Here is a 115,343-nt window from a genome sequence, read left to right as displayed (position 1 = left end):
GGGCGAAAGCCAACTTGCCGCTAGGGATTTAGTTATCAACCACCAAGGAAATCCTTATGCAACCAAAATAAAAAATCAATAACGCTTTATAACTCATGATCATAGCGTCGGCCATGTAAGCCTAAGACTGCATCACCTGACACAACTAGGTGAGATATCTAGCCTGATTATAACTTGTCCGGATTTTGCTCCTCTCGGCATGCGCCAATTCACGCTCGATCACGTCCGAGCGAGATTCCATCTAGTTGAGCATGGTCCAGGCGCTGGCGCGAATGTCATGGGCTGAAAAGCCGATGCGGTCCTTACCCATGCGTTCGGGTCCTCGACTCAATGTCGTTGCTGTCATGCACTCATCCGGCTTGCGATAATAAGGAAATAGCAACCGATTCGCTCCATATAGGTGAGAAGCTCACGTAGAAACTCGACCGCCGGAAGACGCAATTCGGACAGGATCCAGATCAAATCCCACCAATCCGCCCTGCAGAGTTCTACTGTGCGAACAAAGATGAAAGCATCATATGCAGCACAATCCACGTAGTCTTGTACAAGCTGTTCGGCCTGTCTGTTGTGTGCCGGGCGGACACCCCAGAAAATCCGTGACCTAGTATTTCTCGCTCATTGCGCACATCAACCAGTCCGATCTCTCGGGATGCCTCGATCAACTTGCTGCGCAGTGACGGCAAGTCGTAATCTGCTCGGCAAGCAGCGCTATTTGCTGAAAACAGCCTGACGCAGCGTGCGTCGAGGGCGTTTTCTGCCCGGTTCTCCGTATTAAGCGCGTGACTCGCCCATACTCATCAGGTGTTTTCGAGCCATCCGCAGGTTCGACAGAGCGAACAGGGTGGTCAACTGAGCCGTGTTTTTCATCAGCCCGCGAAAGCGTAGTTTCACGTATCCAAACTGGCGCTTGATCATCCGAAACGGGTGCTTGACCTTGGCGCGCGTTTGGGCTTTGAGATACTCGATTTTACGCTTGGCCTTGTAGATCAGACCGCGCTTGTTGAGCTTGGAATAGGTGCCGCGCCGGGCAGCGATCTGCCAGATCACCTTACGACTTTTGTGCTCCTCGCGCTTCTCGACACCGGTATATCCGGCGTCCGCGTACACCGCGTTTTCGTCGCATGCAGCAGCTCTGCGACCTGGGTGACGTCAGCTACATTCGCGGACGTACCCTAGGTAAGCGGTTGTGAAGGAACGATCTAGCAATAGCACACTGTCAGCCCCCCAAGGACCAAGCAAATCCTATCGGCATTCCAAATGGCATTCCAACAAAAAAATCAAACCGATATTTTGTTTTATAATCAATAAGTTATAACTTCTGTTCAGATTACCCCGGCCCACCAAAAGACGAAGCTAAGGCCCTGATTTTCTTATGAATTTCGGGGCTTTTTGCTTTCAGAGACCTCAACTGTCGACAAAGTGTCGAAACTCCCCAGCGGACCTAACCTAAGGGCATCGAGCAGATGGTCTGGGGCCAGGTGCGCATAGCGCATGGTCATCGCCAGACTTGAATGGCCCAGGATACGTTGCAAGGTCACGATGTTTCCGCCGTTCTGGATAAAGTGGCTTGCGAAGGTATGCCGCAAAGCATGAGCCGCCTGCCCTTTCGGCAGCTTGATCGTAGTCCGGGACAAGGCCCGACGAAACGCAGTGATGGCCGAATTAGGTTGGCCATGTTCTCGCCAGTGCTTGACTAGCTTGGTCTCCAGATCGGCAGAGATCGGTACCGACCGCACCTTGCCGCTTTTTGTCCCGCTAAACGTAATTACACGATTCCGCACCGATGACGGCTTGAGCTTTTCAGCTTCCGACCATCGAGCCCCAGTAGCCAAGCAGATCAGCACAACAATTTCGACATGCGGGTTATCACAGCCGGAGCGGATTGACTCCAGCAGCTCAGCAATTTGCTCATTGGTCAGCCATGACAATTCCCGCTCCTGGAGACGCAGAGGTTTAACCAACTCCAGAGGATTGGCGTAATCAATCACACCCAGCCCCCGCAGCTCGTTATAGACAGAGCGCAGGTAACCCAACTCATTGTTGAGCGTCTTGGCCGAGATACCGGCTTCCAGCCTCAGACGCCGACCTTCGGCATAGGCATGAGCATCCAACCTGATAGCAATCGGATCGCGCAGATGCTTGGCAAGATAGAGCAGTTTTCTCAGCCGCCCACCTGAATAACGCAAAGAATGACCATGCAGGTCATACCAGAGCTGGACCAGTTCGGAGAGCTTGCGCATATCCTTGGGCCGAGGGGACCAGTCACAATTGTCGATCAGCTTGGCTCGACAGGACGCCTCGAAACGCAGAGCCTCAGCCTTGGTCCTGAGCGTCTTGCGAAAACGCCGACCCTTGATCGGCTCTACATCAACCTTCCACCGACCATCCGGCAGTTGTTCAATCGCCATCAGACCGCCCGTCCCCACCTGACATGCCGCTCCTCAAGGAGCATTTCGATATGGTGGAACAGCATGGCTTCGGTCATTTCCTTGGCCGCGTAGTGGTCGCGGATGACTGGCCAGCACTCCCACTGCTTCAGGCACCTATAGGCCTTTTTTGCCGGGACACGCTCGCGAGCCAGCAGGCTGATGAAGTTTCCCAGGAACAGTTCGACATTCTTGCCACTGAAGCCTTTGCTGGTCTTGTAGTAACGCTTGTAGGCCGTGTCGTCGATCAGAGAGAACACCGGTAGATCGACCTTCACGTCTTCACGGATCAAGGTCCAGATCGGTTCGAAGTACCCAGGACGGCTCAGCAACTTGAACTGGAGCATCCCGTAGCGCCACAGGCCGTCCAGATGCCCCGAGAAGGCCGAGAAGGTGCGCGTGTCGATCACTGCGCCGGTATGGATATCCACCGAGCCACTGGCGAATTGCTGAATGATCGAGTGGTGGTAACGCAGCTCGACACGCCACACGTCCTGTTCCGGGTCATAGTTGGCCGGGTCGCTTTCGTCGAAGCTGTCGCCACGTTTCCAGACGCTTTCCCAGTAGTCGAGCTTATCGGTCGCCCTGGCCTGTGCGGTCTTGTTGTAGATGGCCAACTGGACGCCACCCGCCGAGCCGAACATGAAGGTTTCCCCGCGGCCGTAGACGCTGCTCTTTGTGTCCCAGTGCAGTTCATTGATGCCGGAGATATCCCGCACGTTGCGGGCACGGCAATGCATCCGGGCAATCAGATCGACAGGAGGCACCCAGCCTTGCAGATCAAGCGCGAGGTGGACAGCGCACTGGTTCTGCTCGATATGTGTCATCACCTCCCCGGCCAGTTCATCCAGGCGCGCCTGGAGGCTTTCCGGTGACTGGCTGTCGATGGCATGGGGCGAGACTTCGACCTTCAGGTGTGGTCCGACGTTTTCAAGCTTGGCGTTGAAGTTCTTGATCAACAGGATGATGCCAAGGTCAGCGTTTTGCAGCTTGTACTGGTAGCCCGAGTCGCGACCGACACGACCGGCATGCCACGTCTCGCCAGCGAACTGGACCAGGGTGCCGGGTTTCTCAAACAGGCACATGACCTCAGGGCGGAGCATCCCCCGGTACAGTTGGCGGACCGTATCCACTCCGCAACGGAGCAACCGGACCCGGCTCAGGTCGGTCATTTTCTGAGAACCAGGGCAAATGAACAGACGCCCCTTCGGGTCTTCCAGGGCTGTCTCAACATCCAAACGAATTTGATCTTTTGCCTTGCTCATTTTCTCATCCAATGCTGAATACTGCGGAAATGAAGATTGGTTTATAAGACGTGTTACAGGGACGTCACCGGCGCGAGCGGCGCGCCCTGGCTCGTGCCTCGCATAGGTGCGCCGCCGCATCGCGCCATGACTGGTCAAGTAACATCAGAACAACCCCAAACGAGGGTCTACGCTCGCCATAGGACGCCCCATGGCCATCCCCGGATCGATCACCCGAGGTGTGAGGAAAATCAGCAGCTCAGACTTCTCCCGGCTATCCGAGCGCCGTTTGAACAGCCGTCCAATACCCGGGATTTTCGAGAGCACTGGCACACCATCCGCCCCAGTCTGGCGGCTGTCGGTATAAACCCCGCCCAGGACAACCGTTTGCCCGTCTGCTATCCGGATTTTCGCGTCGAGCTGGTTCGTGGAGACTGGAGGCACACCGTTGATGGCCGCGCCGTAATCTGGTGTATCGCGGTTGATGGCAACGTGCATCACCACCGCGTTATCGGGGGCGATGGCTGGCGTCACAGAAAGGCTCAGCGCCGCGCGCTTGAATTGAACGCTGGTCGCACCATCCCCAGCACTTTGCTGGTACGGGATCTCAGTACCGCGCAAGATCGTTGCGGTTTCCCGGTCGAGAGTCAGCACGGTCGGCCTGGACACAACATCACCCTGGCCGCTCGATTCCATCGCACTCAGTTGCATATCGAGAGACAGGCTGTTGCTCAGGTAGCCAAAGCCACCGAGTGTCGAAGCCGATGCAGCGGCTACTGTTGTCGAAGCTGATCCACTCCAGTTGCCTACATTGGCCGAGCTGGCCCAACGCACACCGAGGTTCTTGGACCAGTCAGTATTGGCCTCAACAATGGACGCTTCGATCACCACTTGCCGAACCGGTACATCAACCGCAGCAATCACCCCGCGCAGGCTATCGATGAACGGCGCAGGCAAGGCGGCAAAGATCGCATTGGTTCGCTCATCGACGGCTATCGAGAGGCCGGGCAGATCGGCAGCGCCCAAATATGAAGCGCGGAACAGCTCAGCAACAGCGGCAGCGCGTGCATGCACAACCGGCAGCACTTCGCGCACGACCTCACCGGATAGCTCATTGTGGATGCGGTAAGACGCTTCATCCTTTCCCGTCGAAATGACATCGTTCATTGCCGTAACAACGAACACATCACCGAAATAGCGGCCAGCCAGACCATTGCTACTCAGCAACATGCGGATAGCCGTATCGCAATCCACATCCTGAAAGTTCATTGAGACCGCGCCCTGGACGGATGGCCCGAGCAAAATGCTACGACCGCAGAAGTCAGCCAGGAGCGGGATGGCAACACGGATATCAATATCTTGATTGTTCAACGTGACGCGGGGGCTTTCAGCAGCAGCCGTTGCACAGAACAGCGCAACGACTAGGGCAAGAGACTTTTTCATCGCAACACTCACTTGCGCCATGGCCTGGCGGAATATTCAGAGTCGGAAACAACAGTCACAACAGAAGATGCCGAGGGCATTGCAGCGGAGATATCAGGCGTTTGATTTACACTAGGAAGGCTGGATTGCCCCATGAAGGAGCCGGGCTGTTGCCCAGGATCGAATACCCCATTACGTGCCGTGTCCAGGCAGAAACGCAGGGTAGTTTCATACCGTGTGCCCTGCTGGGAGTAGCAACTACACGACAAGGGTCTGCCATTGAGCCGCATGCTGGCAGACGGATCGCGCCCGCCTTGAGCTGCTCCAGTTCGAGATATACACGTCAGGCGCGGATAAGCGACGGGCTTGGCCACCTCATCAAAGATTGGCGCAGAAGACGGGACAAGCGGGATACGAGGCACCCGCAGTGCAAGGTAGTCATCCGTCGATAGCACATCACCCTTATCGCCCTTTTTCTTCAAGGCCGATGACGGAAAGGCAGAAGTGGCCGCCTCAACAGCATCACTCACAACACTTCCAGAACTTGCCGCTGGCGTACTGGTAGCCGCTTGTGCCTCAGCAGCCGGCTTATTGATCAGCGCGTAAACGTCATAGACGAGGTACCCGACCACAGGAACAGCACAGATAGCCAGGATCAGCTTTTTAGAAGGATTGAACTTGAAGTGGTGCCCAGCTTTGGCGCTGGTATACACTCCGAAATATCGCTTATCGAGGCTGATAACCTTCTTGTCCACATCCTTGTTATGAGCCAGCTTTTCGACCTCATTGACACACCGCTCAGACTCATAACGCGCCAACTTGGCAGAACCGAAAAGACGCCAGTAATGGATATGCTTGTTGCACAACCTTCGAGCATGCACATCAATAAAGCGCGGGTCCTGGGTAATCAGATGCACTTCATGACCTTGCTTGCGCATAACCTCAAAGCGGGAAATGTGCAGCGGGACAGGCTGGCGAGGATCCCGCAAACCGAACCAGCCCTGGGCCTCATCGATCACCACCATGCAATTGTCTGGCAGTTCGTACCAGAGCAAAGGGTCATCGAATGGATACCAGGACGCCTGCAATTTGGCCGGATCGAGGTCGGTCACATTATGGAAGTAGACCGGGCGGTCCTGGGTTTTTGCCGCCTGATCAACCTCCTTGATGGTGTTCAGGGTTTTACCGTGCCCCTGCAATCCAGTGCGTATATAGAGCATGGCTTACATCTCCATCCCGCCTTTCCAGGGCTTCCACACCTGCGCCCGTTTCAGGTCCTGCGCCCTATTGATACCCGCGATAATCATGCGAGTAGTAATAGCGGAGAAATAAATACTGACCGCCACATCAAACTTGGCTATGCCTAGCAAGTTTTGCAGAGCAGGAGCCAACGCCCCCGCATTACTCATTGCATACTGCAAAGCTTGATCGACAACCATGTTGAAACCAAGGTAAGTCACGAAGCCAAGACCTATGATTCTGAATACATACCAGATCATAGGACCAACAATCATAAAGATAACCGTAACGATGACTGGCATATCAATTACCCCCGAAAGAACGACCGACATACATGGTCGCAGCCACCGTAGCCAGCATCACAATTAATGGAGAAAGTAAATTCGCGATATAACAAAGCGGCTCATATGAGAAGCTCAAGGAGCGCCCAGATAGATTTATGGCAATAGGTGGCGGGCAACTAGAGGGCAAAAACCTTGTGTTATTCGATATGAAGTCAGGAATCTGGATTGAATCCCCTTTAGCCACATCACCCGGCTTAAATTTTTCATTATCCAGAAAGCTATTGATCTCGCCTTTATTCTTATCAAGATCGAAAAAGTCTTTGGCTTCACAACGTGCAGCTTTCTGCTGCTGAAGAACGGCGCACTGGATCGCATCACCTTCGCACCTTAATGGCTGATCGCAGCCCATGCCCGATGCCGATCCGCCATCACCTTTTGGATCTTCGCCCCCGTTGTCATTGCAACTATTGTCACCAGTGCAACTACCACTACCGCCGCCATTGTCGGAACCACCGCCGCTCGACCCACCGCCCGAATTATTGCCACCAGTATTACCACCAGAATTATCGTTACCACCGCCAGTATTGCCGCCATTGTTACCCCCAGTATTGCCACCGTTACCGCCCGGCTGATCCGGGTTGTCTGGTTCATCAGGCTCATCAGGATCAGTTGGTTCAGGCTCTGGCTCAGGTTCAGGCTCTGGAGGTTCACAGCCGTCTATGCAGGGATCAGTGTCACCAGTGGGCGAATGAGGCCATGAACAGGTGGCCGTACCATCGCCATTGCTAACGCAGTTCTCGGGCTTAGGAGAGCCGTCCGGATAGGTGTCTGGAGCCATAGCACAGGCGCCATTTTCAGAAGGAGAATTAGCCGGTGTTTCAGTTGGAAATCCGAACTCATCAGCAGCTACTACAACCTCCTTATTTTCAGGCTTGGTTTTAGAACACAAAACATACTCAGGCCACCAACCAATACGCCGGCCATCCCCACCTTGAAGGACATAAGCATCACAATACTTCCCGTTTAAGTAAATCTCCTTAACGTTAGAGTAGCCGCCATAAATAGAAGCTGAGCAAACCGCATCAACGGAGGACCCAACGTAGTCCCCGGTCTTCCAATAACCATCGGCAGCAAGAGATAGCGATGAATATAAAAATGCAAATACCAGAAGTAAAAACCGCATATCAAACCCGCCCAAAGAACAAAGCAGCAAACGCAACAAGTAAGCAGGCCAGTGCAAATGAATTAGGATCGATATACATAAACACCCCTCAAAAAAAAGGCCCCGACTAAGCGAGGCCACAGGCTGTTTTCAACGTCCTTGCAGACTCAGTCGAAGAAAACAGCCAGCGTCGACGCTTAGAAAGCGCGACGGATGTACTTGAACAGAACAGCAGCAGCCAGCAGGCCGATGCCAGCCCAGCCGATGGTATTCACGTCAGCGGCACCGCCGGAGATGGTCGCAGCAGCCGCAGTCGCATCGGCGAAAGCTTGGCCAGTAGTGGCAACGCCCAGGATGGAAACGGCAGCAACTTTGCGACCGTACTTTTGAGCAACATTGCGGAGTTTCATAAGAGTCACCTTATTAACCGTTTGAGAACGAGGAAGATGAAAACAGTCGCAAACAGTTGAAGCATCGCGTCATACAGTTGCGCTGAATCATCAGGAGTTAAACCGGCAGTACCGGCTATCTGATCACTCGCGACAACGTGCAGCGTCCCGGTGCAACGGATATAGCCGTCGCTGTCGGTCGCCAACTGGCCGTCGCAAGCAATCAAATTCATTGCAGGACCGGATCGACGTAGATAACAACTTCCAAAATTAAATAAGCGCTGGAAAGGATAAAAGCCGCCACCAGCAGATCATGGATAGTTATCAGATTCATCAGTCAGGCCCCTGAATCAGGACTTGGCAGCGTCGCCGGGTTTGGCGGCAGACTGTTGTTGGCCAGCAGGAGCAGCCGTAGTGCCCTGGCTGGTCGGTTTCTTGGGATTGACGGCCTCGATATGCAGGGCGAGGTTCTTGCCCTTGTTCTGGCCACCACGCGCCACGTCGAAGGTGATGCGGACCAGTTCCAGGGGTTCGAACTGGGAACCAGCGGCGAAGACTTCATCCGCGACTTCATCCGCAGCGGACATGCCGATGATGGAAAAGCCGTGTTCGGTCTTGCCGTCCGGTTCGTCAGCGTAGAAGACCTTTACATACTTGGCCCCTTCCATTTCGGTCTTTTGAGTACCCAGGAATGCAACTTCCATAGTCGAACGTGCCATCTGTTGTTACCTCACTTAGTTGCGCTTGTGCGCGTTTCAAAGACAAAGCAGCCCCGGTGCGCCAACTTCACGCAGTGCGTCGTATTGCTTGTGAGTCGGTTAATTAGGCGCTGCTTTGGGTTTCCTTAATCCCGTACTTGCGTTGTTTACTTCGGTGCAGTCACCGCGTTGACTGGGACACATACCCACCGGCTTTGCCCGTGGATATGTATCAGGCCTCGACCCCGCGAGCGGGGCCCCACTCGGCCCCAGTACAAAGCGGATCAATAGTTGATCCTTGAAAGCAGAAGCGAGAGCAGACTTCATGCTGTCGCCCTTTCCGATCCGTCGCCGCGCAGGGCTTGGACGATCTCGGTCCACAGCGTCACGCCCCAGTTCTCGCGACGGCCTGCCACGTCAGCAGCGGTCTGCTGGCGTTTCAGGTGTTCAAGCCGGGCACTGGCCAAGGGCAACAGTTCGAAGGCTTGCGCGGGAGTCAGGACGATGGCTGTAGACATGGTCAGCTTTCCTTTTCAACTTCCTGCTGATTCCGCATCCGGAGACGCATGCAGGTTGCACAGTTTTCAGGTAGTGCATGGCCTCGGTCGATCAATTCCCCGGTGAACCACCATGCGCCGCAGAGGGATGTGCCGTTAACGAAGTAGTGAGCTTTACGAGCCAAAGCTGGAAATCCCCAACCACGAACTGGAGCAGTCATACCGTCAGCCCTCAAGCTCGAAGGGTTCGTGGATTGGCACGAAAGGTGTGGGTTTGCCACTGTCGTGCACAACGTGCCACCACTTCGGCGGACGCTCGCTTGGCGTGTGTTTCTCGCAGTACGAAGCAGGCGTAACGACCGTCCGGCCATTTACCCTGGATGCGGTTGCACGGCGGCACTGGTTGCACGGTGTGGACCGGGAGAGAGCGTGTTTCGCCAGTTCGCGTTTCGACCAGCAGACAGAGCAGTCGCAGTCCGGTCGATGTGGTTGATGCAGGTACTTGCTGAGATTCATTGGTGGGTACCTCGATAGAAAGGTCGGGCTTGTTCATTCCATTTACTCCCGTTCCAAAAGCTCTTTTGTCAGCAGTGCCACGTTGACCATCAGCCGCCGCCCCACCTTCAGGCTTGGCAGGTAGCCCCGCTCTACCCAGGTGCGGACCACAATCGGTTCCTCACCCATACCGATCCAATCGGCGAATGCCTGCCACGGCATCATCGGTGGGGCACCGTGCAGCTTTTGTGGGTCAAACCCGTCTGGTGGTAGCATCCCTCTAGCTCCGCTGTGTTCTGCTCTACTCAGCAATGTTCAGTGAAATAATTTCAGTGAATAAAAGATAGCAAACCAGCATCATTAGTGAAACTGTTTCACTGGAATTTATTAGAACTTTATGGAATCAATCCAGACCAGAGCTAGAGCCTTAATTGCTAAGGCTGGCTTCGACATCCTGATCAAAAGCAGCGATATCCCCATGAATCGCTGGCATAGCGTGCGTTTCAAAAACATCAGGATGAGTACAGAAGAGGTTGAAGTTTTAGTAAAAATCTACCCGCAATACGCCCTGTGGCTGGCCAGCGGACAGATACTCCCCGAGGCTGGACAGACCAGCCCGGAATATGATGAAGCCAATGCAAAATTGGCCGCACCCGGCGTGGGATAGCTCTTACAAAAGAAGCAGCACAACGCTGGTTCAACCGCCCCGGAGCACCAACTAGCCAAGACGTGTAAACCGCATAGGACCTATGCGACAGGACGCAACAGCAATGCAAGGTATGCCTTGGAAGGATTCATATGGCACAGCAGCAGAGCAACAACATAGGCCCCGCTATCGTTCTAGCAACCATCATAGGCGTAGGCGGATTCTGGGGAGGGAAGATCGCCTATGACCTGTTCCAGGAATGGCGCCTAGAACAAGCCATGAAAGAACTGGCCCAAAAGCAAAAGATCGCCGAGCGCAAAGCCAGACTAGAGCAACAACGACGCCTTCAAGCCATCCAGCGCCAAGCACAAGCCCGCCACCAAGCCCACATAAAGCAGAAACACCAACAGGCCGACGCAGCCAAAAAAACCAAATATGACGAAGTGTGGAACTCCAGGGCCTGCAAATTCTGGTGGGAACATGATCCGAAGAATCCGGCAGTTATTGCTAAAGCAAGGACAATGCAGACGTGTCAACGCTAAACGAAAAAACTTTCAAAGAGAAAATAACTGATTTTTTTAAAAAATTGTTCTCTTTTGAACCGAAAAGAAACTTCTTCGGACTACCCATATTCAGGGTCACGATAGGTTTTTTTTTCGGGTTAGCAGCAATCGCCACATGCCTAATAATAGTGTTTTCAGACTTACAGTGCGACCTTTCATACAACGGCTTCAATCACGCAATAACAATATTTAAATTTCCGCTAGGCATACTAGCCGCAGCGATACCAATAATTGCACTATTAGCAGCAAACCATAAGTCAGAACAAACGAGAGAAACAATAAGAATAGCCTCATCAAACAACAATTTCACAAACTACCACAAGCACATATCCGAATTCGAAGTATACATAGAAAAACACCATGACGATAATGAAATAAAAATAAAAAGCCTCCGAGACCTACATAAAACATCCTTCCCAAACGCAAGAAATGGAGATTATGGAGCATCTGAATTGCTGCATGGAAAAGCAAAGTTTATTCTAAAAAAAATAGAGATACTTAATGACGTACAAGAGGAAGTCATTAAAAAAAGGGAAGAAATAGAAGCCAAAAATTCAGGAGAAAAATATAAGCTATCGAAACAAATGGATAACTTAAAAGAAGAAATAATCGAACTTAACAAAAAATTAAATAGCCACAGGCAGCAAAACAGCCAAACAAAAGAATCGCCTCAAAAAGATCAGACAGATAATGAAATAGAATCCCTAATAGACGACAATATATCTGCACAGCGTAAAATACTATCTGATTTAGATAAAATCAGTGAAAAAACAAACGGCCCACTAAATGACAACACCGAAAAATACCAAAAAGCAGCACAATCCCTAAAGCAAGAGATAATTGCAGCAGCAAATACAATGGGAATAAAAAAGTCTCTGACACATATAAATAAAGACGGCACAATCATAAATACTGAACATGACATATTGAGCGAATCCACATATACAATGTCACCAGACCACATAACATCAACTGGCGAAACAGTCATTAATTTCATAAACTTATCCCTGAGATTCGATGACGACTTCAAAGAAGACACAAATATAAATAACTTCATGAAAATATACAAAACATCAAAGCATGACAGCCCTGCAGAAAAATACAAAGAATACAAAAAATACAAAAAATCAAACCAGACACCAGCTTAGCTTATATACAATTAACTTAAAAACCTAAAACTCATTAGCGCTATAAAATACGGAAACCCAAGAGAGAAAAACCACATATACGTAAATATGGCACTATCAATGTGGGCTAAAAACTCCTTGCCAACAGCCTGGATTGATGTCGGAAAAGTGTCGAAATCACAGCCGGGGAGAGCCGAAGAAAGCAGCTTGGGACAGGCGGTAAGCCTCGAAAGCAAAGTGTTGCGGATCACAGCAAGGCACTGGGAAGGGTTCAAATCCCCCCGGCTCCACCAAATGATCAAACAAAGACGTCCACGGACGTCTTTTTTGTTCCTGCCCCAGCACAAGCCATGCTCCAGATGGCACGCCAATCCCTGCCGCTGCTAACTCCTGAAATACCAAAACACCCTCGGCACAGTCATACGCTCCCCATGCAAACAGCCTGTCTCTACACAACGATCGGCTCGCCGTGAATAGTTGCCGTCAGCAGTGTTTCACCAGGGTGGGATTCGATTCGCAGTTGTCCTCCCATGCGCTCGATGCGCATCCGCATGCTGCTCATGCCGACGCCTGTTCCGGCGGACAGTACGTCGTCCACGTCGAAGCCACGGCCATTGTCACGGACCCAGAGGCTCAGCCCGTGCGCTGCTTCGGCTCGGGCGCCAATTTCCAGCCGTGTGGCGCCGGCGTGCTTGAGCACATTGGTCAGGGCTTCTTCGAGAAAGCGCGTAAGGGCTAGGAGTTGTGGCGGGGTGAACGCACTCGGCCAGTGCTCCGGCAAGTTCCAGTGCGATTCGATGCCCAAGTCATCGAACAGGTCGATGAACCGGCGCCGCAGCGGTGCCAGCCATTCCTGCGGCGATTGCCAGGCGGGCACGGCGGACGAGCCGTCGATCACGTCACGCAGGTCGCTGCGCAGTGTCTTCAGCACGGACAGGAACTGAACACTTTTCAATCCATCCCCATGCTCCATTCGGGTAATCGAACGCATCAGCGAACTGCCCAGGCTGTCATGCAGGTCATGCGTCAGCCGCAAGCGTTCGTTAAGACGAATATTGTCGGACTCCAGTCGATGCTCGCGCTGCAGCGTCTCGGTCAGTTCCGTGCGTGTACTGCCGACGGTTGCCTGCAGTTCATCGTTGAAGCGTTCGATGCGGCGCAGGCTGTTGGAAAAGCGCAGGGCCAGGATCAGGAACATCAGGAAAGACATGATGGGTGCCGACAGCGTGGCGTACACCCCTTCCACCTCAAGCACACCGACAAGAGCCAGAAACTCATAGATCGACAGCGTCAACATGCAGACCCCGAACACTATCGGGTAGATGTCCCGCGTACGGCAGGCATGCCACAGGAACTGCGTGCCTACAACGAACAAGACCAACCGGAGCGTAAAGGTAGACAGCAGTTGCAGCCGCCAGATGTGCGCATCCGGCACCAGCACCACGGCCAGGCAAAACAGAATCGCCGCCGCCCAGATGCTCCTTTCCATGCGTACAAAGCGCATACCACCGAACGACCAGACGAACATGCAGAACGCGGGGCAATACAGCGCCAACGCCACCTGACTCAGGCGATCCCAGACCTCGCCATGAGTGAATGGCCAGGATGACGTCACCAGCATGTTACTGAAGCCAATCGACCACAGAAGGGCAGCCAGGGCAAACCAGCCGAACGTGCGCTCCTGTCGACGCAGCAACCAGAACGTCAGAAACATCACGCTCATCACCAGGGAAATCAGCAGGCTGAAAAAGATGAGATCACGCTGCAACCAGAGCTGATGGCGGTACTCAGCCCGGATCTGCTCGACAATGCCCAACCGCACAGTACCCAGCCCAGGCGCCGCATGCTCCGAACCTACAAGACGAACCCACAGCGTGTTGGCATCGCGCAACGCGGAGATCGGCAATAACCAGTAGCGCGGCATATTCCAACTACGCGACAGCGGTTCAACCAGGCTCTCGTCTCGCCAGAGCAGATCGTCGTTAAGCCACACCTCACCGGCCATGACCATACGGTTGACGTTCAGTGCGAGCAGCTCATCAGGGCAGTCGGCCTGCCAGTCCAGCCGATACCACACCGGCCCCAGAAATCCGGGCCAGTGACGCTGCCAAAGATCAGGCAGGCTTACGGGCTGCCAGCCGTCCAGCGGGCGCGCACCATCGCCAGCTCGCTCCGGTGCGGCCATTACATGGGTAATGATTGGCTGGCAGCTCGCCTGCGCCAGGCTCGGAAGAAGCCAAGGCAACAGGACAAACAGCAGCGTCAGGACAACAAGCCGCGGTGCCGAGCCTCGCTCACCGCGCGGATACGCGAGGAAACGGCCAGCTTGCGGTAAATCCGTTTGATATGACATTCGACGGTATGGCGGGAAATGGTCAACTGTTCGGCGATTTCCCGGTTGCTCAGCCCGCGGGAAACCCATTCTAGAATCTCGCTCTCGCGGGCACTGAGCGCTTCTGCTTCGCTCGTGTCGCTAGGCTGCTTGTGCAGCGGCACTGTCGGCAGCAGGGTCAGGATACGCCGTGCGATGAAAGGGTCGATCGGTGCACCGCCGCGCAGCACGCTGCGAATCGACAGACTCACCTCCAGGTCATCGCGCTCCTTGAGCAGATAGCCCGTGGCGCCCGCCTGCAACGCACCGAGGATGGCCTCCTCGGTGCTCCAGGCCGAGATCACCAGAATCCACAAAGTCGGGTCCTGCGCGCGCAACTCATGGATCAGCTCGATGCCATTGCCATCCGGCAATCCCAGATCCACCAGCACCATCGCCACGGGCTGGCTGCTGACATGCGCACGCGCCTCGGCCAGGTTCACCGAGAAAGCCACCGTTTCATCGGTGTAGCCAATTTCGCCGAGCACCCGCGACAGCCGCTGGCGCATCAATGGATCGTCCTCGACGACCAGCACCGGCGCCGGCAACACAGAATCATCGGAAGGGAGGTTGGCGCTCAGCATCAGCGAATGAAACCCCATGAGGGTGAATGAAGAGCGACGAGTGTGGCACGCAATAGTGGCATTCGCCTATCACCAGAACCAGGGATCTGGCCAGCCACGGATTGCCGTGACAGCCCTCATCCGCCCGCAAAAATTCAACCGAAATTACCTATTTTCGGTGATAGCCATTTGCCAATACCTTCACGTCCAATACCTGCCTACAAAGAAGTGCTGTCACCTATTTGCTTCCGACTCACCCTGTCGCCCAACACGTCGGCAGCCGGTCGATTTTGATTGCTCTGGAGAGTTTCCATGAACCGTACCTACGCCCTCGTCTGGAATCCAAGTCTCGGTAGCTGGAGTGTGGCCGATGAACACGCACGGCGGCGTGGCAAGGGGGCCGGCGCGGTATTGGCGGCAGCCCTTCTGCTGCCGACCATGGCGTTCGCCGCCGACCTGCCCACCGGCGGTACGGTGGTCTCCGGCAGCGGCCAGATCGGTACGCCGAATGCCAACCAGATGGTCATCGACCAGGGCAGCAACAAGCTCGCCATCGACTGGCAGTCCTTCGATATCGGCACCGGAAACAAGGTGACCTTCAACCAGCCAGGCAGTGATTCGATCGCCCTCAACCGCGTGCTCGGCGCCGACGGTTCGAAGATCATGGGCACCCTGGAGGCCAACGGCCAGGTGTTCCTGGTCAACCCCAACGGCGTGCTGTTCGGCCAGGGGGCCAGCGTCAATGTCGGCGGCCTGGTGGCCTCCACGCTGGATATCGCCAACGACGACTTCGAGGCCGGCAACCACCAGTTCAAGGGCAACGGCGGCAACGCCAGCGTGACCAACAACGGCAGCATCCGTGCGGCGGACGGCGGCAGCATCGCCCTGCTCGGCGGCACGGTGAGCAACAACGGCGTGATCGTCGCCAACCAGGGCACGGTGGCCCTCGCAGCGGGCAACGCAGTGACGCTGGACTTCGCTGGCGACGGCCTGCTCAACGTGCAGGTCGATGAAGCCGTGGTCGATGCCCTGGTGGAAAACCACCAGTTGATCAAGGCCGATGGCGGCCAGGTGCTGCTCACCGCCAACGCCGGCGACGCGCTGCTCAAGACCGTGATCAACAACACCGGTGTGATCGAGGCGCAAACCCTCGGTGAGAAGGACGGCAAGATCGTCCTGCTCGGCAGCTTCGACGGCGGCACCGTGCAGGTGGCCGGCACCCTGGATGCCAGCGCGCCCAACGGCGGCGATGGCGGCTTTATCGAAACCTCCGGCGCCCACGTCAAGGTGGCCGACAGCGCCAAAGTCACCACCAAGGCGACGGACGGCAAGACCGGCACCTGGCTGATCGACCCCAACGACTTCACCATCGCCGCCAGCGGCGGTGACATGACCGGCACAGCCGTGTCGGCGGCGTTGCAGAACAACAACTTTGAGATCCAGACGGCCACCATGGGTACCGCCGGCGGCAACGGCGATATCCACGTCAATGCCGAAGTGAAGTGGAGCAGCGACACCGTCCTGACCCTGACCGCCGAGCGCAACATCAATCTGAACGCGGGCATCACTGCCAGCGGCAACGCAGCCGGTCTGGTGCTCAACTACGCCGGCAACGACTACCAGGTCAAGGCCCCCGTGACCCTGAGTGGCGCCAACGCCACCCTGAACATCAACGGCAATGCCTACACCCTGATCCACTCGATGGCCGAACTCGATGCCATCGACACCTCCGGCCTGGGCGGACGCTATGCGCTAGCGCAGGACCTGGACGCCAGTAACACCACGTACAACCAGGCGCTGGTCGGGGTCAATGGCAGCAACCCGTTCACCGGAACCTTTGCAGGGCTGGGCCACTACATCAGCGGGCTGGTCATCGACTCCAGCGCCAAACTCTCTCTAGGCCTGTTCGGCTACACAGGCCCCAACAGCGTGATCCGCGACGTCGGCTTGCTGGGCGGCAGCGTGAACCTGAACAGTGACGCTTACACCAATCAGGTCGGCGGACTGGTCGGTATAAACCAGGGCACGCTCAGCAACGTCTGGAACACCGGCAGCGTCAGTGGCTATTTCGGTGTCGGCGGGCTGGTCGGTGATAACGGGGGTACCGTCAGGAACGCCTACGCGACGGGTCGTGTGAGCGGCCAATTCAACTATGTAGGCGGGCTGATCGGTTCCAACTCAGGCACCATCGACACCGCCTATGCCACCGGCAACGTCAGCGGCTACGCCGGCATCGGCGGACTGGTTGGCACCAACTCCCTGGGTGGAATCAGCAACGCCTACGCCACCGGCAACGTCAGCGGCAGCGGCAGCGGCAGCGGCAGCGGCAGCGGCAGCACCAGCGTGGGAGGGCTGGTTGGCTACAGCTACCAGGGCGCCATCGTCAATGCCTCCTGGGACGCCACCAACACCGGCAGGGGCCAGGCCGTCGGTTCAGGTACCAGCACCAACGTAAACGTCAGCAGTGTCGACAGCAGCACGCGCTACAACCACAGCGCCTACGCCAGCCTGGGGACCTGGAACCTGGTCGCAGGTACCCACGATGTCTACGCCGTCAACGGCTTCAACGGCGCGCAATGGATCATGATCGAAGGCCAGACCCGGCCCTTCCTCGCCAGCGAGTACAGCACCACGATCCGCAATGCCCATCAGTTGCAGTTGATGGCCTACGACCGTTCGGCCAGCTACACCCTGGCGAACGATATCGACGCCAGCGCCACCGTCGGCACCAATGCCGCCGGGATGTGGAGCACGAAAGGCTTCATGTCGGTGGGTGACGACCTGAGCCTGTTCAATGGGCAACTGGATGGCGGCGGCCATGTCATCTCGGGGCTGACCATCAACCGCCCCGGGGAGGAATATATCGGCCTGTTCGGCTATGCCGGCTCCGGCAGCGCGATCCGCAACCTCGGCCTGGTGGGCGGCAGCGTTTTTGGCAATAGCCATGTGGGCGGGCTGGTCGGCTACCTCGGTGCCGGCACCGTCAACAATGTCTATGTCACCAGTACTGTCTCGGGCGAAGGAAACGTTATCGGCGGGCTGGCCGGGGCCAACCTCGCGGGCACCATCAGCAATGCCTATGTCAGCGGAAACGTTGCGGGCTTCCGTGATGTTGGCGGGCTGGTCGGCGCCAACAGCGGCACCATCAGCAATACCTATACGACGGGCAACGTGGGTGGCACCGCCAGCATCGGCGGCCTGGTCGGGACCAACGAAGGCAGCGTCGGCAACAGCTACACCACGGGCAGCGTTGCGGGCACCTTCGATGTCGGCGGGCTGCTCGGGGTCACGTCCGGCGGCTATGTCACCGCGAGCTTCTACGCCACCACCGATGCCCAGGGTAACGTCATCAACAATGGCGGGAATACCTCCATTACGTTCGTGGGGAACACCAACGGTACCGCCAAGACCGCGCTGGAACTGACCCGGCTGTCCACCTTCGCCGGCTGGGACATCGATGACGCCGGCGGCACCGCCAATGCCTGGCGTATCTACGACGGCTACAGCGGCCCGCTGCTGCGCGCCCTCCTCACCCGCCTGACGATCAACGCCGATGGCGGCAACAAGACCTATGACGGCAGCGTCTCCGCAGGTACCGCCACCTACACCAGCAGCCTGGGCAACGCCCTCGACACCAGCAAGCTCTCCGGCAACCTGGTCTACACGAGCAACAGCAAGAACGCCGGCACCTACAGCACCACGGATGGCACGCTGCTTCTCAGCGGCCTGCACTCGGTTCAACTGGGCTATGACATCACCTTCGGCAGCGGCAGCCTGACCATCGCCAAGGCCGATCTTGCCGTCAGCGGTATCTCCGCCGCCGACAAGACCTACGATGGCACCCGCACCGCCACCCTGACCGGGAATGGCGCGTTGACGGGCACGGTCTTCGGCCAGGATGCCGTCACCCTGGCCAATACCGGTGTCGGCACGTTCGACGACAAGAACGCGGGCACTGGCAAGGCGGTCACCGTCACCGGCCTGACCCTGACCGGCAGCGATGCGGACAACTACACCCTCGTCCAGCCGACCGGACTGACAGCCGATATCGCCCGGGCCGATCTCACGGTCACCGGCCTCACCGCCAGCGGCAAGACCTACGACGGCTCCGATGCCGCTGCGCTCAACGGCAGCGCTGGCATCAATGCCTTCAGCGGCGATGACGTCTCGCTCACGGGCAGCGCTACCAGCACCTTCGCCGACAAGCATGCGGGGACTGGCAAGGCCGTTACCGTGACGGGCTACAGCCTCACCGGCAGCGACGCCGACAACTACACCCTCGTCCAGCCGACCGGACTGACGGCCGATATCGCCCGGGCCGATCTCACGGTCACCGGTATCACCGCCGGCAACAAGACCTACGACGGCTCCAACGCCGCCACCCTCAACGGCACTGCGGGTATCAATGCCATCAGCGGCGATGACATCTCGCTCACGGGCAGCGCTACCAGCACCTTCGCCGACAAGCATGCGGGTACCGGCAAGGCCGTCACCGTGACCGGCTACAGTCTCACCGGCAGCGACGCCGACAACTACACCCTCGTCCAGCCAACCGGCCTGACGGCCGACATCGCCCGGGCCGACCTCGCGGTCACCGGTATCACCGCCGGCAACAAAACCTACGACGGCTCCAACGCCGCCACCCTCAACGGCACTGCGGGTATCAATGCCATCAGCGGCGATGACATCTCGCTCACGGGCAGCGCTACCAGCACCTTCGCCGACAAGCATGCGGGTACCGGCAAGGCCGTCACCGTGACCGGCTACAGTCTCACCGGCAGCGACGCCGACAACTACACCCTTATCCAGCCGACCGGACTGACGGCCGATATCGCCCGGGCCGACCTCGCGGTCACCGGTATCACCGCCGGCAACAAAACCTACGACGGCTCCAACGCCGCCACCCTCAACGGCACTGCGGGTATCAATGCCATCAGCGGCGATGACATCTCGCTCACGGGCAGCGCTACCAGCACCTTCGCCGACAAGCATGCGGGTACCGGCAAGGCCGTCACCGTGACCGGCTACAGTCTCACCGGCAGCGACGCCGACAACTACACCCTCGTCCAGCCAACCGGCCTGACGGCCGGCATCGCCCGGGCCGATCTCACGGTCACCGGCATCACCGCCGGCAACAAGACCTACGACGGCTCCAACGCCGCCACCCTCAACGGCACTGCGGGTATCAATGCCATCAGCGGCGATGACGTCTCGCTCACCGGGGCTGCCACCGGCAGCTTCGCCGACAAGAACGCAGGTATCGGCAAGGCCGTTACCGTGACGGGCTACAGCCTCACCGGCACTGACGCCGACAACTACACCCTCGTCCAGCCGACCGGACTGACGGCCGACATCGCCCGGGCCGATCTCACGGTCACCGGCATCACCGCCGGCAACAAGACCTACGACGGCTCCAACGCCGCCACCCTCAACGGCACTGCGGGTATCAATGCCATCAGCGGCGATGACGTCTCGCTCACCGGGGCTGCCACCGGCAGCTTCGCCGACAAGAACGCAAGTATCGGCAAGGCCGTTACCGTGACGGGCTACAGCCTCACCGGCACTGACGCCGACAACTACACCCTCGTCCAGCCGACCGGACTGACGGCCGACATCGCCCGGGCCGATCTCACGGTCAACGGCATCACCGCCGGCAACAAGACCTACGACGGGTCCGACGCCGCCACCCTCAATGGCAGCGCTGGCATCAACGCCATCAGCGGCGATGACGTCTCGCTCACCGGAACCGCCACCGGTAGCTTCGCCGACAAGAACGCAGGTATCGGCAAGGCCGTTACCGTGACGGGCTACGGCCTCACCGGCACTGACGCCGACAACTACACCCTCACCCAGCCCACCGGGCTGAGCGCCGATATCGACAAGGCCTCGCTGTTCATCAATCCCGACAACGCCAGCAAGGTCGCCGGGCAAAGCATCACGTTGAGCGGCTACAGCAGCCTCGGCCTGATACTCGGCGACAGCATCACCTCGGTCAGCCTCAGCAGTGGTGGTGAGGCTGCCACGGCCCCAGCCGGTGATTACTCAATCGTGGTCAGTGGTGCCCAAGGCATAGGCCTGGACAACTACATCATCACTTACACCGATGGCACGCTGACGGTCGACAGCAACATCCTCAGCAGCCAGCCCTATATCGGCGCACAAACCTCGAACGGCCAGACCGGCTCGACCGGCGCCAGGCAACAGGCACAAGAGTCAGAAGCCCTGAGCCAGGACATGCTGATCACCAACCCGCTCGATGATCGCCTGAACCTGCAAGTCATCAACCACGGCATCCGCCTGCCTGAAGGAATCTGATCCATGCGTTTCGTTTATCCCTTGATTGGCGGCACCCTTTCCCTGCTGTCGCTGTCGATAATGGCGGCTACCCTGCCGGACGCCGGCCAGTCGCAACAGACCATCGACCAACGTCCGCTGCAATTGCCAGGCAAGCAGCGCCTGGAACTGAACCTGCCCGATGCGCCCTCGACCGAGGCGAAAGCTGGCGGGCCGAGCCTGCAGGTCAACAGCTTCACCCTGCAAGGCAACAGCGTCATCGCCAGCGACGCGCTGTTGTCCCTGCTGGGCGACCTGCAAGGCCGTACGGTTTCCCTCGGCGAATTGCAGGCCGGCGCCAACCGCATCACCCGTGCCTACCGCGAACTCGGCTACCCACTGGCACGGGCCTATATCCCCGCGCAGGAAATCGACGGTGGCGTGGTGCAGATCGCCGTGATGGAAGGTCGCTACGGCGAGGTTGGCCTGAACAACACTTCGCGGGTTTCAGGTGCGGCCCTGGCACCGCTCGCGGCGCTCAAGCCGGGCGATGCGGTACGCGCCGAGTCGCTGGAACGCAGCCTGCTGTTGCTGTCCGACACGCCCGGGGTGGAAGTTAAATCCACCCTCAAGCCAGGTGCATCGGTCGGCGCCACCGACCTGCTGGTAAACGTGCAGCCCGGCCCGCTGCTGTCCGGCTCGGTCGACGCCGACAACTACGGCAACCGCTTCACCGGCGAGTACCGCCTGGGCGGCACGCTCAACCTCAACAGCCCGCTGGGCCTCGGCGATCGCCTGTCCATACGCGCCATGGGCTCGGATGAAGACCAGAAGTACGGCCGCATCGCCTACCAGTTGCCGATTGGCCCCTGGGCCACCCAGGTCGGCGTGGCGTACTCGGACATGGACTACGAACTGGCCAAGGACTTCGATGACCTCAAGGCCCACGGCAATGCGCGCATCACCAGCCTGTTCGCGAGCCAGCCGCTGCTGCGCAGCCGGGATTTCTCCCTCTATGCGCAACTGCAATTCGACGACAAGCGCCTGAAGGACGACATCGACCTGTTCACCAGCAAGAGCGACAAGCGCTCACGCGTGGTCATCGCCACCCTCAACGGCAACAGCCGCGACAACCTGTTCGGCGGCGGTGTGAACAGCTTCGCCCTGGCCTGGAGCCAGGGCAGCCTGAATATCGACGGGACGCAGAATCAGACCATCGATAAGCAGACGGCCGGCACCCAGGGCCGCTTCCACAAGATCAACCCGAGCCTGGTGCGCCTGCAACGCCTGAGCGACCGCTTCAGCCTGTACACCCAACTGCAAGGCCAGTGGGCCGACGGCAACCTGGACAGCTCGGAGAAGATCAGCCTCGGTGGCGCCTATGGCGTGCGGGCCTATCCGCAGGGCGAGGCGAGCGGCGACCAGGGTTGGCTAGCCAACCTGGAACTGCGCTACGCGCTGACCGATGCCTGGCAACTCAGCACCTTCGCCGACCACGGCGAGGTGCGCCTGAACAAGGACACCTGGAGCACGGGCGAGAACCACCGCAGTCTGTCGGCGGCGGGCGTAGGCGCACGCTGGGCCGCGTACGGCTGGCAGGTCAACGCCGTAGCGGCGTGGAAGCTGGGTAACGATGACCCGCAGAGCGACGTCGACCGCAGCCCGCGGGTGTGGGCGCAGGTGGTGCGGTTCTTCTAACAACCTGCTCGCGGGCGCTCATTGATTACCTGCTCGCGAGATCGTGGGCAGGTAATCAGGGAGCCCAGTTGATCGTGACGCCAGCCGAGCCTGTCGATGTGAACGCGCTGAGGGTGCGAGCGGACTCGGTTGCTTGAAGGCTGTTTGCAGCGTTCGCGAGCCCATTGGCACAAATGCCGAAGGCGGCTTCAACCGTCTTGGCACCCATGCCTTGGCTGATCAGATACTGCTTGAACTGCTGACCAACGATTTTCCCCTGCTCGTTGGCGTTGTTGCGGGTCGCACCGGGCAGCGCGAAAGGGGTACTTTGCCAATAGACGCTACCGCCTATTGCAGGAAACTGCGGGAACGCGGTGGCATAGCAGTAGATCTCGCTACCGGGTGCGGGAGCCGCAAGGGCGGCGGCAGTGCCTTTTAAAGTGGCCGTCAGAGGGATGCTCCTCTGGCCGCGCCATACCTTCAGCTCAACCACCGCACCAGCCTTGCGCGACGTCAGGTAGCTCATCAGTTGATTGGTCTGGTCGAACACCTGGCCGTCAACCGATTGAATCACGTCGACTGCCTTCAACCCCGCCATTGCAGCAGCGCTATCCACCGCGATTCTCGTTATCAGGACGCCATGCCCGTCCGGCATACCCAGGTCACGCACCAGCGGTCTGGGAAGGTGCTCCGCGGGAAGTAATCCGAACGTGTACCCAGCGCCTCGCGCTGGAGCACGGCAAATGGCCATGATGATCATACGCTCAGGAAATACGGGCAGTCGCGCGGTGTTTTCAGGGCACCAAAGGCCCAGCCAGCCCACCCGCGACATTGACTCGACCTGATGGGCGCAAGGCTGCTTCAAGCGCACTGCCCAGGGACTCAGATGGATGCCAGGCCCAGTGTTCAAGCCGATCCGTGGCGTAGCCGACGCCATTGCGGCGCCGGCCCTGGCGGTCGATGTGAAACAGGCACGTCTACTGGCTTACAATCCGCGATCCGATTCTGTGGCAGTGCATTTCCATGTGGTCATTTCGTGCCTGGCGGCGCCAGCGTTTGTTGAAGCGCTACCCTATCGCTCCCGAACTGTGGAACCAAGTATTCGATAGCCTGCCGATACTGGATGGCCTGGATGAGCAGGACCTGCAACTGTTGCGGGAACGCGCCGTGCTCTTCCTGCACGCCAAGCGCCTGACCCCATTGCCCGACGTCACCCTGGAGCCGCTGGACCGGCTGCGCCTGGCGGTCATGGCCGAGCTGCCGTTACTGGCGCTGTCGGAAGCGCTGGAGTGGTACCAGGGTTTCCATGAAGTACTGATCTACCCGGAGGACTTTCTCAGCCCGCAGAAATACCGGGACCCAAGCGGCGTCGAGCACGAATGGGATGCGGAGCACAGCGGCGAGGCCTGGCTGCAGGGGCCGGTGATACTGGCCTGGCCCGGCGTGCAGGAGAGCGGTGGCTGGGAGGGATACAACCTGGTGATCCACGAACTGGCGCACAAGCTGGACATGCTCAACGGTGACGCCAATGGCTTGCCGCCCTTGCACGGCGATATGCATATAGAGGAATGGGCCCGGGTGATGCAGGCCGCCTATGACGCGATGAATGCCACGCTGGACCACAACCCCCATGCCCACACCCCGATCGACCCTTACGCGGCGGAAAACCCGGCGGAGTTCTTCGCCGTCACCAGCGAGTATTTCTTCTGTGCGCCCGACCTGCTGGAGCAGGCGTTTCCCGAGGTCTACGCTCAGCTTCGCGGTTTCTACCGGCAGGACCCGCTGGCGCGCCTGAATCACCTGCGCCAGCGTCATCCGGCGTACGCCGACAACGCGGGTTAAAGCGCGACGCCCACAGTTCGTATACCTCACGCCGGCCTTGCAGCCGCCCAGGCGGCCACTGCCGTCATGGAAAAGGCAGCGGATTCGACCTATAATCGCGCCCGAATTTTCGCCCCCGGCCACTGGCCGAACACGGAGCAACCCCATGAGCTACAGCAAGATCCCGGCGGGTAAAGACCTGCCAAACGACATCTACGTCGCCATCGAGATCCCGGCCAACCACGCGCCGATTAAATATGAAATCGATCACGACACCGACTCGCTGTTCGTCGACCGTTTCATGGCGACCCCGATGTTCTACCCGGCCAACTACGGCTTCATCCCCCACACCCTGGCCGATGACGGCGACCCGCTCGACGTTCTGGTCGTCACGCCTTACCCGGTAGCCCCTGGTTCGGTCGTCCGCGCCCGTCCGGTCGGCATCCTGCACATGACCGACGAAGCCGGCGGCGACGCCAAGCTGGTCGCGGTCCCGCATGACAAGCTGACCACCATCTACAAGGACGTGCAGGAGTACACCGACCTGCCGCCGCTGCTGATCGAACAGATCAAGCACTTCTTCGAGAACTACAAGGACCTCGAAAAAGGCAAGTGGGTCAAGGTAGAAGGCTGGGGCGGTGCCGACGAAGCCCGCGCAGCCATCACCAAGGCCGTCGCGGCCTACCAGAAGTAAGCTGTCGGTGGCGGCCCATGGCCGCCACCTTCTTCACCCTCGCAACACCCCGCTTCCCCCGCCTCCTGCTCCCTCCCCACATTCACACGACGCCGCCCGGCAGTCCCTCGATCCTTCGGGCTTGCTGCCGTCATGATGCGTCCCCGAAAGCCTGCCCGCGATCTTCCGCAAACCGCCTCCGCCGTGGTTTCTTGACCCTGATCATGGGAGAGCAGCCACTCGCCTCCATAGCATCCGGTAGTGGTCCTAACCGGACTTTCAGTGTTCACCACGCCGTGAGGCATGCACATGAAAGGCACGCACGTGCACAACCTTCTGCTGGTCGACGAGCAACCGATGATGCGGCTGGGGCTGCGTCAGCTCGTCGAGCAGAAGGTCGGCTTCCGGGTCGTGGGCGAAGCCTGTCCCGGCATGCAAGCCTGTGCACTGGCCATGAGGCTGGCACCCGACCTGATCGTGCTGGGCAGCGACCCACCCCACCACCCTGGCCTGGAGACACTCGGCAAGCTGCGCGACCAGGCCTTCGCCGGCAAGATCCTGCTGTTCAGCGGGTCGGCCAGCGGGCATGACGTCCAGGATGCCATGCGACTTGGCGCGGATGGCATCCTGCTGAAGGACCAGGAGCCGGAACAACTGATCGCCCGCATACATGAATTGCTGCGGGGCAAACCGGTGATCGCCCCTTCGCTGCTCGTCTTGCTGGCCGAGGCCCTGCGCAGGCCGCCGGGTAGTCCGGCCAGGTTGACCGGGCGTGAGCGACAAGTGCTGAAGATGGTGTCGGCAGGCCTGAGCAACAAGATGGTCGGCAACCGGCTGGGCATCACCGAGGGAACGGTGAAAGTCCATATGAAGAACCTGATGCACAAGCTCGGCCTGCGCTCACGGGTGGAAGCCGCGCTATGGGCGCGGGAGCACCCGCCCTGACCGGGTCGCGCGCCCCGTCCAGACACCCGGTGTGTCGAACCTTCCCCCTCGCTCATGGCCTCGCCATACAGGAGCGCTCCATGCACAACCCGAAACTTCCACTGGTCTATTCCTGCTCCGGATGCTCCAACGTGGCCCAACTGGCCAATAGCCTGGCTGTGCGCCTGGACCGCGCCGGACTGGCAGAGATGTCCTGCATCGCCGGGGTCGGTGGCCGCGTGGCCTCGCTGGTCAACAAGGCCTCCAGTGGCAGGGCCATCTTGGCCATAGACGGCTGCCGCCTGCAGTGCGTGCGCGGCTGCCTCGACCAGCATGGCGTCAAGGCCAGCCAGCACATGATTCTCAGTGAACTCGGCTTGAAGAAACGCTACGGCGAAGATTTCTCCGGCGAAACGGTCGAGCAGGTTTACCAGGAAGTCGTGACGCTATTGGCCAGCGACCGCATGCAGGCGCCCTTCCCTCTACCGCGACTGGTCGCTGACGACTGAGAACCTGCTCACGACTTCGCCTGCTCACCCACCGCCCGTAGCAACCGCCATAGCCAAACCGGCAACCGCTCCGGATCGAGGCTGTCGAGCAGATTCTTCATGCCGAGCCCCAGTTCGGTATCGCCTTCTATCACCAGGCGCCGCCGGAAGAAGAGCGTGTCCGGGTCTTCCTGGCGACTGGCCAACAACAGAAAGTCCTGCCAGCACCCACGGATGCAGGCATCCTCTGCGGCATGAGCGACCAGACGCAGCCGCGCGCCATCGAAGCCCAGGCACCAGGCCAGACCGAGATCGCTGACCTCCAGCCGCAGCCAGCGCCCCTGCAGAAGATCGAAAGCACCCTCGGCTACAGGCTCGGCGAACACCCGTGCCACCACCGACTCGATAAGCGTGCGCTGGCAAGCGAACGGCACATGCCGCCCCAGCGGCAATACCGCGCCACCCAGTTTCAATATCCAGTACGCCACCGTCATGATCCCATCGCCTCCACCGTGGCCATGCCCGGACGCCCATGCCAGTAGCCATTGCAGCCACTGACCGCCATCGGCGGCAACGCGCCAGCGCACACGGCCGCATAATCGCGGATCACCTCGGCCATGCCCTCGCTGCGCGGACTCAGGCGCAGCACATCCACACCGCAGTCCGCGATGGAGGGATAGTCGGCAAGCAGGTTGCTGATACCCGCCGACATGGTCTGGATGCCATTGAGGGTGAACAGCGGCTCACCCTCCTGGCTCGACATCGACATGCCCTCGGCATAGTGCTGGCAGCAGAACTGGCAGTCATCCTTGGGGCGATTCTCGGCACGCGCCGTGAAGCAGCGCGCGGAATAAGCCAGGGGCAGATGACCATAGGCAAACAGCTCGACCTCCGGCCGCGGCACACCCAACCCGTCGAGCTGGCGCAGACAACTCCGCAGTAACGCCCCGGAGCACTCCACAGGCGGAACCCAGCGCTGCAAGCCACAGTCGATCAGCTCGCGCAAGGCGTAGGCGTTATACAGATTGAGCGCAGGCCCGGCGACGAAGGGGCAACGGCGCTCACTGAGGAGTTGCACGGCTGCCATATCATTGGCTTCCACCCGCAATTCGCCGTTCTCGCACAGGCGCTTGAGACTCGACAACTCGGACGCGGCCTCCACCAGCGCCAGCCCCGACAGCACCCGCTCGGCCTGGCTACAGCTACCCAACTCACGCGCCAGACCCAACCAGTCGCCCAGTTGCATGGCCCGGCGCTTGGAACAGACGGTTTCACCCAGGTAAATGATATCGAGCGGCTGTTCGGCCATCTCGGCATAGAAATCCAGCAGTTTTCTCCGGCTCCAGTAGAACAGGACCGGTCCAAGACTCAGTTTCATAGGCACCTCACTGCCAGGACCGGTGGTAAGCCCCCAGGGTCGTCTGGCTCCCTTCCGAGAGCCCGTCCAGCGCCCTGCGCCAGCTTTCCTCGACGGCAAAGGCATCGCCCCACTGGGCATGGGCGTTCAACGCCTCACGCCAGACCCTCGTCACCTGCTCGACATAGGCCGGGCTGCGCTGCCGCCCCTCGATCTTCACTGCGACGATGCCGATCTCGGACAACTGCACGATAAGGTCCAGGGTATTCAGGCTGGTGGGTTCCTCCAGTGCGTGGAAGCGCTGCCCATCGACCATGAAGCGGCCTTTGCACAACGTCGGATAGCCGGCCGGCTCGTCTGCCGCATAACGGTCGATCAGCACGCCGCCCAGCCGCGAACTCAAGCCCTCCGGTTCCTCCTGCCAGCGCACCGCACTGGCGGGCGAACAGACACCGCACAGATTGGGTGACTCGCCGGTCACGTAGGAAGACAGGTGGCAGCGCCCCTCGGCCATGATGCACAGGCTGCCGAAGGCGAACACTTCGAGCGGCACGGTGCTGCTGTTCGCCACCTGGCGAACCTGAGCCAGCGACAATACGCGGGGCAATACAGCCCGGCGAATGCCATAACGCTGCTGGTAGAACGCCAGGGCCGCGGCATTGGTCACCGAGCCCTGGACCGACAGGTGCAAGTTCAGCGCGGGGTGGCGTCGACTGGCATAGGCCAGTACACCGGGGTCGGCGGCGATCAGCGCATCCACGCCCAGTTCGGCGGCATGGTCCACCGCCCTCTGCCAGCGCGCCCAACCGTCGGGCTGGGCATAGGTATTGACCGCGACATAAAGCTGTCGGCCCTGTTGGCGAACCAATTGCAGGCCCGTCTCCAGTTGCCGTTCGTCCAGGTTCAACCCAGAGAAGTGACGGGCGTTGGTGTCATCGCGAAACCCGACATAAACGGCATCGGCACCCTGTCGGAGCGCCGCCTTGAGCGCAGGCAGGCTGCCTGCGGGACAGACTAGATGCATGGGTGTGTCTCCAAGGGATAGCGACCTGTAGGCTGGCCCCGGCCACCGCCCGCGCCCATTCCCCGATAGAGGTATCACCCGCCGCCGGCTTGATTGCCGTCAAGCCATTGGCCGACGGCCAGGCTTGCGGGATCACCCATCCTGCACCTAGACTCCCACCCACTCATTTTGTCTGCCTATTCAATGCACGGCGCCTTGCCCGACTCGGTAAGTTCGCCATGCGGTCCTGTGCAGAAGAAAAACGCCAGCCCGGGACTATGAGGTCCATATATGTCGAACCTGTTCAAACGGCTCTGCCTCGGTGCGGGGCTTCTTATCCTGTCGTCGTCCGTTTTCGCTGCCCAACCTGCTTACAAGCCCCTGGTCGATACCCTCGCCAAGACGGCACCCACCCTGAATCGCCAGGTGCTGACCCATGCCGTGGCTGCCATGCAATGCGCCGTCAACAATGGCGCCACGCCCGCCCGGCGGCTGGCGGTGATCGACTTTTCGCTGCCCTCCTCCGAACGCCGCCTGTGGATCTTCGACCTGCAGAAGAAAAAGCTGCTGCTGAAAGACCTGGTCGCCCACGGGCAGAAGTCCGGTGACAACCTGGCCACGCGCTTCTCCAACCGTGTCGGTAGCCACCAGTCGAGCATCGGCCTGTTCCGCACCGCCGAAAGCTACAGCGGCAAGCACGGCTACTCGCTGCGCATGGACGGCCTGGAGCCGGGCATCAACGACCGTGCCCGCGAGCGCGCCATCGTCGTGCACGCCGCCGACTACGTGAACCCGGCCTGGATCGCCAGCCAGGGCCGCATCGGCCGCAGCCAGGGTTGCCCGGCGGTACGCCCGGAGGTGGCGCGCATGGTGGTCGATAGCCTCAAGGGCGGGCAATTCATGTTCTCCTGGTACCCGGACCAGCAATGGCTGCAATCCTCGCTGTACCTCAATTGCGAGGCCAAGCAGGTCGCCAGCATTCTCGCCGCCCACGCCTCGGACAGTTGACGCCCTAGGCGCGGGCTCGCCCGCTCAGGCCACGGCACTCGATCAAAACGGAGTTTCACCGATGCAGCAGGCGCTGACGCCCGGATTCATGGTGGTGCACGGCAACCACCTGGAAGACCTGCGCGAGCTGGCCCTGCAATGGATGCGTCGCCACCCGTTGCAACCACTGGAAAACGAAGTGCTGCTGGTGCAGAGCAACGGCATCGCGCAGTGGCTGAAACTGGCGCTGGCCGCCGAGGACGGCCTGGGTATCGCGGCGGCGATCCAGGTGGAACTGCCGGCGCGCTTTCTCTGGCAGGCCTACCGTAGTGTGCTGGGCGACGAACAGACGCCGGAACACTCGCCGCTGGACAAGCAACCGCTGACCTGGCGCCTGATGCGCCTGCTGCCCGAACTCCTGCAAGCCCCCGCCTTCGCGCCGCTGCAACGCTTCCTCGCCGATGACCGCGACCTGCGCAAACGCCACCAACTGGCCGAGCGCCTGGCCGACCTGTTCGACCAGTACCAGGTCTACCGCGCCGACTGGCTGGCCGACTGGGCCGAAGGCCGCGACCAGTTGCGCACCTCGCGCCAGGGCACCCGCCCGTTGCAAGCGAACGAGCACTGGCAGGCCGAACTGTGGCGCGCGCTGCTGGCGGACGTCGGCCCCGAACACCTGGCCGGCAGCCGTGCCGGGGTGCATCCACGCTTCCTCGAACGCCTGGCCGAACTGGAAACGGCGCCGGCAGGCCTGCCACGGCGTATCACCGTATTCGGCATTTCCTCGCTGCCAGCACAGACCCTCGAAGCCCTGGCGGCGCTGGCGCGTTTCAGCCAGGTGCTGCTGTGCGTGCACAACCCCTGCCAGCACCACTGGGGCGACATCGTCGAAGACAAGGACCTGCTGCGCCATGAATACCGTCGCCAGCAGCGCAAGCCGGGCCTGAACGCTGTACTCGACGACAACCAGTTGCACCAGCACGCCCACCCGCTGCTGGCAGCCTGGGGCAAGCAGGGCCGCGACTACATGAACCTGCTCGACCAGCACGACCAGCCGCACAGCTACCAGCAACGCTTCGATGCCCTCGGCGGGCGCATCGACCTGTTCGGCGAGGCGGACGGCCTGCACCTGCTCGGCCAGTTGCAGAGCGACATCCTCGACCTGCGCCCGCTGGCGGAAACGCGTGAACACTGGGCGCCGGTCGACCCGCGACAGGACCACTCGCTGCGCTTCCACCTGGCCCACAGCGCCCAGCGCGAAGTGGAAATCCTGCATGACCAGTTGCTGCGGCGCTTCGACGAGGAACCGACGCTGCGCCCGCGCGACATCATCGTCATGGTGCCCGACATCAACGCCTACGCGCCGCATATCCAGGCGGTGTTCGGCCAGTACGGGCGCGACGATCCACGGCATATCCCCTTCACCCTGGCCGACCAGGGGCGCCGTGGCCGCGATCCGTTGCTGATCGCCCTGGAACACCTGCTCAAGCTGCCCGATACACGGCTGAACGTCAGCGAGGTGCTCGACCTGCTCGACGTCGCCGCGCTGCGCGAGCGCTTCGCCATCGGCGCCGGCGACCTGCCCACCCTGCAACGCTGGATCGAAGGCGCCGGGGTGCGCTGGGGGCTGGATGCCGGGCACCGCGCCAGCCTCGGCCAGAGCGACGGCCTGGAACAGAACACCTGGCACTTCGGCCTGCGGCGAATGCTGCTTGGCTATGCCATGGGCGACAGCGGTGCCTGCGCCGGCATCCAGCCCTACGACGAGATCGGCGGCCTGGAAGCGGCACTGATCGGCCCGCTGGTGCGCCTGCTCGACGAGTTGCAGGCCACCCTGCAGAGCTTGCGCCAGGCGGCCACGCCTGCGGCCTGGGGCGAGCGCCTGCGGCAGTTGCTGGCGCGCTTCTTCCAGGCGCGGGACGAGCGCGAAGACATCCTTCTCGGGCAATTGCAGGAAGCCCTCGACGACTGGCTGCGACTCTGCGAACAGGCGCGGCTGGAGCAGCCCCTGCCACTGACCGTGGTGCGTGAAGCCTGGCTCGCCAGCCTCGACGAAAGCCGCCTGAGCCAGCGCTTCCTGGCCGGCGCGGTGAACTTCTGCACCCTGATGCCTATGCGCGCCATCCCCTTCCGCCAGGTCTGCCTGCTCGGCATGAACGACGGCGACTACCCACGCAGCCAGGCACCGCTGGACTTCGACCTGATGGCCGGCGACTACCGCCCCGGCGACCGTTCGCGCCGTGAAGACGACCGCTACCTGCTGCTGGAAGCGCTGCTCTCGGCCCGCGACCGGCTGTATGTCAGTTGGGTCGCGCGCAGCATTCGCGACAACAGCGAACGTCCACCCTCGGTACTGATCGGCCAGTTGCGCGACCACCTGGGCAACGGCTGGCGCCTGGCCGACAACAGCGACCTGCTGGCCGCGCTGACCACCGAGCACCCGCTGCAACCCTTCAGCCGGCGTTACTTCGGACAGGACGGCGCTTTGTTCAGCTACGCCCACGAATGGGCCGCCGTACACCAGCCCGGCACCCAGCAACCGCTCGACGCGCCCCTGGCCGACTACCCGCAGGGCCAGCCGCTGGAGCTGGAGAGCCTGCAAAGCTTCCTGCGTGCGCCAGTGCGCTTCTTCTTCAGCCGTCGGCTCAAGGCTTATCTGGACGAGGCGCAGCAGGCCGAACTGGACAGCGAGCCCTTCGCCCTCGACGGCCTGCAACGCTACCAGATGCAACAGCAGTTGCTGGAAGCCGCCAGCCTCGCGCCCGATCACCAGCAGGCGCTGGAGGCACAGGCCGAGCAACTGCAACGCAGCGGGCAACTGCCTCTGGCCGGCTTCGGCAGCCGTCTGCGCGAACACTTGCTGCAACCCCTGCCCGGCCAGTTACGGCGCTACCAGGCCCTGTGCGAAGGCCTGTCGGCACCGCTGGAAACACCCACGCCCGTGTCATTCGAACAGGACGGCCTGCAACTGAGCGGCTGGCTCTCCGGCCTGCGCCAGGACGCACAGGGCGCGCTGCAGCGCATCGAACTGCTGCCGGGCAGCCTGGCCAAGGGCAAGCAACTGAAATGGCACCGGCTGCTGCGCACCTGGGTCGCCCATGTCGCCGGCAGCGCCAGCGCACTGCCGCTGACCACCACCCTGGTGGCGGAAGACATCAGCCTGCGCTTCGCACCGTTGCCTGTGGACGAGGCCTGCAGTCTGCTCGCCACTTGGCTGCAGGCCTGGCGCCAGGGTATGTGCCAACCCTTGCCGGTGGCGCTGAAAAGCGCCTTCGCCTGGCTCGGCCAGGAAGACCCGGACAAGGCCGATGACGCCGCCCGCCAATGCTACGAAGGCGGCTTCCAGGTCGAGGGCGAGGTCGCCGGCGATGCCAGCCTGGCGCGCCAGTACCCGGACTTCGCCAGCCTCGCCGCCGATGGCCGCTTCGCCGAGTTGAGCCAGCGGCTCTACCTGCCGCTGCTGGAGTTCGCCCCCGAGCGCCTGGCCGAGACGGAGGAAGCGTCATGAACCAGCCTGCCGAACGGCCCCTGGCCCTGCGCTTCCCGCTGCACGGCAGTCGCCTGATCGAAGCCAGCGCCGGCACCGGCAAGACCTACACCATCTCCGCGCTATACCTGCGGCTGGTGCTCGGTCATGGCGGCGAACAGGCCTTCACGCGCCCGCTGCCGCCGCCGGAAATCCTCGTGGTGACCTTCACCGACGCCGCCACCCGCGAACTGCGCGAACGTATCCGCAGCCGCCTGGTGGAAGCCGCCCGCGCCTTCCGCAACGATGCCGGCGACAACCTCGATCCACTGCTGCGGCAGCTGCGCGACGACTTCATCGAAGCGGATTGGCCCGGCTGTGCGCGCAACCTGGAGATTGCCGCGCAATGGATGGACGAAGCCGCCATCTCCACCATCCACGGCTGGTGCCAGCGCATGCTGCGCGAACACGCCTTCGACAGCGGCAGCCTGTTCACCCAGAGCCTGGAAACCGACCACAGCGAGCTGCTGGCCGAAGTGACCCGCGACTACTGGCGCCAGCACTGCTACCCGTTGCAGGGCCAGGCACTGGACTGGGTGATCGGCCACTGGCAGCAACCGGCCCTGCTGCTGCCGCGCCTGCGTCCACTGCTGGGCGAGCGTGACGACGGCGCGCAACCGCCGTTGGGCCAGTTACTGGAAAACGCCCTGGCCGAACGGGCACGGCAACTGGCCCAGCTCAAGGCGCCCTGGCCGGCCTGGGCGGATGAACTGGAGCGCTTGCTGGAGCAGGCCGTCGCGGCCAAACAGGTGGACGGACGCAAGTTGCAGGCGCGTTACTACCAACCCTGGCTGGAAAAACTGCGCGCCTGGGCCTCGGGCGACGACAGCGAACTCGACCTCGGCACCGGCTTCCAGCGCCTGACCCCGGACGGCCTGGCCGAAGCCTGGAAAGGCGATGCGCCCAGTCATCCGGCGCTGGACGCCATGGCCGAACTGCCGCAGCGCCTCGCCAGCCTGGCCGATCCGGCAGAGGCAGCGTTGCGCCATGCCGCCGTGCAGGTCGCCCGGCGCTTCGACGAGGAAAAACGCCAGCGTGCGGAAATGGGCTTCGACGATATGCTCAGCCGCCTCGACGATGCGCTGCGCAGCGAATCCGGCGAGCGCCTGGCGGAGGTCATCCGCCGCCAGTTCCCGGTGGCGCTGATCGATGAATTCCAGGACACCGACCCGCTGCAATACCGCATCTTCGACCGTATCTACCGGGTCGAGGCCAACAGCCCGGACAGCGGGCTGTTCATGATCGGCGACCCCAAGCAGGCGATCTACGCCTTCCGTGGCGCCGACATCCACACCTACCTGCGGGCGCGCCACGCCACCCAGGGCCGGCACTACAACCTGGACACCAACTTCCGCTCCAGCCAGCCGATGGTCGCGGCGGTCAACCGCTTGTTCGAACAAGCGGAGCAGCGCGCCAGCGGCCAGGGTGCCTTCCTGTTCCGCGACGGCACGCACAACCCGCTGCCGTTCCTCTCGATCAAGGCCCGTGGCCGCTCGGAACACTGGAGCGTGGAAGGCCGGGCGCAGCCGGCCATGACCCTCTGGCACCTGCCCGCCGATGAACCGCTGGGCAAGGGTGCCTACCGCGAAGCCATGGCCGCCGCCAGCGCCAGCGAAATCGTGCGCCTGCTCAACCTCGCCGCCGAGGGCCGCGCCGGCTTCCTCGGCGCTGACCGGTTGACGCCATTGCGCCCCAGCGATATCGCCATCCTGGTGCGGGATTTCGGCGAGGCCCAGGCGATCCGCCAGCACCTGGCCGAACGCGGTGTGCGCAGCGTCTACCTGTCGGACAAGGACTCGGTACTGGCCAGCCAGGAAGCCCGCGACCTGCTGCTGTGGCTGCGCGCCTGCGCCGAGCCCGAGCAGGACCGTCCGCTGCGCGCCGCCCTGGCCAGCCGCACCCTGGCCCTACCGCTGGAAGAGCTGGAACGCCTCAACCTCGACGAACGCTTCTGGGAACAGCGCGTCATGCAGTTCCGCGATTACCGCCAGCGCTGGCAGCGCCAGGGCGTGCTGCCGATGCTGCGCGGCCTGTTGCAGGACTTCGAACTGCCGCACCGATTGATGGCGCGCAGCGACGGCGAACGGGTGCTGACCAACCTGCTGCACCTGGCCGAACTGCTGCAACAGGCCGCCGGCGAACTGGACGGCGAACAGGCGCTGATCCGTCACCTGGCGGAATCCCTCGCCGGCACCGGGCAGGCCGCCGATGAGCAGGTCCTGCGACTGGAAAGCGACGACGCCTTGGTGCGGGTGGTGACCATCCACAAATCCAAGGGGCTGGAATACCCCCTGGTGTTCCTGCCGTTCATCTGCGCCTTCCGCCCGGTGGATGCCAGCAAGCCGCTCCAGGTGCAGGACGGCGAGCGCCGACGCCTGCTGCTGCACCCCGATGAAGCCCAGCTGCAACAAGCCGAACACGAGCGCCTGGGCGAAGACCTGCGCCTGCTCTACGTCGCCCTGACCCGTGCACGCCACGCCTGCTGGCTGGGCATCGCCGAACTGCGCGACGGTCGCCGCAAGGAGTCCAGCCTGCCGCGCTCGGCGTTCGGCTACCTGCTCGGCGGCGGCGAACCCCTCGATCCGTTGGCTACGCACCTCGAAGCCCTGCAACAGCCACCAGCGATCCAGTTGCAAGCGGCGCCCGATGCCAGCCCGCAGCGCTATCAGGCGCCAAGCCAGACGTGGCAGCCACCGTCCTGGCCCACGCCCCGACGCACTGCCCGCGAACACTGGTGGATCGCCTCCTACAGCGCCCTGCGCCAGGCCGACAGTGCCAGCGAAGCGCCGGATTATCTCGACAGCGCCCCGGACAACCCCGCCGAGCAAAAGGCCAGCGACGACGACCGCAGCGTCCCGCTGCAGCAAGCCAATCCCCAGGGCGATGGCCTGCATCCGTTCCCTCGCGGGCCGGGGCCGGGCACCTTCCTCCATGGGCTGCTGGAAATGGCCGCCCAGGAAGGCTTCGCACGTCTGGTCGAACGCCCGGAACGGCTGCGCGATCTGATCGCCCGGCGCTGCCAGTTGCGTGGCTTGACCGAATGGATCGCCCCGCTGCACAGCTGGCTGCTGCACCTGCTGGCCTGCCCGCTGCCCCTGGCGGACGACGACAGCGCCAGCCTGTGTCAGCTTGGCCATTACCAGGCCGAAATGGAGTTCTGGTTCGAGGCGCGGCAGGTCGATGCACAGCGGCTCGATCGCCTTGTGCGCCAGTACGAATTGCCCGAGCTGCCGCGCCCGGCACTGCGCGCGGACACCCTGAACGGCATGTTCAAGGGCTTTATCGACCTGGTCTTCGAACACCAGGGCCGCTACTACGTCGCCGACTACAAATCCAACTGGCTGGGCGACGACGACAGCGCCTACGATCTGCACAACATGCAATTGGCCGTGGCGGAGCACCGCTACGACCTGCAATACGCCCTCTACCTGCTGGCACTGCACCGTCAGTTACGCCTGCGCCTGGCCGATTACGACTACGACCGGCACATCGGCGGGGCACTCTATCTGTTTCTGCGGGGCAGCCAATCAGCCAGCCATGGCGTGCTGCTGGCACGGCCGCCACGTCAATTGATCGAACACCTGGACCGCCTGTTCCAGGGCCAGCCGGTGGAGTACGAGCCATGAAACAGACCCGCCTGGACCTGGAACCGAGCGCCCTGGACGACACTGGCGAACTGCTCGCGCTGCTCGACGCCTGGGTCGCCAGCGGCTGGCTGCGCGAACTGGACCGCGCCCTGGCAGCGCTGCTCGCCGAGCTGCAGGCGGACGCCTCGCCGCTGCTGTTGTTGGCGGCGGCGCTGGCCAGCCACCAGCTCGGCCACGGGCACGTCTGCCTGGATTTACGCGCCACCCTGGCCGACCCGGATTTCGCCCTGGCGCTGCCCCCCGAAGGCGAACAGGGCGGCGCCCTGCTGCCCTCGCGGCAACTGGCCGACCTGGACGTGGAACACTGGCGCCAGGCACTGGCTGCCAGCCCACTGGTCGCCCCAGCGGATGGCCCGCCCGACACCCCGCTGGTACTCGACGGCCACAGCCTCTACCTGCGCCGCTACTGGACCTACGAACAGAGAGTGGCCCGCGCCATCAGCGCCCGGCTGGCGACCGCACAGCCGATCCCGCAGGACTTGCCGCAACGCCTGCAACGGCTGTTCCCGCAAGCCCCTGGCGCACACCACAGCGACTGGCAGAAGCTCGCTTGCGCCCTGGCCACCCGTGGCAGTTTCACACTGGTCACCGGCGGCCCCGGCACCGGCAAGACCACCACCGTAGTACGCCTGCTGGCCTTGCTGCAGGAAAGCGCGCTGGACCTCGGCCAGCCGCTGCGCATCGCCCTGGCCGCACCGACCGGCAAGGCGGCGGCGCGGCTGACCGAATCCATCGGCGGCCAGGTCGCCGGGCTGGCAGTCGACACGGCGGTGCGCCAGGCCATTCCCACCCAGGTCACCACCCTGCACCGCCTGCTCGGCAGCCTGCCGGGCAGCCGTCACTTCCGCCACCATGCCGGCAACCCGCTGGCGCTGGATGTGCTGGTGGTGGACGAAGCCTCGATGATCGACCTGGAAATGATGGACCGCCTGCTGGCGGCGCTGCCGACCCGGGCGCGGCTGATCCTGCTGGGCGACAAGGACCAGTTGGCCTCGGTGGAAGCCGGCGCCCTGCTCGGCGACCTCTGCCGCGACGCCGAACAGGGCCGCTACGCCCCGTCGACCCAGGCCTGGCTGGAAGCCCAGGGCGGCGCGCCACTGGACGCCGACGACCTGCTGCCTGGCGACGTTCAGCACTACCCGCTGGCACAACACACGGTGATGCTGCGCCACTCGCGGCGCTTCGGCGAAGACTCAGGTATCGGCCAACTGGCCAGGGCGGTCAACCGCCGCGATGCCGAACAGGCCCGCGCCATCCTGCGCGAACGCCACGACGACCTGCACCGCCTGCGCCTGCGCAGCGCCCAGGACCCAGCCCTGGAGCGCCTGCTGCTGGACGGCCACGGCCAGGCCAAGGGCTACGCCCACTATCTACAGGTGCTGCATGAGACGCGACCGGAGCCGACCCTGACGGCGGACGACCCGGCCTGGCAGCGCTGGGCCAGCGGCGTGCTGCAAGCCTTCGATGGGTTCCGCCTGCTGTGCGCCATCCGCCGTGGCGATTGGGGCGTGGAAGGACTCAACCTGCGCATCGCCCAGGCCCTGAGCCGGCGCGGCCTGCTCGACGCCAGCACACCCTGGTACGAAGGCCGCCCGGTACTGATGACCCACAACGACTACGGCCTGGGCCTGATGAACGGCGACATCGGCATCGCCCTGCGCCTGCCCGAGGCCGATCCCCAGCCCGGCCAGGCGCCACGCCAGGTGCTGCGCGTGGCCTTCCCACGCAACGACGGCGAGGCCGGTCTGCGCTATATCCTGCCCAGCCGCCTGAACGCGGTGGACACCGTGTTCGCCATGACCGTACACAAATCCCAGGGCTCGGAATTCCAGCACACCGCGCTGCTATTGCCGGAACGCCTCAACCCGGTACTGACCAAGGAATTGCTCTACACCGCCATCACCCGCGCCCGTACGCACTTCAGCCTGATCGAACAGCGCGAAAGCGTCTTCGACCAGGCCACCCGCCGGGCGGTGGAAAGACGCAGCGGCCTGCTGAGGGCGCTGGGGGAGTAGCTCCCTCGCCCACGCTGGGCTGCGCAGTCTCTTTTCTTTGTGTGACGCGCTACGCTTCGCCCGCCCCCAACAACTCGTCCAGGCTCTGCGCATCGAAGATCGCTTCGGCCCACACGCCAATCTGCTCCACATTGGCTTCCTCGACCCGCCGCACCGCCCACTCCGGCAATGGTCCGAAACGCTTGTTCAGCAGGTGTTGCAACAACACCGCCTGGCCCTTCTCCATGCCTTCCTGCAGCCAGCGCTCGCTCCAGGTTTCCGTACGTTCCGCCAACATGGTGCTTACCTCCAGCAAGTTGCTCAGGGGTGGAATACGCCCGCTCGACGTCCGGCGGCGGACCAGTCCGATGATCCATCGGATGATATTGCGGCGCAAGGACGTCTGGTCATCGAGTACCAGCCAGCCACGCAGCTCGTCGATGGCGGCTTTCATCACCTGTGGTGTCTGTGCCTGCTCCAGCCGCATCAGCATGGCCACCAGATTCTGCCGTCCACTCAGCTCGCTGTCCGGGTAGCGGTTTTCATCGATCAGCAGGTACTCGAAGCGCGGCTGGAACGCCTGCAGTCCGGCGGGAGCGGGATGGCACAGATCGCCAAGGCGAGTGGAATGGGGCCAGGGACGCAGGCCGTTGTAGAGCACCAGCGGCAACACCGGCGGCAACCGTCCGTCACGGGTCAGTTGTCCCTGTTTCTCCAGTTGCTGCCAGAACAACCCGACATAGCTCAGCAGACGCAGCGCCATGAAGCGGTCCGGTGTGGACTGGAACTCCAGCAGCAGGTACAGATAGACCCAGTCTTCACGCCCCAACCGCAGTCGCCACACCATGTCCTCATGGCGGCCCTGCATATCCTCGCTGACGTAATGCCCGTTGAGCATTTCCAGGGTGGAGAAATCCACCTGGCCGACCCACTCATGGGGCACGAAACCGAGTAGCAGGTCGCGAACGAACTCTGGGTTGGAAAACAGCAGCTTGTAGCCGACGTCGTGATACTGGGCCATGTCCCTGGTCCTGGGCGATGTGCACAGGCTGGGATGCTGGCAGCTTCGCGATTTCGCTGCTGTGATGCGCCCCGCATTTCTGGCGATTGCAGGGAGAACTGCTTGTCGTACCGAACCGCGCGCCCTTGGGATAAACGCCTAGCGCACTGCCCCCAATCCCAAATGCTCGGCGAACGTCGAGCCGCTGTAGTCGCGACGGAACAGCCCGCGCTCCACCAGCGCCGGCACCAGTTCGTCGAGGCACAAGTGCAGCGACTGCAAGGCGCCCCCCGGCAAGGCGACGAAGCCGTCGATGGCGCCCGCCTGGTGGCGCTGGACGATCTCCTCGACGGCATCCGCCGCCGTGCCGACGACGATCCAGTGCGCGGAGCCGGCGACTTCCGGACGCGCCAGCAGCTCGGCCACGCTCGGTTGCTCGCGGATGACCAGGCGCCGCAGCAGGTCGGCATGGGTGCGGCTGCGCACCTGGCGCGGTGGATCGGGCAGCATCTGTGCGGTCAGGCGCAGGTCCTGTGGCAATTGCCGGACGTCCAGCCCCAGCGCCTCCTGGATAAAGTCATAGCGGCGCCCCAGATTTTGCTGCGCATGGGTCTGCCGGTAGAGTTCGCGGGCCTGCGCGGCAGTCTCGCCGAGGAACAGGCTCAGCCCGGGCAGTACGCGGATATCGCCCGGCTGACGGCCATGGCGCTGGGCACGCTGGCGCAGGTCCTGGCGCAGCTCGACCCCCGCCGCGATATCCGGCGTGGCGGCAAATACCGCGTCAGCGACCCGCGCCGAGAAATCACGCCCAACATCCGAGGCGCCCGCCTGCAGCAACGGGATGCGTGCTGGATGGGCCGGCAGGCCCAGCGGCCCCTGTACATCGAAGAACTGTCCCTGATGGTCGATCGGCCGCACCTGGGCAGCGTCGGCATAGCGCCCGGTTTCGCGATCATGCAGCAACGAGGCATGGGGGTAGCTGTCCCATAGCCGTTGCACCACCTCGGTGAATTCCCGGGCCTTGGCATAGCGCTGCTCGGACGAGGGCATGTGGTGCTCGCCGAAATTGCGATTGCCATCCAGCGCGGTGACGATATTCCAACCCGCGCGCCCTCGGCTGAGCCAGTTCAGCGACTGGATCTGGCGGGCCACCGCATAGGGTGCGTTGAAGGTGGTCGATGCCGTCGAGACCAGCCCGATGTGCGAGGTCTCGCGAGCGATGGCGGCCAGCAGCAGGGTCGGGTCGAGGCTGCTGAAGCCTGGCGAGTGCTCCAGTGCCGCCGAATCGATGAACAGCGAATCCGGACGGAACAGGAAATCCAGTTTCGCCCGCTCGGCGCGCTTCGCGATGTCGATGTAGAAATCGCTGTCGTGGATAGACTCGACCCGGCTGTCGGGGAGGCGCCAGCCATTGCCGCTCAGCCAGGTGGTGGCCAGCGACAGGCCGATGCAGAGTTGCGTCATGGGGGTTTACTCCTGTGCGTCCAGTGTCCGGCTGCTGGCGATCGGCACCAGCATGGGCGTCGCGGTGATCGGGTCGTCGATGACCAGGCAACGAATGGCGAACACCCGTTCGATCAGTTGCGGGGTGAGCACCGTCCGCGGCGGGCCGCTGGCAAGCACCCGGCCATCGCGCATGGCGATGATATGGTCGGCGTAGCGCGCCGCCTGGTTGAGGTCATGCAACACCATCACCAGGGTTCGCCCGCTGTCGCGGTTGAGGCGCCGGCACAGCTCCAGCACTTCCAACTGGTGCGCGATATCCAGGTAGGTGGTCGGCTCGTCGAGCAGCATCAGCGGGGTTTCCTGGGCCAGCGCCATGGCCAGCCAGACCCGCTGTCGCTGGCCGCCGGACAGCTCGTCCACCGGCCGCTCGGCCAGTGACTCGACCTGGGCCTGTTGCATGGCTTCGCGCACCGCCCGCTCATCCTCGCGCGACCACTGGCGCAGCAGACTCTGGTGGGCGAAGCGTCCGCGCGCGACCAGGTCGGCCACGCAGATGCCATGGGGCGCCAGCGCTGACTGCGGCAACAGGCCGAGGCGCCGTGCCACTTCCCGAGAGCCATAGCGGTGGATGTCGCGCCCGTCGAGCAGTACCTGGCCGGACTCCGGCACCAGCAGGCGGGACAGGGCCCGTAACAGGGTCGACTTGCCACAGGCGTTCGGCCCGACGATCACCGTGATCCGCCCACGCGGGATATCCAGGCTCAGGTCACTGGCGATGCGCCGCCCCTCGTAGGCCAGGCACAGTGCCTGCGCACTCAGGGCCGCCTGCGGGAGGTCATCGGTAGCCGTTACCGGAGGCAGCGGCTTGTTCAATTCATGCATGGCATCTCCCGCCAGTCATCGCGTACGTCGGCCCCGGCCCAACAGCCAGAGCAGATAAAGGCCGCCGAGCATGCCGGTCACCCGCCCGATCGGCAGGGTCATGTGCAGGGGCAGCATCTGGATGATCAGGTCCGCCGTCACCAGCAGGCAGGCCCCCATCAGCGCCGCACCGAGCAGCGGCAGGCTGCGCGAACCGTTCAGGCGTGCCGCCAGTTGCGGCGCAGCCAGGGCAACGAAGGCAATCGGCCCGGCGGCGGCGGTGGCCAGCGCCGCCAGCAGCACGGCGTAGGCAACCATCAGCAGGCGGGTGCGCTCGACGGCGATACCAAGCTGGTGCGCCAGGTCGTCGCCCATCTCGATCATGCTCAGGCGTCGCGCCGACAGCGCTGCCAGGGGCACCAGCAGCAACGTGCCGCCCAACACCGGCCAGACGTGCAGCCAGCTCCTGGCGTTCAGCGAGCCGGCCAACCACAGGTTGGCCATCACCGCGTTGTCCAGGTTGCCACGCACCAACAGCAGCCCGTTCAGCGCCGTGAGCACCGAGCCGACGCCGATACCGACCAGCACCAGGCGGTAGCCACCGACCGTACCGCCACGCAACGACAGCAGGTAGACCAGCACAGCCGTCAGCAACCCACCGCCAATAGCAGCCAGGGCCACGGCCAGCCCGCCCTGGCCGAACAGCACGATCTGCATGATCGCCCCGCTCGCCGCCCCCGTGGTGAAGCCGATGATGTCCGGCGAGCCCAGCGGATTGCGCGAAATCGACTGGAAGATGGCACCCGAAGCGCCCAACGCCGCACCAACGAAAATCGCCGTCAGCACCCGCGGCAGGCGAATGTTCAGCACCAGCCGCTGTTCGACGCCGCCACCCTGCCCGAACAGCGCATCGAGCACCTGCCACAGGGTCAACCCACTGCGTCCCTGGCTCAGCGCCAGCAGTGCGCAGACCAGCGTCACCAACAGCAGCAGCGTCCCCACCAGCAATGGCCTCGGCCGCAGCAGGAGGGACAGGCCACCCCGGCGCCAGACGATCGAGTCGCGCCCAGGCCCGTTCATAGCTGCACGATCCGGCGCCGGCGCACCAGCACGACGAAGAACGGCCCGCCGAGCAGCGCCACCATGATACCCACACCGACCTCGCCCGGCGGCGCCACCACCCGGCCAAGGCAGTCGGCCAGCAGCAACAGCGTCGCTGACAGCAACATCGCGCAGGGCAACACCCGGCGATGGTTGGCGCCGCAGAGAAAACGCGCCAGGTGCGGCGCCGTCAGGCCGACGAAGCTGATCGGCCCGGCCGCCGCTGTGGCAGTACCGGCCAGGCCGACGATAACCAGCGCGGCCAGTGCCCAGACCAGCGGAGGATTGGCACCCAGGGCCTTGCCCAGGTCATCGCCGAGGGCCAGGGTATCCAGCACCCTGGCCAACCCCAGCGCCAATAACAGGCCGGCCACCACCAACAACGAAACGGGCACCAACACGGCATGACCACGCCCCTGTAGAGAACCGACGGCCCAATGGCGGAACTGGTCGAACACCGCCTCGTCGCTGTTCAGGGTAATGATCTGGGTCAGCGCCAGCAGCACCACCGACAGCGCCGCGCCGGCCAGCACCACGCGCACCGGGTCGATGCTCTGGCGCAGGCCGCCGAGCAGGTAGACCGCCACCCCAGCCAACGCAGCGCCGGACATGCCGAAGAACAGATGGCCGGCCACGTCGAGCACACCGAAGAACGCCACCGCCACGACCACACCGAGCGCGGCGCCGGCATTCACCCCAAGCAGGCCAGGGTCGGCCAGCGGGTTGCGCGTCAGCGCCTGCATGACCACCCCGGCCACGCCCAGGGCGCAGCCGACCAGCAGCGCCAGCAGCGTGCGCGGCAGACGCAGGTGGCGCACCAGCAGGTGCTCATCGTTGCCAGGGTCGAAGGCGACCAGTGCTTCCCAGGCCACCCCCGGTGCAATCCAGCGGGTGCCGATGCAGACACTGAGCGGTATCAGCACGATCAACAGTGCCAGCCACGGCACCAGGCCGACGGCACGCCAGCGGCCCATAGTCTGTGCCATGGCAAGTCTTGCGCTCATTCGCCGAAACGCTCGCGGATACGCTCGACCAGTTCGCGGGCGCTGTAGTAGTCGATACGGAACGAACTCTCGCCAAGCGCATAGACCTGTCCGCTGCGCACCGACGGCAGGTTCGCCAGCATGGGGTCGCCGAGAAACGCCGCCACCCGCTCCTCGCCGCCGCGCAGCAGAAAGGTGGTCGGCGCGCGCAGTTGCAACAGATGCTCGTACGGTGCCCAGACGAAGTCACCCGGCTTGCCGGCACCAGCATGCCAGGCCGCAGCGGGAGACTCGATGTGCATGCCCAGCGCGCTGAACAGCCGTGCATGCACGCCCGTGGCGGTGGCGACCGGGTTGTTGGTGCCCGGCCCGTTGAAGCTGATGATATTGACCTCGCCCGACGGCAGGCGAAGTTCGCCACGCACCTCGGCGACATAGCGGTCGAACGACTCGATCCGCGCCTGCGCCTGCCGTTCCATGCCGGTGGCTCGCCCGAGAAGGGTGGCCAGCGCCTGCCAGTCCTGGCCGCCGTAGTCGACGATGATGGTCGGCGCGATGGCGCGCAGCTCGGCCAGTTGCTCCAGCGCCGAATCGGCGCCGCTGGCGGACACCACGATCAGGTCCGGCTGGACCGCATAGGCAGCCTCCAGGTCGATGCTGGCGGCGGGCCAGACATTCTCCACACCGCGCGCCTGGGCCACGGCCTGCCAGTGGGTGAAGAAACGCCCATTGGCCGCCGAAGCGCTGGCAACCACAGGTGCGTCCATGGCCAGCAGCGTACCGCTGACCGTGACCGAAGTGGACAGGATGCGGGCGGGCTGGCGGACGATCTCGGTCACGCTGCCATCTGCGTTATCAAAGCGGCGCGGCCAGCCCTCTTCGGCCCAAACCGGCAGGCTTGTCAGTAACAGGGCCAGCAACAGGGCGTATCCCTTCGCTCGCATCGCCGTCACCAACTCATGCGCAGGGTTGCCGCCAGCGTACGCCCGGTGCCATAGCCGCAGGTGGTCACCGAGGTACAGGTGGCCACGTAGCGCTTGTCTTCCAGGTTGCTGCCGTTCAGCGCGACCTGCACCCGGCTGTCGCCGATGCGCCCCAGGTCATAGCGGACCGCCGCGTCCAGCAAGGTATAGGAAGGAATGGCCAGGGTATTGGCCAGGTCGCCGTAGGTCTCGTCGACATGCCGCGCACCAACCGCCAGGCCAAGGCCATCCAGCAGGCCGCCACGGAAGCTGTAGTCCAGCCACAGCGAGCCCATCCAGTCCGGCACGCGGATCATCTGGTTGCCCTCATGGCCGTCGTTGTTGCGCAGCACCTCGGAGTCGAAACGGGTCAGCGCGCCGATGACACTGAACCCCTCCAGCGGCGTGATCCGTCCCTCCAGCTCGACGCCACGCACCTGGACCTCGCCGGACTGCACCTGGAAGCTCTCACCGGCCTGGTTCTGCGGGTCGGCGGTCAGCACGTTCTGCTGGCGCAGGTCATAGGCGGCCAGGGTGAGCATGCCGTCGATGCTGCGTGGCTCGTACTTGATGCCGACTTCCCACTGCTTGCCGGTGACCGGATCGAAGGTGCCACCGCCACGGCGGCTGCCGATCGCCGGCTGGAAGGACTCGGCATAGCTCAGGTAGGGCGCCAGGCCGTTGTCGAACAGATAGGTGACGCCCGCGCGGCCGCTGAAGGCCTCGTTGCGGGTCGTGGTGCGCCGCGAGGTCAGGCGGTCCAGCGAGCTGATATCGGCCCAGTCGTAGCGCCCGCCGAGGGTGAAGTGCCAATTGCCCAGGGCAATCTGGTCCTGCAGGTAGACGCCGGTCTGGCGGTCCGTCTCGTCCGTGGACATCTGGTCGACCAGCACCGAGCCGAAATCGTAGTAGCTGTAGACCGGCTGGTAGATGTCGATGGCGATCGCCGCTGGCGAGACCGAGGCGCCCTTGCGCAGCAGCTCCCATTCGGTGCGCTGCCAGTCCACCCCGCTCAGCAACCGGTGCTCCAGCACGCCGGTGTCGAAGCGCCCTTCCAGGCGAGTGTCGAGGGTCTGCGAATCGGACTCACCGGCACCCTGCACGGCGCGGCGCTGCAACGTGCGCCCATCGGCCATGATGATCGGGTTGAGGCCGGTGGCACCACGCACGCCTTGGGTCAGCGCCACCCGGTAGAGCGAGTCGACATGGGTATAACGCGCACTCTGGGACAGTTTCCAGTCATCGTTCAAGCTGTGCTCGAACGCCCAGCCGGCGGTCCACACGGTGCGGTCGTAGACATTCCAGTCCGGCTCGCCGAGCAGGGTGTCGTTATCGATGTAGCCATCGGCTCCCGGAATCACCGTGCCCTGGTAGGGCAGGAACTGGAAGGTGCTGCCACCGTTGTCCTTCTGGTACAGGCCCAGCAGGGTCAACCGGCTGGCGTCGCCGTTGAACAGGAAGGTCGCACTGGGCGCCAGGAACCACTGCTCATGCTCGGTGTGGTCGACCTGCGTGTCGCCGTCGCCATAGAGGCCGACCAGGCGCCACAGGACATTCTGTCCATCGTTCGCGCCACCGGTGTCGAAGGCCGTCTGGTGGCGACCATGGGCGTCCATCTGCAACTGCAGCACCTGCTCCTGGTCCAGGGTCGGCGTCTTGCTCACCTGGTTGACCATGCCGCCCGGCGCCAGTTGGCCATAGAGCACGCTGGACGGCCCCTTCAGCACCTCGACACGCTCCAGGTTCCAGCTGTTGAAGTTGGTGCGGTTCCAGCTGTTGACCCCATCCGAAGGTCCGCGCATGCCGTCGAGCATGACGTTGCTGCCCCAACTGCCGGCATCGAAGCCACGGATATAAATGTCGTCGACGCGGTTATCGATACCCGAACTCTCGGGCAGCACCCCGGCGTTATAGCGCACCGCCTCGTTCAGGTTTTGCACACCACGCGCATCCATCTCGTCGCGCTCCACCACCGACACTGACTGCGGCGTCTCGATCAGCGGCGTATCGGTCTTGGTCGAGGCGCCGACCGACTGCGCGGAGCGGTAGGCATTCAGGTGGACAGCGTCGATCTCCAGCACAGCCTCCTCGGCCTGGGCGCTGCCCAACGCGGACAGCAGGGCGACGGACAACAACGACAGGCCGGCGGGCGGGCGTCGGGTCGAGCAGGATAGCGGACGAGTGGCAGACACAAGCTTTCTCCTTTGAGAATAAGTCGCTTTACTACCTGCATTTTCTCACTTCACCCGCCGCCAGTCCTTTGCCTGAACGGCAGAAATCTTCGAGCGGGAATCATCCTGACCGTCACAGGCTTTTTCAGAAGCGCACACGAACCTGCTTCGGCGACAGCCCATAGCAGCGCTTGAACGCCGTGGAGAAGTTCGCCGGATTGGCGTAGCCGGCAATCGCTGCCGCCTGGCTCACGCTCACCCCCTCCTGTTCAAGCGCGTGGCGGGCCTGTTGCAGGCGCTCCTGCTGGAGGAATTCGAACACGCTGATGCCGTGTGCCAGGCGAAAGTGCCGCTGCAAGGTGGCCGGCGTGGTGTTCAACTGCCGGGCGAGCTGGTCGATAGTCAACGACTGCGCCGTGTGCTCGCGCAGCCAGGCCTTCAGTTCGTCCATGCGCCGTTGTATCGCCGGACGCAGCGCCGGGCGTATCGGTGCCCGCTCCCCGGCCATGCCGTGATGAGACCAGGCCTCGATGATCAGCTCGATTGCCCGGCTTTCCAGGTACATGCCCAGCAGTTGCGGCAACAGTTGCGGTGGATTGAGCATCTGCTCGGCAATCGCCCGCGCGTGCGACGATGCGCTCCAGCAGGCGGTCGAAAGATGGTGGAGGGTGAAACGCTCGGAGTCCTCCAGGCACACCCGCCCGTCGCCGTACAGCGACTGTTCGAGCCACTGGCGATCCAGCCCGATGCTGATACGCCGCGAGACGTTGCCCTTGCGCACCACCCGGCGGAAGGCCTCCGGCTCCGACATCGCCACCATCGCCGCATTCGACAGGCATGACCGCTTCGCACACCCCGTCGGCGCCTCGAGCCGGACCCGACTGTCGCCATAGGCCACATCGAGCGCCCCCTCCAGCACCATCACGAGGCGCAGGTGGTCGTCCACCAAGCCGTCCTGGGTGGAATCCTCGCTCTCGGCCTCGCAACCGAAGTGAAAACTCAGGCCAGGACGCAAGATCCAGTTCTGTGAAAGGTGCGAAGCCTGTGAACGGCAAGGCTTGGGAGCCAGCCCATGATTGTCGGTTATTCCCACAAGAGACTCCTCTCGGCTTGCTGGAGGTGGCCATCAACGGCGCACGATGCACCAGCAATACATGATGAAGCAGGCAGCGAATCAATCTACATAATAACCATTATCATAAAATCAGGCACACCATCATGCCAACGATGCCAAGCCAGGAGCCTTCGAACATCAAGGGATACAAGGCCGTAGCAGACACAACCACTGCAATAGCAGTGTCCGACTCACATCCCCTGTCACAAACGCGATCCGCTCGGGCAATGCGCAGAGACTGCTTGCCAGACACCTCCGGCCATGACAAACAGGGTCTTTCAGGGCCGGATGCAGCAGGCCCGCCCCCTTGGATGACACAGGAGCAACCTCATGTCCTTCGGACCCCTGATCGACAGCCAGTGGCTGGCCGAACACCTTGGCGAACCCGGCCTGCGGGTGCTGGATGCCAGCGCCTACCTGCCCAACGAAAACCGCGACGCCCAGGCCGAGTTCCACGCCGGGCATATCCCCGGCGCGCGCTTCTTCGACATCGAACACTTCTCCGACCCGGACACCGACCTGCCGCACATGGTCCCCAGCGCCGGGCGCTTCGCCCGGCTGGCGGGCGAGCTGGGTATCGGCAACGATGACCGGGTGGTGGTCTACGACCAGAAGGGCTTGTTCTCCGCCGCCCGCGCCTGGTGGCTGTTCCAGTTGTTCGGTCATGAGCGGGTGGCGGTGCTCGACGGCGGGCTGCCCAAATGGCGCAACGAGGGCCGCGCACTGGAGAGCGGCGCAGCGCCGGCAGCGGTGCCTGCCAGCTTCCACGCCAACCTGCGCGCCGGGCTGCTGCGCGGTGTCGGCGACGTGCGCGCCAACCTCGACAGCCAGGCCGAACAGGTGCTGGATGCCCGCGCCGCCGGACGCTTTTCCGGCGAAGTGGCAGAGCCGCGCCCCGGCCTGGCCAGCGGGCATATCCCCGGCAGCGCGAACCTGCCGTTCGGCGAACTGCTGAATGCCGATGCCACCTTCAAGCCCGCCGAGGAGATGCGCCGCCGGTTCATCGCCGCCGGAGTAGATGGCAGCCGCCCGGTGGTCACCACCTGCGGCAGCGGCATGACCGCCGCCATCCTCAGCCTCGGTCTGAGACTTGCCGGTTTCGCCCCAGGCGCGCTCTACGACGGCTCCTGGGCGGAATGGGGTGGTCGGGCGGAACTGCCCAAGGACAGCACCCGCACCTGACCGCCCGGTCGATCAACGCCAGCTGTAGCTGACCCCGGCGTAGACACCGAAGCCTTCGCCGGGGGTGAAGCGAGCCGCATCGTTGCCGCCGTCATTGAATGCTGGCGTGACACTGCTGGCATAGCGCTCGTCGGTCAGGTTGCGCAGCTCCAGCCAGCCAAGCCAGTCCTGGCGCGGTGCCTGGTAGCCAGCGCGAGCGCCGAACACCTTGTAGCTGCCGGCATAGTGGCTGTTGGAATAGTCCGCTGCGGCGCGCGAAGCCAGTTGCGCATTGAGCGCCAGGTGCCAGCCGCTGTTGTGCTGGTAGCGCAGTTCGCTCTGGTAGAAGTGCTCGGGCAGTCCCGGCAGGCGGTTGTCGCCGAACAGGTCGTCGTCGCGGTAGCGGAAGTTGCTGTAGGTATAGGCCTGGCGCAAACGCAACTGCCCTTGCTCGAAGCGCAGCAGCTCCGAGTCCAGCCCGGCTTCGACGCCCTGGTGGATGGTCGGGCTGGCGTTCGACTCGGCGTTATAGAGGGTCGGGCCATTAGCCAGTTCGACGGTCAGCAACTCGTGGCGCACCCGCGAGTGGTAGTAGGCCAGCTCCCAGGCGCCCAGGGTGGAATCGCCACGGCCGCCAACCTCCAGGGTAGTGGCCGTCTGGTTCTCCAGTTCCACCGGGTTACGGATCATCCCGCTCGCTGCACCGCTGCCAGCGGGGAATTTATCGTTGGAACCCCAGAGCATCGACCAGGCGTGCGGCGCCTCGACCGAGCGGCTGAGGTTACCGAACACCTGCACCGCCGGCGTCATCTGGTAACGCAAGCCCAGGCGTGGCGCGTAGTCCCAGGTGCTCAGGCTCACCGCCGTGCCTTCCTGCGGATAGGTCACTTGCACTTCGCGACGGGTGTAAATGAGGGCCAGGCCGCTGGACAGCCAGAGGTCGGGCGCCAGCTCCAGCTCGTTGGAGAATTGCAGCACCGAATCGGAGCCGTTGTGCTCGTAGTTGCGGGTCTTGGTACCAACCGGGTAGCTGCCGGCGATGCGCACGTACTCCGACGCGCCGCTGTGGGGCAGGAAGACCGTGGCACGCCAGGCCACGGCGCTCTGGCTGTCGCGCCCGAACAACTGGTGCGGCTTGCTGTAACGCAGTGAGGCGCTGGCATCGCTGTACTCCAGCTTCACCCGGTTGGTGGTCTCGTGCAGGTCCATCGGGTAGTCGTGGTAGGCCAGCCCGCCTTCCAGCACGCCACCGTCATCGAAACGCCAGGTGGTCTTGTTCGCCACCCAGGTGCTGCCCGGTTGCGGGCGGTGCGAATCCCTCGCCAGGAACGTCGGGTTGGCCTGACGCGGGTGATGCTTGATCTGTGCCCAGGTCAGGCGCCCCGGTGTTTCATGCTCGGTCTCGCGGTAGCGGAAGTAGAAGCGGGTATCCAGCTTCGGGTTGAATCGGTAGCCGACATTGAACATCACACCCTTGCTGCTGCCGGCGCTCTGCGCCTGGTAGCCGTCGTAGTCGGAGTCGGTCAGTGCCAGGAAGTAATCCGCACCGCCGGCATGCCCGCCACTGCTGACGTGGCGCTTGCGAAAACCATGGCTGCCGGCCTCGTAGCGTAGGGTCAGCGGTGCCGCCGTGTAGCCGGTGGGGCTGATCAGGTCGATGGCGCCACCGAGCGCCAGCGCGCCCTTGTCGAAACCATTGGCGCCGCGCAGGACCTCGGCCCGCTCGATCCACAACGGCTCCTGCAACTCGTAGGGCGTACCGCCGGGGCCGCTCAGCGCCAAACCGTCCAGCAACACGAACACCCCGGAGCCATGGCCGCCCGTGCCCCGGTTGATCCCTGAGCCGCGGATCGACAGCTTGACGCCTTCGTTGCCCGCCGACTGCGCCTGCACGCCAGGCTGGTAGGCCAGCACGTCCTGCAGGTTCGCGGCGCGCCCCGACTGGATGTCCTCGCGCGTGACCAGGTTGGTGCCTCCCGGTACCTGGCGCAGGCTTTCGCGTGCCTGCGCCGCGCTATCCAGTGCCTGTTCGGCGACTTTCACGGAGTCCAGCTCCAGCGAGGCAGCGAACAGGGATGGCGACAACACCCCCAGGGCGGACAGGGTCAACAGGCGGCGAAAGAGCATTGATTATGGTTCCAGCAGCACGAAAGGCGGGCATGATGCCATCGCAGACCGTGACACAGCCACTCTCGACGAGGCCAGCAGGCGTATCCCCGCCGCTTTCCGGCGAACTGTTGCCCACCTGCCGGCGTCTGAACAGGACACAGCCCAGGAGCCCGCCATGACCACTCTCCAGCCCTTTGTCCGACTTATCTGCATCGCCCTGCTGGCCCTGGCCCTCGGTGCCTGCTCCAGCCTCGCACCACGTTCGCCGCTGAACGTGCAAGTTGCCGGCATCCAACCGCTGCCCGGCGAAGGGCTGGAGCTGCGCCTGGCGGTCAAGCTCCGGCTGCAGAACCCCAATGAACAAGCCGTCAGCTACAACGGCGTGGCGCTGGAGCTGGAGGTCAACGGCAAGCGCCTGGCCAGTGGGGTCAGCGACCAGCAGGGACAGATTCCGCGCTTCGGCGAACAGGTGCTGACCGTACCGGTCACGCTGTCAGCGTTCTCGGCGGCCCGCCAGGCCATCGGGCTGGCCAACGCCTCCAGCCTGGACCGCATGCCCTACGTCCTGCGCGGCAAACTGGCGGGCGGATTGTTCGGAACGCGTCATTTCGTCGAACGGGGAACGCTGGACTTTTCCAACATCGGCCAGCCATACAAATAGTGCATGTAAAGCCGCTCTTGTGCTTGACAGCGGCAGTCCGACTCGGCATGATTCGCGGCCTTATTTACTCTGTAATCCTACGTTTTCGAGGAGTCCGACGGTGGCCAACAGCCCTTCCGCCAAAAAACGCGCCATTCAGGCTGAGAAGCGTCGCAGCCACAATGCCAGCCTGCGTTCCATGGTCCGCACCTACATCAAGAATGTAGTCAAGGCCATTGATGCCAAAGACCTGGAAAAAGCCCAGGCCGCCTACACTGCCGCCGTACCGGTCATCGACCGCATGGCCGACAAAGGCATCATTCACAAGAACAAAGCTGCTCGTCACAAGAGCCGCCTGAACGGCCACATCAAGGCACTCGGCGAAGCCGCTGCAGCCTGAGTGATCGTGATGTGAAAAAACCGGCCAAGGCCGGTTTTTTTCGTTTCAGGGAACACCAATCCAAGGAACCACCTCAAGCACTCAACTGCTTGCCATCGCGGTGCATCGCCTCGAACTCCAGCGCTGTCACGGGCTTGCTGAAGTAATAACCCTGGATCTCGTCGCAACCATTCGAGCGCAGGAAGTGGCAGTGCTGCTCGGTCTCCACGCCCTCGGCGATCACCTTGAAATTCAGGTTGTGCGCCAGGGAAATGACCGCACGAACGATCGTCGAATCCTCGGCCTCGACCAGCATGTTGCGCACGAAGGACTGGTCGATCTTCAAGGTGTCCACGCGAAAGCGCTTGAGGTAGCTCAGGCTCGAATAGCCGATGCCGAAGTCATCGATGGACAGCTTCACTCCAATGTCCTTGAGCCGGTCGATGGTGACGGTCACCTTCTCGATATCCTGCGCGATCAGGCTCTCGGTCAACTCAAGCTCCAGCCAGTCCGGCGGAATACCACTCTCCTCGAGTATCCGCGTGACCCAGGCCACCACATCCTGCTGCAGGAATTGCCGCGCCGAGACGTTCACCGCAACGCAGACGGGCGGCAAGCCGGCATCCATCCACGCCCTGGCCTGACGGCAGGCGGCCCTCAGGACCCAGTCGCCAATCGGCACGATCAACCCGGAATCCTCGGCAATCGGAATGAAGTGCCCCGGCGACACCAAGCCAAGTTCCGGGTGATGCCAGCGCAGCAGCGCCTCGCAGCCAATGATCCGACCATGCTCAAGGCTCACCTTGGGCTGGTAGACCAGTTGCAGCTGCCCCGCCGCCGCCGCACCCCTCAGGCAGGTTTCCAGCTCGACCCGGCGCAGGGTCTTCTGGCTCATTTCATGGGTGAAGAACTGATAGGTGCTGCGCCCCAACTCCTTGGAGCGATACATGGCCATGTCGGCGTTGTCGATCAGTTCCGCAGCGGTATCCCCGTCGAACGGGAACAGGCTGACGCCCACGCTGCCTGACAGGTGGATGTCCCGCCCCTGGACGAGCAGCGGCCGGTCGAGCGTATCGACGACCTTGCGTGCCACGACATCGGCATCGCTTGGCTGGTGCAGGTCGGTCAGCAGGATCAGAAACTCGTCGCCCCCCAGCCGGGCAACGGTGTCGCACTCGCGCACCAGCCGCACCAGCCGCTCGCCGGAAGCCTTCAGCACGGCATCGCCGAACAGGTGGCCATAGCCATCGTTGATGATCTTGAAACGGTCGAGATCGAGGTAAAGCAGCGCCAGCACACCACCATTGCGCCGTGAATGCGCAATGGCCTGGGCAATGCGATCCTGGATCAGGTTGCGATTCGGCAAGCCGGTCAGCTCATCATGCATGGCCAGATAGCGAATGCGCTGCTCGCTCTGCTTGCGCTCGGAGATATCATGGCCAACCGCGACGATCACCCCGTCGATGCTGGAAAAAGCCGCCGACCAGAGCAGGTGCACAATCGCGCCGGAGCGATGCAGCAGACGGTTCTCGAAATTGCGCGCCGGACGCCCGCCCAGTATCGAGTCGACCTCATCCTGGGCACGCCCCAGATCACCCGGATGCACCACCGCCTCGAAATGCTGCCCCTCCAGCTCGCCGGGCGCGTACCCCAGCATCGCCTGGGACGCCGCACTGACCTCCAGGAAGAAACCCTGGGCATCCAGCATGCAGATCAGGTCCGGTGAGCTGTCCAGGATGATCGTCTTCATACGCTCCAGCCGGCGCTGCTGGCGGCGGCCCTCGGCGACGTCGAGGGTATGCCGCACCGCCGAGACAAGGCGCGTCAGGTTCTGCTTGAGCAGGTAGTCGTCCGCGCCGAGCTTGATCGTCTCGACCGCGACATCCTCCCCCACGGTGCCCGAGACGACGATGGCCGGAATATCCCGCCCCGACTCCCTCAAGACCCGCAACGTACCCTCGGCGCTGAACGCCGGCAGGCAATAATCGGCCAGCACGATATCCCACGCATCGCCATGCAGCGCCTGCAGCAGGTCATCCTCGGTATCGACGCGCAGGGCATGCAGATCGTAACCGCCCGCCCTCAATACTTCCTGCACGAGGAGCGCATCGTCCTCGCTGTCTTCGACCATGAGTGCACGAAGGATGGGGGCCATGGCGGTTTACCTTCCAGAGGGCTTTTCGTTGAGCAGCAACCAGTACAACCCCAGCTGACGCACCGCACCGAGGAACTCGGCGAAATTGACCGGTTTGCGCACATAACTGTTGCAGCCCAGGCTGTAGCTGTCGATCAGATCCTGCTCCTCGCGCGAGGATGTCAGGATCACCACCGGCAGGAATTTCGTGCGCTCGTCGGTACGGATGCGTCGCAGCACCTCCAACCCATCCACTTTCGGCAGCTTGAGATCGAGCAGGATGACCGCGGGATCGATGCTGCCACCCTGATCATCCGGTCCGAACAGCAGGTCGAGCGCCTCGACACCATCGCGCGCGACAGTAATGGCATTGGAAATATGGTTCTGCTCGAACGCGAGCAGGGTCAGCTCTTCGTCGTCCGGATTGTCTTCGACGAGGAGGATGGTCTTGGTGTTCATGGCTCGGGTCGCTCAAGAGAAAACTGAAAGGTCGCCCCCTTGCCCAGTTCGGCATGGGCCTGGATATAGCCACCGTGGCGGTTGATGATGCGCTTGACCGTGGCCAGGCCGATACCGGTACCCGGAAACTCCGCGTCACGGTGCAGCCGCTGGAATGCCCCGAAGAGCTTGCCGGCGTAGCGCATGTCGAATCCGGCGCCATTGTCGCGCACGACCAGCACGGGCAGACCGTTGTCATCGACCATGGAAACGAAGGCAATGCGGGCGCCCGGCGTCTTCGAGGTGAACTTCCAGGCATTGCCCAGCAGATTCTCCAGCATCACCCGCAGCAGCCGGGTATCACCCTCGACATACAGGTCGTCCTCGATGGTCACCTCGACCTGCCGCTCGGGCGCACTCTCCCTGAGGCTGGCAATGACATCCTGCGCCAAGGCACTCAGGTTGACCCTCTGGCGATGCATCTCGTCGCGGGAAACCCGCGAGAGCTTGAGCAGGTCGTCGATCAACTCGCCCATGCGATGGGTAGCGGCCTGCACTCGCCCAAGGTAGTTGCGCGCCTTCTCGTCGAGGCTACTGGCGTAGTTATTGACCAGAATCTCGGAAAAGCCGGCGATCCCGCGCAAGGGCGCGCGCAAATCGTGCGACACCGCATGGCAGAAGGACTCCAGCTCCTGATTGATGGCCCGCAGCTCTGCCGTACGCTCGACCACCCGGCGCTCGAGTTCAGCATTGAAGGCCAGCAGGCGAGCCTGGGCCTGCTCGCGCTCGGTGATGTCATTGAGGACAAAGGTCCGAACCGTCCGCGCATCCTGTGTGAATGTGACGAGCCGCAGCTCGGCATCGAACGCGCCCTGCGCCCCGACAAACCGAAAAGTGCCCGTCTCCGTCGTCGCCAGGATGGCCGCCCAGTCGGCCGCCCCCTCGGGCGAACGCAACAGGGCATCGACAGGCTGCTCCAGCACCTCGTCACGCGACAGGCCGAACAATTGTTCGGCCGCACGGTTCCACTCGATGATCCGGCGCTGTTCATCCAGGCTGAAGATCGCTGCCGAGGTGAAATCGAACAACGCCCCCTTCAAGGCCAGCGATGCCAGTTGCTGCTCCCTGACCTGAGCCTCCTGACGCACGGCCACGGCCATATGATCGAGCGCGTCGCCAAGCAACTGGGTCTCACGGAAGCCATCGACGCGCGCCCCAGCCGTCGCCAGAGGGCCCGGATCGTTATTGGCGATACGCCCTACCCGCCGCCCCAGCTCGACCAGCGGACGCCCGAAACGGCGCGTCACCCGGATCGAAACCAGCACCAGCCCCAGCACGAGCGCCACACCCATGCCCAGCACCTGATACAACTGCTGCCGCAACGGCGCCTCGATAAAAGGCGCCGTGCGCGAAGCGACCACCAACCAGGAAACCCCGCCCTTGAGTTCCATGCGTCGGGCCGCGACCCAGCGCTGCTCGCCATCCAGCTCCATGCGATCGACGAAGGCACCTTCCGAAGCACGGCTGGCCAGAGCAGCAAGCTCTGGGGAAAGCGGCAAAGGCTTCAGCGCGACACCCGGACCACCGATGGAACGAGGCTCCGCCCCCAGCTCTACGATCTGCAACCGGGTGCTGTACTCGGACGAGAGCGTCCGCAGGAAGCTGTTGAGGGCCGCTATGTCGAAGTCGCTGTCGAGCACGCCGAGCAATCCGCCAGCATCGTCATACAACGGCTTTACATAACTGAAGCCCCAGCGCTCCCCCGTACTGTTGGAGTGAATGATCCATGGGTAGACAGGCATCCAGAGTCCCTCGGTCGAGCCGGACAAGGCAGCCTGGTAGAAAGGGCGCGTGCGAGGGTCATAGCCGTCGGTGGGATAGGTATCGCGTGCGACGAACCCCTCACCCTGCAGGATAAAGGTGCGAACGACCGCGCCTTCGGTACGGGCACCGGGAAACAACCAGAGAAACACCTCACCCGCAGCCGTGCGCTCCAGGGTGCCGTAGTCTCCGTCTCCCGGCAGGACGACGCCGAGATAGCTCAACTCCGGCCGCTGCTCGAACGCGGCCAGGGCATTTTCCAGGGTCGGCCGCAGGGTTTCCACGCTCACGGGAGTCGTTCGAGCAATGCGCTCCGTTGTCTCGACCGTCATTTCCGCGGCGCGTATCAGAATCTGCAACCGCCCCATCGTCTTGTGCAGCGTTTCGCCGATCACCTGGCGAGCCGCTTCTTCGGTGCTGGCAGTCCCCTGCCAGAGCATGGCCACCAGCAGTATCAGCCCGAGCGCAGTCACCAACCCGGCGACACTGGAAACCAGGGCGCGAGTGAACGAAGGCGCTGACCGCCTGCCGGCATCTTCTACGTGAACGACTCCCTCGCCTGCCATCGGTTCCTGCTCCGGCAACGTCACCCTGCTCGACCGTTCCAACGGCCAAATAAATCCAAGTCGCGTAGATTGGAAGCATTTCTCGCGCAGATCAAGCACCGCCATGTCCCACTGAATTCCTTCAGCGCAATGGACATACCCAGGCATTACACGACTTCGGGATGACAACACATGCGGCAGGCGGTCTGCCAAGGCATTTCAGCGATGCACAGAACGAGATGGAGGTGGCAATAGCCCTGTGCGAGCGGATCAGTCCCAGGGCAGGATTGGAATGGCCGTCACCGCATTCTGCGGGCTACCTTCGATGACACGGTCGCTATAGGCCAGGTAGACCAGCGTATTGCGCGCCTGGTCATGGAAACGCACCACTTGCAGGCTCTTGAAGACCAGTGAGGTGCGCTCCTTGAACACTTCCTCACCCTCTTTCAGCGGCGCCTTGAAACGAATGGGGCCGACCTGCCGGCAGGCAACGGACACCTCGGCACGATCCTCGGCCAGGCCGACACCACCCTTGATGCCGCCGGTCTTCGCTCGCGAGAGGTAACAGGTGACACCTTCGACCTTGGGATCATCGAAGGCCTCGACCACGATCTTGTCGTTCGGCCCCAGCCACTTGAACACGGTGGAGACCTCGCCGATCCGCTCGGCCCAGGCCCCCTGCGAAACACCCAGCGCCAGCAACAACCCAAACAGGCAGCGTCCCATGTTCACCTCAGATGATGACCATATTGTCGCGATGAATAAGCTCCGGGTCGTCGACATAACCCAACAGGGCTTCGATCTCGTCGGAGGAATGCCCACTGATGCGGCGCGCCTCGGCAGCACTGTAGTTGGCCAGGCCATGCGCAACTTCGGTACCGTCCGGCCCCACGCAGACCACCATCTCCCCGCGCCGGAACGATCCCTCGACGGCCTTGACGCCCACCGCCAGCAGGCTGCGGTGCCCCTGCCGTAGCGCGCTCACCGCACCTGCGTCCAGCACCAGCGTGCCGCGCGTCTGCAGGTGACCGGCCAACCATTGCTTGCGGGCGGCATGCCGCTCGCGCTCAGGCGTCAGCAGCGTGCCCAGGCGCTCTCCCGCCTTGAGCCGGGCCAGCACCTGCTCGATACGCCCACCGACAATGATCGTATGCGCCCCGGAACGGGCGGCAAGGCGTGCCGCGCGCAGCTTGGTCTGCATCCCACCACGGCCCAGCGCACCACCGGTACCGCCCGCCACCGCGTCGAGCGCCGAATCATCGGCACGTGCTTCGCTGATAAGCGTCGCATCCGGGTTGTGCCTGGGGTCGGCATCGAACATGCCGTCACGGTCGGTAAGGATGACCAGCAGGTCCGCCTCCACCAGGTTGGCCACCAGCGCCGCCAGCGTATCGTTGTCACCAAAGCGGATCTCATCGGTGACCACGGTGTCGTTCTCGTTGATCACCGGCACCACACCGAGGTCGACCAGGGTGCGCAGGGTGCTGCGGGCATTGAGATAACGCTTGCGGTCGGAAAGGTCATCGTGGGTCAGGAGGATCTGCGCAGTCTGCTGGGCACAACGGCCAAAGCTGGCCTCCCAGGCCTGCACCAGCCCCATCTGCCCGACGGCGGCAGCGGCCTGCAACTCATGCACTGCCTTCGGTCGCTCGGCCCAGCCGAGACGGCTCATGCCGGCGGCAACCGCCCCGGAAGACACCAGCACCAGTTCGACACCGGCGGCACGCAAGGCCACCATCTGCTCGACCCAGACTGCCATCGCAGCCTGGTCCAGGCCACGCCCATCCGCCGTCAGCAAAGCGCTGCCGATCTTCACCACCCAGCGCCGCGCACCACTCACCTTGTCCCGCATCGCCCCAGCCTTATATCCGGCAACTCAACGAACGGCCCCGCGAGGGCCGGCCCCGACCCACGATATCAGCGGACGTAGAAAATCTCCGCGCCGCCCTCATCGTCGTCGTCATCGAAATCATCGTCATCCTCGAACGCATCACCCACGGCCTTGACGCCGGTGCGACGCAACGCACGCTGGTCATCGAGTTCCTGCAAGCGCGCCCTGGCCTCATCCTCGATCTGCTGGTCGAGTTCGGCCAGCGACTCGGCATAGGCAGGCTCCTCGGCGATACGCTCCTGACGCTCGTCAAGATAGCGCATGATCGCCTGGCTCAGCGCCTCGGTGCCCTCGCTCTCCAGGGCAGAGATGACGAACACCGGCCCCGTCCACTCCAGGCGCTCGACGACATGCCGCAGGCGCTCCTCGCGCTCCTCGTCGAGTATCTGGTCGGCCTTGTTCAACACCAGCCAGCGCTCGCGCTGGGCCAGTGCCGGACTGAACTTCTCCAGCTCGCGCAGGATCACTTCCGCCGCATCGGCCGGATCGCTCTCATCCAGCGGCGCCATGTCCACGAGGTGCAGCAGCAGGCGGGTACGCGCCAGGTGCTTGAGGAAACGAATACCGAGGCCAGCACCCTCGGCGGCACCCTCGATCAACCCCGGGATGTCGGCGATGACGAAGCTCTTGTAGCGCCCGACACTGACCACGCCAAGGTTCGGCACCAGCGTCGTGAACGGATAATCCGCGACCTTCGGCTTGGCCGCCGACACAGAACGGATAAAGGTGCTCTTGCCGGCATTCGGCAGGCCCAGCAGACCGACATCGGCCAACACCTTCAGCTCCAGCTTCAGGTCGCGCGCATCGCCCGGCTTGCCTGGCGTCGTCTGGCGCGGAGCGCGGTTGGTGCTGGACTTGAAGCGGGTGTTGCCCAGGCCGTGCCAACCACCCTGCGCGACCAGCAGCTTCTGCCCGGCTACCGTGAGATCACCAATCACGTCCTGGGTCGCAGCATCGATCACCGTGGTGCCGACGGGCACCGGCAGCAACAGGTCATCGCCTTTCGCCCCCGTGCACTCGGTGCTGCCACCCTTCTCGCCGTTACGCGCCATGAAGCGGCGTGTGTAGCGATAATCGACCAGGGTATTGAGGTTCTCGTCAGCGACCAGGTACACCGAGCCGCCATCACCGCCGTCACCACCGTTGGGGCCACCCTTCTCGATGAACTTCTCGCGCCGGAAGCTCATCATGCCGTTACCGCCGTCACCGGCCTTTACAAAAATGGATACTTCATCGACGAATTTCATGGAAAGCGCCTCCCGCCAAAGGACGGGCCGAAAGAAACAGGAAACATAAGGATCTTGCAAACCCCGGCATGTCCACCCCGGATACCCCAGGGCACATGCGACTCCGACAGATGAGCGCCAGGCCGTTTTGCAAGAGCCTCACACGATATAAAAACCAAGAGCCGCCCATGGCAACCCTTCGAACTGCGTCAGAGACGATCGGAAAAACAATCATCCAGGACCGCGAGAAACAAAAAAGCCCCGTCGCATGACGGGGCTTTTCAAGCACAGTCGCAATCAGGCTGCGACGACGCTCACATAGCGACGGCCGAAAGCGCCTTTGACTTCGAACTTGACCACGCCTTCCACTTTCGCGAACAGGGTGTGATCCTTGCCGATGCCAACGCCAACGCCGGGGTGGAACTGAGTGCCACGTTGACGGACGATGATGTTGCCGGCCTTGATGACCTGACCACCGAACAGTTTCACGCCAAGGCGTTTACTTTCGGAATCGCGACCGTTGCGGGTAGAACCGCCAGCTTTTTTGTGTGCCATGAGTTCAATACTCCTGTTGGGGGATTCAGGCCTGGATCAGCCCTGAATACCGGTGATTTTGACCTCAGTGAACCACTGGCGGTGGCCCTGACGCTTCATGTGGTGCTTGCGGCGACGGAACTTGATGATGGTCACTTTGTCATGGCGGCCCTGGGCAACCACTTCAGCGGTAACCTTGGCACCGTCGACGACAGGCGCGCCGATCTTCAGATCTTCGCCGTTGCCGATCAGCAGAACGCGATCGAAGGTGATCGCTTCGCCGGTAGCGGCTTCGAGTTTTTCGATTTTCAGGTATTCGCCTTCGGCAACTTTATATTGCTTGCCGCCGGTTACGATGACTGCGTACATCTGTGTATCTCCGTTGATCCTGCTCACCCAGCGCTTTGTAAGAATGGTTGGTGGCTGGCATGGCTGCGTGGTGCCGGGAGAGGCGCCAGTGCAATTGCGTAAGGCAGGGAAATGCCCAGTAAAAGTTCAGGGTCCGCGATTGTACGCGTGGCATCGGCAAGCTTCAAGCTGAAAACAGCGTACCGCAACGGTGTCCCGTCGCCTTGATGACATGGGTCTCACATCGCCGCCGAGCACCGGTGCTTGCCTTGACAGCCTACCCCCCCATCCCTAGCATGCCGCGCAACCCCCGAGGAGCACCCGATGCAGCCCCAGTCCTTCTATACAGTAGTGGCGGACGATTTTACCGCTGTCGACGGTATCATCCGCAGCCAACTGACCTCCCGTGTTCCACTGGTGGAAAAGATCGGCGACTACATCTCCTCGGCCGGTGGAAAACGCCTGCGTCCGCTGCTGGTACTGCTCACAGGCAAAGCCCTGGGCTACCAGGACGAGCAACTGCGCCTGCTGGCAGCCACCATCGAATTCCTGCACACCTCGACCCTGCTGCACGACGACGTGGTGGACATGTCCGGCATGCGCCGTGGCCGCTCCACCGCCAACGCACTCTGGGGCAACGCGCCCAGCGTACTGGTCGGCGACTTCCTCTATGCCCGCTCCTTCGAAATGATGGTCCGGCTCGGCTCGATGCAGGTCATGCGTATCATCTCCCACGCGACCTGTGTGATCGCCGAAGGCGAAGTCCTGCAACTGTCGAAGGTACGCGACGCCAGCACCACCGAAGAAATCTACATGGAAGTGGTCCGCGCCAAGACGGCGATGCTGTTCGAAGCCTCCACCCACAGCGCCGCGGCCCTGGCCGGCGCCACCGAGGTGCAGTGCACCGCGCTGCGCACCTTCGGTGATCACCTGGGCATCGCCTTCCAACTGGTCGACGACCTGCTCGACTACCGGGGCGACAGCGAAACGCTGGGCAAGAATGTCGGTGACGACCTGGCCGAAGGTAAACCGACCCTGCCTCTGATCTACGCCATGCGCGAAGGCAGCGCCGAACAGGCCGCACTGGTTCGCCGCGCCATCCAGAAGGGTGGCCTGGATGACCTGGAGCAGATTCGCGAAGCCGTCGAGTCCTCAGGTGCGCTGGACTACACCGCCAACCTGGCCCGTCAGTATGCCGAGCGGGCGATCGAGTGCCTGCAAGAACTTCCCGCATCCCCCTACCGGGATGCCCTGGAAGAATTGAGCCGTTTTGCCGTGGCCCGCACTCACTGAGGAGTCGCCCGGCGAACAGGCATGACAGTCGTCGGGCGTTTCATATTCTTCACAATTCATGACTTGATTTTTCGCTAACAGTAATTATTCTCATTAGGGATTTTTTACTGGAGGACACGTCATGACTTACTTGATCGACGCCTGGCTGGATCGCCCGCAACCCTATCTGCGCATCCTGGATCGCAACACCGGCAATATCTGCGTCTCGCTCGAGGGTGATGCCCTGGAAGAGCTGCGCGAGCAGGGCGAACTCGACATGCACGAGCTGGGCACCAGCGAACCCTGCGTACTCAAAGAGCAGATCCGCAACCTTTTTCTCTTCAGCTACGCCCGGGCCTTGCGCCCTTGAGCATCTCCATGCTGACGAACCGCCACCATCCCGGCAACGCCAGGATGGTGCACGAAGTTCACTGAAGGTATTCAGAGAACGTCCAGCAACTCCACGTCGAACACCAGCACGCTGTGCGCAGGAATGCTACCGACGTTCTGGGCACCATAGGCCAGCTCGCTCGGCACATGCAGACGCCATTTGCTGCCGGCATTCATCAGTTGCAGTGCCTCTGTCCAACCCGCAATCACACCCGACACCGGAAACTCGGCCGGCTGGCCACGCTGGTAGGAGCTGTCGAAGACCGTGCCGTTGATCAGCGTACCGTGGTAATGGGTGCGGACACTGTCATCACGGGATGGCTTGGCGCCCTCCCCGCTGCTCAGCACTTCGTATTGCAGACCGGAAGCCAGCACGGTAACGCCTTCGCGCTTGGCATTCTCTTCCAGGTAGGCACGCCCCTCGGCAGCGGCGGCTTCTGCTTCGGCCTGGGCCTTGGCCTGCATCCGCTCGCGGATCACGGCGAAACTGGCATTGAGGTCCTGCGCGCTGACGCGGCTTTCCAATGCGGCGAACGCATCGCGGATGCCGACGACCACTGCTTCGAGATCGACGCCCGGCGGCGGATTGTCACGCAACTGGTCGCCCAGTTGACGGCCTATCCCATAACTTACGCGGGACTCATCGGTGGAAAGATCAAGGTCGCTCATACCCGGCTCCAGTCATTTCAAAGGGCGGGCAGACTAGCACAACGACCCCGGCACGCCATATGGCGTCTACCGGGGACAGTCGACGGATCAGTGCTTGGACAGCTTGTCCAGATAGCCCATGGCGAACGCCGAGAGGACGAAGGTCAGGTGCAGGATCACGTACCAGAGCAGCTTCTCGTTATCGATCTGCTGGGCATCCATGAACACCCGCAGCAGATGGATCGACGAGATCGCCACGATGGAGGCCGCGACTTTCATTTTCAGCGAGCCGGAGTCCATCTTGCCAAGCCAGTCGAGCTTTTCCTTGCTCTCGTCGATATCCAACTGGGAAACGAAGTTCTCATAGCCGGAGATCATCACCATCACCAGCAGGCCGCCGACCAGCGCCATGTCGATCAACGACAGCAACCGGAGGATCAGATCGGCTTCGCTCAGCGTCAATATCGCCGGAAGGATATGGACGACTTCCTGGAAGAACTTGATGGCCAGCGCCAGCAATGCGAAGGCCAGGCCGAAGTAGATAGGGGCCAGCAGCCAGCGCGAGGCATACATGGCATTCTCGATGAAACGCTCCATGGTTCACTCATGTCGTAGGGAAACGGGCGGGCGAGTATACGCCGCGCCGAGCCCTGCACAAGCGCTGCATGGGTGACATTGTCAGCGGATTTTTCGCAGGCCCATTCGCCGGGTCAATGGCTCTCCCAGCCCCGCAACAGACGGGCCTGGTCGGCATTCACCTTGCGCAGCTCGGAGCGCATGTGCAACTGCCAGGTCAACGGGCCGTCGACCTCGTCATAACCCTGCTCACGCAAGCTACCCCTGATCGCATCCAGCACCGAACGTGCCACGCTTTCTCCACGGAACGGCCCCTGGACACGGAGTTCGGATGGCTGCGCGCCCAACATTCCCGCGACGCACAGCAACACCCACAAGCCCTGTCCGCTGCCGAGCGGGAAGACTTCGCACTCGATCCTGGCATCCGTGCCCAGGCAGCGCCGGGTCAGGCAAAAAGAGTGATGCATGGGCGGGTCCTCCAGGCACGAAGGAATCATCGAAACCTATCCAGCAGACCCGCCCGCGCGGGCTATCGTTCCCAGCGCCTCACGTGTCCGTGTCGCTCGCCGACGGAGTGCTTTCTTCCCGTGCGTCCTCCTTGACCTCCTCTGCCATGCCGATCTGCGCGATGTCGCGCAAGCGTGCGACGACCCGCGCATTCACACTGCCCTCCGGGAACGCCCCCGACGCATCGGCACCGCCAACGGCCTCTCCGGCCAGCAGCGAAAGCGCCTCGTCGACCTGGCGCACGGCATAGACATGGAAACGCTCCTGGCGCACCGCTTCGAGTACCCGCTCGTCGAGCATCAGGGTCGCGACGTTGGCAGAGGGAATGATCACTCCCTGTTCGCCACTCAGGCCGCGCGCCTCGCAAAGACGGAAGAAGCCCTCGATCTTCTCGTTGACCCCACCGACCGCCTGCACCTCGCCGAACTGGTTGATCGAACCGGTAATGGCGAAGCATTGCTTGAGCGGTGTGCGCGACAGCGCCGAGATCAGCGCACAGCACTCGCCCAGCGAGGCGCTGTCGCCGTCCACGTAGCCGTAAGATTGCTCCAGCGCGATGCTGGCGGAGATTTCCAGCGGGAATTCCTGCGCGTAACGACCGCCCAGGTAGCCGGTGAGGATCATCACCCCCTTGGAGTGGATCGGCTGCCCCAGGTTGACCTCACGCTCGATGTCGACGATGCCGGAGCCGCCCGGATAGACGGAAGCGGAAATACGCGCCGGCATACCGAAGGCAGAATCACCGACCTCCAGCACCGTCAGCCCGTTGCACTTGCCGATGGCCGCGCCTTCGCTGTCGATCAGGATCACGCCCGCCAGGATGTCATCGAGAATCCGCGCCGAGACGCGCCCGGTCCGGGTCGCCTTGGCCCTGAGCGCCCGCTCGATATGCCCGACGTCGGTCACCGTGTCCTGGGCCAACTGGCGCATGAAGTCCGCCTCGCTGACCAGTTGGAAGATATCGCCGATGCAGGCGGACAAACGCCCCTGGTGCTCGGCCAGGCGTGCGCTGTAGGTCGCCAGGCGCGCCACGGCGGCGGCGGTCAAGGGCGCCATGCCTTCCTCATGGGTACGCGTCTTCAGCAACTGGGCGAACTGCTCCAGGCTGTCTTCGGCCAGCGGAATGTCCTCGTCGAAATCCACCAGCACACGGAACATCTCCTGGAAGTCGGGATCCAGGTCCTGCAGCGTGTAGTAGAGCTGCCGCGAACCGATGATCACCACCTTGACCTGCAGCGGGATGAACTCCGGCGTCAGGGTGACCGTGGCCAAGCGGCCGATCTCGGCCAGAGGTGACTCCATTTTCAGCTTGCGCGACTGCAAAGCTCGCTTGAGGGCTTCCCAGACGAACGGCTCGCTCAGCAGCTTCTCCGCCTCCAGCAGCAGGAAACCGCCATTGGCCCGATGCAGCGCGCCCGGGCGCAACTGCCGGTAGCTGGTATAGAGCGCGCCCTGGTCGGTGCCGTATTCGATACGACCGAACAGATTGTCGTAGGTCGGATGCGGCTCGAACACCACCGGCGCACCGCCGTCGAGTGGATGGCCGACCATCAGGCTCGGGCTGTACTGGTCTTCCAGCAGTTGCCGGCCCTGGGCTTCAGAGCGGTTCTCGTCCACCAGTTGCTCGACCACCGTTTTCAGCAGGTTGACCTGCACCGCCTGCAAGTAGGCCTGCACGCCGGCGTTCTCCGCGTACTTCTCGGACAATGGCGCGAGCAGCGGCTCCAGCGCCTGGCTGATGGTTTCATCGTTCAACTGGCGCACCTGGTTGACCGACTCACGCTTCCACTGCGGCAGGCTGGCCAGTTCCTCGTTGAGGCGAACCTCCAGCGCCGCGATATCGGCGTGGTAACGCTCGCGCTCGGCATCCGGCAATTGCGCGAAGTCGGCCTCGTCCATCGACTTGCCATCCTTCATCGGCGTGAAGGCGATATTGCTGCTGTCGCGGTACAGGGCGATCTCTTTTTCCAGCGCCAGCTTCTCGATCACATCCAGCGCCTTGTCGTAGCGCTGATTGAAGACACGGTCGATGGCGCTCTTCTTCTGCTGATAGCTCGGGTGCTCGAACACGGCGGGAAAGGTCGACAGCAGGTTGCCGATCAATTGCCCCATATCCTCGATCAGCGCACTCGCGCTGCCTTGCGGCAGCTCCAGCGCCCGTGGCTCGCGCTGCTCGTCGAAATTGTTGACGTAGACCCAGTCGGACGGTGTCTCCAGGCGCTTGGCCTCGGCCCTCAGGTAGCGGCGCGTGAAGGAGAAACGCCCAGTGCCGGACTCGCCCATGACGAACACGTTGTACCCCGGACGCGGCATCGCCACGCCGAACTGCAAGGCTTCGACGGCACGCTCCTGCCCGAGCACGCCGAAGAAGGGCTCCAGCTCATCGGTGGTGACAAAGGCGAATTGATCGGACTGAAAGGGACGGGTCAGCGCATCGGGCGCCAGACGCAGGCTTGCGGCGAGGGGATCAGACATCGGGAATCCTTGAGTGGATGGCCATGCATGCACATGACCAAGAGGCCGTAAGACCATGAACGATGCGCCATTCTGGCGCTGCCACTGCCAGGCCGCAAGGCTGCGCAGACGCCTTCCGACACATCGAAAGACCTTACAAGTTGTGACACTTATTTCGGCCAGCCCCCTCCCGGACTTGATTCAGGTCAAGCTCGCCACCCCGGATTTAGAGCCTGCTAGGGACAGATCAGCCAGCACCGTGATGAGGTCATAATGAACAGAACCACACCCTTGCTGTTAGGCAGCCTGCTCTTGATGGCAGGCACCTCCAGCGCAGACGAGTTGCGCGACCGCGCCAACGCCATATTCAAGCCGATCCCGGCGAAGATCACCGAAGTACGCGGCAAGCAGGTCAGCGAAGACCAGGCCATTCTCGGCCACAAGCTGTGGTTCGACCCGCGCCTGTCGCGCAGCCATATCATCAGTTGCAACACCTGCCACAACCTCAGCCTTGGCGGCGGCGACAACGTCACCACGTCCATCGGCCACGGCTGGCAGAAAGGCCCACGCAACTCGCCGACCGTCCTCAACGCGGTGCTCAATGCCGCACAGTTCTGGGACGGCCGCGCCAAGGACCTGCAAGAGCAGGCCAAGGGCCCGGTGCAGGCAAGCGTGGAAATGAACAACACGCCCGACCGGGTGGTGGCCACGCTCAAGAGCATTCCCGAGTACGTAGGGGACTTCCAGAAAGCCTTCCCAAAAGACAAGGACCCGGTCAGCTTCGACAACATGGCCTACGCACTGGAAGCCTTCGAAGTCAGCCTGACCACACCGAACTCGCCCTTCGACCGCTACCTCAAGGGTGAGGACAAGGCCCTGGACGCCCAGCAGAAACAAGGCCTGGCGTTGTTCATGGACGCCGGCTGCATCGCCTGCCACAACGGCGTCAACCTGGGCGGCCAGGGTTACTTCCCGTTCGGCGTGATCAAGAAACCGGGCGCCGACATCCTGCCCGAAGGCGACAAGGGCCGCTTCGCGGTCACCAACACGGCCAACGACGAGTACGTGTTCCGTGCCGCGCCATTGCGCAACGTCGCCCTGACACCGCCCTACTTCCATAGCGGCGAGGTCTGGGACCTGGAGCAGGCCGTTGCCATCATGGGCGACAGCCAGCTGGGACGCACGCTGAAGCCGAACGAGGTCGCCTCCATCACGGCCTTCCTGCACAGCCTGACCGGCGAACAGCCGCAAGTGGCCTACCCGGTCCTGCCCGCCAGCACGGCTACCACACCGAAGCCGGAATAACCCGGCAGAGAAAGGAAAACGCCCCGGAATCGGGGCGTTTTCGTCTCTGTCTTCGCGGCTGAGCGATCAGTCGGATTTGTTCTGCGACCTGAGCAGGTCACGGATTTCCGTCAACAGCACTTCTTCGGCTGAAGGCGCTGCCGGCTCGGAAGGCGCGGCGGCCTCTTCGCGCTTGAGGTGATTGATCGCCTTGATCGCCAGGAAGATGGCAAAGGCCACGATGGCGAAGTCCACCACCGTCTGGATGAACGCACCATAGCTGAGCAGTACGGCAGGGGTATCACCCGCCGCTTCCTTCAACACGATCGCCAGGTCCGAGAAGTCCACGCCACCGATCAGCAGCCCCAGCGGCGGCATGATCACGCCATCGACGAACGCCGAGACGATCTTGCCGAACGCGGCGCCGATGATGATACCGACCGCCATGTCGATCACATTGCCGCGTACGGCAAATGTCTTGAACTCGCTGATAAAACTCATAGATGAAATTCCTGTTCGGTTGGGAAGGTCCGCCGTCTTGGCTGCCCGCAGCGCGGCGCCCCAAGCATAAGGGGCAGGGCGGCGCCGAAGCCAGAGCCGTCCAGCCAGAAAGGAAACATTCCCAATCGCAGGGCACGTTGACCATCGTCAAGGTCGCCCTTGCTCGCCACGGCTAGTGTTGCTCTCAACCCCACTCATCCGGAGCACCGCTCATGCACGTTGAACACCACCCGTTGACCAAGGACTTCCCCGAGCGCCGCGAACTGCTGAGCGAGCTGCGCCAGAGCGATGCGCACTTCGCCCAACAGGCCCAGCAATACGAAGAGCTGGACAAGCGCATCTGCCGCATCGAGGACGGCATCGAACTGCTCGACGACGGCGCCCTGCAAGCGCTGAAGAACGAGCGCGTCGCCCTCAAGGACGACATCGCCCGTCAGCTCAAGCGTGCGTCCGGCTCCTGCTGCGGCAAGTGCGGCGGCTGAGAACGCCGACACGCCCAAGCACGAGCGCGCCGCTTTGGCCAAGCGCCGCCATGGCCGTTATCATGCCGCCTCCTCCACCGACGAGGCGTCACCATGGCCAAGGCCAAGCGCATGTACGGCTGCACCGAGTGCGGCTCCACCTTCCCCAAATGGGCCGGGCAATGCGCCGATTGCGGCGCCTGGAACACCCTGGTGGAAACCGTCATAGACGGTGCCGCACCCTCCTCCGGACGTAGCAGCTGGACTGGCGACAAGGCCAATATCAAGACCCTGGCCGAAGTCAGCGTCGAGGAAATCCCCCGTTTCTCCACCGCCTCCGGCGAGCTCGACCGCGTGCTCGGCGGCGGCCTGGTGGACGGCTCGGTGGTACTGATCGGCGGCGACCCCGGCATCGGCAAGTCGACCATCCTGCTGCAGACGCTGTGCAATATCGCCCAGCGCTTCCCGGCGCTCTACGTCACCGGCGAGGAATCCCAGCAGCAGGTGGCGATGCGCGCCCGGCGCCTGGACCTGCCGCAGGACAAGCTCAAGGTGATGACCGAAACCTGCATCGAGTCGATCATCGCCACCGCCCGCCAGGAAAAACCCAAGGTGATGGTGATCGACTCGATCCAGACCATCTTCACCGAACAACTCCAGTCGGCCCCCGGCGGCGTCGCCCAGGTGCGCGAGAGCGCGGCGCTGCTGGTGCGCTTCGCCAAGCAGAGCGGTACAGCGATCTTCCTGGTCGGCCACGTCACCAAGGAAGGCGCCCTGGCCGGGCCACGGGTGCTGGAGCACATGGTCGACACCGTGCTGTATTTCGAGGGCGAGTCGGACGGCCGCCTGCGCCTGCTGCGGGCGGTGAAGAACCGCTTCGGCGCGGTCAACGAGCTGGGCGTGTTCGGCATGACCGACAAGGGCCTCAAGGAGGTCACCAACCCCTCGGCGATCTTCCTCACCCGCGCCCAGGAAGCGGTACCCGGCAGCGTGGTGATGGCCACCTGGGAAGGCACCCGGCCGATGCTGGTGGAAGTGCAGGCACTGGTGGACACCAGCCACCTGGCCAACCCGCGTCGCGTCACCCTGGGCCTGGATCAGAACCGCCTGGCCATGCTGCTGGCCGTGCTGCACCGCCATGGCGGCATTCCGACCTATGATCAGGACGTGTTCCTCAACGTGGTTGGCGGGGTCAAGGTGCTGGAAACCGCTGCCGACCTGGCGCTGATGGCGGCAGTCATCTCCAGCCTGCGCAACCGCCCGCTGGACAACGACCTGCTGGTGTTCGGCGAAGTCGGCCTGTCCGGCGAGATCCGCCCGGTGCCCAGCGGCCAGGAACGCCTCAAGGAAGCCGCCAAGCACGGCTTCAAGCGCGCCATCATCCCCAAGGGCAACGCTCCCAAGGAAGCTCCGGCGGGTTTGCGCATCATCCCGGTGACACGCCTGGAACAGGCGCTGGATGCGCTGTTCGAATAACGGCCAATGCACCGACCAGCGTGAATGACAGGCATGAAAAACCCGGCGCGAAGGCCGGGTTTTTCATTTCAGCTCAGGCTACGCTCAGTTGCCGTAGACCGGCAGTTTGGCGCAGATGGCGGAGACCTTGCCACGAACTTCGTCGATCACGGCATCGTTGCTCAGGTCGGCGAGGATGTCGCAGATCCAGCCGGCCAGCTCGCGGCACTCGGCTTCCTTGAAGCCACGGGTGGTCACGGCCGGTGTACCGATGCGCAGGCCCGAAGTGACGAACGGCGATTTCGGGTCGTTCGGTACCGCGTTCTTGTTGACGGTGATGTGGGCGCGACCCAGGGCGGCGTCCGCATCCTTGCCGGTGATGTCCTGCTTGATCAGGCTGAGCAGGAACAGGTGGTTCTGCGTACCACCGGAAACCACGTCGAAACCGCGCTCGATGAACACCTGGGCCATGGCCTGGGCGTTCTTCACCACCTGCTGCTGGTAAGTCTTGAACTCAGGCTGCAGGGCTTCCTTGAAGCACACCGCCTTGGCAGCGATGACGTGCTCCAGCGGGCCACCCTGGCCACCCGGGAAGACGGCGGAGTTGAGCTTCTTCTCGATCTCGGCGTTGGCGCGTGCCAGGATCAGGCCGCCACGCGGACCGCGCAGGGTCTTGTGGGTGGTGGTGGTGACCACGTCGGCGAACGGCACCGGGTTCGGGTAGACGCCTGCGGCGACCAGCCCTGCAACGTGGGCCATATCGACGAACAGGTAGGCACCGACCTTGTCGGCGATCTCGCGGAAACGGGCGAAATCCAGTACCTGGGAATAGGCGGAGAAGCCGGCGACGATCATCTTCGGCTTGTGCTCGACGGCCAGGCGCTCGACTTCGTCGTAGTCGATCAGGCCGGCATCGGTGATGCCGTACTGCACGGCGTTGTACAGCTTGCCGGAGGACGACACGGATGCACCGTGGGTCAGGTGACCACCGTGGGCCAGGCTCATGCCGAGGATGGTGTCACCGGCATTGAGCAGCGCCAGGTAGACGGCGCTGTTGGCTTGCGAGCCGGCGTGCGGCTGGACGTTGGCATAGTCGGCGCCGAACAGTTGCTTGGCGCGGTCGATGGCCAGTTGCTCGACGATGTCGACGTACTCGCAACCACCGTAGTAGCGCTTGCCCGGATAGCCTTCGGCGTACTTGTTGGTCAGCACGCTGCCCTGGGCTTCCATTACCGCGGGGCTGGCATAGTTCTCCGAGGCGATCAGTTCAATGTGGTCTTCCTGACGCTTGGCTTCCTGCTGCATGGCAGCGAAAAGTTCGGCGTCGTAGCGAGCGAGGGTCAAATCACGGCTGAACATGGTGGTCCCCTAGGAAATCAGCGGCATTGGAAAATAAGCTGCGGATTCTACCTGATTCACCCTGATGCGGATATTGAACGGTGATCATGGACAAGTAGAAGCGACTTCACGCTGGAGACGCCTCCCCTTTCAGCCCAGCAGCGCCTGGAAGCATTCGGCCGACATCGGCCGCGCGAGGAAGAAGCCCTGCACCTCATTGCAGCCGTGGCAACGCAGGAAATCCAGCTGTGCCTGGCTTTCCACGCCTTCGGCGATCACCGACATGTTCAGGCTGTGGGCCATGGCGATGATGGCGCGGGCGATCTGTGCATCCTGCTCGCCCTCGGGCAAGCCGTCGACGAAACTGCCGTCGATCTTCAGCACGTCGATGGGAAACTGCTTGAGGTAGTTGAGCGATGAATAGCCGGTGCCGAAGTCATCCACGGCAATCGAAAGGCCAAGCTGCTTGAGTTCGGTCAAGGAGCGCATGGCCTGCGCGACATCCTGCATCAGGATGCTTTCGGTCAGTTCCAGCTCCAGGCTCAAGGAATCCGAACCGGTTTCGGCGAGGATGGTGGCGATACGCTGCCCGAGCTGGCCCGATGCGAACTGGCGGGCGGAAAGGTTGACCGCCACCTTGGGCACTTGCAGCCCCATCTCGCGCCAACTGCCGATCTGCCGGCAGGCCTCGGCGAGCACCCAGTCGCCCACGTCCACCACCAGCCCCAGTTCTTCCAGAGCCGGGATGAACTCCGCCGGCGGCACCAGACCACGGCGAGGATGGTTCCAGCGCAGCAGGGCCTCGGCACCGGTCAGTCGCTGGCCATCGCTGGTGAACTGTGGCTGGTAGTGCAGCACGAACTGACGCTGCTCCAGGGCATGGCGCAGGTCGCTTTCCAGCTCCAGCCGCTCCAGGGCGCTGGCGTTCATTTCAGCCTGGTAGAACTGGAAGTTGTTCTTGCCCCGCTCCTTGGCGTGATACATCGCCGTATCGGCGTTCTTCATCAACTGACTGGACTCGGCGCCGTCCTGCGGACTCAACGCAATACCGATACTGGCCGTAACGAAGAACTCACGCTCGGACAGCACGAAAGGCTCGGTCATCGAGGACAGAATATCCTCGGCCACCCGGATCGCCCGCCGCAACGCATCGTCACGTTGACTGCAGGGCCGCAGCAGAAAGGTGAACTCATCCCCGCCCATGCGCGCCACCGTGTCATCGTCGTCGACACAGGCCGCCAGCCGGACCGCCACATCCTTGAGCATGCTGTCGCCGGCGGCATGCCCCAGGGAGTCGTTGATGGGTTTGAAACGGTCGAGGTCGAGGAACATCAGCACCACCCAGTCCCCGCGGCGCCCAGCCTGCTGCAGGCTGTTGTAGAGACGGTCCTGGAACAGGGTACGGTTGGGCAGTTGGGTCAGGGCGTCGTAGTAGGCCAGCCGGTGAATACGCTGCTCACTGGCCTTGCGCTCGCTCATGTCATTGAAGAAACACACATAGCTGACCAGCTCCTGCGCTTCGCCCCGCACAGCGGTGATACCCACCCAGCACGGATAGGCCTCGCCGTTCTTGCGCTTGAGCCAGAACTCGCCCTCCCAACTGCCGCGCTCACGGATCTGCATGAGCACATAGTGCATCTGGTTGGCTTGCTGACTGTCGGCACTGAGGAAGGTCGGCAACTGGCCGACGACTTCCTCATCGCGATAACCGGTGATGCGGTTGAAGGCATCGTTGACCTGCACGATGGAACCGCCCGGGTCCGTCACCAGGATCGCCGCGGTGGAATGCTCGAACACCGTCGCAGCCATGCGCAGGGCCTTTTCGGCGCTGCGTTGCTGGCTGATGTCGCGCAACACCCAGACGAAGCCTGAAGGCTGCTGCTCGTCATCGATGCGCAGCGCCCGCCGCGTCACCGAGTAGAAGCGCACATCGCCCCCCTGCAAAGTGCGCAGCGGCTCCAGGGCCAGGTCGCGGCTGCGCTGGCCGACATCCAGCGCACGCGGGTCCAGCCCCGGCAGCAGCTCCTGCAACAGGTAGAGACCCGCATCGGCGTTGTCCAGACCGAACATTTCCTGGGCAGGCGGATTGAGGTAGCGCAGGCGCCCGTCGAGGCCGCTGATCAACACCAATTCCTCGATGGCCCCCAGGGCACTGGCAGCGAACCCCAGCGTCCGACGATGCCAGATCGCCCGCCTGGGCGCGGGCAGCCAGGCAATCACCGCCAACCCGCAGTCACGCATGCGCATGACCCAGGAGCGGGCGTTTGTCGGCTGGGAAGAGATATTGTTATCGGCCACGCGACGGGTCCCTGAACAATGGCGTCGAAATGCTCAGCAGGGGCAGCGGGGCTTCGTCATGGCCCGAGAATCCGCACATATCCCTGTGCCGCCTCGAGTCCGCTGCCCACGTGCACCGGTCACAAACACACACCTTGCTGCATATGAACCGGTCCGCCCTACAGCACGGCAGACCATCGAATGGTGCCTAGCATGCCTTGAGCGAAGGCAGAGTGCCAGTATCCAGTCGTCAAAATACCTGACATCGCCTGCTGAAACCGCGAATGTGAAACCTGTTGTTCCACCGGAATCAGCCGTGCGTGCCGGCTCCGTCAGGGTTTGTGCGGGCGCGTCAGGTATTCGTGGGACTGCATTTCCAACAGGCGGCTGAGGGTGCGCTGGAATTCGAATTCCAGTCGGCCACCGGCATACAGGTCCTTGAGTTCGACTTCGGCGGACAGGATCAGCTTGACCTGGCGGTCGTAGAATTCGTCGACCATGTTGATGAAGCGGCGCGCCATGTCGTCCTTGGCCACCCCCATCTGTTCGACATTGGACACCAGCACCGCTTCGTAGACCTTGCCCAGCTCGATGTAGTCGTTCTGGCTGCGCGGCCCGTCGCACAAAGCGCGGAAATCGAACCAAGCCACATCGTTGGCGACCTTGCGCGCAAGGATTTCGCGCTTCTCGACGATCAACGCTTCGTTCTCGCGGATCGCGCAGTTTTCCGTCAGCAGGCTGCGGAAGCTCTTCTCCAGGCTGGCATCGGCCTCCGGGCCGAGCGGGCTGTAGTACAGTTCGGCCTGCTCCAGCGCACGCAGGCGATAGTCGATGCCGCTGTCGACGTTGACGATCTCGGTGTGCACCTTGAGCAACTCGATGGCCGGCAGGAAGCGCGCCCGTTGCAGGCCATCCTTGTAGAGGCCGTCAGGCACGATGTTGGAGGTCGCCACCAGGCTGACACCGTTCTTGAACAGCTCTTCCAGCAGGGTCGCCAGGATCATCGCGTCGGTGATGTCGGACACGAAGAACTCATCGAAGCAGATCACCCGCGCCTCGTCGGCAAAGCGCTTGCCGATGATGGTCAGCGGGTTCTTCACATCGGTGAGGGTCTTCATTTCCTCGTGCACCCGCTTCATGAAGCGGTGGAAGTGCGTGCGCATCTTCTGCTCGAACGGCAGCGCATCGAAGAAGGTATCGACCAGGTAGGTCTTGCCACGCCCCACGCCACCCCAGAAGTACAGGCCTTTGACCGGTCCCTGGCGCTTGCTCGAGAACAGCTTGCCGAACAAACCCTTGCCGCCACGGTCATCGGCCAGCAGGTCGTCGTACAGACGCTGCAGGTGCCGCACTGCGTTTTCCTGCGCGGCGTCATGGAAGAATTCGGGACGTTTCAGGTCAGCCTGATAGCGCTCAAGGGGTGTCATGCCGGGGCCTGGACTGGAAAAAGGGGCCGATACTTTATCCGCACCTACGATGCTTAGCAATTCCGCGCTTCCAGCCCCTGGCAATTCACTCAAGTCGTTCATGCATACCCCCTGAAGCTCGTCCAATCCGCTCCGCCGGCTATTCGGCAAGCCCGTCGATCGCATCGCGCAGGCTCTGTATCGCGGCCTCCAGCGCAACCGAGTCAGCCTGTTGCGGGCTCTCGGCAAGCACCTCGCCGTCCAGCCACAAGGCGAAGACACCCGCCTCGCCAGCACGCACATCCAGGGATGCACCGCCCAGCTCGATCAGACGCTGGCCGAGTGCGCCAATCGTCTTCGGATCGCTGAACGGCCGCGACAGCAGCAACTCCTCGCCGGCGGCGGAGAAGAAACGGAAACGGAAGCCACCATCGGCCTCGCGGAAACTGGCGAAGCGTGCACGCTTGCCGCTCTTCTTCGGTGCCGCTTTTTTCTCGCTCGCGGCTTCGCTGCGGAAGCTGCGCAAGCCGACCGCCTCGCGCAACTCACCGAGGAAGGGTGTGGCGATACGACGCGCCTTGGCCGCGCCAGCCAGCAGGATGTCCTCCAGATCGGCCGGACGGGCAATCAGTGCCTGGTAGTGCTCGCGCTTCTCGGCCAGCTCCTCGTCGAGCAACTGGAACAGGCGCTGCTTGGCATCGCCCCAGCCCAGTCCGTCGACCAGTTCGGCACGGAACGCCGCACTGCGCTCCGGCGTGGCGAACGCCTGGTACAGCTCGAACAGGTGGGCACTGTCGGGGTCCTTCGGCTCGCCGGGCAGGCGGGAGTCGGTGACGATACGCGCCACCTCGTCCTTGAGCTGCTTCGCCGTGCCGAACAGGGCGATGGTGTTGTCGTAGCTCTTGGACATCTTGCGCCCGTCCAGCCCGGGCAGGGTCGAGACACTTTCCTCGATCAGAGCCTCGGGCAAGGCGAACAGCGTCTTGCCATTGCCGAACAGGTGGTTGAAACGCTGGGCGATGTCCCGCGCCATTTCCACGTGCTGGATCTGGTCGCGCCCCACCGGGATCTTGTGGGCGTTGAACATGAGGATGTCCGCCGCCATCAGCACCGGGTAACTGAACAGCCCCATGCTGATACCCGCGTCCGGGTCTTCGCCGGCTTCGACATTCTTGTCCACCGACGCCTTGTAGGCGTGGGCACGGTTGAGCAGGCCCTTGCCGGCGACACAGGTCAGCAGCCAGGTCAGTTCGGGAATCTCGGGGATGTCCGACTGGCGGTAGAAGGTCACGCGCTCGGGATCGAGGCCGCTGGCCAGCCAGGTCGCGGCGATCTCCAGGCGCGAACGCTGGATGCGCTGCGGGTCGTCACACTTGATCAGTGCGTGGTAATCGGCCAGGAAGTAGAAGGAATCGGCATTGACATCACGACTGGCGCGCACCGCCGGGCGAATGGCGCCCGCATAGTTGCCAAGGTGGGGAGTACCGGTGGTGGTGATGCCGGTGAGGATTCGCGTGGTCATGGGAGTTCTGTCCGGGGAAGCAAAGAAAGGGCAAACCGGTTACCGGGGCGGCACTGGCGGCTCCGGCGCAAACCGTGTTCAGGCCAGTCGCGGTGCGACCAGTTCCTTGAGCTCGACCAGCTTGCCGTGAAAAAAGTGGCCGCATTCTGCCACTTTCAACAAATCATGGGGGCGCGACAGGCCGGCAGAGAAGGCATAGACACTTTCCGGCTCGACCACTTCGTCCTGCGCCGGCTGGATGATCGACAGCTGGCTGCCATCATGCAGCGCCACGCCCTCCAGGCGTGCGGCAGCCGGCGCGACCAGCAGCAGTCGCTCGATCTCACCGCCCCGGGCCTGCTCGCGGCCGGACAGCGCGCCGGCAACAAAGCCTCCGAAGGAGAAGCCGAGCAACACCACCGGCAGATCGGGCGCCTGTGCACGCAGCCAGCCCAGCGCTGCCTCGGCGTCATCCACCTCGCCGAAACGCATGTCATGCTCGCCGGTACTGGCACCGACGCCACGGTAATTGAAGCGCAGGGTGCTGTAGCCCGCGTCACGGGCCGTGCGCTGCAAGGTCGAGACGACCTTGTTGAGCATGGTGCCACCCTTGACCGGATTGGGGTGGCAGATCAGCGCCAGGCCGCGCGCGGCCGGCTCCTCGTAATAAAGGCCTTCCAGCACACCGCTGGGGCCGTCGATCGAAATGGGGGTTTCTCGCTTGAGCAACTTGGAACTCCGTGACCTTGGGGCCGGTCGACTCGTCTTGAACTCGGATTGCCGTCTCGGCACATGAACTGGAACGGACGGGCAGCCTGCAACACAGGCCTTCGTCGCGGTATACAGAGCAGGAACGAGACGTTAACGTAACAGGCCACCGAAAGACCACTGCCGGCCTGTCAACACAGCCGTTTTATATAAGAGGAAGGACTCGTGGAACAGACTCTCGCGACCTGGTTGCTCCCCATCATCGGCCTGATCGTCGGCATCGCCATCGGCTACCTGCTGGCCCGCTACGCGGCCCCCAGCGGCGCCCAGCGCAAAGTCGACGACCTGCAGGAACGCTTCGATACCTACCAGAGCGAAGTGGTCACGCACTTCAACACCACCGCAAGCCTGCTGCGCAAGCTGACCAATACCCAGCAGGACATCCAGAACCACCTGTCCGAAGGCGCCGACCGCCTGGCCCTCGACGAACAGACCCGCCAGCGCCTGCTGACCGCGCTGCACAGCAGCGAAAGCCATGCACCCCGCGAGCGCCTGAGCGCCACGACCACCGAGCCACCAAAGGACTATGCGCCCAAAAGCGCCGATGCGACCGGCACCCTGCACGAGAACTTCGGCCTGAAAAGCCGTCCGTAAACACCCCAGGAGCGGCTGATGCCGCTCTGCCACCGTTCAGGTGCGCCACGCGCACCTGAACGGCTACAGCCCCTACGATCTAGTCACGCAGACGCATGGACAGATCGATGGCCTGCACATGCTTGGTCAGTGCGCCGATGGAGATATAGTCCACACCGGTTTCGGCCACACGGCGCAGTGTCTCGTCGCTGACCCCGCCGGAAGCCTCCAGCTTCGCCCGCCCCGCCGTCAGCGCGACAGCGGTGCGCATGTCCTCCAGACTCAACTCGTCGAGCATGACGATATCCGCCCCGGCCTTCAGCGCCTGCTCCAGTTCATCCAGGCTTTCCACCTCGACCTCCACCGGCTTGCCCGGCGCGATGCGATGCGCCGCCTCGATTGCCGCTGCGATTCCGCCGCAGGCCGCGATATGGTTTTCCTTGATCAGAAAGGCGTCATACAGCCCGATGCGATGGTTATGGCAACCGCCGCAGGTCACAGCGTATTTCTGCGCCAGGCGCAGGCCCGGGATGGTCTTGCGTGTATCCAGCAACCTGACGCCCGTTCCCTCCACCTGGTCGGCGTAATGCCGGCAACGTGTCGCCACGCCCGACAGCATCTGCAGGAAATTCAGCGCGCTACGCTCCCCTGTCAGCAGGGCACGGGCCGGCCCTTCGAGGTGGAACAGCGCCTTGTCCGCCGCCACCCGCTCACCGTCCGCCACCAGCCAGTGCACGGCAACGCGCCCATCGAGCTGGCGAAAGACCGCATCGACCCAGCGCGTACCGCTGATCACCGCAGGCTCGCGGGTAATCACTGTCGCATGCGCCAGGCGATTGGCCGGAATGAGCTGGGCAGTGATATCGCCCTGGCCAACGTCCTCTGCCAGGGCTCGGCGGACATTCGCCTCGATTTCACTGGAGAGGTCGGCAAGGATAAGGTTCGGCATGGCGGGCTCCACGACAGTTCGCACCGATGATTGGCGCGAGTATACGGCACACGCCTCTCCCGGGCGCCCCGCACGCGGGCAGACCTTGGGAGGGGCAGGCCGGATTCGGCGCATAAAAAAACCCGAAGCATTTTCATGCTTCGGGTTTTATGTAGTGGTGGGTCGTGTAGGGGTCGAACCTACGACCAATTGGTTAAAAGCCAACTGCTCTACCACTGAGCTAACGACCCAAAATGGTCGGGGTAGGGGGATTCGAACTCCCGACATCCTGCTCCCAAAGCAGGCGCGCTACCGGACTGCGCTATACCCCGACAAGGAAGTTGGCTCCGCGACCTGGACTCGAACCAGGGACCCAATGATTAACAGTCATTTGCTCTACCGACTGAGCTATCGCGGAACTTCGGTCTTCCATCTCTTCGTGACGCTTTGCAAAGCGCCCTTCAGAGGCGCGCCATTTTACGTTTCCTCGCTCCCCTGTCAAGCCCAAAAACACGATTTATGACAGGGACTTGCGATTTCCGTGAACAGGCCCACGACAAAAGCCGAAAAGAGCGCCAGCGGCTGGACACTTGGCGAAAAGATCGCCCGCTGTCTTTCGTCCAGCCTCCGACACCTTTATAGCAGCAGGCTGCATCGACTCACTTGAAGGCGATTTCGTCGCCCTCGACCGTGGCGGTGATCGTCTGCCCCGGCGCGAAGTCGCCGGCGAGGATACGCTGCGCCAACGGGTTCTCGATCCAGCGCTGGATGGCACGCTTGAGTGGGCGCGCACCATAGACCGGGTCGTAACCGACGGCGATCAGTTTCTCCAGCGCCTCGTCGCTCAACTCCAGGCCCAGCTCGCGCTCCGCCAGACGCTGGCGCAGGCGCGCCAACTGGATACGCGCGATACCGCCGATCTGTTCCTTGCCCAGCGGATCGAACACCACCACTTCGTCGATACGGTTGATGAACTCCGGACGGAAGTGAGTGCTCACCGCATCCATTACCGCCGCACGCTGGGCATCCGGGTCGCCGACCAGCTCCTGGATCTGTGCCGAGCCGAGGTTGGAGGTCATTACCACCACCGTGTTGCGGAAGTCCACGGTACGCCCGTGACTGTCGGTCAGGCGGCCATCCTCGAGCACTTGCAGCAGGATATTGAAGACATCCGGGTGCGCCTTCTCCACCTCATCCAGCAGCACCACCGAGTAAGGCTTGCGCCGTACCGCCTCAGTCAGGTAACCGCCCTCTTCATAACCGACATATCCGGGCGGCGCACCGATCAGGCGCGCGACCGAGTGCTTCTCCATGAACTCGGACATGTCGATACGGATCATCGCCTCGTCGGTGTCGAAGAGGAACTCCGCCAGCGCCTTGCACAGCTCGGTCTTGCCGACCCCGGTCGGGCCGAGGAACAGGAAGGAACCACTGGGACGATTCGGGTCGGCCAGGCCTGCCCGCGAACGGCGCACCGCATTGGCCACGGCGACCACCGCATCGTGCTGGCCGATGACCCGCTGGTGCAGCTCATCCTCCATGCGCAGCAGCTTGTCGCGCTCGCCTTCGAGCATCTTGGCCACCGGAATGCCGGTCCACTTGGAGACCACTTCGGCGATTTCCTCGTCGGTGACCTTGTTACGCAGCAACTGGTTCTCGGACTTTCCGTGCTGGTCGACCATCTGCAGGCTGCGCTCGAAGTCGGGAATGATGCCGTACTGCAACTCGGCCATGCGCGACAGATCACCCTTGCGCCGTGCCGCTTCCAGCTCGGCCCGTGCCTGCTCGATCTTCTGCTGGATCTGTGCCGAGCCCTGCACTTCGGCTTTCTCGGACTTCCAGATTTCCTCCAGGTCGGCGTATTCCTTCTCCAACTTGGCGATTTCTTCTTCCAGCTTGGCGAAACGCTTACGGGTGGCTTCGTCGTCTTCACGCTTGAGCGCCTCGCGCTCGATTTTCAACTGGATCAGGCGACGGTCGAGGCGATCCAGCTCCTCCGGCTTGGAGTCGATCTCCATGCGGATGCGGCTGGCGGCCTCGTCGATCAGGTCGATGGCCTTGTCCGGCAACTGGCGGTCAGTGATGTAGCGGTGCGACAGCTTGGCGGCGGCGATGATCGCACCGTCGGTGATGGTCACGCCGTGGTGCACCTCGTAGCGCTCCTTGAGGCCACGCAGGATGGCGATGGTGTCCTCCTCGCTCGGCTCGTCCACCTGGACCTTCTGGAAGCGGCGCTCCAGCGCGGCATCCTTCTCGATGTACTGGCGATACTCGTCCAGCGTCGTGGCGCCCACGCAATGCAGTTCGCCGCGCGCCAGGGCCGGCTTGAGCATGTTGCCGGCATCCATCGCGCCTTCAGCCTTGCCGGCGCCGACCATGGTGTGCAGCTCGTCGATGAACAGGATCACCCGCCCTTCCTGCTTGCCCAGTTCGTTCAGCACCGCCTTCAGGCGTTCCTCGAACTCGCCACGGAACTTGGCACCGGCGATCAGCGCGCCCATGTCCAGCGCCAGCAGGCGCTTGTCCTTCAGGCCATCGGGCACTTCACCGTTGACGATACGCTGGGCCAGCCCTTCGACGATGGCGGTCTTGCCCACGCCCGGCTCGCCGATCAACACCGGGTTGTTCTTGGTCCGGCGCTGCAACACCTGGATGGTGCGGCGGATTTCATCGTCACGACCGATCACCGGATCGAGCTTGCCGTCCTCGGCCCGCTTGGTCATGTCGACCGTGTACTTGTCCAGCGCCTGGCGCGACTCTTCGGCATTGGGGTCGTTGACCGCATCGCCACCCCTCAGGTTGGCGACGGCATTCTCCAGCGCCTTCTTGCTCACGCCCTGGCCCAGCAGCAGTTTGCCCAGGCGGGTGTTGGTATCCAGCGCGGCGAGCAGCACCAGTTCGCTGGAGATGTATTGGTCGCCCTTCTGTTGGGCCAGCCGGTCCGCCTGGTTGAGCAGGCGCGCCAGGTCAGGCGACATGCTCATGTCGCCCGTGGGGTTCTGTAGCTTCGGCAGTTGCTCAAGCTCCTTGGTCAGCGCTTGGCGCAAGGAGTTGATCTCGAAACCCACCTGCATCAGCAGCGGCTTGATCGAGCCGCCCTGTTGCTCCAGCAGGGCCTGCATCAGGTGCAATGGCTCGATCGATGCGTGATCGAGGCCGACTGCGATGGACTGGGCGTCCGAAAGGGCAAGCTGCAACTTGCTGGTCAAACGGTCTATGCGCATGGGGTCATCCTCAACGAGTAGAGCGGAGCAGCACTCGATTCAGCATAGCCCCGCGTGATGAAGACTAGATGAGGATGATTGACGCGGATTCAAGCCTCGAGCAGCAAGTTCGAGGCCCGTGTAGCATCGCAGCGCAGCGAATACAGGTATTCCGTTGTGCACCGCAGGGTGCGCCACGCGCACCTGAAACGCGTGATCGCTCGGTGCGCGCGGCGCACCCTACGCTCGTGGCGGCACTAGAGCGCCAGCAGGCCGATCGCCAACGGCAGCAGCACGGCGGTCATCACGCCCATCAGGCTCATGGCCAGGGCCGCGAAAGCACCGCATTCCTCACTTTCTTGCAACGCCTGGGCCGTGCCCACTGCGTGGGCGGTCAGCCCCAGCGCCATGCCCCGCGCCGCAGCACTGCGTACACCGAACAGGCTCAGCAATTGTGGACCGAAGATCGCCCCGAGGATGCCGGTGATCATCACGAACACCGCCGCCAGCGCCACCACGCCGCCAAGCTGTTCGGCCACCAGCATGGCGATGGGCGAAGTCACCGACTTGGGCGCCAGGGTCATCAGGATCATCCGGTCGATGCCGAACAGCCAGGCCAGCAGCATGCCCAGCGCCGTCGCCGCGACACCGGCGATAACCAGCGTCAGCAGGATCGGCGCGAACAGCTCACGGATACGCCGCAGGTTCAGGCACAGCGGCACCGCCAGCGCCACCGTGGCCGGGCCCAGCATCACCGTCAACCACTGGGCGCTGCGGCTGTATTCGGCATAGGTGATGCCACAGGCCAGCAATATGCCGATCACCAGGCTCATGGACAGCAACACCGGCTGCAGGAATACCCAGCGCGTCTTGTCATAGGCGGCCTGGGCCAACTGGAACGCCGCCAGGGTGATACCGACGCCGAACAGCGGGTGATGAATGACGGCCTGGATCGCCGCATGCCATTGCAGAGTCATCATGCTTGCTCCTGACGTCGGGCCTGGCGGCGAATCAGCACTTGCATCAGCCAGCCGGTGAAGACCAGCGACAGCGCCAGGGAAATCACCAGCACACCGACGATAGCCCAGAAATATTCGAGGATTTCACTCGCGTAGGCCATCACGCCCACCGCCGGCGGCACCAGCAGCAACGGCAGGTAGCGCAGCATGCTGCTGGCCGCCAGTTGCAGCGGCTCACTGACGTGCCCGCGCACCAATAGAAAGGAGAACAGCAGCAACAGGCCAATGATCGGTCCCGGCAGAATCGGCAGGAACAGGACATTGAGCAGCGTGCCCAATAATTGGAACAGGACCAGCCAGGTCAGACCTCGCAACAACATGTGCGCCTCCAGCAGCGTCTTCGGTACGTCGCGAGGCATCATACGCCTGCGGCATCGGCTGCGCAGGCGGCACACGACCGAGCGAAAACCGGATCAGGTCTTTTGCAGCGCGCAGCCCCCCCATTTGCCCTGCCCTGACCATTGGGGTAGCTTTGCCGCACAGTCGCCCGGCGCGACCTGTCTTCATCATTCCCCATTTCCCCTTCGTCACGGACATTTCGCTTCCATGGCTCAATACGTCTACACCATGCACCGGCTGAACAAGGTGGTTCCGCCCAAGCGTGAAATTCTCAAGAACATCTCCCTGTCGTTTTTCCCTGGCGCCAAGATCGGTGTGCTGGGCCTGAACGGCGCGGGTAAATCCACCCTGCTGCGCATCATGGCCGGGGTCGACACCGAGTTCGACGGCGAGGCCCGCGCCATGCCCGGACTGAACGTCGGCTACCTGCCACAGGAACCGCAACTGGATCCGGACAAGAGCGTGCGCGAGATAGTCGAGGAAGCCGTCGGCGTGATCAAGGACGCCCAGGCACGCCTGGACCAGGTCTACGCCGCCTATGCCGAGCCGGATGCCGACTTCGACGCCCTGGCCGCCGAACAGGCGAAGCTGGAAGCGATCATCCAGGCCGCCGACGGCCACAACCTGGAGCGCCAGTTGGAAGTCGCCGCCGACGCCCTGCGCCTGCCGCCATGGGATGCGCGTATCGGCCACCTGTCCGGTGGCGAGAAGCGCCGCGTGGCGCTGTGCCGCCTGCTGCTGTCGGCCCCGGACATGCTGCTGCTGGACGAACCGACCAACCACCTGGACGCCGACTCGGTGGCGTGGCTGGAGCGCTTCCTGCACGACTTCCCCGGCACCGTGGTGGCGATCACCCACGACCGTTACTTCCTCGATAACGTCGCCGGCTGGATTCTCGAACTCGACCGTGGCGCGGGCATCCCGTACGAAGGCAACTACTCCGGCTGGCTGGAGGCGAAATCCGACCGTCTGGCCCAGGAGTCGAAGCAGCAGTCGGCCCACGAAAAGGCCATGAAGGAAGAATTGGAGTGGGTGCGCAAAGGCGCCAAGGCCCGCCAGTCGAAATCCAAGGCTCGCCTGCAACGCTTCGAAGAAATGCAATCGCAGGAATTCCAGAAGCGCGCCGAGACCAACGAGATCTACATCCCTGCGGGTCCGCGCCTGGGCGACAAGGTCATCGAGTTCAAGAACGTCACCAAAGGCTATGGCGACCGTGTACTGGTCGAGAACCTGTCCTTCAGCATGCCCAAGGGCGCCATCGTCGGCGTGATCGGCGGCAACGGCGCCGGCAAGTCCACGCTGTTCCGCATGCTGATGGGCAAGGAACAGCCGGACTCGGGCAGCATCGAGATCGGCGAGACCGTGCAACTGGCCTGCGTCGACCAGAGCCGCGAAGACCTGGATGGCAGCAAGTCCGTCTGGGAAGCGGTTTCCGATGGCCTGGACATGATCCGCATCGGCAACTACGAGGTGCCGTCGCGTGGCTATGTCGGTCGCTTCAACTTCAAGGGCGCCGACCAGCAGAAGTTCGTCAAGGACCTCTCCGGCGGTGAGCGCGGGCGCCTGCACCTGGCCCTGACCCTGAAGGAAGGCGCCAACGTGCTGCTGCTCGACGAACCGTCCAACGACCTCGACGTGGAAACCCTGCGTTCGCTGGAAGAAGCCCTGCTGGACTTCCCCGGCGCGGCCATCGTGATCTCCCACGATCGCTGGTTCCTTGACCGCGTGGCGACCCACATCCTCTCCTACGAGGACGATGGCGTGGTGTTCTTCGAAGGCAACTACACCGAGTACGAAGCCGACCGCAAGAAGCGCCTCGGCGACGCTGCCGCCCAGCCGCACCGGGTAAGGCACAAGAAACTGGCGTAATGGCACGCCTGCCCGCAAGGTGCTTGCGGGCAGGCGACCTCACGGACGAGCTCCGCTTTATTGATAGCCAGGGATTTCTCGCACACTGGACGTACTCCATTAATTGGAGACGGGCGCCAAACGTTCCATCACAGGTGCAGATCTCGAGCGAAAAGTCACATCACCCCTGCGACATTTACGCACAGCAATAACGTACGGACATACCCGGATACAGCACCAGCACGGCACGGTGAAAAAGGCGCCAGGATAGCCGGAACGGCAACCTGCAAGGCCCTCCTGCCAGGCTGCAAGCCGCGTGAGCACTGCATTGCGCACCAACATGAAACATACGACGCCACAAATGTGTGCAGGAAAAAATCCTGAAAAGACCCTCTCGGAATCGAGATAAACCGCTTTAAATGCACCATTTTAGTGCTTTTTCTTGCTCCAACTGATTTCACGTCACCAACTGCGCGCACCACATCTGCGCGACAAATCTTCGACATTGCACTTCCACGGTGCAAAACAACTTTGCTAAAGTCGCCGCCCGCTTTTTTTCCATGACTGCCGGTGGCGGTCCGCCGAGGGCTCTTAACATGACTGAAACCCTTCATGCCTTTCTCGCACGACTGAAGCAGCGCGACCCCCACCAGCCGGAATTCCACCAGGCGGTGGAAGAAGTCCTGCGCAGCCTCTGGCCATTCCTCGAAGCCAACCCCAAGTACCTGCGCGACGGCATCCTGGAGCGCATGGTCGAGCCGGAGCGTGTCATCACCTTCCGCGTACCGTGGGTCAACGATCAGGGCCAGGTCCGCGTCAACCGTGGCTTCCGCGTACAGATGAGCAGCGCCATCGGCCCGTACAAGGGCGGCCTGCGCTTCCACCCGTCGGTCAACCTCGGCGTACTCAAGTTCCTCGCCTTCGAACAGGTCTTCAAGAACTCCCTGACCTCCCTGCCCATGGGCGGCGGCAAAGGCGGTTCCGACTTCGATCCGAAGGGCAAGAGCGACAATGAAGTGATGCGTTTCTGCCAGTCCTTCATGACCGAGCTGTATCGCCACGTGGGCGCAGACGTCGACGTACCGGCGGGCGACATTGGTGTTGGCGGCCGCGAGATCGGCTACCTGTTCGGCCAGTACAAGCGCCTGTCCAACCAGTTCACCTCGGTTCTGACCGGCAAGGGCATGCCCTACGGCGGCAGCCTGATCCGCCCGGAAGCCACTGGCTACGGTTGCGTGTACTTCGCCCAGGAAATGCTCAAGAGCACCCAGAGCGGCTTCGACGGTCGCAGTGTGGCTATCTCCGGCTCGGGCAACGTGGCCCAGTACGCCGCGCAGAAAGTCCTCGAGCTGGGCGGCAAGGTCATCTCCCTGTCCGACTCGGCCGGCACCCTGCACATCCCGCAAGGCCTGACCGAAGAGCAGTGGGAATACCTGATGGACCTGAAGAACGTCCGTCGTGGTCGCCTGGAAGAAATGGCCAAGCACTTCGGCCTGCCGTTCCTCGCCGAACAGCGCCCCTGGTCGCTACCTTGCGACATCGCCCTGCCCTGCGCCACCCAGAACGAACTGGACGGCGAAGACGCCCGCACCCTGCTCAAGAATGGCTGCATCTGCGTCGCCGAAGGCGCCAACATGCCGTCGACCCTGGAAGCGGTGGACCTGTTCATCGAAGCCGGCATCCTCTACGCACCGGGCAAGGCCTCCAACGCCGGCGGCGTCGCGGTCAGCGGCCTGGAAATGAGCCAGAACGCCATGCGCCTGCTGTGGACCGCTGGCGAGGTGGACACCAAGCTGCACAACATCATGCAGTCCATCCACCATGCCTGCGAAACCTACGGCGAGCGCAACGGCAAGGTGAACTACGTGGACGGTGCCAACATCGCCGGCTTCGTGAAAGTCGCCGATGCCATGCTGGCGCAAGGCGTGGTCTGACCCTCCGGTAAAGCCTGCCCTCCCCGACGGGGAGGGCTCCTCCGGTGGCTACCAGTAGTTCTCCACGGCCACCTGCCCCGGCCTCCTGGTCAACGCCAGGTTCAAGTCGCGGGTCTTCAATAGCGTGCGCGTATCTTCGATCATCTGCGGGTTGCCGCAGATCATGATGCGCGAATGCTCGGGCGTCAGCTCCAGCCCCGCCGCCCGCTCCAGCTCGCCATTCTCGATCAGCGCAGTGATACGCCCCTGCAAGGCGCCCGGCACCTGTTCGCGAGTGACCACCGGCAAGTACAGCAGCTTGTCCCCCAGCCCCTCCAGGTAATCGCGCTGCGGCAGTTCGGCGATCAACGCCTGATAAGCCAGTTCACGCCCTTCGCGAGCGCTGTAGACCAGCACGATGCGCTCGAAGCGCTGCCACGCCTCGAAGTCCTGCAGGATGGAAATGAATGGTGCCACCCCGGTGCCAGTCGCCAGCAACCAGAGGTCGCGTCCATCGGGAAAGCGGTCGAGGGTGAGGAAGCCGAACGCCTGCTTGTCCACCAGCAGTTCGTCGCCGACCTGCAAACGGCTCAGTTCGCTGGTGAACTCGCCGTCCGGCACCACGATGGAGAAGAAATCCAGGAACTCGTCATGCGGTGCCGACACCATCGAATAGGCCCGCCAGACGATCGAACCGCTCGCCTTGCGCACGCCCAGGCGCGCGAACTGCCCGGCCTTGAAGCGAAACCCCGGGTCGCGGGTGGTGCGCAGCGTGAACAGGCTGGGCGTCAGGGTCTGCACGTCGAGCAAACGCTGGCGGGTGAACTTCTCGTCACTCACGGTCATACTTCTTTCCTTACGAGCCTTGGAACCTGGCGGCGGCGCCGGCCAGGGTTCATTGATACCTCATCCGGGTACAGACAAACACCGCCGGTTATCATGCCTATTCTAAACAGCCATTTTGCCAGTCTCGATCTGGTTCGCCACCCCGAGCAACCCAACGAGCCCTTGCAGGCGTTCGATGCCGCCGACGAGTACCTGCTCGACCACCTGCACCAGCAGGGCCTGGCCTCCGGTTCACGCATCCTGATCCTCAACGACAGCTTCGGCGCCCTCGCCTGCTCACTTGCGGCCCACGCCCGGGTTTGCAGCAGTGGCGACTCGCACCTGGCCCGTCTGGCGCTGGAAAAGAACCTGGCGCGCAACAGCCTGCCCGCCGACGGCCTCCCCTTCATCGAAGCCAGTGAAGTGGCCAAAGGGCCGTTCGACCACGTACTGATCCGCGTACCCAAGACCCTGGCACTGCTGGAGGAACAACTGATCCGCCTGCATGGCCACCTGGCCCCCGGCGCGCAGGTGGTGGCAGGCGCCATGATCAAGCATCTGCCACGGGCCGCTGGCGACCTGCTGGAGCGCTATATCGGCCCGGTCCAGGCGTCGCTGGCGGTGAAGAAGGCGCGCCTGCTGACCGCCACGCCGGAGAGCAAACCCGAACCGCACTCGCCCTACCCGAGCCGCTACCGTATCGAGCAGCCATCGTTGGAACTGCTCAACCATGCCAACCTGTTCTGCCGCGAGGGCCTGGATATCGGTACGCGCGCCCTGCTGCCACACCTGCCCACGGGCCTCGGCGAGCAACGGGTCGCCGACCTCGGCTGCGGCAACGGCATCCTCGGCATCGCCTGCGCCCTGGCCAACCCGCAGGCGCGACTGACCCTGGTCGATGAAAGCTACATGGCCGTGCAGTCGGCACGACAGAACTGGCAAGCCGCACTGGGCGAGCGCCCCGTGGAGATTCGCGCCGACGACGGCCTCGCGCAGCAGCCAGCGGGCTCCCTCGACCGGGTGCTGTGCAACCCGCCCTTCCACCAGCAGCAGGTGGTCGGTGACTTCCTCGCCTGGCGCATGTTCCAGCAGGCACACAAGGCGCTGGCGGCAGGTGGCGAACTCTTGCTGGTGGGCAACCGCCACCTGGGCTATCACCTGAAACTGAAGCGCCTGTTCGGCAACTGCCGGCAGGTCGCCGCCACACCGAAATTCGTCATTCTCGCCGCGCGAAAACAACCATGAACGACTCCACGACACGCCTGCAGCAGGCCCTTGAACGCTACGATGCCTACAACGCCCAGGATCCGAACACCTTCGAGTGGCAGGGCGAGGTCCATCCACGTGAGCTGTTCCTGTCGCGCAAGCGCCACGAATGGGTGCTGACACTGGCCCCGCACGCCGACGAAGCGCTGATCCTCGCAGCCCGCAGCCAGCACATCGGTCGCTGGGAAATGCCCCGGGACAGCTACCCCGAGGGCCGCATCGGCTATCTGCAATGGCGCAAGGACCTGATGCTCCACCACGCCGAGCATTCGGCGCGGATACTGCGCGAACTCGGCTACACGGAGCCGTTGATCGAACGGGTTCGGCAGATCATCCAGAAGAAGGGCATCAAGACCGACGCCGACGTGCAGGTCATCGAAAACGCCCTGTGCCTGGTATTCCTGCAATACCAGTACGAGCCCTTCCACCAGGAGTACCCGGACAAGATCGTCGACATCCTGTGCAAGTCCCTGCGCAAGATGGACGCCAGCGGTCACGCGCAGGCGCTGACGCTCGACTATTCCGAAAAGGGCCTGGAACATATCCAGCAAGCCCTGGCGGCGCTGGCCACGAAGCCGGTATAACCCGCCCGCATCACGATAAAGGCCGGGAACAACCGGCGCCCTTTTGTTTGGTTTTCAGGTTTTCCATGAGTCAGTCACCTTTCGACCCCACGACATACAGCAGCCAGCTCGAAGCCAAGCGCCAGCGCCTGATCGAGCTGTTGACCCCGTTCGATGCACCGCAACCGGAGGTCTTCGAGTCGCCACGCGAGCATTACCGCCTGCGCACCGAGTTCCGCCTGTGGCGCGAGGACGGCCAGCGCCACTACGCCATGTTCGCACCGGGCGACAAGCACACGCCGATCCTGATAGAGCAGTTTCCCGTCGCCAGCCGTCTGATCAACCAGTTGATGCCGCGCCTGAAAAGCGCCTGGCAAGCCAGCGAGACGCTGGGCTTCAAGCTGTTCCAGGTGGAATTCCTCACCACCCTGACCGGCGATGCGGTGATTACCCTGGCCTACCACCGCCCCCTGGACGATGCCTGGCAGGCCGCCGCCCAGGCGCTGGCCGACGAACTGCGCGTCAGCATCGTCGGGCGCTCCCGCGGTCAGCGGCTGGTGATTGGCCGTGACCACGTGCGTGAAACGCTGAATGTGGCGGGCCGCGACTACCACTACCGGCAACCCGAAGGCGCCTTCAGCCAGCCCAATGGCGAGGTCTGCCAGAAGATGCTCGGCTGGGCCTTCGATGCCCTCGGCCAGCGCGACGACGACCTGCTGGAGCTGTATTGCGGCAACGGCAACTTCACCTTGCCGCTGGCCACGCGAGTGCCCAAGGTCCTGGCCACCGAGATCAGCAAATCCTCGGTGAACGCCGCACTGGCCAACCTGGCCGACAACGGCATCGACAACGTGACCCTGGTGCGCCTGTCCGCCGAGGAGCTGACCCAGGCACTCAACGAGGTGCGACCCTTCCGCCGCCTGGCCGGCATCGACCTGAAAAGCTTCGACTTCGGCACCGTCTTCGTCGACCCGCCCCGTGCCGGCATGGACCCGGACACCTGCGAACTGACCCGCCGCTTCCCGCGCATCCTGTACATCTCCTGCAACCCGGAGACACTGGCGCAGAACCTCGCCCAACTGCACGACACCCACCGCATCAGCCGCTGCGCGCTGTTCGACCAGTTCCCCTACACCCATCACATGGAAGCGGGAGTGCTGCTGGAACGGCGCTAAACCGCAAGGCCCGCCGCCTGGCACGGACCAGCGACTACCACCCACCTCCGTCGCTACCACTTCCTCCCCCTCTCCCGCCCGCGGGAGAGGGCCGGGGAGAGGGGAAAGAGGCTTCATCCGATTGACCTGCCACTTTTGGCCTGTAGCCTGTAGCCTGTGCAGCCAAAGACAGTCCCTGGAGATCCATGCCCATGCGCCGCCTGATCCTTATCCCGCTTCTGTTCGCCGGCCTGGCCCAGGCCGCCGACACCCTGAGCATCGATGTCTACCGCGACCCCAACTGCGGTTGCTGCAAGGCCTGGATCAGCCACTTGCAGGACAACGGCTTCGACGTCCATGACCATGTCGAAAGCGACATGGCATCGATCAAGAACAAATACGGCGTCCCGCATCGCCTCGGCTCATGCCATACCGGCGTGATCGACGGCAAGTTCGTCGAAGGCCACGTACCGGCCGCCGACATCCTCAAACTACGCCAGCAACCCGACCTGATCGGCGCGGCAGTGCCCGGTATGCCGCTTGGCTCGCCCGGTATGGAAATGGGCGACCGTCGCGATGCCTACCAGGTCATTGGGCTCGACCAGCAGGGACGTGAGCAGGTTCTCAACAGCTACCCCGCCAACTGATACGGAACGGATAGACAACCATGCGCTGGAAGCGGGCTCGACGCAGTGACAACGTGGTGGATGCCAGGAGCAGCGGCGGCTCGCGCGGCCTGGGTGGCGGGCGCCTGGGACTGGGCGGCATCGCCCTGGTCGTCGTACTGGGCCTGCTGATGGGCCAGGACCCGTTGCAGATCCTCGGGCAACTGGCCGGCCAGATGGACACGAGCGGCACCACCACGCAGCAGCAGGGCGCTCCCGCCAGCAGCGAAGACCCGCAGGTGGATTTCGTCCGCGCCATCCTCGGTGATACCGAAGACACCTGGCGCGCCATCTTCCAGCGCTCCGGCGAGCAATACCGCGATCCGCAACTGGTGCTGTTCCGCAATGGCGTCAACTCCGCCTGTGGTTTCGCCAGCTCCGCCGTCGGCCCCTTCTACTGCCCCGGCGACCGCAAGGTCTACCTGGACCTGCAATTCTTCGAGGAAATGGCCAAGCGCTTCTCTGCCACCGGGGATTTCGCCCAGGCGTACGTGATCGCCCATGAAGTGGGCCACCATGTGCAGACCCTGCTGGGCGTCTCGCAACAGGTGAACCAGGCCCGCCAGCGTGGCGCGAAGATGGAGGGCGCCAATGGCCTGCTGGTGCGCCAGGAGTTGCAGGCCGACTGCTTCGCCGGGGTCTGGTCGCACCATGCCCAGGCACGCCACGACTGGCTGGACGAAGGCGACCTGGAGAAAGCCCTGAACGCCGCCAGCGCCATCGGCGACGACCGCCTGCAACAGCAGAGCCAGGGCCGGGTGGTTCCGGACGCCTTCACCCACGGCACCTCGGCGCAGCGCGTCCGCTGGTTCCGCGCAGGCTCCGAACATGGCGACCCGCTGCGCTGCAACACCTTCGACGCCAGAACACTCTGAACACGCAAGCCACGCGGGGGGCGCCGCGCGCACCTGAACGATGGGCTCGCGTACCTCGGTGCGCATGGCGCACCCTACCGCGTACAGCGGGCAACTAGCCCAGCAATGCCTGGAGTGCCGTGCAATCGACGGCATGGTGATCGGTCAGCTCGGGCCAGGGATTGTCGGGCGAGTTGACCAATACGCTGCGTGCGCCCGCCGATCGGGCACATGCCAGGTCGAAGCGATAATCGCCCACCATCACCAGCGTCTGCGGCCTTACGCCCCAGTTCTCGGCCAGGTTCAACAACCCCTCGGGATCGGGTTTCGGGGCCGCCTCGTCGCGCCCGAGAATATCCGCGGCATCGAAGAATTCATCCATACCCAGCGTGCGCAGGGTCAGCAACGCCAGGTCATGGGCATTGCGCGTCAGGATGCCCAACCGGCAACCACGCCGCTGCAAGGCGCTCAGCAGCTCATGGGCGCCCGGTGCAGGACGGGCAGCACGGGCCAGCTCATGCTCATGTTCGTGCAACCAGGCACGCTTGCGCGCTGCCTCGTCCAGCGGCAGCGCGGCCAGGTGCTGGAGAATGTCGTCCTCCGCAGGGATAGCCAGGGCTTGGCGGATCGCGGCGAAATCGTGCACGGCGACCGTCAGGGTGCCATCCATGTCGAAGACCCAGTGGCGCGCCTGACTCAGGCTCACTTCCAGTCCTCGCGCACACGCATCAGCCCTTCCTGGGCCACCGAGGCCACCAGTTCCCCGGCACGGTTGAAGATACTGCCGCGCACGAAGCCCCGCGCATTGCCCGACCAGGGGCTGTCGACGGCGTACAGCAGCCAGTCGTCCATACGTACGTCGCGGTGGAACCAGATGGCATGGTCCAGGCTGGCCAACTGGATGAAGCGGCTCCACGAGCTGACGCCATGGGGCTGCAGCGCAGTGCCGATAAAGCTGAAGTCGGAGGCATAGGCCAGCAGGTATTTGTGCAGCGCCGGGTTGTCCGGCAACTGGCCGTCGGCGCGGAACCACAGGTAGCGCACCGGCTCGATCGGTTTCGGGTTGCACGGGTCCTGGCGGGTGACCGGGCGGATCTCGATCGGCTTCGGGCGCTTGAGTTTTTCCGCCACGCGCTCCGGCACACCGGCGCTCAACTGGCGCAGCAGGTCCCATTCACTGGGCAGGTCATCCGGCCCGACCACATCAGGCATCTGCAACTGGTGGTGGTAGCCGGCCTCTTCGGCCTGAAAGGAAGCGCTGCAGGTGAAGATCGCACTGCCGCGCTGTATCGCCGAGACCCGGCGAGTCGAGAAGCTGCCACCATCACGCACCCGGTCGACCATGTAGAGGACTGGCTCGTTTGAGTCGCCGGGGCGCAGGAAATAGCCATGCAGAGAGTGCACATGCCGCTTCGCCGAGACCGTCTGGCTGGCCGCTGACAGCGCTTGCCCCAGCACCTGCCCACCGAACAACTGGCGGAATCCCAGGTCCTGGCTGGCGCCACGGAACAGGTTTTCCTCGATCTTCTCCAGCGACAGCAGGTTCACCAGCGTATCGAGTGTATCGGTCATCTTGTTTTCCTCAGGGCACGGGCACCCGGCCATGTTACGGATAAAGCGGAAATATCGACAACCGCTCGCAGCCGTTACAATCAGCGCCCCTCGACCCAGGCTGCGCCCATGAACCTCGTCCAGACCGCCCGCAATGTCGCCATCATCGGCGCTGGCCCCGCCGGCCTAATGGCCGCCGAAACCCTGGCCCTGCGCGGCATTTCCGTCGACCTGTACGACGCCATGCCATCGCCCGGACGCAAGTTCCTGCTGGCGGGCGTGGGCGGCATGAACATCACCCATTCAGAAGCGTTCGAACCTTTCCTCGCCCGTTACCGCGAGCGGGCAACCGAGCTGCGACCCATACTCGATGCCTTCCCGCCAGGGCAGTTGTGCGAGTGGATTCATGGGCTGGGTATCGACACCTTCGTCGGCAGCTCCGGGCGTGTCTTTCCCACCGACATGAAGGCCGCCCCACTGCTGCGCGCCTGGCTCAAGCGCCTGCGCGAAGCAGGCGTACGACTGCACACACGCCACCGCTGGACTGGCTGGGCAGCGGACGGCAGCCTGCGTTTCGACAGCCCGGACGGCCCGCTGTCGGCCACCCCCTCGGCCACCCTGCTGGCACTGGGTGGTGGCAGTTGGCCCAGGCTTGGCTCCGATGCCGGCTGGATGCCCCTCCTCGCCGCACGGGGTATTGGACTGGCGGCACTGCAACCTGCCAATTGCGGTTTTGAGGTAGCGGGCTGGAGCAGCTTGCTGAAGGAACGCTTCGCCGGCGCGCCGCTCAAGAACGTCATGCTGACCGTGACAGGCCAGCCGCCGCGCAAGGGGGAGTTCATCCTGACCGAGCATGGCCTGGAAGGCAGCCTGGTCTACGCGCTGTCGGCAGAGATTCGCAATGAAATCACGCGCAATGGCCACAGCCGTATCCTGCTCGACCTGCTGCCGGAGCGCACCCAGGAAAACCTTGCAAAAGCCCTGGGCAAGCCGCGCGGCAGCCAGTCGATGGGCAAGCACATCCGGCGCCAGACCGGACTCGAAGGCGTGAAGAGCGCCTTGCTGCATGAATGCCTGGACGCTGCCGTGTTCAACGATCCCCTGGCATTGGCGGCGGGCATCAAGGCCTTACCGATCGACCTGCTGCGCCCCCGTCCGCTGGAAGAAGCCATCAGCAGCGCTGGCGGCGTACCCTTCGAAGAACTGGACAGCAGCCTGATGCTGCGCAGATTGCCGGGGGTGTTCTGCGCGGGCGAAATGCTCGACTGGGAAGCGCCCACTGGCGGCTACCTGCTGACGGCCTGCTTCGCCAGCGGACGGGCAGCAGCGCAGGGCCTGCTGCGCTGGCTGGAGGCCTGACAGCCCCTACGGCCGGTTGGTCTTTTTACCGCTCAGGCTGGGCACTTTGCGTACCGCACGGACATTGGGTTTCTCGCTCTCCTCGAACCAGTTACCCAAGTGAACCTTGCCCTTGCCTGCCGCGACCTTGGGCTTTTTCGGCTTTTTCGGTTTCTTCAGCACCACGCCGCCAGGGCCGGTCTGCGGCACCCGATGTTCGGGACTGAAACCCTCCTCTTCATGGCGGGGCAGCACCTGCTGGATCAGTGTCTCGATGGCGGACAGTTGGTCGACCTCGTCGGCACACACCAGCGAGACCGCCTCGCCCGTTTCGCCCGCACGCCCCGTACGACCGATGCGATGCACATAGTCCTCGGCAACGATCGGCAGGTCGAAGTTGACCACCTGCTCCAGCGCCTGGATATCCAGGCCTCGGGCCGCTACGTCCGTGGCGACCAGCACCCGCACCTCACCTGCCTTGAAGCGCTCCAGCGCTCGCAGGCGCGCAGGCTGCGGGCGGTCGCCGTGGATGGCGTCGCTGGCAATGCCCACCTGCTGCAGGGTATCCGCCAGTTGCTCGACGCCCTTGCGGGTCTTGGCGAAGACCAGCACCTGGGACCAGCCCCGCTGCTCCAGCAAGTGCAGGAACAGCTCGGTCTTGTGCTTCTTGTCCACCGGCACCAGCCATTGCCGGACCGTCTTCGCGGCGGTGTTGCGCATACCCGTCTCGACCGACAGCGGGTCGCGCAGCAGCTCGCCCGCCAGTGTGCGGATGGCATCGGAGAAGGTCGCGGAAAACAGCAGCGTCTGGCGCTTGCGCGGCAGGGCACAGAACAGCTCGTCCAGTTCCTGGGCAAACCCCAGGTCGAGCATGCGGTCGGCTTCGTCCAGCACCAGCACCTGCAACTGGGAGAAGCGGATCGCGTTCTGCCGGTACAGATCGAGCAACCGCCCCGGCGTGGCCACCAGCACATCCACGCCCTTGCGCAACGCCATCATCTGCGGGTTGATACTGACCCCGCCATAGACGGCATAGGTGCTCAACGGCAACCCACTGGCATAGGCACGAACGCTTTCATGCACCTGTTCGGCAAGCTCGCGGGTCGGCACCAGTACCAGCGCGCGCAGGGCATTGCTCGCCACCGGAGCACCTTGCTGCAACAGCCGTTGCAACAATGGCAAGGCAAAGGCGGCCGTCTTGCCCGTTCCGGTCTGGGCCGCGGCCAGCACATCGCGCCCCTTGAGCACGGCGGGAATGGCCTTGAGCTGGACAGGCGTGGGCGTACGGTAATCGAGGTGTTCCAGCGTCCGCAGCAGCGGATCGATCAGGCCGAGGGAAGCGAAGGTCATGAGCTGAACCGGAGGTTGAAAACGGCGGCCAGTCTACCGGATACACCGGGCTTCGGCGGCGTTTCATCACAGCCGTATTGCCGCTGAGCGGCCCCGTACGACCTCACCTGCGGCCGGCCATGCGATGAGCGACAAGGGCAACGGGCCATAAAAAACTTGGCGAATGAACCCATCTGCTGCCAAACTGTCCCACCAATGCGTCGCACGCCAGACCTTCTGACATGCGCCGCGCTTGCGCCAGGCTTACGTTCGGATGTCGATACCACTCACATTCGACAGGACCGAACGGGATCGCACGCCAGTCGCGATTCGAGCCAGGCATGATTATCCCGGGGCCCAGCCCCTTACATGACAGGATCACTCATGTCCTTTGCTTCCCTCGGTCTCTCCGAGGCTTTGGCCAGTGCCGTCGAGGCTGCTGGCTATACCCAGCCGACTCCAGTGCAACAGCGGGCCATTCCCGCCGTGTTGCAAGGTCGCGACCTGATGGTCGCCGCTCAGACAGGTACCGGCAAGACAGGCGGTTTCGCCCTGCCAGTGCTCGAGCTGCTTTTCCCCAACGGGAAACCCGACCGCGAACAACGCCACACCCCACGCCAACCGCGCGTGCTGGTGCTGACGCCGACGCGCGAACTGGCTGCCCAGGTGCACGACAGCTTCAAGCTCTACGCCCGCGACCTGCCGCTGAAAAGCGCCTGCATCTTCGGCGGGGTCGGCATGAACCCGCAGGTCCAGGCCATCGCCAAGGGCCTGGACGTACTGGTCGCCTGCCCCGGTCGCCTGCTCGACCTGGCCAACCAGAAAGCCATTGACCTGTCCCAGGTGGAAATCCTGGTACTGGATGAAGCCGACCGCATGCTCGACATGGGCTTCATCCACGACGTCAAGAAAGTCCTCGCCAAGCTGCCGAGCAAGCGCCAGAACCTGCTGTTCTCTGCCACCTTCTCGAAGGACATCACCGACCTCGCCGGCAAGCTGCTGCACGAGCCGGAGCGCATCGAGGTCACGCCGCCGAACACCACGGTCGAGCGTATCGAACAACGCGTATTCCGCCTGCCGGCCAGTCACAAGCGTGCCTTGCTGGCTCACCTGATCACCCAGGGTGCCTGGGAACAGGTGCTGGTGTTCACCCGCACCAAGCACGGCGCCAACCGCCTTGCCGAGTACCTGGACAAGCACGGCCTGCCCGCCGTGGCCATCCACGGCAACAAGAGCCAGAACGCCCGCACCAAGGCACTGGCCGACTTCAAGGCGAATGCCGTGCGCATCCTGGTCGCCACCGATATCGCCGCCCGCGGCCTGGATATCGACCAGTTGCCCCATGTGGTCAACTTCGAACTGCCCAACGTGGAAGAAGACTACGTGCACCGCATCGGTCGTACCGGCCGTGCCGGACGTAGCGGTGAAGCCATTTCCCTGGTCGCTCCGGACGAAGAGAAGCTGCTCAAGGGCATCGAACGGATGACCAAGCAGCGCATTCCCGATGGTGACCTCATGGGTTTCGATGCTTCCAGCGTCGAAGCAGAGAAGCCGGAAGTGCGGGAACCGCGTCCGCCACGCCCACCGCGCGGCGAACAGAAGCCACGCGGCGAGCGCAGCAAGAAACCAGCGGCCGAAGGCAGCGGCGAGCAGAAAGAACGCCAGGGGCGCAATCCGCGCAACCGCAACAAGCCCAAAGCCGCCACCAACGCCCAGGGCCAGCCCGCCACCACCCGGCCACCTCGGATTCCGGCGGACCGTGACCCCGAGGTTTTCCTCGACGATGACGTGGACAACTTCGGCAACAGTGTCGATTACGTCAGCCCGTACCAGAACAAGGCCCAGGGCCGTGGCCGCCGCCCCGGTGCCCAGGCCCAGCCACGCGGACAACAATCCGCACCGGCGGCAAACGCCCGTGGCGCGAACCCGGGCAAGGGTAAACGCACGGGGCAGCCACAACAGCGCGCCGGACAGCCTCGACGCAACGGCGAAAATCGCCGCCCGGAACGTGATCTCGCGGAGCCGGCGGTCAAGCCACGCGAGAAGCAACCGGTGATCATCCACAAGGAATCAAAAGTGGATCGGCTGCCCAGCCTCGAGCAGCTCGAACAATTGCCAAGCCGCCCACGCGGTGAAAAACCTGCCTTGCTGACCCGCAACCGCGAGTCGTAAGCAGCAGTCGCCACTGCCGCAGGCTGTCCTGCGGCAGTGGCACTTGGAACATTCCCCCTTTTTGAGCATTCATGTCCGAAAACGGCCAGTCCGCCCATGCGCAGCAGGCTAGACTCGGCGACATGAACAGCCTCCTCCTCGATCACCGACAATGCGAACAAGCCCGCCTGGCGCGTGACCCACGCTTCGATGGCGTGTTCTACACGGCTGTCCTCAGCACCGGGATCTATTGCCGTCCGGTCTGCCCCGCGCGCCCGCCGAAGCCCGAGAATGTCCAGTACTACCCAAGCGCCGCAGCAGCGGCGGCAGCCGGCTTTCGCCCCTGCCTGCGCTGCCGTCCGGAACTCGCGCCGCAGGCACAGCAGGCGTTGTTCGAGCACAACCTGCAACGGGGCCTGGCGCTAATCAACGATGGCTTCCTGCAGGAGCAGTCGATCACCGACCTGGCCCACCGCCTTGGCCTCAGCAGCCGGCAATTGCAGCGCCTGTTCGTCGAGCGGCTGGGGGCCACGCCCAGCCAGGTCCATGCCACCCAGCGCCTGCTCATGGCCAAGCAGCTATTGAGCGAAACCAGCCTGTCGATCACCGATGTGGCGATGGCCGCCGGGTTCAACAGCCTGCGCCGCTTCAATGCCGCCTTTCTGGCAGGCTGCGCAATGCCGCCGAGCGCCTTGCGACGACAGCAGGAGCGAACCACCGGAAACGGCTTGACGCTTCGCCTGGGTTACCGCCCGCCACTGGATTTCCCTGCGATGCTGGCATTCCTGCGACGGCGTGCCATTCCTGGCGTTGAACGCATCGGCGAGGACAGCTACGAACGGGTTACCGGCTCTCCGGAACAACCTGGACACCTGCGGGTGAGCGCCGATCCACAGCGCCCGGAATTGCGCCTGCACCTGGAAAACGTGCCCGCACTCATGATTCCCGACCTGGTGCGCCGCGTGCGACGCATCTTCGACCTCGACGCCGACCTGCGCCTGGTACACGCCAGCCTGGCCAGCGAACCGCTGCTGGCCAAGGGCATCGCTCGTCGTCCGGGCCTGCGCGTACCCGGTGGCTGGGACGGTTTCGAAGTCGCCGTGCGGGCGGTGCTCGGGCAACAGGTCAGTGTCGCGGCGGCCACCACCCTGGCGCGCCGTCTCGTCGAACGCTTCGGCATCGTCCTGCCCGGCATGCCGGAAGGACTGGACCGGCATTTCCCAAGCCCGGCAGACCTGGTCGAAGCCGAACTGGAACAGATCGGCCTGCCACGCACCCGGGCCTCGACCCTGCGTAACCTGGCGCGCGCCTGCCTCGAAGGGCGCCTGGACTTTTCCGCGGGGCAGAGTCTGGAGACGTTCGTCCAGCGCTGCATCGCCCTGCCCGGCATCGGCCCCTGGACCGCGCACTACATGGCCCTGCGCGCCCTCGGCCAACCCGATGCCTACCCGGCCGGGGACCTTATCCTGCGCCAGATGCTCGGTGAAGACTGCACGCTCAGCGAGCGGCAAAGCGAAGCCCGCTCGCAGGCCTGGCGCCCATGGCGTGCCTACGCCGTGCTGCACCTCTGGCACCTGGCCAACGACATGACGGAGGAACCTGCCACATGACCCTGTACTACGATCGTTTCGACAGCCCGATCGGCCCGCTGACCATCGCCGCCGACGAGCATGGCCTGCGCCATGTGCTGTTCCCCGAGAACCGCTACGACGCTCCGGGCCGCGAACACTGGGTGCTCCGGCCCGAGTATCTGGAGCAGCCGCGCCGCCAGTTGCTCGAGTACCTGCAAGGTACGCGGCGGCTGTTCGACCTTGTCCTGTCGCCCATTGGCACGGACTTCCAGCGGCAGGTCTGGCTGGCCCTGGCGGACATTCCCTATGGCCAGACCTGGAGCTACGCCCGCCTGGCCAGCCATGTTGGCAGGCCAGGCGCCAACCGCGCCGTCGGCGCTGCCAATGGTCGCAACCCCCTGCCGATCGTATTGCCCTGTCACCGGGTCATCGGCAGCAATGGCACGTTGACCGGTTTCGGCGGCGGACTGCCTACCAAGGCCGCACTGCTGAGGCTGGAAGGTATCGGCAGCGATCTTTTTACCTGACCGGCAGGAACCCCAGAAACGCGAACGCCGCCCGAAGGCGGCGCTCTTGTTACGACGGTGACGCTCAGCCTTCGGGGGTGTTGGCAAGCTCCTGCCAACCGCCACCCATGGCTTTGAACAGATTCACCTCACTGACCAGCTGTGCCAACCGGTCGCTGATCAACTGCTGCTGAACGCTGAACAGTTGCCGCTGGGCATCCAGCAGGGTCAGGTAGCTGTCCACGCCGGTACGGTAGCGGCGCTCGGCCAGGTCGTAGTAGTCCTCGCTGGTCTGCAACAGGTTACGTTGCGCCTGCACCTGGCGATTGTAGGTTTCCTGGGCGGCGAGGCCATCGGCCACTTCGCTGAAGGCCACCTGGATGGCCTTCTCGTACTGGGCGACCTGGACGTTCTTGCGAATCTCCGCGTAGTCGAGGTTGGCGCGCAGCTGCCCGGCATTGAAGATCGGCAGGCTGATGCTGGGCGCGAACGTCCAGTAGCCGGAGCCGGCGTCGAACAGGCCCGACAGCTCGCTGCTGGCCGTACCGGCGGCACCGGTCAGGCTGACACGCGGGAAGAACGCCGCACGCGCCGCACCGATGCTGGCATTGACCGCCCGCAACTGAAACTCGGCCTGCTGGATGTCAGGGCGGTTGAGCAACAGGTCGGACGGCAGCGACGCCGGCAGTTCGGCCAGTTGACTGCGATCCAGCCCGGCGCCCGCATTCAGCTCGCCAGGGGTACCCTGGCCGAGCAACAGGACCAACGCATTGCGATCCTGGGCCACCAGCCGCGTGTACTGCTCGATGGTGACCCGTGCGCTTTCCACGGCACTGCGCGCCTGGCGCAATTCCAACGCGGAGGCGACGCCAACGTCGAAGCTGCTCTGGGTCAGGGACAGGCTTTCCTCGTAGGTACGCAGGGTGTCACGGGTCACCCGCAACAGCTCCTGGTCGGCCTGCAGGGTGAACCAGGCATTGGCGACGCTCGCCACCAGGCTGATCTGCGTGCTGCGCTGCGCAGCCTCGGTCGCCAGGTACTCCTGCAACGCCTGGTCGCGCAGGCTGCGCAGGCGGCCGAACAGGTCGACCTCCCAGGACACGCCCAGCGTCGCGGTGTATTGCGAACCGATGGCCGAGTCGCCAGTCGAGCTCAGGTCGGCCGGAGTGCGGGTGCGGTTACCCGCCGCGTCAGCGCTGACGGAAGGAAATACACCCGCCCGCTGGACCCGGTACAGCGCCTGGTACGCCTCGACGTTCAGCGCGGCCACGCGCAAGTCGCGGTTGTTCTCCAGCGCGACGTCGATCAGTTTCTGCAATACCGGCTCGCGGAAGAATTCACGCCAGCCCAGGTTGGCACTGGCCGCCTGGGTAGCACGCGGCTCGCCGTAGGCCTCGCCTTGCGGCCAGGCCTTGTCCACCGGCGCCTCCGGGCGCTGGTAGTCCGGAATCAACGAACAACCACCCAGGGCAGCCGACAGGGCCAGGGCAAGTACGGATTTATTCACTGCGATGTCTCCTTATCATCTTCGGCTGCGGCCTTCTTGCGGCCCGCCAGCGAAGACACCATTACAAAGAACAATGGCACCCAGAAAATCACCAGCACGGTGGCCGTCACCATCCCGCCGATCACGCCGGTACCGATGGCGTGCGAGCTGCCCGCCCCCGCACCGCTGGCCAATGCCAGCGGCACGACACCCAGGGTGAACGCCAGCGATGTCATGACGATGGGGCGCAGGCGCATGCGGCACGCCTCGACGGCAGCCTCGAACAGGCCCATGCCGTCACGATACAGGTCCTTGGCGAACTCCACGATGAGAATCGCGTTCTTGGCGGTCAGGCCGATGGTGGTCAACAGCCCCACCTGGAAGAACACGTCGTTGGACAGCCCACGCCCCATGGTCGCCATCAGGGCGCCGACGACACCCAGCGGCACCACCAGCATGACGGCAAAGGGAATCGACCAGCTCTCATAGAGTGCCGCGAGGCACAAGAACACCACCAGCAGGGACAGGGCATACAAGGCCGGAGCCTGGGCACCCGACAGACGCTCTTCATAGGAGAGGCCGGTCCACGAGTAACCGATGCCTTCCGGCAGCTCGGCCATGATTTCCTCGACGGCAGCCATGGCATCGCCAGTACTGTATCCAGGCGCTGCTTCACCCAGGATTTCGAAAGCCGAGACACCGTTGTAGCGCGTCAGCTTGGGCGAACCATAAACCCACTCGCCCGTGGTGAAGGCACTGAACGGCACCATATCGCCCTGGTCGTTGCGCACGAACCATTTGTCCAGGTCCTCAGGGTTCATACGGGCATTGGCTTCGCCCTGCATGTAGACCTTCTTCACCCGGCCACGGTCGATGAAGTCGTTGATGTAACTGGAACCCCAGGCAATCGACAGGGTGCTGTTCACATCGCTGAGGGAAACACCCAGTACACGCACCTTCTCGTCGTCGATGACCAACTGGTACTGCGGCTCGTCGTTCAGGCCGTTGGGACGCACCGAGGCCAGGCGTGCGTCCTTGGCAGCCATGCCGAGGAACTTGTTGCGCGCCGCCATCAGTTCGTCATGCCCGACCCCGGCCATGTCCTGGATGAAGAAGTTGAAACCGGTGGCGTTACCCAGCTCCATCACCGCAGGCGGCGCGAAGGCGAACACCATGGCATCGCGGAAGTTGGCGAAGTGCGCCTGGGCGCGTCCCGCCAGGGCGAACACGCTGTCTTCCGAGCCCTTGCGCTCATCCCAGGGTTTCAGGCCGATAAAGGCCATCGCCGAGTTCTGCCCACGCCCGGCGAAGTTGAAGCCGGTCACGGTGAACACCGAGTTGACCACTTCGCTTTCCTCTTTCAGGAGGTACTCGCGCATGGCATCCACGGTCTGCTGGGTACGTTCGGCAGTGGAGCCCGCTGGAGTCTGCACCTGGGCGAACAGTACGCCCTGGTCCTCGTCGGGCAGGAAGGCGCTGGGAATGCGGTTGAACAGCACCACCATCCCCGCGACGATCAGCAGGTAGACCAGCAGGAACGGCAGCTTGCGCCGCAGGACCCTCTTCACCCCGCCTTCATAGTGATTGACGCCGCGCTCGAAGGTGCGGTTGAACCAGCCGAAGAAGCCACGTTTCTCTTCGTGATGCCCCTTGGGAATCGGCTTGAGCAGTGTAGCGCAGAGTGCCGGCGTGAAGATCAGTGCCACCAGTACCGACAGCGCCATGGCCGAGGCGATGGTGATCGAGAACTGCCGGTAGATCACCCCGGTGGAGCCGCCGAAGAACGCCATCGGCAGGAACACCGCCGACAGCACCAGGCCGATCCCCACCAGGGCACCCTGGATCTGCCCCATGGATTTGCGCGTGGCCTCCAGCGGTGACAAGCCCTCCTCGGCCATCACCCGCTCGACGTTCTCCACCACCACGATGGCATCGTCCACCAACAGGCCGATGGCCAGCACCATGGCGAACATGGTCAGGGTGTTGACGCTGAAACCGAACAGCGCCAGTACACCGAAGGTGCCCAGCAGTACCACAGGCACTGCCAGGGTCGGGATCAGGGTGGCACGGAAGTTCTGCAGGAACAGGTACATCACCAGGAACACCAGCCCGATGGCTTCGAACAGGGTGTGCACGACGTTGGTGATGGACACCGACACCACTGGCGAGGTGTCGTAGGGGTAGACCACCTTCATTCCGCTCGGGAAGAAAGGCTCCAGCTCGGAAATGGTCGCGCGGATCGCCTTGGCGGTATCCAGGGCATTGGCCCCGGTTGCCAGCTTGACCGCCATACCCGAGGCCGGCATGCCGTTGTAGAGGGCGTCGATGGACATGTTCTGCGAGTCCAGATCGACCCTGGCAACGTCCTTGAGGCGCACCTGGGAGCCGTCGTTGTTGACCTTCAGCAGGATCTCGCGGAACTGCTCCGGCGTCTGCAGACGGGTCTTGCCGATGATGGTCGCGCTCAACTGCTGCCCCGGCACCGCTGGCAATCCGCCGAACTGACCGGCGGACACCTGGACGTTCTGCGCCTGGATCGCGGCACTGATGTCGACCGGTGTCAGGTTGTAGTTGTTCAGCTTGGCCGGATCGAGCCAGATGCGCATGGCATAGGGCGAACCGAATACCTGGAAGTCACCGACCCCGGAGGTACGCGAGATCGGGTCCTGGATATTGGACACGATGTAGTCCGACAGGTCGGCGCGGGACATCGTGCCATCGGTGGAAACCACACCGATCACCAGCAGGAAGTTGCGCGCCGCCTTGGTCACGCGAATCCCCTGCTGCTGCACTTCTTGCGGCAGCAGCGGCGTTGCCAGCTGCAGTTTGTTCTGCACCTGCACCTGGGCGATGTCCGGGTCCGTGCCTTGTTCGAAGGTCACGGTGATAGTCATGCTGCCGTCCGAGTTGCTCTCCGACGACATATAGCGCAAGCCGTCGATGCCGTTGAGCTGCTGCTCGATGACCTGCACCACGGTGTCCTGCACGGTCTGCGCCGAGGCGCCCGGATAGGCGACCGAAATGGCCACTGCCGGCGGGGCGATGCTCGGGTACTGGTTGACCGGAAGCCCGAGGATGGACAGGCCACCCGCGAGCATGATCACCAGGGCGATTACCCAGGCGAAGATCGGCCGATCGATGAAGAATCTGGACATTGTCTATTACCCTTGCTCGGCCTTATTGGGCTTGAGGCTTGTCGGTATCGACATTGGAAGCCGGAACAGCCTTGACTTCGACGCCGGGCTGGATGAATTGCAGTCCCTCGGTGATCAGGCGATCACCCGCGTTCAGCCCCTCGCTGACCAGCCAGCGGTTACCGACCGCACGTTCAGTCTTGAGCTGGCGCAGCTCCGCCTTGCCATTGGCATCCACGACCATGGCCGTGGCTTCGCCGCGCGGCGTGCGGGTAATGCCTTGCTGCGGCGCCAGGATCGCCTCACGCCGGACCCCGGCGATCAGTTGCGCATGCACGAACATGCCGGGCAGCAGGTTCTTGTCGGGGTTGGGGAACACGGCACGCAGCGTCACCGATCCGGTGGTGGAATCCACCGAGACTTCGGAGAACTCCAGGGTGCCTTCGTGCTCGTAGAGCGAGCCGTCTTCGAGTGTCAGCGAAACCCGCGCGGCATTCTCACCCGCGCGCTCCAAGCGGCCCTGCTCGAGGTCGCGGCGCAGCGTCAGCAACTCGCGGGAAGGCTGGGTGACGTCCACATAGATCGGGTCGAGTTGCTGGATGGTCGCCAGCGCCTGGGTCTGGCCATTACTCACCAGGGCGCCCTCGGTCACGGCGGAGCGGCCGATACGGCCAGCGATCGGCGCCAGCACCTTGGTGTAGCGGACATTGATGCGCGCCTGCTCGAGGTTCGCCTCGGCTTGCAGATTGGCCGCCCGCGCCTCGTCATAGGCCTGCTTGCTGACCGCCTGGTCCTTGACCAGCGATGCATAGCGCTCGGCCAGCGATTTGCTGGATGCCAGGCTGGCCTGAGCGCTCTTCAAGGTCGCGTCATAGACCGATGCATCGATCTGGTACAGCTGCTCGCCCGCCTTGACTTCGCTGCCTTCGGTGAACAGGCGTTTCTGGATCACGCCATTGACCTGCGGACGGACCTCGGCGATGCGAAAGGCCTGCGTACGCCCTGGCAGTTCGGTGGTCAGCGAGAACGGCTCGGCCTGCAAGGTGACGATTCCCACTTGTGGCGCCTGCTGTGCGGGCGGCGGAGTCTGCTCCTTGCAGGCGCTGAGCACGATCGAGGCAGCCATGATTGAAACCAGAGCGGCACTGGTTGACTTGACGGACATGTGGAAAACCTCTTGAAGAACGGAACGAGCGGATCAAGGCGATCGCAACGGCCTCGACAGACACCGATAGCAGAGTGCCGGGAATATACTTACATTCACAACTGTCTGTAAACCGCTTGTGCTGACCGAAATAGTGTGAGCAAAGCCATTGTCCGAAATGAAAAAGCGCCGGCACAGGGGGCTGTACCAGCGCTTTCGGACAGCCATCCGCAATTACTTGCGAACACCTTCGACCGTCAGGATCAGCTCGACTTCCTGGGAAGCCGGGCCTGGCCCTTCGATATTGAAGTCCTTCAGCTTCAGCGTGGTACCGCCCTCGAAACCGGCGCGGTAGCCGCCCCATGGGTCGTTGCCTTCGCCGAGGAACTTGGCCTTGAGCACAACGGGCTTGGTCACGCCATTCAGGGTCAGGTTGCCGGTGATGTCGGCAGTGCCTTCGCCAGTGGACTTGACTGCGGTGGATTCGAAAGTCGAAATCGGGTGCTTGCTGGTGTTGAGGAACTTGTCGCCACGCAGGTGCTTGTCACGCTCGGCATGGTTGGAGTCCAGGCTGGCAGTCTTGATCTCGACCTTGACCTTGCTCGCTTCCGGCTTGGCCGCGTCGAAGCTGAAGCTGCCATCGAAGTCCTTGAAGGTGCCATACAGCCAGCTGTAGCCCAGGTGGCTGATCTTGAAATTGATGAAGGCGTGCTGACCTTCCTTGTCGATGGCGTAGTCGGCGGCCAGGGCCTGGCCTGCGAACAGGGCCGAGCCCAGGGCCAGGGCTGCGAAGCTTTTCTTCAACATGGATGAAACTCCTTTAAAGGTTGTGATATTCACACTCAAGCGCGTCCAAACATGCGCTTGAGCGTCGAATCGCGGTCGATGAAATGATGCTTGATAGCGGCCAGGCCATGCAGGCCGGCGAAAATCACCAGCCCCCAGGCCAGGTAGTGGTGCACCATGCCGGCGATATCTTCCTGACGGGGTATCGAGGTCAGGGTGGCAGGCACTTCGAACAGCCCGAAGACACTGATCGGCCGTCCATCGGCGGTGGAAATCAGGTAGCCCGAGGTCATCAGCACGAACAAGCCGACATACAGGAACAGATGGCCTGCCTTGCTGGCCAGGCGGGTCAGCGTGCCATGGCTGGCCAGGGCTGCCGGCACGGGGCTGGCGAAACGCCAGAGAACACGCAGCAGCATCAGGCTGAACAGCAGGATACCGACACTCTTGTGGATGTCCGGCGCGGTGCGATACCAGTTGCTGTAGTAGTCCAGCCCCATCATCCAGTACCCGAGACCGAACAGGCCGAACACCACGAGCGCGACCAGCCAGTGAATGGCGATGCTGACCAATCCATAGTTGCTCGAAGAGTTGCGCCATTGCATGACCGATATATCCCTCAACGCTGAAAGCAAGAATCCTAATGATTAATCTATCTCAATCGAGCGCATTTTTTCGCTCTGAAACATCGATTAACCAGATAGGTGCAGGCCCTCGGCGGAGGCTCTATCTCCCGACTCACCCGCGACTGGCGGTTGACCTTTCCTCAACACCCCCTAGGCTGGCGACTTCCCGGCTTGGCGGATTCAGGTAGAACGGCCTGCCGTCCTATCGATTTAACGCCCAGCCAGACGACACCCAGGAGCCACTATGAGCCTCAACCAGAGCTGGATGCAGCGCGACCTCGCGGTGCTCTGGCATCCCTGCACACAGATGAAAGACCACGAACGGCTGCCTTTGATCCCTATTCGTCGCGGCGAAGGCGTCTGGCTGGAAGATTTCGATGGAAAACGCTACCTGGATGCGGTCGGTTCCTGGTGGGTCAACGTGTTTGGGCATGCCAATCCGCGCATCGGCCAGCGCATCAAGGACCAGTTGGACCAACTGGAGCATGTGATGCTGGCCGGGTTCAGCCATGGCCCGGTGATCGAGCTGTCGGAACGTCTGGTCGCCCTGACGCCGAACGGGCTGGACCGGGTGTTCTACGCCGACAACGGCTCGTCCGGCATCGAGATCGCGCTGAAGATGAGCCACCACTATTGGGTCAACCAGGGGCGCCCGGAGAAATCCCGCTTCGTCACCCTGAGCAACAGCTACCACGGCGAGACCGTCGCGGCGATGTCGGTCAGTGACGTGCCACTCTTTACCTCGACCTACAAGGCGCTGCTGCTGGACACCCTCAAGGTGCCCAGCCCGGACTGCTACCTGCGAGAGGAAGACGTGAGCTGGGAGGCGCATTCGCGGCAGATGTTCGAGCACATGGAGCGCACCCTGGCCGAACATGCCAGCGAAGTCGCGGCGGTCATCGTCGAACCGTTGATCCAGGGCGCATGCGGCATGCGCATGTACCACCCGATCTACCTGACGCTGCTGCGCGAAGCCTGCGACCGCCACGGCGTGCTGCTGATCCTCGACGAAATCGCCGTCGGCTTCGGTCGCACCGGCACAATGTTCGCCTGCGAGCAGGCAGGCATCACACCGGACTTCCTCTGCCTGTCCAAGGCCCTGACCGGTGGCTACCTGCCGATGGCCGCAGTGCTGACCACCGAGACCGTCTACCAGGCGTTCTACGACGACTACGGCAGCCTGCGCGGCTTCCTGCATTCGCACACCTACACCGGCAACCCGCTGGCCTGTGCAGCGGCGCTGGCGACACTGGATATCTTCCAACAGGACAATGTGATCGAAGCCAACAAGGCCCTGGCCGAGCACATGCGCACGGCCACCGCGCACCTGGTCGACCACCCGCATGTCGCCGAAGTCCGGCAGACCGGCATGGCCCTGGCGATCGAAATGGTCGAGGACAAGGCCAGCCGCACCCCCTACCCCTGGCAGGAGCGCCGTGGCCTGCAGGTCTATCAACACGCGCTGCAACGCGGTGCACTGTTGCGTCCCCTCGGCAGCGTGGTTTATTTCCTGCCGCCCTACGTCATTACCGAGGAGCAGATCGACTTTCTTGCGCAGGTCACCACCGAGGGTATCGACCTGGCGACCCGCAAGCCGAGCGTATCCGTCGGCCTGTCTTCCTACACGGCCTTCCACGACCCCGGTTGAGTACCTCCGGAGGGGCGGGCCTCTCAAGCGTGGTGGCTATATGACATATATTTGGCGGGCATCAATATATTCGGCCCGGCGAAGTGCTTTCATATGCCAAAGATTGACGCCGCACCGTGCGGCAGCCGCCCCCTATATCCACGGAGAGACCCATGCTATCCGGACTCAGAATAAGAAACCTGACCGTCACCCGAAAACTGGCACTGGGTTTCGGCCTGCTGCTGGTGCTGGCGTTGCTGCTGGCACTGATCGGCGAGAACGGCCTGCGCAGCAGCGGCAAGTCCCTGCAACGCATCAGTCTGGTCAGCACCCTGTTCGATGAAACCGTCTTCACCCGCGAAGCCAACTACAACTACGCACTGAAACCGGCGCCCGAGCACCTCTCCGACCACGAAGAACACAGCAAAAACCTGAGCAATGCCCTCGACGGCCTGCTGGGCGATATCCAGGCCAACCGCTGGCCCGCCCAGGACCGGGCAGCAGTCGAGCGCCTGCGCACCACACTCGACAGCTACACCCGCGAACGCAGCCAGGCCACGACCACCGACGCCCTGCTAGCCGCCAATGGTCGCCTGCTGGAACTGCAAGAAAGCATCAACACGCTGTACTACGCCGAAGAAGGCCGTGCCGCCGCCCAGGTGACCAACACCGGCATCATGCTGGGTGCCGTCACGCTGCTGGCGATCATCAGCGGCGCACTGGTGGCGCTGGTCATCAGCCGCCAGATCGTCAACCCGCTGCGCCGCGCGGTGGACGCCGCACAGCGCATCGCCGATGGCGACCTGACCGTCGAACTGCACAGCCAGCGCAGCGATGAGCTGGGCGTCCTGCTGCGCGCCATCAACAATATGAGCCTGAGCCTGCGCGACGTCATCGCACAGATCGGCAGTGGCTCGCACCAGTTGGCGGCGTCGGCGTCGCAACTGGCCTCGATCACCAACCAGACCCAGGCCGGCATCGACAGCCAACGTAGCGAAACCGATCTGGTCGCCACCGCGATGAACGAAATGTCCGCGACCGTGCAGGAAGTCGCGCAGAACTCGGAACAGGCGGCCAGCGCCGCCCAGGAAGCGGACCATGAGGCGGGCCACGCCCTGCAACTCTCGCAACAGGCCATCGAGCAGATCGAAGTACTGGCACGGGATGTCGGCATATCCGCCGAGTCGATGGCCCGGCTGCGACAGGAAAGCGAGCGCATCGGCGGTGTGCTGGATGTGATCAAGACCGTTGCCGGCCAGACCAACCTGCTGGCGCTCAACGCCGCCATCGAAGCCGCCCGCGCGGGCGAGGCGGGCCGTGGCTTCGCCGTGGTCGCCGACGAAGTGCGCAACCTGGCGCAGCGCACGCAGAATTCATCGGAGGAAATCGAGAAACTGATCGCCAGCCTGCAGGATATCGCCGGGGAAAGCAGCCGCATGATGCAGACCAGCGTCGACCAGACCCACCTGTCGGTCAACGGTGTGCGCGACACCGGCGCGGCGCTGGCCGCGATCACCCGCCAGGTATCCAACATCCAGCAGATGAGTGCGCTGATCGCCACCGCCGCCGAGGAACAATCGGCGGTGGCCGAAGAGATCAACCGCAGCGTCTCCACGGTGCGCGACACCGCCGAGGAATCCGCCAGCGCCAGCGCGGAAATCTCCGCCGCCAGCACCGAACTGGCGCGCCTGGGCAACGACCTGGAGCGCCTGGTCCGCCACTTCCGCACGTAACGACAGCCGGGTGCGCTGCGTGTACCAGTATTACGCAGCGCACCCAGTACCTGCTTCGCAGTTGGCAGGGTTCAAGCGCCGGTGCCGCGCCCCCAGAGTTGCAGCACGTCGAGCATGCGGTTGGAGAACGCCCACTCGTTGTCGTACCAGGCCAATACCTTGACCAGGTCGCCCTGCACCCGTGTATGGCTGAGGTCGGCCACGCAGGATGTCGCATAACCGTTGAAGTCATGGGACACCAGCGGCAGCGTATTGCACTCCATCACCCCTTCCGGAAGACGCTCCGCACCCTCGCGCAACGCCTGGTTGAGCGCCTCGACGCTGGCTGGTGCGCACTCGGCGGTGAACGTCAGGTCGACCAGCGACACGTTCGGCGTCGGCACCCGTACCGAGAGCCCGTCCAGTCGCCCCGCCAGCTCCGGCAGCACCAGGCCGATGGCCCTCGCGGCACCGGTGGTCGAGGGAATCATCGACAATGCGGCGGCACGGGCGCGGTAGAGGTCCTTGTGCGCCTTGTCCAGCAGGTTCTGGTCATTGGTGTAGGCGTGCACGGTGTTCAGCAGTCCCTGGCGAATGCCCACCGCCTCGTGCAGCACCTTGGCCAGCGGCGCCAGGCAGTTGGTGGTGCAGGACGCATTGGAGAGGATGCGCTGGTCGGCCAGCAGGTGGTGGTTGACGCCATAGACCACCGTCAGGTCGGCGCCGTCCAGCGGGTGCGATGCGAACACCCGGCCAGCCCCGGCCTGCAAGTGCTGCTCGGCCTGGGCGCGTTGCTTGAACTTGCCGGAGCACTCCAGCACCACGTCGATGCCCAGTTCCTTCCAGGGCAGACGCGACGGCTCGCGCTCGCTGAGCAGGCGAATCGACTGGTCGCGGATACGCAGGCGATCACCTTCCAGCGCCACCGGCTCGTGGAAACGGCCAAAGGTCGAGTCGAAGCGGGTCAGGTGCGCCAGGGTGTCGTTGTCGCTCAGGTCGTTGATCGCTTCGATGCGGATCTGCTGATCCAGCCCCCGCTCGAACAGCGCCCGCAGCACGGCGCGGCCAATGCGCCCATACCCGTTGATGGCAATACGCAGCATATCGATAGTCCCTCTGTGTTGATCCTGCCGCGAGTATCACCGGGCAGGCGACTCGCGGCCAGAGGCAAGCCTTGAGCCGGATCAGCAAAACATCGGGCGGTATGCGATTTTTCTTCGATCCGCGGGCGATTTGCGAGAGAATGCGCCGCTTTCACGGGGGCGATGGCCGCCCGCTTTTCGCCTGAGGTAGCGTGATAGTGGAACAGTTGAAACAGAAAATCCGCAGTGAAGGTATCGTCCTCTCGGACAAAGTGCTCAAGGTCGATGCCTTTCTGAACCATCAGATCGATCCACTGCTGATGCAGCAGATCGGCCATGAATTCGCCCAGCGTTTCAAGGATGCCGGCATCACCAAGATCGTCACCATCGAGGCTTCGGGCATCGCCCCGGCAGTGATGGCTGGACTGGAACTGGGCGTACCGGTGATCTTCGCCCGCAAGCACCAGTCGCTGACGCTCAACGACAACCTGCTGACCGCCTCGGTCTACTCGTTCACCAAGCAGGTCGAAAGCACCATCGCCATTTCCACCCAGCACCTGTCGAGTGCCGACCGGGTGCTGGTCATCGACGACTTCCTGGCCAACGGCAAGGCCGCCCAGGGCCTGATCGAGATCATCCAAAAGGCCGGCGCCAGCATTGCCGGGCTGGGCATCGTGATCGAGAAGTCCTTCCAGGCCGGGCGCCAGGAGCTGGAGCAGGCCGGATACCGTGTCGAGTCCCTCGCCCGGGTGCAGGCCCTGCGCGACGGTCAGGTGTTCTTCCTCGACTGAGAAGAACCCTTGCGCCACATATGAAAAAACCGCCTGCTGGCGGTTTTTTCGTTGAAGCGTCTTGCGAGCCGATCAGAGGCCGGACATGTGCTGGATGGCTCCCTTGAGTTCATCATCCGTGCAGTCGGCACAGGTGCCTTTCGGCGGCATGGCGTTCAGGC

General features: G+C 63.1%; 95 protein-coding genes, 3 tRNA genes and 2 pseudogenes (1 of these 100 only partly in view). 36 read left to right on the top strand and 64 right to left on the bottom strand.

The window, feature by feature from the left end:
* Positions 1-771 precede the first annotated feature (771 nt).
* The 13 genes and pseudogenes from HW090_RS13205 to HW090_RS13145 all read right to left on the bottom strand — a co-directional run.
* Positions 772-1,172: pseudogene (locus HW090_RS13205) on the bottom strand (transposase); the annotation flags it as partial.
* 198 nt (positions 1,173-1,370) lie between these two features.
* Entirely contained in the window at positions 1,371-2,408 is a 1,038-nt protein-coding gene (locus tag HW090_RS13200; protein ID WP_179113963.1) for a tyrosine-type recombinase/integrase, read from the bottom strand.
* The gene (locus tag HW090_RS13195) at positions 2,408-3,691 is read right to left on the bottom strand and encodes a hypothetical protein (RefSeq protein WP_179113962.1); all 1,284 of its coding nucleotides are present in this window, start codon (positions 3,689-3,691) and stop codon (positions 2,408-2,410) included. Before HW090_RS13195 ends, HW090_RS13200 begins: the two co-directional genes overlap by 1 nt.
* Before the next feature lie 144 nt (positions 3,692-3,835).
* Positions 3,836-5,113 carry a secretin N-terminal domain-containing protein gene (locus tag HW090_RS13190; protein ID WP_179113961.1) on the bottom strand — a complete coding sequence of 426 codons (1,278 nt, stop codon included), beginning with the start codon at positions 5,111-5,113 and terminating at the stop codon, positions 3,836-3,838.
* A gap of 8 nt (positions 5,114-5,121) precedes the next feature.
* Entirely contained in the window at positions 5,122-6,312 is a 1,191-nt protein-coding gene (locus HW090_RS13185) for a zonular occludens toxin domain-containing protein (protein WP_179113960.1), read from the bottom strand.
* A 3-nt stretch (positions 6,313-6,315) separates the two neighbouring features.
* Positions 6,316-6,633, bottom strand: a complete 318-nt coding sequence (locus HW090_RS13180; protein WP_179113959.1) for a DUF2523 domain-containing protein — start codon at positions 6,631-6,633, stop codon at positions 6,316-6,318.
* Between the two features lies 1 nt (position 6,634).
* On the bottom strand, positions 6,635-7,837 hold the full coding sequence (locus HW090_RS13175; protein ID WP_179113958.1) for a virulence factor TspB C-terminal domain-related protein: 1,203 nt from the start codon (positions 7,835-7,837) through the stop codon (positions 6,635-6,637).
* 137 nt (positions 7,838-7,974) lie between these two features.
* A complete protein-coding gene (locus tag HW090_RS13170) occupies positions 7,975-8,187 on the bottom strand; it encodes a major capsid protein (RefSeq protein ID WP_179113957.1) in 213 nt (70 codons plus the stop codon).
* A 5-nt stretch (positions 8,188-8,192) separates the two neighbouring features.
* Positions 8,193-8,399 carry a hypothetical protein gene (locus HW090_RS13165; RefSeq protein WP_179113956.1) on the bottom strand — a complete coding sequence of 69 codons (207 nt, stop codon included), beginning with the start codon at positions 8,397-8,399 and terminating at the stop codon, positions 8,193-8,195.
* 117 nt (positions 8,400-8,516) lie between these two features.
* Positions 8,517-8,885, bottom strand: coding sequence for a hypothetical protein (locus HW090_RS13160; RefSeq protein ID WP_179113955.1), 369 nt, complete (start codon positions 8,883-8,885; stop codon positions 8,517-8,519).
* 302 nt (positions 8,886-9,187) lie between these two features.
* A complete protein-coding gene (locus tag HW090_RS13155; RefSeq protein ID WP_179113954.1) occupies positions 9,188-9,382 on the bottom strand; it encodes a hypothetical protein in 195 nt (64 codons plus the stop codon).
* Positions 9,383-9,586: 204 nt separating this feature from the next.
* Entirely contained in the window at positions 9,587-9,877 is a 291-nt protein-coding gene (locus HW090_RS13150; protein WP_179113953.1) for a DUF5447 family protein, read from the bottom strand.
* A 42-nt stretch (positions 9,878-9,919) separates the two neighbouring features.
* The gene (locus HW090_RS13145) at positions 9,920-10,132 is read right to left on the bottom strand and encodes a DNA-binding protein (protein WP_256930670.1); all 213 of its coding nucleotides are present in this window, start codon (positions 10,130-10,132) and stop codon (positions 9,920-9,922) included.
* 121 nt (positions 10,133-10,253) lie between these two features.
* On the opposite strand from HW090_RS13145, the gene HW090_RS13140 reads away from it, so the two are divergent.
* The 3 genes from HW090_RS13140 to HW090_RS13130 all read left to right on the top strand — a co-directional run bounded on the left by HW090_RS13140 (position 10,254) and on the right by HW090_RS13130 (position 12,213).
* Positions 10,254-10,523: a hypothetical protein gene (locus HW090_RS13140; protein ID WP_179113952.1), complete on the top strand. Its 270-nt coding sequence runs from the start codon at positions 10,254-10,256 to the stop codon at positions 10,521-10,523.
* A 131-nt stretch (positions 10,524-10,654) separates the two neighbouring features.
* On the top strand, positions 10,655-11,044 hold the full coding sequence (locus tag HW090_RS13135; protein WP_179113951.1) for a hypothetical protein: 390 nt from the start codon (positions 10,655-10,657) through the stop codon (positions 11,042-11,044).
* Positions 11,032-12,213, top strand: coding sequence for a hypothetical protein (locus HW090_RS13130; RefSeq protein WP_179113950.1), 1,182 nt, complete (start codon positions 11,032-11,034; stop codon positions 12,211-12,213). Before HW090_RS13135 ends, HW090_RS13130 begins: the two co-directional genes overlap by 13 nt.
* Before the next feature lie 427 nt (positions 12,214-12,640).
* Here HW090_RS13130 and HW090_RS17930 read toward each other — a convergent pair whose 3' ends face one another.
* Positions 12,641-13,165 carry a sensor histidine kinase gene (locus HW090_RS17930; RefSeq protein WP_256930808.1) on the bottom strand — a complete coding sequence of 175 codons (525 nt, stop codon included), beginning with the start codon at positions 13,163-13,165 and terminating at the stop codon, positions 12,641-12,643.
* A 1,289-nt stretch (positions 13,166-14,454) separates the two neighbouring features.
* Positions 14,455-15,165: a response regulator transcription factor gene (locus HW090_RS13125; protein ID WP_256930669.1), complete on the bottom strand. Its 711-nt coding sequence runs from the start codon at positions 15,163-15,165 to the stop codon at positions 14,455-14,457.
* A 273-nt stretch (positions 15,166-15,438) separates the two neighbouring features.
* Here HW090_RS13125 and HW090_RS13120 point away from each other — a divergent pair, with 273 nt between their 5' ends.
* Together HW090_RS13120 and HW090_RS13115 are read left to right on the top strand one after the other, a co-directional pair.
* Positions 15,439-21,441 carry a YDG domain-containing protein gene (locus HW090_RS13120; protein WP_179113949.1) on the top strand — a complete coding sequence of 2,001 codons (6,003 nt, stop codon included), beginning with the start codon at positions 15,439-15,441 and terminating at the stop codon, positions 21,439-21,441.
* 3 nt (positions 21,442-21,444) lie between these two features.
* Complete coding sequence (locus tag HW090_RS13115; RefSeq protein ID WP_179113948.1) at positions 21,445-23,097, top strand: ShlB/FhaC/HecB family hemolysin secretion/activation protein; 1,653 nt, start codon at positions 21,445-21,447, stop codon at positions 23,095-23,097.
* Positions 23,098-23,152: 55 nt separating this feature from the next.
* Here HW090_RS13115 and HW090_RS13110 read toward each other — a convergent pair whose 3' ends face one another.
* Positions 23,153-23,746 (bottom strand): PDZ domain-containing protein, encoded by a 594-nt coding sequence (locus HW090_RS13110; protein ID WP_179113947.1) that lies wholly within the window; start codon positions 23,744-23,746, stop codon positions 23,153-23,155.
* Between the two features lie 353 nt (positions 23,747-24,099).
* Between HW090_RS13110 and HW090_RS13105 the strand changes: the two genes are divergently transcribed.
* The 4 genes from HW090_RS13105 (at position 24,100) to HW090_RS13090 (ending at position 27,003) form a co-directional block, all read left to right on the top strand.
* Positions 24,100-24,918: a zinc-dependent peptidase gene (locus HW090_RS13105; RefSeq protein WP_179113946.1), complete on the top strand. Its 819-nt coding sequence runs from the start codon at positions 24,100-24,102 to the stop codon at positions 24,916-24,918.
* A 145-nt stretch (positions 24,919-25,063) separates the two neighbouring features.
* Positions 25,064-25,591, top strand: a complete 528-nt coding sequence (gene ppa / locus HW090_RS13100) for an inorganic diphosphatase (protein ID WP_179113945.1) — start codon at positions 25,064-25,066, stop codon at positions 25,589-25,591.
* 288 nt (positions 25,592-25,879) lie between these two features.
* On the top strand, positions 25,880-26,515 hold the full coding sequence (locus HW090_RS13095) for a LuxR C-terminal-related transcriptional regulator (RefSeq protein WP_179113944.1): 636 nt from the start codon (positions 25,880-25,882) through the stop codon (positions 26,513-26,515).
* Between the two features lie 80 nt (positions 26,516-26,595).
* Complete coding sequence (locus HW090_RS13090; protein ID WP_179113943.1) at positions 26,596-27,003, top strand: putative zinc-binding protein; 408 nt, start codon at positions 26,596-26,598, stop codon at positions 27,001-27,003.
* A gap of 8 nt (positions 27,004-27,011) precedes the next feature.
* On the opposite strand, the gene HW090_RS13085 is transcribed toward HW090_RS13090, so the two are convergent.
* Genes HW090_RS13085 through HW090_RS13075 form a run of 3 tightly spaced genes read right to left on the bottom strand, consistent with a single transcriptional unit; the run spans position 27,012 to position 29,363 of the window.
* On the bottom strand, positions 27,012-27,476 hold the full coding sequence (locus HW090_RS13085; protein WP_179113942.1) for an SCP2 domain-containing protein: 465 nt from the start codon (positions 27,474-27,476) through the stop codon (positions 27,012-27,014).
* On the bottom strand, positions 27,473-28,360 hold the full coding sequence (locus HW090_RS13080; protein WP_179113941.1) for a U32 family peptidase: 888 nt from the start codon (positions 28,358-28,360) through the stop codon (positions 27,473-27,475). The genes HW090_RS13085 and HW090_RS13080 overlap by 4 nt, the downstream gene beginning before the upstream one ends.
* Before the next feature lie 7 nt (positions 28,361-28,367).
* Positions 28,368-29,363 carry a peptidase U32 family protein gene (locus HW090_RS13075; RefSeq protein WP_179113940.1) on the bottom strand — a complete coding sequence of 332 codons (996 nt, stop codon included), beginning with the start codon at positions 29,361-29,363 and terminating at the stop codon, positions 28,368-28,370.
* A 270-nt stretch (positions 29,364-29,633) separates the two neighbouring features.
* Between HW090_RS13075 and HW090_RS13070 the strand changes: the two genes are divergently transcribed.
* The 4 genes from HW090_RS13070 to recD all read left to right on the top strand — a co-directional run bounded on the left by HW090_RS13070 (position 29,634) and on the right by recD (position 39,517).
* The gene (locus tag HW090_RS13070) at positions 29,634-30,350 is read left to right on the top strand and encodes a murein L,D-transpeptidase catalytic domain family protein (protein ID WP_179113939.1); all 717 of its coding nucleotides are present in this window, start codon (positions 29,634-29,636) and stop codon (positions 30,348-30,350) included.
* Positions 30,351-30,411: 61 nt separating this feature from the next.
* Entirely contained in the window at positions 30,412-33,837 is a 3,426-nt protein-coding gene (gene recC, locus HW090_RS13065) for an exodeoxyribonuclease V subunit gamma (RefSeq protein WP_179113938.1), read from the top strand.
* Positions 33,834-37,481 (top strand): exodeoxyribonuclease V subunit beta, encoded by a 3,648-nt coding sequence (gene recB / locus HW090_RS13060; RefSeq protein ID WP_179113937.1) that lies wholly within the window; start codon positions 33,834-33,836, stop codon positions 37,479-37,481. The genes recC and recB overlap by 4 nt, the downstream gene beginning before the upstream one ends.
* On the top strand, positions 37,478-39,517 hold the full coding sequence (gene recD, locus HW090_RS13055) for an exodeoxyribonuclease V subunit alpha (protein WP_179113935.1): 2,040 nt from the start codon (positions 37,478-37,480) through the stop codon (positions 39,515-39,517). The genes recB and recD overlap by 4 nt, the downstream gene beginning before the upstream one ends.
* A 49-nt stretch (positions 39,518-39,566) precedes the next feature.
* Here recD and HW090_RS13050 read toward each other — a convergent pair whose 3' ends face one another.
* The 8 genes from HW090_RS13050 to HW090_RS13015 form a co-directional block, all read right to left on the bottom strand.
* A complete protein-coding gene (locus HW090_RS13050) occupies positions 39,567-40,517 on the bottom strand; it encodes an Rpn family recombination-promoting nuclease/putative transposase (protein ID WP_179113934.1) in 951 nt (316 codons plus the stop codon).
* A gap of 138 nt (positions 40,518-40,655) precedes the next feature.
* A complete protein-coding gene (locus tag HW090_RS13045; RefSeq protein ID WP_179113933.1) occupies positions 40,656-41,960 on the bottom strand; it encodes an NtaA/DmoA family FMN-dependent monooxygenase in 1,305 nt (434 codons plus the stop codon).
* 6 nt (positions 41,961-41,966) lie between these two features.
* On the bottom strand, positions 41,967-42,824 hold the full coding sequence (locus HW090_RS13040) for an ABC transporter ATP-binding protein (RefSeq protein WP_179113932.1): 858 nt from the start codon (positions 42,822-42,824) through the stop codon (positions 41,967-41,969).
* A gap of 15 nt (positions 42,825-42,839) precedes the next feature.
* The gene (locus tag HW090_RS13035) at positions 42,840-43,883 is read right to left on the bottom strand and encodes an iron chelate uptake ABC transporter family permease subunit (protein WP_179113931.1); all 1,044 of its coding nucleotides are present in this window, start codon (positions 43,881-43,883) and stop codon (positions 42,840-42,842) included.
* A complete protein-coding gene (locus HW090_RS13030) occupies positions 43,880-44,890 on the bottom strand; it encodes an iron ABC transporter permease (RefSeq protein WP_179113930.1) in 1,011 nt (336 codons plus the stop codon). Before HW090_RS13030 ends, HW090_RS13035 begins: the two co-directional genes overlap by 4 nt.
* A 14-nt stretch (positions 44,891-44,904) precedes the next feature.
* Positions 44,905-45,831, bottom strand: a complete 927-nt coding sequence (gene fepB, locus HW090_RS13025) for a Fe2+-enterobactin ABC transporter substrate-binding protein (protein WP_179113929.1) — start codon at positions 45,829-45,831, stop codon at positions 44,905-44,907.
* Between the two features lie 5 nt (positions 45,832-45,836).
* Positions 45,837-48,041 (bottom strand): TonB-dependent siderophore receptor, encoded by a 2,205-nt coding sequence (locus HW090_RS13020; RefSeq protein WP_218673537.1) that lies wholly within the window; start codon positions 48,039-48,041, stop codon positions 45,837-45,839.
* Between the two features lie 124 nt (positions 48,042-48,165).
* Positions 48,166-49,035 carry an AraC family transcriptional regulator gene (locus HW090_RS13015; protein WP_179113927.1) on the bottom strand — a complete coding sequence of 290 codons (870 nt, stop codon included), beginning with the start codon at positions 49,033-49,035 and terminating at the stop codon, positions 48,166-48,168.
* A gap of 429 nt (positions 49,036-49,464) precedes the next feature.
* Here HW090_RS13015 and sseA point away from each other — a divergent pair, with 429 nt between their 5' ends.
* A complete protein-coding gene (sseA, locus tag HW090_RS13010) occupies positions 49,465-50,316 on the top strand; it encodes a 3-mercaptopyruvate sulfurtransferase (protein ID WP_179113926.1) in 852 nt (283 codons plus the stop codon).
* Between the two features lie 12 nt (positions 50,317-50,328).
* Here the strand turns inward: sseA and HW090_RS13005 are convergent, their stop codons facing one another.
* Complete coding sequence (locus HW090_RS13005; RefSeq protein WP_179113925.1) at positions 50,329-52,422, bottom strand: TonB-dependent receptor domain-containing protein; 2,094 nt, start codon at positions 52,420-52,422, stop codon at positions 50,329-50,331.
* A 157-nt stretch (positions 52,423-52,579) separates the two neighbouring features.
* Here HW090_RS13005 and HW090_RS13000 point away from each other — a divergent pair, with 157 nt between their 5' ends.
* Together HW090_RS13000 and rpsT are read left to right on the top strand one after the other, a co-directional pair.
* Positions 52,580-53,065: an LEA type 2 family protein gene (locus HW090_RS13000; RefSeq protein WP_179113924.1), complete on the top strand. Its 486-nt coding sequence runs from the start codon at positions 52,580-52,582 to the stop codon at positions 53,063-53,065.
* 100 nt (positions 53,066-53,165) lie between these two features.
* The gene (rpsT, locus tag HW090_RS12995) at positions 53,166-53,444 is read left to right on the top strand and encodes a 30S ribosomal protein S20 (protein WP_131185814.1); all 279 of its coding nucleotides are present in this window, start codon (positions 53,166-53,168) and stop codon (positions 53,442-53,444) included.
* Between the two features lie 73 nt (positions 53,445-53,517).
* On the opposite strand, the gene HW090_RS12990 is transcribed toward rpsT, so the two are convergent.
* From HW090_RS12990 to rplU, 8 genes are all read right to left on the bottom strand, one after another.
* Positions 53,518-55,578 (bottom strand): bifunctional diguanylate cyclase/phosphodiesterase, encoded by a 2,061-nt coding sequence (locus HW090_RS12990; RefSeq protein ID WP_179113923.1) that lies wholly within the window; start codon positions 55,576-55,578, stop codon positions 53,518-53,520.
* A gap of 6 nt (positions 55,579-55,584) precedes the next feature.
* On the bottom strand, positions 55,585-56,016 hold the full coding sequence (locus HW090_RS12985; protein WP_179113922.1) for a response regulator: 432 nt from the start codon (positions 56,014-56,016) through the stop codon (positions 55,585-55,587).
* Positions 56,013-58,382: an ATP-binding protein gene (locus tag HW090_RS12980; RefSeq protein ID WP_179113921.1), complete on the bottom strand. Its 2,370-nt coding sequence runs from the start codon at positions 58,380-58,382 to the stop codon at positions 56,013-56,015. The genes HW090_RS12985 and HW090_RS12980 overlap by 4 nt, the downstream gene beginning before the upstream one ends.
* A gap of 249 nt (positions 58,383-58,631) precedes the next feature.
* Positions 58,632-59,087, bottom strand: a complete 456-nt coding sequence (locus tag HW090_RS12975) for a CreA family protein (RefSeq protein ID WP_179113919.1) — start codon at positions 59,085-59,087, stop codon at positions 58,632-58,634.
* A 7-nt stretch (positions 59,088-59,094) separates the two neighbouring features.
* A complete protein-coding gene (gene proB / locus HW090_RS12970) occupies positions 59,095-60,213 on the bottom strand; it encodes a glutamate 5-kinase (RefSeq protein ID WP_179113918.1) in 1,119 nt (372 codons plus the stop codon).
* A gap of 65 nt (positions 60,214-60,278) precedes the next feature.
* Positions 60,279-61,499: an Obg family GTPase CgtA gene (cgtA, locus tag HW090_RS12965; protein ID WP_179113917.1), complete on the bottom strand. Its 1,221-nt coding sequence runs from the start codon at positions 61,497-61,499 to the stop codon at positions 60,279-60,281.
* 276 nt (positions 61,500-61,775) lie between these two features.
* Positions 61,776-62,033 carry a 50S ribosomal protein L27 gene (gene rpmA / locus HW090_RS12960; protein ID WP_179113915.1) on the bottom strand — a complete coding sequence of 86 codons (258 nt, stop codon included), beginning with the start codon at positions 62,031-62,033 and terminating at the stop codon, positions 61,776-61,778.
* A gap of 36 nt (positions 62,034-62,069) precedes the next feature.
* Positions 62,070-62,381, bottom strand: coding sequence for a 50S ribosomal protein L21 (gene rplU / locus HW090_RS12955; protein ID WP_179114912.1), 312 nt, complete (start codon positions 62,379-62,381; stop codon positions 62,070-62,072).
* 303 nt (positions 62,382-62,684) lie between these two features.
* On the opposite strand from rplU, the gene HW090_RS12950 reads away from it, so the two are divergent.
* Together HW090_RS12950 and HW090_RS12945 are read left to right on the top strand one after the other, a co-directional pair.
* The gene (locus HW090_RS12950; protein ID WP_179113914.1) at positions 62,685-63,653 is read left to right on the top strand and encodes a polyprenyl synthetase family protein; all 969 of its coding nucleotides are present in this window, start codon (positions 62,685-62,687) and stop codon (positions 63,651-63,653) included.
* Positions 63,654-63,774: 121 nt separating this feature from the next.
* Positions 63,775-64,002 carry a hypothetical protein gene (locus tag HW090_RS12945; RefSeq protein ID WP_179113913.1) on the top strand — a complete coding sequence of 76 codons (228 nt, stop codon included), beginning with the start codon at positions 63,775-63,777 and terminating at the stop codon, positions 64,000-64,002.
* A gap of 71 nt (positions 64,003-64,073) precedes the next feature.
* On the opposite strand, the gene HW090_RS12940 is transcribed toward HW090_RS12945, so the two are convergent.
* The 4 genes from HW090_RS12940 to HW090_RS12925 all read right to left on the bottom strand — a co-directional run bounded on the left by HW090_RS12940 (position 64,074) and on the right by HW090_RS12925 (position 68,228).
* Positions 64,074-64,691 carry an FKBP-type peptidyl-prolyl cis-trans isomerase gene (locus tag HW090_RS12940; RefSeq protein WP_179113912.1) on the bottom strand — a complete coding sequence of 206 codons (618 nt, stop codon included), beginning with the start codon at positions 64,689-64,691 and terminating at the stop codon, positions 64,074-64,076.
* Positions 64,692-64,778: 87 nt separating this feature from the next.
* A complete protein-coding gene (locus HW090_RS12935) occupies positions 64,779-65,267 on the bottom strand; it encodes a TIGR00645 family protein (RefSeq protein ID WP_179113911.1) in 489 nt (162 codons plus the stop codon).
* 113 nt (positions 65,268-65,380) lie between these two features.
* A complete protein-coding gene (locus HW090_RS12930) occupies positions 65,381-65,713 on the bottom strand; it encodes a hypothetical protein (RefSeq protein ID WP_179113910.1) in 333 nt (110 codons plus the stop codon).
* A gap of 79 nt (positions 65,714-65,792) precedes the next feature.
* Positions 65,793-68,228 (bottom strand): Lon protease family protein, encoded by a 2,436-nt coding sequence (locus HW090_RS12925; protein ID WP_179113909.1) that lies wholly within the window; start codon positions 68,226-68,228, stop codon positions 65,793-65,795.
* Between the two features lie 252 nt (positions 68,229-68,480).
* On the opposite strand from HW090_RS12925, the gene HW090_RS12920 reads away from it, so the two are divergent.
* On the top strand, positions 68,481-69,512 hold the full coding sequence (locus tag HW090_RS12920) for a cytochrome-c peroxidase (protein ID WP_179113908.1): 1,032 nt from the start codon (positions 68,481-68,483) through the stop codon (positions 69,510-69,512).
* Positions 69,513-69,578: 66 nt separating this feature from the next.
* Here the strand turns inward: HW090_RS12920 and mscL are convergent, their stop codons facing one another.
* The gene (gene mscL, locus HW090_RS12915) at positions 69,579-69,992 is read right to left on the bottom strand and encodes a large-conductance mechanosensitive channel protein MscL (protein WP_179113907.1); all 414 of its coding nucleotides are present in this window, start codon (positions 69,990-69,992) and stop codon (positions 69,579-69,581) included.
* Between the two features lie 212 nt (positions 69,993-70,204).
* Between mscL and HW090_RS12910 the strand changes: the two genes are divergently transcribed.
* Positions 70,205-70,474 carry a YdcH family protein gene (locus tag HW090_RS12910; protein WP_179113906.1) on the top strand — a complete coding sequence of 90 codons (270 nt, stop codon included), beginning with the start codon at positions 70,205-70,207 and terminating at the stop codon, positions 70,472-70,474.
* Between the two features lie 93 nt (positions 70,475-70,567).
* On the top strand, positions 70,568-71,929 hold the full coding sequence (gene radA, locus HW090_RS12905) for a DNA repair protein RadA (RefSeq protein ID WP_179113905.1): 1,362 nt from the start codon (positions 70,568-70,570) through the stop codon (positions 71,927-71,929).
* 84 nt (positions 71,930-72,013) lie between these two features.
* Here the strand turns inward: radA and glyA are convergent, their stop codons facing one another.
* The 5 genes and pseudogenes from glyA to HW090_RS12880 form a co-directional block, all read right to left on the bottom strand.
* Positions 72,014-73,267: a serine hydroxymethyltransferase gene (gene glyA / locus HW090_RS12900; RefSeq protein ID WP_179113904.1), complete on the bottom strand. Its 1,254-nt coding sequence runs from the start codon at positions 73,265-73,267 to the stop codon at positions 72,014-72,016.
* 129 nt (positions 73,268-73,396) lie between these two features.
* Positions 73,397-75,388 (bottom strand): annotated as a pseudogene (locus HW090_RS12895) (putative bifunctional diguanylate cyclase/phosphodiesterase); the annotation flags it as partial.
* Positions 75,389-75,855: 467 nt separating this feature from the next.
* Positions 75,856-76,950 (bottom strand): cell division protein ZapE, encoded by a 1,095-nt coding sequence (gene zapE / locus HW090_RS12890; protein WP_179113903.1) that lies wholly within the window; start codon positions 76,948-76,950, stop codon positions 75,856-75,858.
* Positions 76,951-77,089: 139 nt separating this feature from the next.
* Entirely contained in the window at positions 77,090-78,451 is a 1,362-nt protein-coding gene (locus tag HW090_RS12885; RefSeq protein WP_179113902.1) for a tryptophan--tRNA ligase, read from the bottom strand.
* 78 nt (positions 78,452-78,529) lie between these two features.
* On the bottom strand, positions 78,530-79,159 hold the full coding sequence (locus HW090_RS12880) for an alpha/beta hydrolase (protein ID WP_179113901.1): 630 nt from the start codon (positions 79,157-79,159) through the stop codon (positions 78,530-78,532).
* 204 nt (positions 79,160-79,363) lie between these two features.
* Here HW090_RS12880 and HW090_RS12875 point away from each other — a divergent pair, with 204 nt between their 5' ends.
* Positions 79,364-79,792: a YhcB family protein gene (locus HW090_RS12875; RefSeq protein ID WP_179113900.1), complete on the top strand. Its 429-nt coding sequence runs from the start codon at positions 79,364-79,366 to the stop codon at positions 79,790-79,792.
* A gap of 79 nt (positions 79,793-79,871) precedes the next feature.
* Here the strand turns inward: HW090_RS12875 and nadC are convergent, their stop codons facing one another.
* From nadC to HW090_RS12840, 7 genes are all read right to left on the bottom strand, one after another.
* Entirely contained in the window at positions 79,872-80,720 is an 849-nt protein-coding gene (gene nadC, locus HW090_RS12870; RefSeq protein WP_179113899.1) for a carboxylating nicotinate-nucleotide diphosphorylase, read from the bottom strand.
* Between the two features lie 155 nt (positions 80,721-80,875).
* A tRNA-Lys gene (locus tag HW090_RS12865) sits at positions 80,876-80,950 on the bottom strand.
* A gap of 4 nt (positions 80,951-80,954) precedes the next feature.
* Positions 80,955-81,031 (bottom strand) — tRNA-Pro (locus HW090_RS12860).
* A gap of 10 nt (positions 81,032-81,041) precedes the next feature.
* Positions 81,042-81,117, bottom strand: a tRNA-Asn gene (locus HW090_RS12855).
* Between the two features lie 241 nt (positions 81,118-81,358).
* The gene (clpB, locus tag HW090_RS12850) at positions 81,359-83,923 is read right to left on the bottom strand and encodes an ATP-dependent chaperone ClpB (protein ID WP_179113898.1); all 2,565 of its coding nucleotides are present in this window, start codon (positions 83,921-83,923) and stop codon (positions 81,359-81,361) included.
* A gap of 236 nt (positions 83,924-84,159) precedes the next feature.
* On the bottom strand, positions 84,160-84,882 hold the full coding sequence (locus tag HW090_RS12845) for an LrgB family protein (protein ID WP_179113897.1): 723 nt from the start codon (positions 84,880-84,882) through the stop codon (positions 84,160-84,162).
* Positions 84,879-85,241 (bottom strand): CidA/LrgA family protein, encoded by a 363-nt coding sequence (locus HW090_RS12840; RefSeq protein WP_179113896.1) that lies wholly within the window; start codon positions 85,239-85,241, stop codon positions 84,879-84,881. Before HW090_RS12840 ends, HW090_RS12845 begins: the two co-directional genes overlap by 4 nt.
* 226 nt (positions 85,242-85,467) lie before the next feature.
* Between HW090_RS12840 and ettA the strand changes: the two genes are divergently transcribed.
* Together ettA and gdhA are read left to right on the top strand one after the other, a co-directional pair.
* The gene (ettA, locus tag HW090_RS12835) at positions 85,468-87,129 is read left to right on the top strand and encodes an energy-dependent translational throttle protein EttA (protein ID WP_179113895.1); all 1,662 of its coding nucleotides are present in this window, start codon (positions 85,468-85,470) and stop codon (positions 87,127-87,129) included.
* A gap of 575 nt (positions 87,130-87,704) precedes the next feature.
* Entirely contained in the window at positions 87,705-89,042 is a 1,338-nt protein-coding gene (gdhA, locus tag HW090_RS12830) for an NADP-specific glutamate dehydrogenase (RefSeq protein ID WP_179113894.1), read from the top strand.
* Between the two features lie 48 nt (positions 89,043-89,090).
* On the opposite strand, the gene HW090_RS12825 is transcribed toward gdhA, so the two are convergent.
* Positions 89,091-89,867: a ferredoxin--NADP reductase gene (locus tag HW090_RS12825; protein ID WP_179113893.1), complete on the bottom strand. Its 777-nt coding sequence runs from the start codon at positions 89,865-89,867 to the stop codon at positions 89,091-89,093.
* 93 nt (positions 89,868-89,960) lie between these two features.
* Between HW090_RS12825 and HW090_RS12820 the strand changes: the two genes are divergently transcribed.
* The 5 genes from HW090_RS12820 (at position 89,961) to HW090_RS12800 (ending at position 94,369) form a co-directional block, all read left to right on the top strand.
* Complete coding sequence (locus HW090_RS12820; RefSeq protein WP_179113892.1) at positions 89,961-91,091, top strand: methyltransferase; 1,131 nt, start codon at positions 89,961-89,963, stop codon at positions 91,089-91,091.
* Positions 91,088-91,696 (top strand): DUF4202 domain-containing protein, encoded by a 609-nt coding sequence (locus tag HW090_RS12815; RefSeq protein ID WP_179113891.1) that lies wholly within the window; start codon positions 91,088-91,090, stop codon positions 91,694-91,696. Before HW090_RS12820 ends, HW090_RS12815 begins: the two co-directional genes overlap by 4 nt.
* Before the next feature lie 65 nt (positions 91,697-91,761).
* Positions 91,762-92,850 (top strand): tRNA (uridine(54)-C5)-methyltransferase TrmA, encoded by a 1,089-nt coding sequence (gene trmA, locus HW090_RS12810; protein ID WP_179113890.1) that lies wholly within the window; start codon positions 91,762-91,764, stop codon positions 92,848-92,850.
* Between the two features lie 191 nt (positions 92,851-93,041).
* Entirely contained in the window at positions 93,042-93,476 is a 435-nt protein-coding gene (locus tag HW090_RS12805) for a DUF411 domain-containing protein (RefSeq protein WP_179113889.1), read from the top strand.
* 20 nt (positions 93,477-93,496) lie between these two features.
* Complete coding sequence (locus HW090_RS12800; protein WP_179113888.1) at positions 93,497-94,369, top strand: neutral zinc metallopeptidase; 873 nt, start codon at positions 93,497-93,499, stop codon at positions 94,367-94,369.
* A gap of 94 nt (positions 94,370-94,463) precedes the next feature.
* Here the strand turns inward: HW090_RS12800 and HW090_RS12795 are convergent, their stop codons facing one another.
* Positions 94,464-95,018 (bottom strand): HAD family hydrolase, encoded by a 555-nt coding sequence (locus tag HW090_RS12795; RefSeq protein WP_373416397.1) that lies wholly within the window; start codon positions 95,016-95,018, stop codon positions 94,464-94,466.
* 32 nt (positions 95,019-95,050) lie between these two features.
* Entirely contained in the window at positions 95,051-95,920 is an 870-nt protein-coding gene (gene tesB, locus HW090_RS12790) for an acyl-CoA thioesterase II (RefSeq protein ID WP_179113886.1), read from the bottom strand.
* 108 nt (positions 95,921-96,028) lie between these two features.
* Here tesB and HW090_RS12785 point away from each other — a divergent pair, with 108 nt between their 5' ends.
* A complete protein-coding gene (locus tag HW090_RS12785; protein ID WP_179113885.1) occupies positions 96,029-97,258 on the top strand; it encodes a TIGR03862 family flavoprotein in 1,230 nt (409 codons plus the stop codon).
* A gap of 6 nt (positions 97,259-97,264) precedes the next feature.
* Here HW090_RS12785 and HW090_RS12780 read toward each other — a convergent pair whose 3' ends face one another.
* Complete coding sequence (locus tag HW090_RS12780; protein WP_179113884.1) at positions 97,265-98,587, bottom strand: DEAD/DEAH box helicase; 1,323 nt, start codon at positions 98,585-98,587, stop codon at positions 97,265-97,267.
* A 363-nt stretch (positions 98,588-98,950) separates the two neighbouring features.
* Here HW090_RS12780 and HW090_RS12775 point away from each other — a divergent pair, with 363 nt between their 5' ends.
* From HW090_RS12775 to HW090_RS12765, 3 genes are all read left to right on the top strand, one after another.
* Positions 98,951-100,738, top strand: a complete 1,788-nt coding sequence (locus HW090_RS12775) for a DEAD/DEAH box helicase (protein ID WP_179113883.1) — start codon at positions 98,951-98,953, stop codon at positions 100,736-100,738.
* A 122-nt stretch (positions 100,739-100,860) separates the two neighbouring features.
* Positions 100,861-102,327: a DNA-3-methyladenine glycosylase 2 gene (locus HW090_RS12770; protein ID WP_179113882.1), complete on the top strand. Its 1,467-nt coding sequence runs from the start codon at positions 100,861-100,863 to the stop codon at positions 102,325-102,327.
* Positions 102,324-102,815 carry a methylated-DNA--[protein]-cysteine S-methyltransferase gene (locus HW090_RS12765; RefSeq protein WP_179113881.1) on the top strand — a complete coding sequence of 164 codons (492 nt, stop codon included), beginning with the start codon at positions 102,324-102,326 and terminating at the stop codon, positions 102,813-102,815. The genes HW090_RS12770 and HW090_RS12765 overlap by 4 nt, the downstream gene beginning before the upstream one ends.
* 64 nt (positions 102,816-102,879) lie before the next feature.
* On the opposite strand, the gene adeC is transcribed toward HW090_RS12765, so the two are convergent.
* The 5 genes from adeC to HW090_RS12740 form a co-directional block, all read right to left on the bottom strand.
* Positions 102,880-104,301: an AdeC/AdeK/OprM family multidrug efflux complex outer membrane factor gene (adeC, locus tag HW090_RS12760; protein ID WP_179113880.1), complete on the bottom strand. Its 1,422-nt coding sequence runs from the start codon at positions 104,299-104,301 to the stop codon at positions 102,880-102,882.
* Positions 104,298-107,435, bottom strand: coding sequence for an efflux RND transporter permease subunit (locus HW090_RS12755; protein ID WP_179113879.1), 3,138 nt, complete (start codon positions 107,433-107,435; stop codon positions 104,298-104,300). The genes adeC and HW090_RS12755 overlap by 4 nt, the downstream gene beginning before the upstream one ends.
* A gap of 22 nt (positions 107,436-107,457) precedes the next feature.
* The gene (locus tag HW090_RS12750; RefSeq protein ID WP_179113878.1) at positions 107,458-108,579 is read right to left on the bottom strand and encodes an efflux RND transporter periplasmic adaptor subunit; all 1,122 of its coding nucleotides are present in this window, start codon (positions 108,577-108,579) and stop codon (positions 107,458-107,460) included.
* A gap of 213 nt (positions 108,580-108,792) precedes the next feature.
* Positions 108,793-109,365: a YceI family protein gene (locus tag HW090_RS12745; protein WP_179113877.1), complete on the bottom strand. Its 573-nt coding sequence runs from the start codon at positions 109,363-109,365 to the stop codon at positions 108,793-108,795.
* A gap of 35 nt (positions 109,366-109,400) precedes the next feature.
* Positions 109,401-109,949: a cytochrome b gene (locus HW090_RS12740; protein ID WP_179113876.1), complete on the bottom strand. Its 549-nt coding sequence runs from the start codon at positions 109,947-109,949 to the stop codon at positions 109,401-109,403.
* Positions 109,950-110,214: 265 nt separating this feature from the next.
* Here HW090_RS12740 and HW090_RS12735 point away from each other — a divergent pair, with 265 nt between their 5' ends.
* Together HW090_RS12735 and HW090_RS12730 are read left to right on the top strand one after the other, a co-directional pair.
* A complete protein-coding gene (locus HW090_RS12735; RefSeq protein ID WP_179113875.1) occupies positions 110,215-111,618 on the top strand; it encodes an adenosylmethionine--8-amino-7-oxononanoate transaminase in 1,404 nt (467 codons plus the stop codon).
* Between the two features lie 152 nt (positions 111,619-111,770).
* On the top strand, positions 111,771-113,330 hold the full coding sequence (locus tag HW090_RS12730) for a methyl-accepting chemotaxis protein (RefSeq protein WP_179113874.1): 1,560 nt from the start codon (positions 111,771-111,773) through the stop codon (positions 113,328-113,330).
* Positions 113,331-113,401: 71 nt separating this feature from the next.
* Here the strand turns inward: HW090_RS12730 and gap are convergent, their stop codons facing one another.
* The gene (gene gap, locus HW090_RS12725) at positions 113,402-114,412 is read right to left on the bottom strand and encodes a type I glyceraldehyde-3-phosphate dehydrogenase (protein WP_179113873.1); all 1,011 of its coding nucleotides are present in this window, start codon (positions 114,410-114,412) and stop codon (positions 113,402-113,404) included.
* Between the two features lie 197 nt (positions 114,413-114,609).
* Here gap and HW090_RS12720 point away from each other — a divergent pair, with 197 nt between their 5' ends.
* The gene (locus HW090_RS12720) at positions 114,610-115,182 is read left to right on the top strand and encodes a xanthine phosphoribosyltransferase (protein WP_179113872.1); all 573 of its coding nucleotides are present in this window, start codon (positions 114,610-114,612) and stop codon (positions 115,180-115,182) included.
* Between the two features lie 72 nt (positions 115,183-115,254).
* Here the strand turns inward: HW090_RS12720 and HW090_RS12715 are convergent, their stop codons facing one another.
* A protein-coding gene (locus tag HW090_RS12715; RefSeq protein ID WP_179113871.1) for a cytochrome c5 family protein crosses the window boundary here: on the bottom strand, positions 115,255-115,343 show its 3' portion. It continues 337 nt past the right edge of the window; only the last 89 of its 426 coding nucleotides appear in the window; its start codon lies beyond the right edge, outside the window; its stop codon occupies positions 115,255-115,257.

Origin of the sequence: Pseudomonas sp. ABC1 (assembly GCF_013395055.1) — a bacterium.
GTDB lineage: Bacteria > Pseudomonadota > Gammaproteobacteria > Pseudomonadales > Pseudomonadaceae > Stutzerimonas.
This window is presented reverse-complemented; position numbering and strand designations above follow the sequence as displayed.

What these genes read in the sequence shown, in the direction of transcription:
- HW090_RS13195 (WP_179113962.1), bottom strand. Translation starts at nt 3,691, where the DNA reads ATGAGCAAGGCAAAAGATCAAATTCGTTTGGATGTTGAGACAGCCCTG.
- HW090_RS13005 (WP_179113925.1), bottom strand. Translation starts at nt 52,422, where the DNA reads ATGCTCTTTCGCCGCCTGTTGACCCTGTCCGCCCTGGGGGTGTTGTCG.
- ppa (WP_179113945.1), top strand. Translation starts at nt 25,064, where the DNA reads ATGAGCTACAGCAAGATCCCGGCGGGTAAAGACCTGCCAAACGACATC.
- nadC (WP_179113899.1), bottom strand. Translation starts at nt 80,720, where the DNA reads ATGCCGAACCTTATCCTTGCCGACCTCTCCAGTGAAATCGAGGCGAAT.
- HW090_RS13120 (WP_179113949.1), top strand. Translation starts at nt 15,439, where the DNA reads ATGAACCGTACCTACGCCCTCGTCTGGAATCCAAGTCTCGGTAGCTGG.
- HW090_RS12940 (WP_179113912.1), bottom strand. Translation starts at nt 64,691, where the DNA reads ATGAGCGACCTTGATCTTTCCACCGATGAGTCCCGCGTAAGTTATGGG.
- HW090_RS13170 (WP_179113957.1), bottom strand. Translation starts at nt 8,187, where the DNA reads ATGAAACTCCGCAATGTTGCTCAAAAGTACGGTCGCAAAGTTGCTGCC.
- HW090_RS12990 (WP_179113923.1), bottom strand. Translation starts at nt 55,578, where the DNA reads ATGGCCCCCATCCTTCGTGCACTCATGGTCGAAGACAGCGAGGACGAT.
- HW090_RS13125 (WP_256930669.1), bottom strand. Translation starts at nt 15,165, where the DNA reads ATGGGGTTTCATTCGCTGATGCTGAGCGCCAACCTCCCTTCCGATGAT.
- HW090_RS13035 (WP_179113931.1), bottom strand. Translation starts at nt 43,883, where the DNA reads ATGAACGGGCCTGGGCGCGACTCGATCGTCTGGCGCCGGGGTGGCCTG.
- clpB (WP_179113898.1), bottom strand. Translation starts at nt 83,923, where the DNA reads ATGCGCATAGACCGTTTGACCAGCAAGTTGCAGCTTGCCCTTTCGGAC.
- HW090_RS13000 (WP_179113924.1), top strand. Translation starts at nt 52,580, where the DNA reads ATGACCACTCTCCAGCCCTTTGTCCGACTTATCTGCATCGCCCTGCTG.
- HW090_RS12745 (WP_179113877.1), bottom strand. Translation starts at nt 109,365, where the DNA reads ATGTTGAAGAAAAGCTTCGCAGCCCTGGCCCTGGGCTCGGCCCTGTTC.
- HW090_RS13030 (WP_179113930.1), bottom strand. Translation starts at nt 44,890, where the DNA reads ATGGCACAGACTATGGGCCGCTGGCGTGCCGTCGGCCTGGTGCCGTGG.
- gdhA (WP_179113894.1), top strand. Translation starts at nt 87,705, where the DNA reads ATGACTGAAACCCTTCATGCCTTTCTCGCACGACTGAAGCAGCGCGAC.
- HW090_RS12950 (WP_179113914.1), top strand. Translation starts at nt 62,685, where the DNA reads ATGCAGCCCCAGTCCTTCTATACAGTAGTGGCGGACGATTTTACCGCT.
- recB (WP_179113937.1), top strand. Translation starts at nt 33,834, where the DNA reads ATGAACCAGCCTGCCGAACGGCCCCTGGCCCTGCGCTTCCCGCTGCAC.
- tesB (WP_179113886.1), bottom strand. Translation starts at nt 95,920, where the DNA reads ATGACCGATACACTCGATACGCTGGTGAACCTGCTGTCGCTGGAGAAG.
- HW090_RS13070 (WP_179113939.1), top strand. Translation starts at nt 29,634, where the DNA reads ATGTCGAACCTGTTCAAACGGCTCTGCCTCGGTGCGGGGCTTCTTATC.
- HW090_RS13040 (WP_179113932.1), bottom strand. Translation starts at nt 42,824, where the DNA reads ATGCATGAATTGAACAAGCCGCTGCCTCCGGTAACGGCTACCGATGAC.
- HW090_RS13095 (WP_179113944.1), top strand. Translation starts at nt 25,880, where the DNA reads ATGAAAGGCACGCACGTGCACAACCTTCTGCTGGTCGACGAGCAACCG.
- HW090_RS12775 (WP_179113883.1), top strand. Translation starts at nt 98,951, where the DNA reads ATGTCCTTTGCTTCCCTCGGTCTCTCCGAGGCTTTGGCCAGTGCCGTC.
- HW090_RS12925 (WP_179113909.1), bottom strand. Translation starts at nt 68,228, where the DNA reads ATGTCTGATCCCCTCGCCGCAAGCCTGCGTCTGGCGCCCGATGCGCTG.
- rpmA (WP_179113915.1), bottom strand. Translation starts at nt 62,033, where the DNA reads ATGGCACACAAAAAAGCTGGCGGTTCTACCCGCAACGGTCGCGATTCC.
- HW090_RS12755 (WP_179113879.1), bottom strand. Translation starts at nt 107,435, where the DNA reads ATGTCCAGATTCTTCATCGATCGGCCGATCTTCGCCTGGGTAATCGCC.
- HW090_RS13105 (WP_179113946.1), top strand. Translation starts at nt 24,100, where the DNA reads ATGTGGTCATTTCGTGCCTGGCGGCGCCAGCGTTTGTTGAAGCGCTAC.
- HW090_RS12825 (WP_179113893.1), bottom strand. Translation starts at nt 89,867, where the DNA reads ATGACCGTGAGTGACGAGAAGTTCACCCGCCAGCGTTTGCTCGACGTG.
- gap (WP_179113873.1), bottom strand. Translation starts at nt 114,412, where the DNA reads ATGCTGCGTATTGCCATCAACGGGTATGGGCGCATTGGCCGCGCCGTG.
- HW090_RS12730 (WP_179113874.1), top strand. Translation starts at nt 111,771, where the DNA reads ATGCTATCCGGACTCAGAATAAGAAACCTGACCGTCACCCGAAAACTG.
- HW090_RS13080 (WP_179113941.1), bottom strand. Translation starts at nt 28,360, where the DNA reads ATGAAACTGAGTCTTGGACCGGTCCTGTTCTACTGGAGCCGGAGAAAA.
- HW090_RS13150 (WP_179113953.1), bottom strand. Translation starts at nt 9,877, where the DNA reads ATGAATCTCAGCAAGTACCTGCATCAACCACATCGACCGGACTGCGAC.
- HW090_RS13115 (WP_179113948.1), top strand. Translation starts at nt 21,445, where the DNA reads ATGCGTTTCGTTTATCCCTTGATTGGCGGCACCCTTTCCCTGCTGTCG.
- HW090_RS13090 (WP_179113943.1), top strand. Translation starts at nt 26,596, where the DNA reads ATGCACAACCCGAAACTTCCACTGGTCTATTCCTGCTCCGGATGCTCC.
- HW090_RS12735 (WP_179113875.1), top strand. Translation starts at nt 110,215, where the DNA reads ATGAGCCTCAACCAGAGCTGGATGCAGCGCGACCTCGCGGTGCTCTGG.
- HW090_RS12805 (WP_179113889.1), top strand. Translation starts at nt 93,042, where the DNA reads ATGCGCCGCCTGATCCTTATCCCGCTTCTGTTCGCCGGCCTGGCCCAG.
- HW090_RS12750 (WP_179113878.1), bottom strand. Translation starts at nt 108,579, where the DNA reads ATGTCCGTCAAGTCAACCAGTGCCGCTCTGGTTTCAATCATGGCTGCC.
- proB (WP_179113918.1), bottom strand. Translation starts at nt 60,213, where the DNA reads ATGCGGGACAAGGTGAGTGGTGCGCGGCGCTGGGTGGTGAAGATCGGC.
- recC (WP_179113938.1), top strand. Translation starts at nt 30,412, where the DNA reads ATGCAGCAGGCGCTGACGCCCGGATTCATGGTGGTGCACGGCAACCAC.
- HW090_RS12910 (WP_179113906.1), top strand. Translation starts at nt 70,205, where the DNA reads ATGCACGTTGAACACCACCCGTTGACCAAGGACTTCCCCGAGCGCCGC.
- glyA (WP_179113904.1), bottom strand. Translation starts at nt 73,267, where the DNA reads ATGTTCAGCCGTGATTTGACCCTCGCTCGCTACGACGCCGAACTTTTC.
- HW090_RS12740 (WP_179113876.1), bottom strand. Translation starts at nt 109,949, where the DNA reads ATGCAATGGCGCAACTCTTCGAGCAACTATGGATTGGTCAGCATCGCC.
- HW090_RS12975 (WP_179113919.1), bottom strand. Translation starts at nt 59,087, where the DNA reads ATGGGACGCTGCCTGTTTGGGTTGTTGCTGGCGCTGGGTGTTTCGCAG.
- HW090_RS13160 (WP_179113955.1), bottom strand. Translation starts at nt 8,885, where the DNA reads ATGGCACGTTCGACTATGGAAGTTGCATTCCTGGGTACTCAAAAGACC.
- HW090_RS12765 (WP_179113881.1), top strand. Translation starts at nt 102,324, where the DNA reads ATGACCCTGTACTACGATCGTTTCGACAGCCCGATCGGCCCGCTGACC.
- HW090_RS12980 (WP_179113921.1), bottom strand. Translation starts at nt 58,382, where the DNA reads ATGGCAGGCGAGGGAGTCGTTCACGTAGAAGATGCCGGCAGGCGGTCA.
- HW090_RS12800 (WP_179113888.1), top strand. Translation starts at nt 93,497, where the DNA reads ATGCGCTGGAAGCGGGCTCGACGCAGTGACAACGTGGTGGATGCCAGG.
- HW090_RS17930 (WP_256930808.1), bottom strand. Translation starts at nt 13,165, where the DNA reads ATGGAGCATGGGGATGGATTGAAAAGTGTTCAGTTCCTGTCCGTGCTG.
- fepB (WP_179113929.1), bottom strand. Translation starts at nt 45,831, where the DNA reads ATGCGAGCGAAGGGATACGCCCTGTTGCTGGCCCTGTTACTGACAAGC.
- HW090_RS13155 (WP_179113954.1), bottom strand. Translation starts at nt 9,382, where the DNA reads ATGTCTACAGCCATCGTCCTGACTCCCGCGCAAGCCTTCGAACTGTTG.
- radA (WP_179113905.1), top strand. Translation starts at nt 70,568, where the DNA reads ATGGCCAAGGCCAAGCGCATGTACGGCTGCACCGAGTGCGGCTCCACC.
- zapE (WP_179113903.1), bottom strand. Translation starts at nt 76,950, where the DNA reads ATGACACCCCTTGAGCGCTATCAGGCTGACCTGAAACGTCCCGAATTC.
- HW090_RS13200 (WP_179113963.1), bottom strand. Translation starts at nt 2,408, where the DNA reads ATGGCGATTGAACAACTGCCGGATGGTCGGTGGAAGGTTGATGTAGAG.
- HW090_RS12785 (WP_179113885.1), top strand. Translation starts at nt 96,029, where the DNA reads ATGAACCTCGTCCAGACCGCCCGCAATGTCGCCATCATCGGCGCTGGC.
- HW090_RS12770 (WP_179113882.1), top strand. Translation starts at nt 100,861, where the DNA reads ATGAACAGCCTCCTCCTCGATCACCGACAATGCGAACAAGCCCGCCTG.
- HW090_RS12815 (WP_179113891.1), top strand. Translation starts at nt 91,088, where the DNA reads ATGAACGACTCCACGACACGCCTGCAGCAGGCCCTTGAACGCTACGAT.
- ettA (WP_179113895.1), top strand. Translation starts at nt 85,468, where the DNA reads ATGGCTCAATACGTCTACACCATGCACCGGCTGAACAAGGTGGTTCCG.
- HW090_RS13190 (WP_179113961.1), bottom strand. Translation starts at nt 5,113, where the DNA reads ATGAAAAAGTCTCTTGCCCTAGTCGTTGCGCTGTTCTGTGCAACGGCT.
- HW090_RS12920 (WP_179113908.1), top strand. Translation starts at nt 68,481, where the DNA reads ATGAACAGAACCACACCCTTGCTGTTAGGCAGCCTGCTCTTGATGGCA.
- HW090_RS12885 (WP_179113902.1), bottom strand. Translation starts at nt 78,451, where the DNA reads ATGACCACGCGAATCCTCACCGGCATCACCACCACCGGTACTCCCCAC.
- trmA (WP_179113890.1), top strand. Translation starts at nt 91,762, where the DNA reads ATGAGTCAGTCACCTTTCGACCCCACGACATACAGCAGCCAGCTCGAA.
- HW090_RS13075 (WP_179113940.1), bottom strand. Translation starts at nt 29,363, where the DNA reads ATGCATCTAGTCTGTCCCGCAGGCAGCCTGCCTGCGCTCAAGGCGGCG.
- HW090_RS12780 (WP_179113884.1), bottom strand. Translation starts at nt 98,587, where the DNA reads ATGACCTTCGCTTCCCTCGGCCTGATCGATCCGCTGCTGCGGACGCTG.
- HW090_RS12935 (WP_179113911.1), bottom strand. Translation starts at nt 65,267, where the DNA reads ATGGAGCGTTTCATCGAGAATGCCATGTATGCCTCGCGCTGGCTGCTG.
- HW090_RS13135 (WP_179113951.1), top strand. Translation starts at nt 10,655, where the DNA reads ATGGCACAGCAGCAGAGCAACAACATAGGCCCCGCTATCGTTCTAGCA.
- HW090_RS12795 (WP_373416397.1), bottom strand. Translation starts at nt 95,018, where the DNA reads ATGGATGGCACCCTGACGGTCGCCGTGCACGATTTCGCCGCGATCCGC.
- HW090_RS12945 (WP_179113913.1), top strand. Translation starts at nt 63,775, where the DNA reads ATGACTTACTTGATCGACGCCTGGCTGGATCGCCCGCAACCCTATCTG.
- rplU (WP_179114912.1), bottom strand. Translation starts at nt 62,381, where the DNA reads ATGTACGCAGTCATCGTAACCGGCGGCAAGCAATATAAAGTTGCCGAA.
- HW090_RS13165 (WP_179113956.1), bottom strand. Translation starts at nt 8,399, where the DNA reads ATGAATTTGATTGCTTGCGACGGCCAGTTGGCGACCGACAGCGACGGC.
- HW090_RS12985 (WP_179113922.1), bottom strand. Translation starts at nt 56,016, where the DNA reads ATGAACACCAAGACCATCCTCCTCGTCGAAGACAATCCGGACGACGAA.
- HW090_RS12820 (WP_179113892.1), top strand. Translation starts at nt 89,961, where the DNA reads ATGCCTATTCTAAACAGCCATTTTGCCAGTCTCGATCTGGTTCGCCAC.
- HW090_RS13145 (WP_256930670.1), bottom strand. Translation starts at nt 10,132, where the DNA reads ATGCTACCACCAGACGGGTTTGACCCACAAAAGCTGCACGGTGCCCCA.
- cgtA (WP_179113917.1), bottom strand. Translation starts at nt 61,499, where the DNA reads ATGAAATTCGTCGATGAAGTATCCATTTTTGTAAAGGCCGGTGACGGC.
- HW090_RS13045 (WP_179113933.1), bottom strand. Translation starts at nt 41,960, where the DNA reads ATGACGCAACTCTGCATCGGCCTGTCGCTGGCCACCACCTGGCTGAGC.
- recD (WP_179113935.1), top strand. Translation starts at nt 37,478, where the DNA reads ATGAAACAGACCCGCCTGGACCTGGAACCGAGCGCCCTGGACGACACT.
- sseA (WP_179113926.1), top strand. Translation starts at nt 49,465, where the DNA reads ATGTCCTTCGGACCCCTGATCGACAGCCAGTGGCTGGCCGAACACCTT.
- HW090_RS13140 (WP_179113952.1), top strand. Translation starts at nt 10,254, where the DNA reads ATGGAATCAATCCAGACCAGAGCTAGAGCCTTAATTGCTAAGGCTGGC.
- HW090_RS13085 (WP_179113942.1), bottom strand. Translation starts at nt 27,476, where the DNA reads ATGACGGTGGCGTACTGGATATTGAAACTGGGTGGCGCGGTATTGCCG.
- HW090_RS13185 (WP_179113960.1), bottom strand. Translation starts at nt 6,312, where the DNA reads ATGCTCTATATACGCACTGGATTGCAGGGGCACGGTAAAACCCTGAAC.
- HW090_RS12845 (WP_179113897.1), bottom strand. Translation starts at nt 84,882, where the DNA reads ATGATGACTCTGCAATGGCATGCGGCGATCCAGGCCGTCATTCATCAC.
- HW090_RS13180 (WP_179113959.1), bottom strand. Translation starts at nt 6,633, where the DNA reads ATGCCAGTCATCGTTACGGTTATCTTTATGATTGTTGGTCCTATGATC.
- HW090_RS13050 (WP_179113934.1), bottom strand. Translation starts at nt 40,517, where the DNA reads ATGGCCCAGTATCACGACGTCGGCTACAAGCTGCTGTTTTCCAACCCA.
- HW090_RS12930 (WP_179113910.1), bottom strand. Translation starts at nt 65,713, where the DNA reads ATGCATCACTCTTTTTGCCTGACCCGGCGCTGCCTGGGCACGGATGCC.
- HW090_RS12840 (WP_179113896.1), bottom strand. Translation starts at nt 85,241, where the DNA reads ATGTTGTTGCGAGGTCTGACCTGGCTGGTCCTGTTCCAATTATTGGGC.
- mscL (WP_179113907.1), bottom strand. Translation starts at nt 69,992, where the DNA reads ATGAGTTTTATCAGCGAGTTCAAGACATTTGCCGTACGCGGCAATGTG.